Raw genomic sequence first — 115343 nt, 5'->3', positions numbered from 1 at the left:
AAATGTGGTTGTTGCATATGCATATTCTGCTGGGTTAGATTCATCTTCAATCTTTGCATAAACAAAGTAGGTACCACTAATTAAATTAGACGCATTAAAGGTATATTGGTTTGTAGTATCGTTTTCAGATATACCACCTACAATTTGCTTACCATTAGCACCTTTACCATCAATATCGTAATAGAGTGCTATAACTGCATCGCTATCTAAATCTTGATCGTTCCAAGTAATGGTTACATCTTTAGTGCTATTGTCATAGTTTACGCTTGTAATTTCTATTTCTGGTGCAAATCCAGCACCAAATAAATCGATTTCATAAGGTCCAGCTCCTTCAACATTAATTTCGTATTCACCAATTTGAGTGTCTTTTAGTGTATAAAACACTCTAAAGTTTTCGTTACTTTCGGTATATAAAGCATCATTGGTTTCTGCAGATATAGGTGTAATTACAGTGCCATCGGGTAAGGTTAATGTGGCATCTGGATATGCATTATCACCTTCTATTCGCACAATAACGTTGCTGTAGTTTTGTGACAAGTTAAATGGTATTTGAGAGTTACTATCGCGAGAAGCAACTACTAAACTGCCACCTTCTAATTCATTTATTGCTTTTGCATTTTCATCATTTTCGATATAGAATTCCGAAAAGTTGTTTTCTGCAGATCTCCCACTGTCGCCAAAAGGAATTATTCCAAACTTTCCGCCTACTTTAACATCACCACCAAACTCAACTCCTATATCTAGAGTTAACACATCTGCAATGGTTGTACTTGCTTTAAATCTATCGTTGTTGATTTTTGCTTTAAGTTCTGCAATAGTATATGGTAAATAGCCATTTACGGCTTCACATATCGCGCAATCTGCAGCAGGTATTTCAGGGATGGTAAGCGACATATCCGCCATAGCTTCTGCAAAAAGACCAGACGTTCTGTTTTCTACAAGTAAGGAAACATCACCTCTAAATACACCGTATAAATTAACATAAGCTTCTGCTGTTAATCCTAAATTGTTTACTAAGATACTTCCTCCACCTACAGTTTGATTAAGGACCAATATAGTACCACTAGCCTCTAATGATGTACCAAAGGTATATGCCAATTGCATATTATCTAATTTAAGAATGTCTATAGGTGCTATAGGCTTTAAATCTACACCTAAACCGATTGACAATGGAGGTACTTGAATACCATTAATAAATCCATTACCACCAGAAAGTTCCCATCCTGTGTTTGCTAAAGGAATGCCTGGACTGATTTCTACTTCTAAAGAAACCGAATCCAAACCACCATTAATGATCTGTACGCCTCCAGCAATAGAAGTTGTTTTACCTAATAATGAAAGCTTTATGGCTGCATTCCCTCCAAATGAGTTTTCGAACGTATTGAAGTTAACTCCTGCTTCTTGAAGCTCAAAAGTATTAAGAACCTTTACGGCTGGGTTTCCACTTATACTTGAAGAGCCTTCAATATTCACTCCAGATTCAACAATTCGCAATCGATCTATGGTAACGTTTACATCGGGACCAAAAATATCAGCAGGTAGATCTAATGACCCACCAACCTCAATACCAGGATCATCACCTGTGATGAGTTCAAACTTTGAAAATTCTATAGGAATGTCTACCAAATTTAAAAATGTATTTACACCTGTTAAACCAGAATCGATGGCTGCATTTATATACGGAGTACCATCTTCTGATTGTTCTACTTTAAAAGTAATATCTCCTTCCATTAAATCGACTTCTGCTCCGCCATATTCGCCTACAGGTGTTATATTTGTGGTGTAAACTTTACATTGGCAACTTACATTGTTAGAGCCTAAATTTATAGTTACATCTCCACCAAATTCCATTTTTCCCGCGTGTACATTTCCGCTTAGAATGTATTTTCCGTCTCCCAAATCTATTTTCGTATCTGCTTCAAAAGTTAATCCGTTGACCACGATTTCATCAGGTTCTTTAGCTTCACCAGTTGCATTTACAATTACAAATTGACTTTGTACATTAGTATCGAAACCAAAATAACCTTCTACAGTACCTAAGTCACTAGGGTTAAATAAAATTTCAAAATCCATAGTGTTTCCAACACCCAAGGTAATATTGGTTAAACTACCTTGGTCTTTAAACATATAAGTACCGTCTCCATAGGTGTTATTTATAATAAGGTCGGTTGTTCCAGTGTTTTTTATGGTAACGATTTTTGAGTTAGATCTTCCTATACTTGTGAGCGGGAACGTGATAGGTTGTGCTTCTATTGTTGTTAATGCAGGTAATAATGCACCACCAGATGCTTTAATTATTGCAGAATACTCAAAACCACCTTCGTTAGCGTTATTTAAAACTGGTCCGGTTTTTAATGCAATTTCACCATATGCAGAGGTTGTAGAAGGTGAATATGCAATTATAATATCATTGCTATCTCCAGGGTCTAAAGTAAAAGGAAAGTTATTGTATGAATTCCATTCTGTCGGTAGCTCAGATTGATTTGGTATTGTGAACGTTCCTCCAGCTTGATATAAAGCTGCATGCTCACCATATACCACCATAGTTGCCTCACCAGTATTGGTTATAGTATATGGTGTATATGAGGTTTCTCCAATGCCAGCATCTGTCATTTGTTTAACGTTTTCGCCTTCAAAATAGGCGAGATCTAAAACGTTGTAAGACCACAACAAAGGATCACCCGTTATGGCTCCAGAAACGGTATTTGTAGTAAGTTCTAACTGTACATTCTTATAGCCTGTAGATATTGGGTTGGCGACAATTTGTAAGGTTCTAGTTTGTCCTTGAGCAATATAATATGGCAGCGTGATATCCAAAGTGAAATCGGGTTCGTCATCGGCATCAATTCCCACTTCTACAAGTTCAAAATCCGAGATCTCTAAAGTACCTACACCATTATTTGTTATTGTAAATGCTCTTGTAATACTTTCACCTATCCTTATATTCTCTGGAAATTCTTCATTTTTGTCAACATGGGCACTAGGTGCAATAGCTGTACCACTTAAAAATATACCTATGTCGCCATCATTAGTAGCTAGGTTTAATCTCCCCGTATAACCTCCAATATTTGATGGATTAAATTTTACAGGAATAATGTAAGATTCACTGGGTGGTACAGTTACTGGTAGGGTAAGGGGTGATGATAATTCAAACTGAATGGGGCCAAATGAACCAGGACTGTTTACAATGTTAGCATCGTTAAGTATTAAATCGCCAGTGCCGTTGTTTTGAATTGAAAGTATCTCGGTACGACCATTACTATACAATGCGGTGTTTAAGAAAAACATTTGAGTTCTACTTAACTGAATTTCTGGAGTAACACCAATACCCATTAAGTTAATGCCAATTGAAGCTTTATCGTCATTGCTTTCTACGATCAATGGAGCATAAACATTTCCTGTTTGTTGTGGATTGCATTGTACCTGAAAACTGCTTTCACCTCCAGCTGCAATGGTTAATGGTGTCGTAATGCCACTCACTGTAAAGTCTGAACTAGGCAAAACAATATTTTGTATCTCCACAGCATCTGTACCAAATTCGTTAGAGAGTGTTACGGTTAATGGAGTAGTAGACGAGCCCACCAAAACTTCTGGGAATTCTAATTCTGCAGGACTTACCCTTAATTTGGAATTGGTAATATTTGCCAAAAGATTAATACTATGTGGACTGCTATCGACATTACTAGTAAAATTTATTTGTGCTGTTTTGCCACCAGCTGTATCGCTTGAAAATTCAACGTTATAATCTACAGAACCACCAGCAGGTATGGTTTGTGGGCTACTATCAGTAATAGAAAAAACATCAGCATTTGTACCACTGATTTCTAAAGAAGAAATTTGGGTCGCTAGTGTGCCAGGGTTTTGAATTTCTAAGGTGTATGTTTCAGATTCTCCTTTACGCACATTCCCTGCATTAATATCAGTTGGAAATGAAATTTCTGACTGCACGCCTACACCTTCAATAGTAGGACTTATTACTGAACTTGTATGGTTTCTAGCGGCATAACGCATATACACACGTCTGAAACTTAAATCATTTGGAGTAAACTCGATATCAACGGTAAGTGATTGGCCTTGAGCTAAAATTACTGGAAATGTCGGTGGATTTATTAACGAAAAATCTGCCGTTGCATCTGCGCCAATATGATAAGTATCGAAATAAACATTGTCTATAAAAAGTTCACCTTCACCGTTATTGGTAATGGAATTGCTTCCGGATACGGTTTGTCCAATCTCAACATTGCCAAAGTCAGTGTCTGTTTCTACTGGGTTACTTGGGAATACATTTCCTGTAACATTTATAGCTGTCTCATATTCAAAATAGTTGTTGCTAGTTATGGTAAGGGTTGTTGACCTATTGAATACGCTTCCGGTAGAGCCACCGTCTAATGGTAAAGGTGAAAAAGTTATAGGAATTGTATAGGTGTTGCCAGGAGTTATGGTTAATGGCGTACTGGGTTGAGTATATGTAAATGTAGTATCGGATGAGTTATCGAGATTAAAGTTGTCGATTACCAAATCTTCGTTTCCGCTATTGCTTAAAATCAAATCTTGCGTTGTATTAGTATTAACATGTATGGTGTTAAAGTCTAAGTTAGAGGCTGTTAATTCTGGGTATGAAGCTGGTATAACTGTGGCCGTAATTGGTATTTGATAGATTTGTGTGCCGTCTGTTTCATCTACCTCTACATTTAATGTTGCGGTATATGTACCTTCATTTATAGGGTTTATGCCAACACCTAGATTTCCAAAACCTACATTATCATCATAATAATAATTGCCACTAACAAATATGCCTGCTGTGTCATTGGTAATAAAAACATTAGATATGTAATTTGCATTGGGTTCAGCTACTGGATCAGAATCTGAAATATCGACAAAAGCTTCAAACATTTGACCAACCTCTATATTACCCATGTCTATTGGGTTGGGGTTGAAGGTGAGGGCTTGTGCATTAAGGTCTTGATTGCTTGCCAATAATAGAAAAGCTGTAAAACATAGCATTACCAAATGTATAATGGGATTTTTTTCGCGACAATAGATGCCATATAATCTGGATGACCAACATTCTGGGAGCGTAAATTTTTTCATAATAGGTTAGATTTAAATTTGGTTGCAAGTTAGTAGACCGATGTATCTAAACATATACGTAGGTCTACGTAGCTACTGATTAAACTTATAAAATTTTGTAATTGGTCGTTAAAATATGTCTTTTGGCCGGTGTTCTGTGGTATGAATGCGAACATAATCGGCTAATAGTCTTCACATAGTAAAACAGATGTTAGATTGGATTTAGAAGATTTGTACTTAGAGTAACTTACGCCTAATAACGACTTTACTGTCTTTGAGAAATGTGAATGATCATAGTAATAATTAAGTATTGTAACATCTGCCTCGCTTTTAATTGTAATTTCCAATTCTAATAAAGTGTAATAGAGTTTTGCAAGGTTTAGATAAACTTTCGGTGTAATACCAATGATAGATTTAAACTGTTTCTGAATATATCGCGCGCTGCAAGAATAACGCTGTGTGAGTTCCTTTATACTTATTTTGCCTTTACAGGCGTGAATATATAATACAATATTGTCTAGTATGGTTTTATGTATGGTTTTAAAATTGAGTTGAGATAATATTGAATTAAAAAGCTGTATACGCAAATAAAGGTCTGAATTGGAATTAAACAATTGTTTGGACCATCTGGAATGTTTTGATGAAATGAGATGGTTTAAATTGTAGATGCGTTTTTGTTCATTATTAATTATATATCCAGCATATGTAGGAATACATTTTGCAACAATAACCGTTGTTGGCTTATGGCAATCAATAGACACAACTTTTTGCGTAGGCTTAAAACACGCTATGGTGTCTTTAGTGATGTTTTTTGAATTTATTGAAACTTTATTTTTGGCAATACAAAGTATATATGAATACCCATTAGGCACTATAATATGACTGTCTACGTGAGGTTTCAGATCAATGCTATAGATGTCTAGGAGCCAATGGTTAAATGGAAGTTTGTGTCTAACCAGCATAATACGTTTCTTTCTTATAAAAGTATATTGCTAGATTAGAATCTAAAATACGTAGGTCTACGTAGTGAAGAGTTCTTGGTGTTTCTGAACCCAGATGACAAGAGCATTCTGGCTTTTGTCTAATTTGAGTTTTGAGATAATATTACTGCGATGCTTCTCTACTGTTCGTTTCGAAATAAATAAAGTTTCAGCAATTTCAGAACTACTTAGATTAGAGGCCAAGTATTTCAATATTTTTAGTTCTGTTTTTGTTAAGGATGAAATATCTGTATTTCCAGATTTTAAATATACTTTGTCCTCTAGTGCTGGGCTCACAAAGTTTTCATCATTCAATACTTTTTTTAAACAGGTTTCTAGTTCACTTAAAGCAGATTCCTTTAAAATATAAGCATCAATTAATTTTCCAATTTCTTTAATAATGCTTTCTTGTTTGTGTAAAGTGAGGATAATAATTTTAGTAGAGCTGTTTTTTGACTTTAAGGTTTTTGCGACCTCAAGACCATCAATAATTGGCATGTCATAGTCTAAAATGGCAACATCTGGTTGTAGTTTTATAATCTTGTTATAAGCATCATTACCGTCATTTGCTGTGGCGATTACATTATACCAGTTTTTTTCTAAAAAAAGTTTATTGCCTTCTAATAGTAAAGGGTGGTCATCTGCTATAATTACGGTAGGCTTCATTTTTTAGGAACTTTAATAATTACAGTGGTGCCTTTGCCTTTGGTTGATGAGATACTTAACTGTGCATTAATAATTTTGGCGCGTTCTTTTAAAGTTTGCATCCCTAAACTATTTAGCTGATCGATACCTTCGGTAAGGTCAAATCCAACACCATTATCTTTTACTTCAAAAGTAACGGCATCAGCAACTTCTTCAATATTTAATTGACATGCTTTGGCCTCTGAGTGTTTTTCTACATTATTAAGACATTCTTGTATCATTCTGTATACAAAAATGGTTTGTTCTATAGGAATTTCATCTTTTAACTCATCGATATCTTCTGAATAGAAAATGTTTGAATTGTTTTGTAGTTTTTCAATAAGATATTTTAAGGATTTTATAAGTCCTAATTTTTCAAACTGAAAAGGGTGTAGATCTTGGGAAATGGTGCGTACTTCATGTATGGCATTATCTACTAAAGACGTATTTGAATTTTCAATATCATCATTAAGCACTATTTTGTTTCTTATTAATAACAAGCTTTGCCCAATGCTATCATGTAATTCACTAGATATGCGACTGCGTTCGCGTTCAATATTTCGTAATAAATCTTGTGCAAATACTTTTTGAAGTTGTTCTTTTTTCTTTAAAAACTGTTTTGAACGATAAAGATAAACGATACTGAAAAGGCCTAGCAAACCTAAGGATCCAAATATTAGCCACTGATTTTTAACCCTGTTTTTAGAATCGAGTAATAAAATATCAGATTCCTGGGCTTTAATCATGGCATCTCTTTTCTCAGTCTCATAAAGTGTTTGGTAATAGCTTAAAGCTTTAGTTTTTTGTATGTTATAAATGGAATCTTCTATGTGTTTCGCATTTTTATAATGAAAGAAAGCTTTGCTATCGTTACCTAAGGAATCATAAACTTGAGAGAGAAAACGTTCAGCATGTTCAATATTATTTACATTGTTACTGTTGTTTACAATTGTTAAATAGGTTGTACCAAGTTGCAATGCCTGGTTATAGTTCTTATCTGCTAATTCAATTTGTTGTTTAGATTTAATATAGCTCGACTCATATACACCTTGGGTATAATTTTTATCTGAATTTTCTATTTTCTTTAAGTAAAATTTCGCTCTATCAAGACTGTCTGTATTTACATAAGCCAAAATAAGAGGGTTTACTATTCTGGGATATAAATCATCTGCAAATCTTGATTGTTTAGAAGCTGCTAATGCAGTTTGTAGGCTTTTTATCTGCTTTTCATAATCTTTTGTTTTACGAAAATCGGCAGCTGCATTTACTTCTAAAGTTGCAATTTGTCCAATGCTATTGGTTTTTTTAGCTAAGACCAAAGCTTCATTACGTTCTGTGTTTGCTTCTTCTAAAAACCCATTCTTGCTATAGACTATTCCTAAAGAATTTTTAGCTCCAATAATGTTGAATGTGTCTTTAACGTTTTCAAAAATTTTAACAGCATTGATTAGCGTTTTAGAAGCTTCAACAAATTGGCCTTCGTCATTGTAGGCATAGCCTTTGTATAAAATTGCAAAAGCCTTAATACGTTGATTGTTGTCTTTGTCAGCATAAAAAATAGCTTTATCGTAATGTTCTATAGATTTGTCAACTTTACCTATATAATAATAGCTATCTCCAGAATCAATATATAAACTTGCTTTATTACGAAGCGATATATGCGTTTCTAAGATGGGAAAATATTTATTAAATAAACTGACGCCTTCTTTTGGGTTGCCTACAAAATTATTATTATAATTAATAAGATTTGCAGTGTGATATGCAGCCAAATTAAAGGAGTCTAGCTGTATGGAGAAGTCAATAGTTTCTCTTGCAATAGAGTCGTATTTAAACCCTTTGGTATCTCTAATTAAAGTTAAAAGACTATCCATCCATTTAAGTTGGATGGTTTTCTTAGATTGATTTATGTTTTGTTTTATTGCATTAACAGCTTCAATATTGACATCTTGTTTTTGGCCATGTACTAATTGAAGTGAAACAATGATAAAAATACCACAAATAATGTTATTTAATTTTAGGGCTTTAGCCACCATAAGGAAATAAGTTGGTTGTGGTTTTAAAATTAAGAATTTTTTTCAATCCATAATCTTGCATTCACAAATGCTTCTAACCAAGGAGCTACGTCGTCTTTTCTACCTTCCGGATAATATGCCCAATTCCATTGAAAAATAGAACGCTCTATATGAGGCATTGTAGCTAAATGTCTTCCGGTTTTATCACAAAGCATTGCCGTATTAAAATCAGAACCATTTGGATTTGCAGGATAGTCTGCATAACCATATTTGGCAACAATATTATATTTGTCTTCTGCATATGGAAGGTTAAATTTTCCTTCTCCATGTGAAATCCAAACCCCTAAAGTGCTTCCGGCTAAACTAGATAGCATCACCGAATTATTTTCTTGAATCTTAACAGATGTAAAGCCACTTTCGTGTTTTTTTGAATCGTTATAAGTTAATTTACCGTGTGTCTCGTGTTCAGGGTTTACTAAATCGAGTTCCATCCAAAGTTGTGCACCATTACATATACCAACAGAAAGCGTGTCTTCTCTTATAAAGAAATCGCTAATAACTTTATTTGCTTTTTCGTTGTATTTAATGGCTCCAGCCCAACCTTTTGCAGAACCCAAAACATCCGAATTACTAAAACCACCAACAGCACCTAAAAACTGAATATCTTCTAAGGTTTCTCTACCAGAAATTAAATCGGTCATATGCACATCTTTAACATCAAAACCAGCTAAATACATAGCATTAGCCATTTCTCGTTCTGAGTTTGATCCTTTTTCACGCAGAATTGCTGCTTTTGGGCGAGATTTCTCAGCTTCGCTCGAAATGACAGGTAGTTTTCCTGAAAAATGCGTTGGAAATTTAAAATCTAAAGCCTGATTTTTATAATTATCAAATCTATCCTTTGCTAAACCATTCGCGGTTTGCTTTTGATCGAGTAGGTAAGAGGTCTTAAACCACATGTCTCTTAATCTCGAAACTGTCATGGTAAAAACTTCATTTCCGTTTATGATTCCTAAAACATCACTTTCAGTAACGTTTCCTAATTTATGGAAATCAATGTTAGCGTTAGATAATTCTGTTTCAATGGTGTCATCTTCAGATTGAAAAACAAGACCTGCATTTTCGGCAAATAACACTTTAAATGCATCTTTTTCGTTGAGGCTTGTAATATCTAATTCGGCTCCCAAATTAGTATCGGCAAAACACATTTCTAATAAGGTTGTAATCAATCCACCTGAAGCGACATCGTGTCCTGCAACGATTTTATTGTCTTTTATTAAATTTTGAATCGTATTGAAAACAGTTTTAACATAAGCTGCACTTTTTACACTAGGTGTTGTATTTCCTATTTTATTGTTGATTTGCGCAAAAGAACTTCCACCCAATTCATAAGAATCTTGAGATACGTTGATATAATAAATAGATCCTTTTCCTTTTTGGAACACAGGTTCTACGACATTAGAAATATCATTACAATTTCCGGCAGCAGAAATTATCACGGTTCCAGGTGAAATCACATCACCATCAGGATATTTCTGTTTCATGGATAAGGAATCCTTTCCCGTTGGTACGTTAATACCTAAATCGATTGAGAATTCTGAAATGGCTTTAACCGCTTCATATAGGCGAGCATCTTCACCTTCGTTTTTACACGGCCACATCCAGTTTGCAGATAATGATACACTCTGTAAACCGTCTTTTAAAGGCGCCCAAATGATATTCGTTAAAGCTTCTGCAATCGAATTACGGCTACCAGCTATTGGGTTAATTAATCCAGAAATAGGAGAGTGGCCTATACTTGTGGCAATACCTTCTTTGCCTTTAAAATCAAGTGCCATTACACCAACATTATTTAAAGGGATTTGCAAAGGGCCAACACATTGTTGTTTGGCGACTTTACCACCAACACAACGATCCACTTTATTAGTCAACCAATCTTTACAAGCTACAGCTTCGAGTTGTACTACTTGATCTATATAATCGTAAAATTTAGAGGTGTCGTATGAAATGCCGTTGTAATTTTTTTCAACGGTAACATCATTCATGATGGTTTTTGGAGAACTACCAAACATATCTTCTAAGGCTAAATCCATTGGTTTTTCTCCAGTAGTTTTAGACTCAAAAGTAAAACGGTGTTTTCCGGTAACTTCTCCGACATCATAAATTGGAGAACGTTCGCGATCTGCAATTTTATGTAAAGTTTCTAAATGTTTATCTCCAATAACTAATCCCATACGCTCTTGAGATTCGTTACCAATAATTTCTTTAGAAGATAAGGTTGGATCACCTACAGGTAATTTATCTAAATCGATTTTTCCACCTGTATCTTCAACCAATTCAGATAAACAGTTGAGGTGTCCACCAGCTCCATGATCGTGAATAGAAACGATATGATTTTCATCGCTTTCTACCATACCTCGAACAGCATTTGCAGCACGTTTTTGCATTTCAGGGTTAGAACGTTGCACAGCATTTAGTTCAATTCCTGAAGCTAAAGCACCAGTGTCAGCTGAGGAAACCGCAGCTCCTCCCATACCAATTCTATAATTATCTCCACCTAGAATGACTATTTTATCGCCTTCTTGAGGTGTGTCTTTTAATGCTTGTTCTGCTTTTCCATAACCAATACCACCAGCTTGCATAATCACTTTATCGTAACCAATCTTACCATTTTGATCTTGATGTTCAAAAGTTAAAACAGATCCACAGATTAACGGTTGTCCAAATTTGTTTCCAAAATCAGAAGCTCCATTACTGGCTTTTATTAAAATATCCATTGGAGTTTGGTACAGCCATTTGCGTTCAGGAAATGCTTTTTCCCATGGTCGCTCTTCTTCTAATCGAGAGTAGGAGGTCATGTAAACCGCTGTTCCTGCTAATGGTAAAGAACCTTTTCCGCCAGCTAATCTATCTCTAATTTCTCCACCAGAACCTGTTGCAGCTCCATTAAAAGGTTCTACAGTTGTTGGAAAGTTGTGTGTCTCTGCTTTTAATGAAATTACAGACTCGTAATTTTTAGTCGTATAATAATCTGGAACATCTGCACGAGTAGGAGCAAATTGTTCTACAACAGGGCCTTTTATGAACGCGACATTGTCCTTGTATGCAGAAACAATATCGTTAGGATTTTGCTTCGATGTTTCTTTAATCAATTTGAAAAGCGACGTTTCTTTTTCTTCACCATCTATTACAAATGTGCCGTTGAATATTTTGTGTCTACAGTGTTCTGAATTCACTTGTGAAAATCCAAAGACTTCAGAATCCGTTAAAGGTCGTCCTATTTTTTTAGACACACCTTCAAGATATGCTACTTCTTCGTCACTTAATGATAAGCCTTCTTGCTGGTTATACTCTGAAATGTTTTCAATATTAAGAATGGCTTCAGGTTGAATATCGATAGTAAAGATCTCTTGATGTAAACGTTGATATTTTTCAGAAATCATAGGGTCGAAATCTTTGAAGTCTTCAGTTATTGAAGAAAACTCTTCAATTCTTAGAATGCCTTCTATTCCCATGTTTTGGGTTATTTCAACAGCATTTGTACTCCAAGGTGTAATCATTGCTGCTCTTGGTCCAACAAAAAAAGCATCGATTGATGCTTGTTCTATTTTTGGTTGGTCGCCAAATAACCATGTCAATTTAGAAATGGTTGCTGTTGATAATTCTTTTGTTGCTTGAACAGCAAATACCTTACTGTTTTGGTTTCCGAAGAAATGAATCATTTATATGGGATGTTAGATGTGAAAAATAAAATGCAAAGTTAATTCATTTTGTGATATTCTCTATAGTATTTGAATTTCAAATTGCGAAGTATTCAACAAGTTTTAAACATAAAAAAAGCAGCTACACTTAGACTATGCTCAGAGATTAGCTGCTTTTTTGTTGCTATATTGAAAACTATTGCTTTACAAGTTTCCTAGTGATCTTAGAATTACCTTGTGTAATTTTTACAATATAAATTCCTTTATTTAAAGCTTGAAGATTTAAAGTGCTTGTTTTACTTATCGTATTTTTTAATACACGCTTTCCAAGAATATCAAAAATTTCGATATTAGTATCTACGTTTGATTTTAAATCTACAGTTAGATTATTTTTAACCGGATTTGGAAATAATTTTACAGAATCTATGTCAAAGTCTTCAATACTTAATTCTGAGTAGCACGTATAAGACAGGTCGTCGAACATAACCCTGTTTCCAGCACCACTATTATTATCGAAAACTACAGAAACATTATTTTCTATGTTTATATTTGGAATTGTAATTGTTTGTTCGTCGACACCATAAGCAATTGTTCCAACAAATGTTCCGTTTACATTTACATCGAATGTTCCATCACCTCCACTAAAAACACGTTTTGTTGTTACGGTTAATGATCCAATTCCTCCAGAGGTTGTAGGTAATGTTAATGCGCCATCTCTAATGGTAATCGCAGCATTATTTAAGGTTTGATCCGTTCTAGCCTCTGTTGCATTCCAAATACCACCATCGTCGCCAGTCCAAGTTACGTCAGAATAAGACCCGATGTTCGTTTCTAAATTTTCAAAAGTTTCTGTGAGGCAGTCCGAACCAATAGTTCCGTTATCAGTTGTTGTTTCACAATCTTGGTTACTAAACCCAGAAGTATTATTAGCAGCATCTTTAGCTTTTACAGTAAAACAATATTCTGTTTCAGGTGATAGTCCAGCTATTGTTGCTGTTGTATTTGTAGTGTTAGATGAAAAAGTTCCATCCATATAAACATCATAAGAAACCACTCCAATATTATCGGTTGATGCTGTCCAACTTAAAGCAATAGAATTGTCAGTTGGATTAGAAGCTACTAAATTCGTAGGGTTTGTAGGCGCTTCAGTATCTGGAGTAGGATTCCAAATCATATTTGCATATTCTGGGTGGTCAACAAATGGGTTTGCATTGCCTTGAAAATCATAAGCAGCATCATTTCTATCGCGTTCTCTTTGATCTACAGGATCTACATTGTAATGCCAATCTAATAACATATCCACTGCCCAATTTTCTAATGCTTGATTTTCAGTTCCATTAAACATATCAAAGCTGGTATAACCATCAACACCATTTTCATAACGTGTTACAAAATAAAGTATGGCTCTAGCGATATCTCCTTTAAACTCATCGATCGGCTCGAAAACTGTTCCTGAATATCCAGGTACATTACTTGATCCTAATTTAGATCCATTTAAAGATGTCCATGTTGCAGAGTCAACGGTTCCAAAAGGATGACTACTGCGTTTACCATTGGCATAACCATCACTTGGTACCACATGGAAAATGTCGTTTTTCATTGGTGAAGCGCTTCCAAAAGAACTTTGTGGTACTATATGTTCACGATTATAACAATCATTTTCAGAATTATAATTTCCACATTGGTTAGTCCCAAGGAAAAAAGAATAAGGGTCTGGTCCATTTGGGTTTTCTGTGTAATACATTAAAAGTGATCCATCATTTTCATAACCACTTTCTTCCATATTGTCAACATATACTGTTGCATAACCAGTATACAATCCACCATAACCTTGATCGTTATGACCATTGGTAATAATAGATTTTAATTCTGTTTTTAATTCAAAACCAGTTAATCCATCTGCGCTATCGTAATAATTTGAAGGAATTTGAGCAAATGTAATACTTGTAGCAAGTAAAAATAGAAGGTATAGGTGTTTCATTTGTCGTGTTTTTTTAAGTAAATTGTATAGGGTTATTTCTTTTCAAGTAATGCCATATAAAATCCGTCAAAACCAGATTTGTAGGCTAATACTTTTTTATCTTTTACAAAGGTGAATTCTTTTCCTGCTTCTGACGTCAAGAATTTTTCAACTTGTTTCTGATTTTCTGATGGCAATACAGAGCAGGTTGCATACACCATTTTTCCGCCAGACTTAACCATTTTAGAGTATTGTTCTAAAACTTCAGCTTGCGTTTGTTTAATATTCTCAATGAATTCTGGTTGGAGTTTCCATTTGGCATCTGGATTACGTCGTAAAACTCCTAATCCAGAACAAGGTGCGTCAATTAATAATCGATCGGCTTTTCCGTGTAATTTCTTAATCGGTTTTGTAGAATCTATGACTTTCATTTCAATATTATGAACCCCATTTCTACGTGCTCTAATTTTGAGTTTTTTCAATTTACTTTCGTAAATATCCATGGCAATGACTTGACCTTTGTTTTCCATTAGGGATGCCAAGTGTAATGTTTTTCCGCCTGCACCAGCACAAACATCTACGACTTTCATGCCTGGTTTTACGTCTAAATAATCGGCAACTAATTGTGAGGATGCATCTTGCACTTCAAACCAACCATTTTTAAAAGCTTCTGTAACAAAAACGTTGGCACGTTCTTTTAATTTTAATGCAGAAGGATGATTTGGTAAAACCTCAGTTTCAATATTTTCAGATTCTAACTTGAGCTGTAAATCTTTTTTAGTCGTTTTTAACGTATTGACTCTAAGAACAACATCAGCTTGCTCGTTTTGTTTGGCTATTTCTTTTGTCCATTCAGCTTCGCCTAATTCAGCCACACCTAATTCATCTATCCAATCTGGAATAGATTCGCGGAATTTTCTGATTTTAGACAACTCGTCAAAACGCCCTTTTATTTTTCGGGTTGGAGTCTCTGTAAAGTATTTCCAATCTGGTAATTTAATACCTTTTAGTGTTGCCCAAACCGCAAATAGTCTCCATAAATTATCTCTGTCGTATGGTGCTTTTACATCCGCAATTTCAGCATAAAGTCTTTGGTAACGTACGATTGTGTATACCGTTTCAGCAACAAAACCTCTGTCTCGGCTTCCCCAACGTTTATCGCGTTTTAATAATTGTTGTATGACTTTGTCTGCGTATTCACCTTCATTAAAGATAAGGTGTAAGCCGTCAATTACGGCAAAGCATAAATTTCTATGTAATCTCATTGTTTTAGTATTCAGTATGCAGTGTTAGTTTTTTAGTTGTGTACGTAAAAAACGAACGTGCAAAGGTAAGCATTTGTTTATTTGTTAGAATGAATAACTGTTATTTTGTTAAGCTTTTCTATTTTTAGGGAAAATTGAAGGGTATGAGATTATTTATCGTTTGCATTTTATTTATTGGGTTTTATTCTTGTAAAATAGAAGAACCAATAAAAGTTAGGAATATTTCTAAGGTTCAAATTGAATCTTTACTACAAGATTCAATATTGAATGTTAGGGCAATAGAAATTTCAAATAACAGGATATGGTTTGCTGGTTCGGATGGCTATACAGGTAATTGGAATTTATTAGAACTAGACTCTCTAGTGAATGGCTCTAATGTTTTTAAACGATATGAAGAGCTAACTCATAATTATGATGGAAACATTTTTAGAAATATGAATAGCGACACAACTGGTTATGAATTAAGAGGTATTAAAAAAAATGATGATGCACTTTTTACTATCACAGCTGGAAGTCCTGCTATTTTAACTAAATATAATTCTAATAATAGAGAAATAGTCTACCAAGAAAATCACCCAAAAGCCTTCTACGATTCCATGGATTTCTGGAATGACCAAGAGGGCATTGCTATTGGTGACCCAACAGAAGACTGTATGAGTATCATCATTACAAGAGATGGAGGTGAAACATGGACAAAATTATCTTGCGATGATTTACCAAAAGCCAAAGAAGGCGAAGCGGCTTTTGCAGCGAGCGATACTAATATTGCTATAGTTGGCGACCATACTTGGGTTGCGACAGGTGGAAAAGCTAGTCGAGTGATGTATTCACCAGATAGAGGAAAGACTTGGGAAGTTTATGAAACACCAATTATTCAAGGTGTAGAAACCACTGGTATATATTCTATAGATTTTTACGACGACAATATTGGATTCGCGATTGGAGGTGATTATACCAAGCCTAACGATGCATTAAGCAATAAGATTAGAACCAGCGACGGTGGAAAAACGTGGCAAGTTGTCGCTAACGGAAAAGGACCAGGTTATAGAAGTTGTGTACAATATATTCCTAATAGTCGCGGAAAAGAATTAGTCGCTGTTGGATTTAAAGGTATTGATTACAGTAATAATTCAGGTGATACTTGGAAACATTTAAGTGATGAAGGCTTTTATACCATTCGGTTTTTAAATGATTCCGTGGCTTACGCAGCAGGAAAAGGTAGAATTAGTAAATTGACTTTTAGTGAATAAAAAAAGGAAACCGTTATGGCTTCCTTTTTTGATGTTTTGTTATCGATTGCGTTTCGATCCTCCGTGACGTTTTTTGTACTCTTCAAACAACTTTTGTTTAAAGGAACGCTCAGCCTGATATAGCTTAATGATTTTTTTAGCCGGAAGAACGTCTAGCAGTTCACTAAGCATTTTTGAATGTAATTCTACTTTTTGTTTTTCAATCTTTTCCATATTCAACAACAGTGATTTAGCTTCACTTTCTGATAATTCATCAGGATTTATGGATTTACGTCTAATTGTAGATTGTTCTTTTAACTTATCTTCTGCATCTTCATTAGCATTATAGATTGGCCAAAATTTTTGAGCTTCAGCTTCAGTTAAATTCATTTGTTCTGTAATATGAGCTATTTTTAAAGCTTTAATCTTGTTTTTATCTATCCGTTGTGCAAATGCATTTGCAGAAACAAATAAAGCTAGCAGTATTAATTGTAATGTTTTACTCATGGCAATTTTATTTACAATATTGAATTCGTATTTTTTCTTTGAAAAGGTCATAATTATTATTCTAAAATGAGATCTTCTGGGTCTATATGTTCTAAATATTGATTTAGGGTTTCATCTGATATATTAACGTCAATAAAGTCTGATTCTGAAATATCATTAGAATTAAACAATGTTGCAAAATCATCATTGCTATATTCGTTTTGATATAAAAACGTTTCAATACTTGAGGTTTCTATTGTGTCGAGAGTAATAGTATCCGTATTAAACACTAAACTAAATAAGAGTACAATACTCGCTGCTATACCAGTGAGATAATATAGTGTGCGTTTTGGTTTTAATTGAATTACAGGTGGTTCTTGTTTATCTTGAAGTTGGTCTAAAACTTTACCTTCTATGGTATCAAAATAATTTTCAGGAACAGAATAACCTGACTTTTCTGAGGATTCAATAGCTTCTTTTTCATTTAAGCGTTCAAAAAAATCAGCTTCAAACGACTCAAAATAATGTTTTGGCGTCTTAAAACCTGAGGTTGTAATGTTATGTAACTTATTTTTTTTCATGTTGTCTTTCCTACTATTTCGGAAATCTTTTAATCTGTTTTCTATCAATAAGACTTCAAATTGTCTAAATGGTTTAATCTGAGGTTAAAAAGGCTTCAATTTTTTTAGCTGCAATATGATAAGAAGCTTTTAAAGCTCCTTCACTTGTGTCTAATATTTCAGCCATATCTTTATATTTTAAATCATCAAAATAGCGCATATTAAATACCAGTTGCTGTTTTTCTGGTAAGGTTACGATTGCTTTTTGTAATTTTAGTTGAATGTCATCACCTTCAAAATATACATCTGCACGCAAATTGTTAATCGCTCTTGTTTGATGCTCTTCATTGCTAATCTGTAAGCGCTTCGCATTTTTATTTATTAATGTGATTGCTTCGTTTGTAGCAATACGATATAACCAAGAAAATAATTGACTTTCGCCTTTAAATTTATCAATGCTACGATACACTTTTATGAATGTATTCTGAAGCGCATCATCTGCATCATCATGATTAATTACAATTTTACGAATATGCCAATACAAGCGTTCTTTATAGAGTTGTAATAATTCTCTATATGCGGCTTCTTTGGTTAAAGGGTTTTTTAAACGCGTTATAAACTCCGATTCGTTTATCAAGTCAATTTCTTTGTTAGTAAGACCCTGTAAAATACTAAAAGTTTAATTGGCTCTTTTTTTTATTAATTATGTGGTATTTAGTTGTTGTTGGTAGTCAGTGTTTTACGACAAATAAAATCGACAAAGAGTAAAAATAAACGACAAAATACATATTTTTCTTGTCGGATACTATTATTTATTATATGTTTGTCACAGCTTAACCTATTTGGTAGTTATCGGTTCCCCAAACCTGATAACCAAAAAAAGAAAGGATGTCTTTAAATATGCATCCTTTTTTTGTTTGTAAAACGTCGTAATTATTTGATTTTAAAGAGATATCTAACCTTTACTCAAAACTCTGCATTTCAACGAGCTTTTTATAAACTCCATTTTTAGACATAAGTTCTAAATGGGTGCCTTGTTCTGCGATTTCTCCTTTTTGCATTACTACAATTTGGTCTGCATTTTGGATGGTAGATAATCGGTGAGCAATAACAACCGATGTTCTGTTCTTCATCATATTTTCAAGCGCATCTTGTACTAATCGTTCACTTTCAGTATCTAAAGCCGAAGTGGCTTCGTCTAAAATCATAATTGGTGGATTTTTAAGCACAGCTCTTGCGATACTTAAACGTTGTTGCTGACCACCAGATAATTTACCACCTGAATCTCCAATATTAGTATCAATACCATGAGGTAAGTCTTTAACAAACTCCCAAGCGTTGGCAATTTTTAAAGCTTCAATGATTTCGTCGTCAGTAGCATTTTCTTTTCCTAAGAGAAGGTTATTTTTAATGCTATCATTAAATAGAATAGAATCTTGAGTTACTAATCCCATTAGGCTTCTAAGAGAGTATTTGGTAATGTCTTTTATGTTTTCACCATCAATAGAAATACTTCCTTCATTTACATCGTAAAACCTTGTCACAAGATTAGCAATTGTACTTTTTCCACTTCCAGACTGCCCAACTAAAGCTACGCTTTTTCCTTTTGGAACTTGAAGTGTGAAGTTTTTAAGGACTAAGTCATCGTCGTATTTAAAAGAAATATTGTCTAGTTTTATTTCTGAATTGAAATCTGTTTTTGAAATTGCGTCTACTTTATCTTCAAGAGGTGATGGTGTTTCTAAAATTTCGAGAACACGATCTGCAGCTGCATTTCCAGCTTTTACTTTGTAACTAGCTTTGCTGATGGCTTTGGCTGGAGTTAAAATTTGGTACGCTAAAGCCATATAGGTTATAAATGCACCTCCAGAAAGACTGTTCTCTATTAAAACCATACTGCCTCCGTACCATAAAAGCGCAGCAATAGTTGCGATACCTAAAAACTCACTTGCAGGTGACGCCAAATTTTGACGGTTCATTAATACATTAGAGAAATTGTAAAACCGATTTGTAGATTCTTGAAACTTGGTATTAAATCGTTTTTCGGAATTAAACCCTTTAATCACTTTCAAGCCACTCAGAGTTTCTTCTAATGTTGAAAGAAACACACCTTGCTCTGTTTGAACACGATTCGATTTTTTCTTTAGACTTTTTCCGATTCTAGAAATAATCAATCCAGCTATTGGAATAAATAGAAACACAAATATTGTAAGTTTCATTGAAATTGTAAACATTGTTACAATAGCAAAAACAATGGTTAAGGGTTCTTTTACAATGAGTTCTAGTATGGCTAATAAAGAGTTTTTTACCTCATTTACATCACCAGAAATTCGAGCAATAATATCTCCTTTTTTCTTTTCTGAATAATAAGAGATAGGTAAGGTCATTACTTTATCGTAAATTGAATTCCTGAGATCTTTTAAAACGCCATTTCTTAAAAAAGTAATGAAAAAGAGCGCTAAATAATTAAAAATATTTTTAAGTAAAAATAAACTTATGATTAAGATAATCATATAAAGTAAGGTTTGTTGAGGACCATCACTTTCGTTTGTTGTTGTTACAAAATAATTTAAATAATCTTCGCCATAAGATTTTAAATCTCTTATACCATTATATACAGGTTTTGTGTTTAATTTTTCGGTTTCACCAAACAATACATTAATCATAGGCATTAATGATACCATTGCTAATGTACTAAATAAGGCATATAGAACATTAAAAAAAACGTTGAGGTAACCATATCGTTTATACGGAACAATAAACCGAGATAACTTCTTTATATAATCCATTAATTACAAATTCAAATCCTTGAGGATAGCATCAATTCTATCTCCCAATAACTGCTCCGTTTTTGCAAATTCTGACGTATTGTCAAGGTCAGCATTTACACTTATATAGAATTTTATTTTTGGTTCTGTACCGCTTGGTCGTAGTGCTATCTTACTACCATTTTCAGTATAATAAATTAAGACATTAGATTTTGGAATATCAATAGTGGTTTCCTCCTGGGTTTGTAGATTTTTAGAAATAGACAATTGATAATCTTCAATTAACACTACTTTTTCGCCGTTGATTTCTTTTAGTGGATTTTCTCTAGCATCAACCATCATTTGCTTAATTTCTTGTGCTCCTTCAATTCCTTTTTTTGTTAAAGCAACTAAATGCTCTTTAAAGAAACCGTGTTCAATATACATATCGATTAATTCTTGGTATAAGGTTTTACCATTAGCTTTTGCCTGAGCGGCAATTTCACAAGCTAAAAGGGTAGACGTAACAGCATCTTTATCGCGTACAAAGTCGCCTACCATAAACCCAAAACTTTCTTCACCTCCACCAATAAAATTCATTGTTGGGAAGTCTTTAATCATTTTAGCAATCCACTTAAACCCAGTAAGTCCTATTTTGCACTCTACATCATAAGCATTTGCTAAAACAGACATCATTGGCGTAGAAACAATAGTAGAACCTACAAATTGATTACCATTAATTTTTCCTTCTTTTTTCCATTGTTTTAATAGAAAATTAGTCATTAATAACATGGCTTGGTTACCATTAAGAATTACTAATTCATTTTCTAAGTTTCTTACAACTACACCTAAACGATCACAGTCTGGGTCTGTACCAATAACAATATCACCATTGACTTTTTCGGCCAACTCCATGGCCATTTTTAATGCTGCAGGCTCCTCTGGATTTGGAGAAACAACCGTTGGAAAATCTCCATTAGGCACACGTTGCTCTTCAACAATATTAACATTTGTATAGCCAGCACGTTTCAAGGTTTCTGGTATCGCTGTAATGGATGTTCCGTGTAGAGAGGTAAACACAATGTTTAAATCTTGTCTCGCAGCTTCCGATGTATCAAAACTTCCATTTTTTACGGAAGCATCAATGAATACATCATCAACGTCTTTTCCTATATATTGAATTAAATCGGAATTAGCTTCAAACTTAATTTCAGAATAATCTAAGCGATTAATTTCGGCTATTACAGCGGAATCTTGTGGTGGAACTAATTGACCTCCATCTTGCCAATACACTTTATATCCATTATATTCTGGCGGATTATGAGATGCTGTTAAAACAATACCACAATGACAATTTAAATGCTTTAAGGCGAAAGATAATTCTGGTGTTGGTCTTAGTTCTTCAAATAAATAAACTTTAATGCCATTGGCAGAAAATACATCTGCAACTAGCTTTCCGAAGGTCTGGCTATTATGTCTGCAATCATATGCAATTGCAACTTTTATGTCTTCATTAGGAAAGGATTGTTTTAAATAGTTACTTAAGCCCTGTGTATTTTTTCCTAGCGTATATTTATTGATTCGGTTGGTGCCAAGTCCCATAATACCTCGCATACCACCAGTTCCAAATTCTAGATCCTTATAAAAACTCTCTTCTAATTCTTTAGGGTTAGACGCAATCATGTGCTTTATTTCCTTTTGAGAATCTTCATCAAATGTTGGTGTTAACCAAGAGTTTACGCGTTCTAAAATTTCAGGTTTAATATGTATCATGGATAAAATGGATTTATTAACAAAAATAAACAATTCAATAGATTGAGTGTGTCTTGTGGTGCAATAAAATTAGCCTAATTAAGACAAGTTCAAGTTTTCTTTTATGAAATAGCGTTGTTGCTTACGATTAGTTCGCAGAACAAGTTCGCCTAAAAATCCTGCGATAAATAATTGCGAACCAATAATCATGGTCGTTAAGGCGATGTAGAATTGCGGACGTTCTGTTATGAGTCGACCTGTTGGATTTAGAAACAATTTATCTATTCCTAAATAGGTCGCAAAACAGAATCCAATAAAAAACATAATAACACCAAGTGCACCAAATAAATGCATAGGTCTTTTTCCAAAGTGAGAAATAAACCAAATGGTTATCAAATCTAAGAAACCGTTTATAAAACGATTCATTCCAAATTTTGTGTGGCCATATTTACGTGCTTGGTGTTGTACAACTTTTTCACCAATAGAAGTAAAACCTGCATTTTTTGCCAATACAGGAATATAACGATGCATTTCACCGTAGACATCAATATGTTTCACAACAATGTTGCTGTACGCTTTTAAACCACAATTAAAATCATTTAAAATAACACCTGAAGTTCGTCTTGCTGCCCAATTAAATAATTTTGAAGGTAAATTTTTAGAAAAATAAGAATCGTAACGTTTCTTTTTCCAGCCAGAAACAAGATCATACTTATCAGCTTTTATCATTTTGAAGAGCTCTGGAATTTCTTCAGGATTATCTTGTAAATCCGCATCCATGGTGATAACAACATCACCTTCAGCTTTAGCAAAGCCAGCATGTAAAGCTTGTGATTTTCCAAAATTTTTAAGGAACTTAATGCCTTTTACATTTGGGTTAATTTCTGCTAGTTCAGTGATAATTTGCCATGACTTATCAGTACTACCATCATCTATAAAAAGAATTTCGTAAGAAAATTGATTAGGTAGCATCACAGAAACTATCCAATCGTGTAATTCTTTTAAAGATTCCTCTTCGTTAAGTAGTGGAATTACTACTGATATATCCATAGGGTTTAGGTCTAATTTCTACATTTCAAATGTAAAGAAATTATTTAAGCTTCGTGCGGATCTTTCTTTTTTGTAACAGCGGCAACAATAAGACCTATAACACTAAAACCTAAAAGTTGATAAGCAGTAGTTTTTATAGTATTTCCTATAGAGAAAAAACTCTCTTCTTTTTGAATTTGCGCCATAGCCTCATCTATAGATTGTTGTGGTGCACCAAACCTTTCCATCATCGCTAATTGATTGTCTATTATTTTTTCTTGCAATATTGTGGCAGCTTCGGCATCTACAATATTAAAAATAACGAAACCTATAACAGCAGGTATTGAGATACCTATAGCAATTGTTATAAAAAAAGCAGTAAAAGCATCTTTGAAACTAATAAAACCTCCTAAGAGTTTTTTTGCTTTTATTGAAGATACAATTCCAAAAATAATAACGAGTAGCATTTGGCCAATACCAAACCACCATTGCGTAAATAAATCAAGGTAGACAGCATAGCCGATTATAGTAAAAGATGACAGTATAAGTGCTAAATATAAGCCGTTATTAACAGCTGAAGACTTCAAAGATTTGTCCATAATATGGTTAGGTTTTTGGTTAATTAACTAGTTAGTAGTCAAAGTTACATAAATGTTACATATATTTACTAAATAAAATTTATCAAAAAGATTGTAGATTTATAAAAATTGGTTAAATTTGCACCTCGAAAAATCGAATATATTTAAAGCATTTAGTGATGAAAGCAGGAATACATCCAGAAAATTATAGAGTAGTAGCGTTTAAAGACATGTCTAACGAAGAGGTGTTTTTAACAAAATCTACAGCAGATACAAATGAAACTATCGATGTAGATGGTACTGAATATCCATTAGTGAAATTGGAGATTTCTAGAACATCTCACCCATTCTATACAGGTAAATCTAAATTAGTAGATACAGCTGGTCGTATTGATAAGTTTAAAAATAAATATGCTAAGTTTAAAAAATAAGCTTTGTATACAAGTATATAAATAGCCTTTCTGATATCAGAGAGGCTTTTTTATTTTAAGCATTTATGCTATTTTTGATATAACAATTAAGATGCATTTGAGAAGAGTAGCTTTCTAAGATACGCTTTAACTTTAAAACCGCACAATGAACTACATATTATTTGATGGTCCTTATCGCAAAAACCTGTTGCCGTTTACGTTTACAAGGCCAGTAGCAGATTTAAGAGTAGGTATTTTAACCATACGCCAAAAATGGGAATCTTATATAGAGTATACCACAACAACGGTTACTGAAGATTATTTAGCAGACAAGTTTCCTATGGTAGAAATGGAAAATAATATTATGATTAATGCGTCTTTTCTACCAAATCTCGAAGTTGTAGCAGTTGTAAAAAACCTAAAGCATAATCAAGCGTTGTTTCAAGGTGAAGACGTTATCGCCTTTTTCGTTAAAGAAGGAGAAGAGGTTAACGACTTTTCAACCTTTGAAGCCATAGAGTTTGAAGGTGAGCTATTAAAAATTGAACACACTTGGGATATTTTTGCCTTAAATGGTGAAGCCATAATTGAAGATTTTAATCTAATTACTAAGGATCGACAGTCGCAACCAATTCCCGCGACCATAAACACTATTAATCCAGAAAATATTTTTATCGAAAAAGGAGCAACTTTAAATTTTGCGACACTTAATGCAAGTTCTGGACCAATTTATATAGGAAAAGATGCTGAGGTCATGGAAGGTTCTATCGTTAGAGGCCCTTTTGCCTTATGTCATAATGCGACTTTAAAAATGGCCAGTAAAATTTATGGACCAACAACCGTTGGGCCACATAGTAAAGTAGGAGGAGAGGTTAGTAGCTCAGTGATTTTTGGATATTCAAATAAAGGACATGATGGCTTTTTAGGAAATTCTGTTTTAGGGGAATGGTGTAATTTAGGTGCAGATACTAACACCAGTAATTTAAAAAACAATTATGCCGAAGTTAGACTTTGGGATTACCAAACCGAAGGCTTTGCAAGAACCGGATTACAATTCTGCGGATTAATGATGGGAGATCATAGTAAATGTGGCATTAATACAATGTTTAATACTGGTACTGTTATTGGCGTAAGTGCTAATATTTTTGGAAGTGGTTTTCCAAGGAATTTTGTGCCAAGTTTTTCTTGGGGAGGAAGTAAAGGCTTTGTAACATATAAAACTGTGAAGGCCTTTGAAGTTGCCGAAGTTGTGATGGGAAGACGAAAAGAAGATTTTACAGAAATTGATAAAGCGATTTTAAATCATGTTTTTGAAGAAACAAAACAGTATAGAAAAGATTAATACCACTACTATTTTTAATGTGTCTTACGTTTTGATGCGTTTTACTGTTTTTAGTTTTTAAGTTCTGATTTTTTAACAGATTTCAGTTCCAGTAAATTGGTTGCGTTAATTCCTAATCCGCTTACGTTTTTTCGAGTAAACCGAACAACTTCATCATAAAACATAGGCACTATTGGTGCAGAAGCCATAATAAGAGAATCCATTTTTGTGTAAAGCTCTATCCGACGTTCGGAGTCTGTTTCTAAGTATGCCGCTTCATACATTTTATCAAATTCAGCACTCTTAAAATGGGTGTAATTAGGACCATTTGGAGCAAAGTTTTTACTGTAGTATAGTGATAAATAATTTTCTGCATCAGGATAATCGGCTATCCAACTGGCTCTAAAAAAATCTACTTGTCCATTGGCTTTGGCATCTTTTAAACTTGATGGTGGAATAACATCTACATTAACTAACAAACCTGTTTTTTGAAGTTCGCGTTGAATAAATTCACAAAAGCTTAAATAATTACTTGTTGTAGTTAGCGTAATTTCGGGATCATTAATTCCTGTTTCAGCTTTAAATTCAGAAACTAATTGTTTTGCTAATTCAGGATCGTAGGTAAAACCAATTGTATCATCATAACCAGGTAGACCTTTAGGAATAAATCCACCACTTGCAGGAATACCTATACCATTTCTCAAATACATCATCATTTTATCGCGATCAAAACCGACATTAATTGCTTTTCTCAATTTTAAAGACTGAATGGTATTAACTTTAGTTTCCATATAAAACGCTAAATATTCAGTGTTAAGATATGGACCACGAATCATATTCACATCGTCCTTATAATTGGTTTTTAACTGGCCAACTGTGGTTAAAATTTCATCTTTATAAGAGGCGTCTAATCCAGATACAAAATCGATATTACCTTGGGCAAACTGAAGAAATTCACTTTGTTTGTCTGGTAAAAACGTTATAGCAACAGCCTCGAGGTAAGGTAATTGTTGGTTTGTTGCATCTGTTTCGAAATAATGATTATTTCGTCTAAAAACTAATTTTAAATTTTCTTCCCATCGTTTAAATTTAAAAGGCCCTGTTCCAATAGGATGCGATCTAAAATCATTACCATAATGTTCAACAATTTCTTTCGGAACAACGGAACAATATTTCATGGTAAGTAACCCTAAAAATGCTGGAAATGGTTGCTTCAATTTAATTTGAAACGTTGAGTCATTTACGGCTGAAAATTTAGTCACCTTATTTAAAACCCAACTTCCTGGTGAGGCTATCGTTTCGTCTTTTAATCTATTGAAACTATATTCAAAATCTGAAGCTGTAACGTTTCTTGTGGAATCTTGTTCAAACACTTCGTGTTTATGAAAAAACACATCGTTTCTAAGGGTGAAATTATAAGTAGTTGCACTATCTGTAATTGTCCAATTTTTAGCAATAGCCGGCTTTACATTCAATTGATCATCCATCTGAACTAAACCATTAAATAATTGGTGTGTTGCCCAAATATCTGCTAAATCCTTTGAAAATGCAGGATCTAGAGAACCTATATTTTTGTGTTCGTTATATCTAAAAACAAGATGATCTGGATGTTCGTTTTCATTTGAAGTACAAGAACATACCGTGAAAATGACGACTGTAATAAGTAATCTATTGAATAAGAATGGTGTAAGTTTTAGCATATAACTTATATGTTGTAAATTTGCCAACTTGGTAAAAGTACAAGAATGAATCCAACAAAAAAAGTCGCATTTTATACATTAGGTTGTAAACTTAATTTTTCTGAAACCTCTACAATTGCTAGAAGTTTTAAGGATGAAGGTTTTGATCGTGTAGATTTTAAAGAAACGGCTGATATATATGTGATTAACACCTGTTCGGTAACCGAGAATGCGGACAAGCGTTTTAAAACTATTGTTAAGCATGCTCAAAAAAGTAACCCAGATGCTTTTGTTGCTGCTATTGGTTGTTACGCGCAATTAAAACCAGAAGAATTAGCCGATGTGAACGGAGTAGATTTGGTTTTGGGTGCAACGGAGAAATTTAAAATTACAGATTACTTAAATGACCTAACTAAAAACGATTTTGGTGAAGTGCATTCGTGTGAAATAGAAGATGCCGATTTCTACGTAGGAAGTTATTCTATTGGTGATAGAACTAGAGCATTTTTAAAAGTTCAAGACGGTTGCGATTATAAATGTACGTATTGTACAATTCCGTTAGCAAGAGGTATTTCTCGTAGTGATACAATGGTGAATGTATTACAGAATGCCAAAGAAATTTCAGAAAAAGGGATTAAGGAGATTGTGTTAACTGGAGTAAATATTGGAGACTACGGAAAAGGGGAGTTCGGGAATAAAAAGCACGAACATACCTTTTTAGATTTGGTTAAAGAGTTAGATAAAGTTGAAGGCATAGAACGCCTAAGAATTTCTTCAATTGAACCAAATTTACTGAAAAACGAAACCATAGATTTAGTGTCTAACTCTAGAGCTTTTGTACCTCATTTTCATATACCATTACAAAGTGGAAGTAATGACATCTTAAAAAAGATGAAGCGTCGCTACATGAAGGAACTGTATGTAGATAGAGTGTCTAAGATAAAAGAAGTGATGCCACACGCTTGTATTGGTGTTGATGTTATTGTTGGTTTTCCTGGTGAAACAGACGATGCTTTTCTTGAAACGTATAACTTTTTGAACGCATTAGATATTTCGTATTTACACGTGTTTCAATATTCAGAACGCGACAATACGGAAGCTGCAGAAATGCCAAATGTGGTCTCTAAAGCAAAACGTGCAAAGCGCAGTAAAATGTTAAGAGGCTTATCAGCTAAAAAACGACGTGCTTTTTATGAAAAACAATTAAACACAGAACGAACTGTATTGTTTGAAAGCGAAAACAAAGAAGGTTACATTCATGGCTTTACAGAAAATTATGTAAAAGTAAAAGCACCTTGGAATCCAGAATTAGTAAATACACTCGAAAACGTGAAATTAACTAAAATTGATGACGATGGTTTGGTTCGTTTTGAATTTCTAAAGGAATTAGCCTTAAAATAGCTTAATTTTTATATTTAATCACACGAATTTTTCTACAAATACCGTATTTCGTTTTATATTTGGTCTTATTAAATTCGTCCACATTGAATAAGATTTTAGCAGTTTGTTTTCTCATTTGTATAATTGGTATGACAACATCGTGTTCAGATGAAAGTGAACATGACATTGTTGGTGTATGGTTGTTAACTACAAGAACTGTTGATATCCCTTTTGATGTTAACCAAGATGGTGAATCTAACACAAATCTCACTAAGGAAATAGACTGTAATAAAGAGGAGACATTAACCTTTAAAAATAATGGTTCTGTTTTTTCTGGAAACGAGTTTTCTAACCCATTACAATACTACAAAGAAGACACTACCAATGTGTACAGAATTAATTCAGATTGTAATACAGAGGGAATTATAAGTTTTGCGTCAGAATATAATATTACAGATGAGGATACTATTAAAATTTCAGATAGAGTTTATGTGTTGCAACAAAATACCTTAACAACGGTTTATAAAAATGCTGTAGATATTTATAATGAAGATTTTACAGAAGTACTAGAAACTAAAGATTTAACACTTGTTTATACCAAACAATAAACTTAAAAATTAGACATAAAAAAATCCGAAACATATTACGTTTCGGATTTTTTTATATTGTCTAATATCTAACATCTAGAGTTATATACGAATACCTACAGGAAGCATACGCTTATATTTTCTGTTTCGTCTTACAAATTTTGCGATTTCAGGACTTGTTGGTACCACACTAATGTTTCGTTCTTTAATATTTGCAAAGACTAAATCAATAAAATCTTGTTCAAATTCATCAGACCTTATCGTGTCAGGAATAACCATTTTGGTTAAGAATATCTTTCGTTCTTGCAAAGAATACTCAATAATAGCCATGTCGTTTTCAACCTTTAATTCAAATTGACGCAGGAAGTCATTGTCAGTCAGTTCAGCAGTTTCTGTCATAATTTCTTTATATTAAATTCAGCGGTTGGCGGTGTAGATACTATATTTTATATAGTTTTGCTGTGCAAAGGTAAGTAAAATCAACGAAAGTTTTGCCTTGTCGAGGTTAAAAACCTAGAATTGTAGTTAATTAAGACGTTCAAAATAAAAGTTTTAAGACCAATGAGTGACCAATTGATACATGTTTATTTGATGCCAGGAATGGCTGCAAATCCATCCATATTTGAACATATAAAATTGCCAGAAGATCACTTTCAAATTCATTGGTTAGAGTGGCAAATACCTAATAAAACCGAAACATTAGAGCAATATGCAAAACGGATGTGTCAATGTATTACACACAATAATATAGTTTTGCTCGGTGTATCTTTTGGTGGTATTTTGGTTCAGGAAATGAGCAAGTTTTTAAGCCTCAAGAAATTAATAGTTGTTTCTAGTGTTAAATCGCATCACGAGCTGCCAAAACGATTAAAATTGTTGAAAATAACCAAAGCTTATAAGATTTTGCCAACGTCTTTATTAGGAAATATAGATTTATTAGCTAAATATGCTTTTGGTGAAACTATAAAAAAGCGAGTGGATCTCTATAAGAAGTACCTTTCTGTGAGTGATAAAACCTATTTAGATTGGTCTATAAAACAGGTAGTGTGTTGGGAGCAAGAGAATCCGCATCCTAATGCAATTTATATTCATGGTGATAATGATATGATTTTTACACATTCTTGTGGTGGAGACTGTATTGTAATTAAAGGCGGAACACATATTATGATTATTAATAAATATAAATGGTTTAACGAAAATTTACCAAAACTAATTTTGGATTGAGTTTGAATCCTGTTGTAAGATTGATTACATTTATAAAAAAGAAAACTAATAAAAAGTGCGTACTCTAAAGCATTGTTAATCTGAGCGATGATTGATAATAGTTAAGTCACGACATTCAAATAAATATAAAGACATGAAAATTATAAAAAATAGCTTAGCATTATTAGGTGTAGTCGGCATATCAGGCTTGTTTATTTTCTCTATGCAAAAGTCACCTGATGAAACAGCAGTACAAGATAATTTAATAGGAACAGAAGATCCTATTGTAAATAATTATAATGTTTACGCATTAGAAATGCCTGAGAATTTAAACTTTGCAGGTGAAGCCGTTCCTATTGAAGATCCTGATATTTACGAGCGTATGGATAGAGAATTATTGGTTAATACCTATTGGCAATCTAACGGTTTATTAATGTTTAAACGTGCTCAAAAATTTTTCCCAATTATAGAGCCAATTTTGAAGAAAAATGGAGTCCCAGATGATTTTAAATATTTGGCAGTCATTGAAAGTGGATTAATTCAAACAGCAAAATCACCAGCAGGAGCAAGTGGAATCTGGCAAATAATGCCTGCAACAGGTCGCGAAAATGGATTAGAAGTAAACTCTAATGTAGATGAACGTTACAATTTAGAATTGGCTACAGAAGTCGCGTGCGATTATTTAAAAAAGGCAAAAGAAAACTTAGGAACATGGACCAAAGCTGCTGCTGCTTATAATGCCGGAAATGCAGGGATTTCAAGACGATTAAAAGCGCAAGATGTTACTGGTTATTACGATTTATTATTAGGCGAAGAAACAGGTAGATATGTGCTTAGGATTGTAGCGTTAAAAGAAATTTTATCTCATCCTGAGAAATATGGTTTTAATTTCAACAAAACACACTTGTATAAAGCCGTGCCAACTTTTAAAGTGGACGTAGATACTGCTGTGGTTGATTTTGCGAATTTTGCAAAGCAATTTGATATTAACTATAAAATATTAAAACTTCATAACCCATGGTTAAGAGAGCCACATTTAAATAACAGATCGAGAAAGTTATATAAAATAGAAATACCAGAAAAAGGCTATTATAGTACTAACACCACACCATAAATACATTGGATTTTGTAAAAGACCATACTTGGCAAATTTTAATTGTCTTAAACTACGCAATTGCCTTATCTGCCGTAGTAACAATTCTGTTTAAAAAACTAAATCCAACCAAAGCCTTAAGTTATATTATTGGGCTGTTAGCATTACCTTTTGTGGGTATAATAGTCTATTATCTTTTTGGTCAAGAATACAGAAAAACAAAAATATTTTCTAGAAAACACGTTTTAAATCAATCTATTGTTAAGAAAATTCAAGATGCGTTAGAGCTCAATACCAAAGCGATTAACGAAGTAGATGATTTACTCGATCAAAAGTCGAAACTGATTCCGTTGTTATATAATAACGAAAAGTCAAAACTTACCATAAATAATGATGTAAGACTTATTAAAAATGGCGACGAAAAATTTAAACTCTTATTTAAAGATATACAGGAAGCTAAGAACCACATACACCTTGAATATTTTGTAATAAAGGATGATAAAATTGGAACAGAACTTCTCAACTTATTATGTAAAAAAGCAAAGGAAGGTCTCGAAATTAGAATCGTTATTGATGATGTTGGAAGTTCTATATCATCTAAAATGAAGCGTAAGCTAAACGATTGTGGAGTTGAAATGCATGCCTTTATGCCAGTCCGATTTTCTAATTCAACTGGAAAAATGAATTATCGAGACCATCGAAAAATTGTTGTGATTGATGGAAAGATAGGCTATGTTGGTGGTGTTAATGTTTCGGATCAGTATGTTAATGCAAACAACGATAGATATTGGAGAGATACACATATTAGAATAGTTGGTGAAGCTGTTAAGCCTTTACAAATATTGTTTTTTACAACATGGGACTTTGTAAGTGATTCCGAAATACAAATTTCTAAAACCTATTTCCCTGAGCATCATTGTAAAGCAACAGTACCGCTTCAAATTGCAGCAAGTGGACCAGATACAGATTGGTCTAATATAATGGAAGCAATTTTTGTAGCGATTACCAATGCTGAAGATTATGTCTATATTACAACGCCATATTTTATTCCTAATAGCGAAGTAATTACGGCACTTCAAGTTGTTGCAAGAAGTAATATTGAAGTTAAGCTAATTGTTCCTAAAAATTCAGATTCTTGGATTGCAGAATACGCAACTAACTCTTATTTACAAATGCTTTTAGAAGCTGGAGTTGAGGTGTATCAATATACCAAAGGATTTATTCATGCAAAAACGATGGTAGTTGATGGTGTGTTTAGCACAGTAGGAACAACCAACATGGATTACAGAAGCTTCAATATTAATTTTGAAGTCAACGCTTTAATTTATGATAAAAAAATTAGTAATGAACTTACTCAATTCTTTACAGATGATTTAAAACACTGCGAAAAGTTAGAACTAGAATCTTGGAAAAAACGTTCTAAACGTACCAAACTTATTGAAGCTACTGCGCGCTTAATGGCACCTTTATTATAAAAAAACTACCTTCTACTTCTGCGGTTTTGTCTTGCAGATGTTGGCTGACCGTATTGTTGCTTCGGAATTGAAGCTTTCTTCATTTGCTGCTTCATCATCTTAATCTGATCGGTAAGCATATCTCTTTTGTCTAATTTTTGTGCTTCGGCTAAAAGTTTTTGAGCTTCAGGTTTTCTGCGTTTAGAAAAAGCTATTCCAGCTAAGTTTAATTTTGCCATAGCTAAATCATGATCCATTGACAGACCTAAACTAATCGCTTTTTTGAAATACCCTTCAGCTTCATTCATATTGGTTTGAGAAACCATAATACCATTAAGGTAATTTAAATACCCTTGTTGTTTTTTTACTAAAGCTGCTTCAGGATTTTTAATTTTATCTAACCATTTTTTAGCACCAACAAAATCTTGCTTTCTCAGCTTTAAAAAGGCGAGTAAAATCAACTCATTTTTAAAATAAAGAAAAATGAAGATCGTAGAAAGCAATAGGTACATGATGCCGTTACCAATGTAACCTTCAGTAAATTGATAGATACCAAAACCTATAATTAATGCGGCGATGACTAGTTTTAGATTTTTATTAAACATATATATGTGTTTTATGTGTATTTTTGCAGAGCGCAAAGATAATAAAATCTAAGAGTTAAAATTCTATACAAAATTTTTCTTTTGCTTCTTGCTAAAGTAAAAACTTGTTGTATATTTGCACGCAGTTTTGAGAGAGGTCTCAATTTTCAGAAAAGATTATTAGTTTATTAAAAATATAAGACAATGCCAAAAAGAACGTTTCAACCGTCAAAGAGAAAAAGAAAAAACAAGCACGGTTTCAGAGAAAGAATGGCTTCTGTTAACGGAAGAAAAGTTTTAGCACGTAGAAGAGCTAAAGGAAGAAAGAAATTGTCTGTATCTACAGAAGCAAGACATAAAAAATAATGATTAACAATTGTTAATATATTAGGGCGTTACTTAGGTGTAACGCCTTTTTTTGTATCCTATTCTTAACTATTTTTGCACAGCCAAATTAATAACGTTTATTTTATTTCAATATTAAACACTCAATAACATGCCTAAAAATAACAACATAAAATCAGTTTTACTAATCGGTTCAGGTCCTATCATTATTGGGCAAGCTTGTGAATTTGACTATTCAGGGTCCCAAGCATTGCGATCACTTAGAGAAGATGGAATCGAAACAATTCTTATAAATTCTAACCCAGCAACAATTATGACTGATCCTACAATGGCAGATCATGTGTATTTGTTGCCTTTAACAACAAAATCATTAATTCAGATTTTAAAAGAACACCCACAAATTGACGCTGTACTTCCAACAATGGGAGGACAAACAGCTTTAAATCTTTGTATTGAAGCGGATGAAAAAGGCATTTGGAAAGATTTTGGAGTAGAAATTATAGGTGTAGATATTGATGCGATTAATATTACTGAAGATAGAGAGCAATTTAGAGAACTTATGCTTAAAATTGGTGTTGGTATGGCACCTCAAGCAACGGCGACGTCTTATTTAAAAGGAAAGGAAATTGCACAAGAATTCGGTTTTCCTTTGGTTATTAGAGCCTCATATACTTTAGGTGGAGAAGGTGCTTCTTTTGTTTTTAAAGAAGAAGATTTTGATGAAATGCTAACACGCGGTTTGGAGGTGTCTCCAATTCACGAAGTCATGATTGATAAAGCATTAATTGGCTGGAAAGAGTACGAATTAGAATTACTTAGAGATAAAAACGACAATGTGGTTATTATCTGTACCATTGAAAATATGGATCCTATGGGAATTCATACAGGTGATTCTATCACACTAGCACCTGCAATGACATTGTCTGATAAAACCTTTCAGAAAATGCGAGATATGGCCATTCACATGATGCGTAGTATCGGAGATTTTGCTGGTGGTTGTAATGTGCAGTTTGCTGTGAGTCCAGATGATGAAGAGGAAATTATAGCGATTGAAATTAATCCAAGAGTATCGCGTTCTTCGGCATTGGCTAGTAAAGCAACAGGATATCCTATTGCAAAAATTGCTGCCAAATTAGCGATCGGTTATAATTTAGATGAATTAGATAACCAGATTACAAAATCGACATCAGCATTATTTGAGCCAACATTAGATTACGTGGTGGTTAAGATTCCACGTTGGAATTTTGATAAATTCGAAGGTTCAGATCGTACCTTAGGCTTACAGATGAAAGCCGTAGGTGAAGTGATGTCTATTGGACGTTCATTTCAGGAAGCATTGCACAAAGCCACACAATCTTTAGAAATTAAACGAAATGGTTTAGGTGCAGATGGAAAAGGTTATAAAGATTACGATACTATTATCGAAAAATTAACGCATGCAAGTTGGGATCGTGTCTTTGTGATTTATGATGCCGTTGCTATGGGAATTCCGTTAAGCCGTATTCATGAAATCACTAAGATTGATATGTGGTTTTTAAAGCAATATGAAGAGTTATTTCAAATTGAAAGAGAAATTTCTACGTTCACCGTAGATACTATTGATCGCGAATTGTTACTCGAAGCGAAGCAAAAAGGGTATGGTGACCGTCAAATAGCACATATGTTAGGGTGTTTAGAAAGTGAAGTTCATAAAAAACGAATGGATCTTAATATCAACCGTGTGTTTAAATTAGTTGATACTTGTGCCGCTGAATTTAAGGCGCAAACACCTTATTATTATTCAACGTTTGAAAGTGAAGTAGAAACACCAGATGGAAAGACGTATGTTCAAAACGAAAGTATCGTTTCAGACAAAAAGAAAATTATTGTTTTAGGTTCTGGTCCAAATAGAATTGGTCAAGGTATTGAGTTCGATTATTGTTGTGTGCATGGTGTGTTAGCAGCTGCCGAATGTGGTTACGAAACCATTATGATTAACTGTAATCCTGAAACGGTTTCAACCGATTTTGATATTGCAGATAAACTCTATTTTGAACCTGTTTTCTGGGAACATATTTATGATATTATTCAACATGAAAAACCAGAAGGAGTTATTGTTCAATTAGGTGGGCAAACGGCTTTAAAATTGGCTGAGAAACTCGAAAAATGGGGAGTTAAGATTATGGGAACTAGCTTTAAATCTTTAGATTTAGCTGAAGATAGAGGTAGTTTTTCAAACATATTGAAAAAACATAATATTCCTTATCCACAGTTTGATGTTGCTGAATCTGCTGATGAAGCTTTAGCGATTGCGGATGTGTTAGATTTTCCAATATTAGTGAGACCTTCTTATGTTTTAGGAGGTCAAGGGATGAAAATTGTAATAAACAAACAAGAATTAGAGTCTCATGTTATTGATTTATTAAAATCTATTCCAGGCAATAAATTATTGTTAGACCATTATTTAGATGGTGCTATAGAAGCAGAAGCTGATGCAATTTGTGATGCAGATGGTAATGTTTATATCATTGGAATTATGGAGCATATTGAGCCTTGTGGTATTCACTCTGGCGATAGTAATGCATTATTACCTGCTTTTAACCTTGGAGATTTAGTGATGCAGCAAATTATAGATCACACACATACTATTGCACGAGCATTAGATACGGTTGGTTTAATTAATATTCAATTTGCAATAAAAGATGATGTTGTTTATATTATTGAAGCCAATCCAAGAGCATCGCGTACAGTGCCTTTTATTGCAAAAGCTTATAAAGAACCTTATGTAAACTATGCGACAAAAGTAATGTTAGGTGAGAAAAAAGTGACTGACTTTGATTTTAATCCGCAATTAGAAGGCTATGCGATTAAACAACCGGTATTTTCATTTAATAAATTCCCTAATGTGAATAAACAACTAGGTCCAGAAATGAAGAGTACAGGTGAAAGTATCTTATTTATAGATAATTTAAAGGATGATCAGTTCTACGATTTATATGCACGAAGAAAAATGTATTTAAGTAAATAATTGGCATAGTTTTCGATGAAGTGTAAGTGTTATTCACTAATAATTACTAACTTAGCATTAATTAATGCCCTACTTATATGAAGATAAGACTACTTTTTATCCTATTTTTTATAACTGCATATTCGTATGCTCAGGTATCTACAAGCCAAATTGAAAATAATGGAACAAGCTTAAATTCAGTAGAAATTCAAAATAATGAATTCACTATTGCACCTAATCCTGCGAAGAATAAACTTAATATTAAGTTTCAAAATAGAGTAGAAGATTTAAAATTAGAAGTCTTTGATGTATTAGGAAAACGAATTTATAAAGGTGTTATTTCAAAGTTAGAATCATCAATAGATGTTTCTAATTGGAAAAGCGGAGTGTATTTAGTTAGAATTTCTGATGATACGGAAACACAAACCAAACGGTTTATAAAACAATAAATTATTTACAAGATAAAAGAGAAGCTAGTTCAAAATATGAACTAGCTTTTTTTATTTAAAGTCAATTTTCACTTTGTAGTTTTTTAACTTGTCTAAATGTTGATCTACATTTTTATATAGATTTTCTAAATCTGCGCTTCGTTTTGTGTCGCTTTCTTGTCTTATTATAGATTTAATAAAACGCTTTGCATCTAATTCACTATTTAGAATTAAGCCAGGAACAGGAACAGTTTTTCCATCTTCATCTACTGCAACCATTATAAAGTAAGACGAATTGCAATGTTTCTTTTTTCCAGTTCTTATGTTTTCAGATTCTACTCTGATACCAACAACCATAGACGATCTACCAACATAATTAATGGAAGCTTTCATGGTTACTAATTCGCCAACTTCAATTGGGTTTAAGAAGTTTACTTTATTAACAGAAGCGGTTACACAATAGCTGCGAGAGTGTTTTGAAGCGCAAGCAAAAGCGACATTATCCATAAGGCTTAAAATGTAGCCTCCATGAATTTTACCGCCAAAATTGGCATGAGACGGTTTCATTAATTCTGAAATCTGAATTCTAGAATCTTCAGTGGGTTTAAACATAATTTATAAGATTTAAGTATAGTAAACTAGTTAGTATTGCAATACCAAAACTAATTAATGTACCTATTAAAATGTATTCGGTTAGTTTTCGTTCTTTTGAAGCTGTAAGATCACCAAATCTAAACACGGATTTAGCGGTGATTAAAAAACCTACGGCTTCCCAATGGTCCGTTATAATAAAGATAAATACTAAAAGGCGTTCTAAAACACCAATATAATTTCCGGCATCTTTTAAGGATTCATTGTCTTTTGTAAGTTTTGAAATATTCCATTTAGAAAAAATGACCTTCATTATAATAGATGTAGGCTTGGTTAAAAATGCCACACAGATTAATAAAGTAAGAAGGTTCGTGTCTAAAATTAGTGTCATATCAATCGCATCGGCATAAAGTATAGCGGTTAATCCAATGATTGTAATAAGGTGTAGCAATTGATCTATAAAAAAGAAAAGGCGTTTTGTTTTTTTTCGATGTAAAATGAGTTTTAAGGCATCTATAATAAGGTGTAACAACGCAATACCTAATATTAACGGAGTATAAGATAAATCCCAAACCACTAAAAACATTAAAGCGACATGAACAGCCACATGCACATAAAGCCAAATTGACTTCAGTTTCTTTTTCTCTTTATCTTTTACCCAGCTTTTAGGTTGTAAAAAGAAATCACCTATAAGATGCGCAAGAATTAGTTTTAAGATGATAACGGTCATACTAGTGTTGCTATTTTTTCTTGGTAAAGACTATCTAATTCGAGTATTTGGTCTAAATAAGCACGTTTTTGTCTAGTACTTATTGCATTTTGATTTATACCAATAATTTCACCTAATTCACTTTGTAAAGCATTAGGTTTTTCAATGGTTAACTTTACGATTTCTGCGGAATTAACCGTCCATCTATCCATAGCTATTAATGCGAGACTAAAATATAAATTAAGTTCTTTATCAATTTGCGAATTATTTGTCTTTATTCTTAAATTTTGTTTATCCTTTTTAAGGGTTTCTAAAGTTTCACCAGAATAAATAAAAGCAGCTCCAGTAGATTCACTTACGCTATCACCTTTGTATGATTTATCTCCTATACCAATAGCCAATCTTACATCTAAACCATGTATCGTTTTTATACACGCTTTTATATAAACCGCAGCAATAAAACCTGAAAATACATCTTTTAGCTCTATTTGAAAACTATCACCTCTATAAATATCCCAATATTGCGGATTTGTATTGAGATAAGACAATGCTTCTTTTAAAGTAGATAGCCATAATTCTGTGTCGGTTTGGTGCCTAGACTTTATGATATCTCCTGTAATTATACTTGTTTTCATATATCACATAATTTAGCGATAATCAAATATATCGCTTTTTTACGTGATAATTAAATATATCACATAAAATAATGATATTTTAACATTGTGAACTTAAACAGAAAAGTACAGAAATTGAATAACGAATGCCAATATCTAGAGTATTATGAGATAAGAATGAAGTTGAATTTTAATCTAAATCATCTTCATTCGCTCGTTTTATAATACTTTCTGGAAGTGATTTTTTAGCTTTAGCTCCCATTTTTTTAATTCTTTCTACACGAGAAATAAGATTACCTTTTCCATCAACCAACTTATTCATGGCAGACGAATAATCACTTTTGGCAGCATCAATCTTTTTACCCACACTAGTTAAGTCGGTAACTAAACCTTCAAACTTATCGTAAAGAGCTCCAGCTTGCTTTGCAATTTCTAAAGCATTTTGCTGCTGTTTCTCGTTATTCCACATGGTATCAATGGTACGTAAAGTTGCCAAAAGGGTAGAAGGAGTAACAATAACAATATTCTGTTCAAAAGCTTTATTGTACAACGAATTATCTTCATTTATAGCAACCGCAAAAGCAGGTTCAATAGGAATAAACATTAATACAAAATCTGGCGATTCAATATCATATAAATCTTGATAACTCTTAGCAGAAAGTTGATCTACATGCTTTTTTATGGAACTAACATGTGCTTTTAAAAATATAGGCTGTTGGTCATCTTCGGCATTTACAAATTGCTCGTAAGCCGTTAATGACACTTTAGAATCGATAATCATTTTCTTAGAATCTGGAAGATGTAACACCACATCTGGTAGTACACGAGAACCATCTTCGCGTTGAAAACTCTGTTGTACAAAATATTCTCTGTCTTTTTCTAATCCCGATTTTTCTAACACACGTTCCAAAACCAATTCGCCCCAATTTCCTTGGGTTTTACTATCTCCTTTTAAAGCTCTGGTAAGATTTGTGGCTTCTTTTGCCATAATTTGATTTAAATCTTTTAATCCCAATAATTGCTCTTTTAAAGCCGAATGCATACTAATGCTTTCCTTTTGTGTGTCTTCAACTTTTTTCTCGAAGGTTTTAATTTTTTCTTCAAGTGGATTTAATATGTTTTTAATATTTTCTTTATTCTGAAGGGTAAATTTCTCAGATTTTTCATCTAATATTTTAGATGCCATTAACTCAAAATCTTTACGTAATTGTTCTTGTTGTAACGCTAATTCTTCGTCGCGTTTAAGGTTGGCTTTTTTAAGATTTTCAAATTCAGAATTTCGTCTAGACAATTCCGTATTTAAAAAATCTTTTTCGCGTCTAATCGCTTCACGTTCTGTTTCAATTTTAGAAATGGTATTCTTTAAGTCTGTTAATTGCTGATTAAAATAATGGTTCTGTTTTTGGTTTTCGGTTTCCGAATACGTTTTAAATTCATTGAATTGCTGTTGCAAATTAGCATTGCGTTCTTCAAGGGTACTTTTATCACTTTTACTTTTTAATTGCGAAAATTTAAGGCCTATAAAAGCACCAATACCTGCGGAAATAATAATAGTTATGAGTAAAATAAGTGTGTCGTTCATATTGAAAATGTAAATTTCTTAAAGATAATTTATAAAAAGGAAATTGAAGTTGAAAATGAAATCAAATCAAATAGTCGACATAGCAACCTACTTCGTTACGCGAAAGCTTCCCGTTTTATCATCAAATACAATTAAATCCTCTGGGAAAAGCGAATTAAAAACACCTTTAGAAATTAATTGACAGGGCAGATCACAAACCACGTTGTCCTTTTGCATTACAATCATGGTATCGCATAACTGAATCGCTAAATCAATTTCATGTGACGAAAATAAAATGGTTTTGCCTGTTTCTTTAGTTAACTTTTGAAGCAGTTTTAAGATATAGGCTTTGTGATACATATCGAGGTGCGATGTGGGTTCGTCTAAAACAATGACATCTGTATCTTGAGCCAAAGCACGTGCAATCATAACTTTTTGTAGCTGACCATCACTTAGTTCGTAGCATTTTTTATCCTTTAAGTCTAAAATATTGACAAGGACTAAGGCGTCGTTTATAATAGTTGTGTCGGCTTCTGTGAGGTTTCCAATCCAGTTGGTATAAGGATGTCGTCCTAAAGACACCAACTCAAAAACGGATAAATTTTTTGAGGTTAAAGGCTCTGTTAATACAATACTCAATTGTTTGGCAAGTTCTAGAATGGAAGTTGACCTAAGATCTTTATTGTTTAGTGAAATGGAACCAGATAATTCTGGCTGAACTTTAATAAGGGTTCGTAATAAGGTTGATTTTCCAATACCATTTGCTCCAACTAAACCAATTAATTGCCCTTTTTGCAATTCAAAATTTATATTTGAAGCAACAACAGTTTCAGCCTTCTTAGATTTATAACCTATAGAAAGTTGATTGGCTTTGAGGATGGTATGTTGGTTGTTTTCTTTCATTAATCTTTTTAACAGACCTGTCAGGTTTTTAAAACCTTACAGGTTTCCATAGTGTCTAAAACATCATTTTACGTTGTCTAACTAATAACCAAATCACCACTGGTGCGCCAACTAAAGCGGTTATGGCATTAATTGGTAAGGTATAATCGCTGTTTGGAACTTGCGCAATACTATCGCAAATTAACATTACAATAGCGCCAAATAAAAATACAGCTGGTAATAATATTTTATGGTTGGTTGTTTTAAAAATCTGACGTGTGAGATGCGGAATTGCCAAACCAATAAACGCAATTGGTCCTGCAAAAGCAGTAATTGTTCCTGCGATTAAACTCGTGGCGACAATAATAATAAATCTACTTTGTTTTAGGTTTAAGCCTAAGCTTTTTGCATAATTATCACCAAGTAATAAACTGTTTAATCCTTTTATGGACGCAATGCTTAACAGTAGTCCAACCGCATAAATTCCGAAGAAAATTAATAACTCTTCCCAAGATAAGTTACTTAAACTACCAAAACCCCAAAAAATGTATTGTTGCAATTGTTCGGGTGAGCTAAAATAAGATAATACACTTACCACAGCTGCTGTAATACTTCCAAACATGAGTCCTATGATAAGAATCGCCATGGTATCTCTAACCTTATGAGAAACTGCAATAACAGCAAGTAAAACAAGGAAACTCCCTAAACTTGCAGCAATCACAACACTCCATTTAGAAATTAATGCGGTTGCAAAAATGCCACCAAATAAGCCTGAACCTAAGATTACAATCGCTACACCTAAACTTGCGCCAGAACTAATCCCTAAAACAAAGGGACCTGCGAGTGGATTTCTAAACAAGGTTTGCATCAATAGACCTGAAATCCCCAATCCAGAACCTACCATAATTGCAGTGATGGCTTTTGGTAATCGTACTTTATTAATAATAATATCGTAAGTGTTGTTCTGAGTTGTACCGAATAAACTTTCAAAAACTTCAGAAAAGGGTATACTAATAGAACCTAAACTAATATTAAGCACAAAGCAGAATAGCAGAATTGCTATTAAGATAATAAATGAATATGTATGATTGGTTTTCATTATTCTTTAATTCAAAAGAACTTAGCATAACGATATAAGAAAAAACACTTAAAAGAGACCGATTCTTCGTTCCTCAGAATGACATTAATCTATTTTAATTTTTCAAAAAAGTAGGGTTCATAATCGCCTAACAATTCAGGATGTGCAATTTTTATTAAATCCTTTAAGACTAAGTCTGGTCTTGCGGTTCCTAATTCATAATATAAAACTCCGCCAGTTGCACCTGTCGTATTCGCAAACGTATAGATGTTATTGTTCTTAAAGGCTTCAAAATTAGTATAAAGTGAATTTGCTTTTTCTAATTGCTCTAAGCTGCTATAATACGAAGGACTCAACCATAATTCAGTGTCTTGGGCTTTATCTAAAACCACTTCAAAGCTTAAGGCTAAACTACCATTTCCCGTAGTGTCACTCCAAAGATAATTAAGGTTAGCATCTTTGAGAAATTGGGCTTCTGGGCTAGAACCATTAGGTAAATACCACACCTCTTCATGCATAGCACCACTAAAAACGGTTGGAACATGCTCTGAATTTTGTGCAATGGCTTTCGCAGCTAAATAATCGCTTTCAATTTGATTAAATATAGAATCGGCTTCTTTTTCTTTATTAAAAAGGACTCCGAATAGTTTAATCCATTCCGCTTTTGCTAATGCGGAAGATTCTACCCAATCGCCATTATATATCACAGGAATTCCGGCTTTTTTGATGACTTCAAAAGTTTTATTGACTCCATCGACACCAAAACCAACAACAACATCTGGATTGAGTTCGAGTAAAACCTCAGTATTTATGCCTTCATTTTTACCAAGAGCTCTTACTTTTCCCGCATCAATACGTTGTCTTGTTTTTTCTGAAGAGATATAATCTACACCAGGAAATCCTACTAAGGTTTTTTCAACCTCTAAAAGTTCTAATGCAGGAATGTGCGTGGTAGAAGTCACTACAGATTTTGTAATAGGAGTAATAATAACTCCATCATAATCAGCCTTATTATAAGTTGAACGTGCCGCTTGTTCTTTGGTAAGTAATAAATAGCGGTAAGTTTTTTCGGCTTTTGGCCACGCTTTAGTTATTTCAACTGTTTTATACTGATTGGTTTGCGTGATTTTAAAACCATCAGCATATTTTAATGCTAGAACATTTTCTTCTAAAGGAGGAAGTTCTTGAGGCTTATTTTTATCTTCTTTGCAACTATAAAATACGACTATAAAAAGTAATAAAATTCGAGTGATTTTCATATGTAACCTTTGTAACTGTTTATGATATGATGACTTGGTAACTTTGTTAAAAATATTAAAGTCATGAGAAACGATTCAAATTTAACACTATATATCGTTGCAGGAATAATCATTGTACATTTTTTAATTGGCTTCATTTATTTGATCTATAAAATGAATAAGAAAAAGTAGTAAGCTTTGAATAACTAAGGCTGTTTATTTTGAATTAAAAAAGCCGCTTTCACAATTTGTAAAAGCGGCTTTTTTAGTTTTATTGCTGAAAAATATTGGATTCTAATGGTCTATCATCTACCATATCGAACCTAAAAGGATTTTCAAAATTTTGATCACTAATTTGCTTTAACGGTTCTGGTTGTTGCGATGATATACCTGTACGACCTGAGGCTGTAATGTCTGCAATAGCCTCTGCTAATAAACGTTCTTCAGGATTACCAAGTTGATTAAGGTTTTCGTAAAATTCAGATATTTCAAATAATGGATCTGGACTTAAGCCATCATAAAATTCTGAAAATCCATCTGCATTTTGTGCTTCATAAATTAACGGTTGCAGAGCGTACATATGATTAGGGTTTACATTTTCTCTAGAAAAATCTGAAGAATCATAGATCGTTCTCGAAGCTTGAGATTTACCTCGTGTCGTTGAACCAATTTGCACAACATCAATATAAGGTGTTAAACCATTTATTATAAGTTCACTCGCAGAAGCGCTACTTCCTGTTGTAATAATATAAATCTTATTTAAGTTTAAACTGTTTATAGATTGCTGGTAGGTGATGTCTCCATCACTATTTTGTTTGGTCATTTGTGTTACAAACGGATTTAGTAAAGCGTCAGGGTTGTTTTGTTCAAACTGAGCAAGTATGTCACTGTTCCATTTTTCCTTAAAGAAAACTTCACCAGTAAATTGACCAGTTATCATAGACGCTAGCCAAATGGCTGTATCAACGCTACCTCCACCATTATAACGTAAATCTAAAACCAAATCAGAAATACCAGCAGACTGAAATTCTGCAAATACATTATTTAATTCATCAAGATTATCGTTGCCAATTCTAAAGCCATTGTACATTAAATAACCTATTGAGCTTCCACCAACATTAAGAACATTATGAGTTAAAATAGGGTTTTCTGTATATTCTGATTTTGTAAGTGTAATCGACGTATTATTTGGTGTAATAACATCATCGGTTCTTGTTTCTGTTGTGTTATTATTATCGTAATCAGCCAAGCCTATGGTATAGGTTGTTGGGCTAAATAAATCACGAAAATTTGTTTCTGTTATTCTAATGCCATCAATAGTGTTAAAAATCATTCCTCTAGAAATCCCTTTCGCTTCGGCATCTGTATTAGGTAAAACATAGCGTACATAACCAATGATATCTTCTGCAGCATTTGGTAATTTCACTAAACCAAAAGCCATTCCATTATTAAGAGATGTGCCCTGTAACTGTTGTTCTAAATCTAAAAAATTAGGAACAATAACACTAAACTCATCCACATCATTTGGTAAATAAAGTAAAGATTCAAATAACGCTTCGGGTGAAGAATAGCTATTTAGATAATTAGAATAATTGTCGTTAGAGCTAAAACGATCGTTTGCTAAATCTGGAATATTATCTTTATATGCGTAGAAGACATTCAAGCCTTTCCAAACAAAGTTGTTTATTTGCACGTTTGAAACAGCGATATCATCCATGTCTTCAAAGCAACTTGTTATTGTAAACACAGTAATACAAGTTAGCAGTAAAATCGTAAACTTTTTCATAGTTATTTTTCTTTATTGAGTAGCAATTTTTCTTTTATTATACTAAAACTCTAAATTTACTTACATTATTATAAATAAAAAAAAATGTTTGTAACAAAACGTAAAGTGTATCGTCGTAATAATGAAGGCGAGTAATATTGACTTCACCAACCAATCAAAACAATAATGAAGCAAGCAGATTTTGTAAGCTTAGTAATGCCATTTAAGGATAAGGTATTTCGTTTAGCGAAACGATTACTGGTTTCTCGTGAAGAAGCAGAAGATGCTACACAAGAAATACTTTTGAAATTATGGAAGAATAATAAAAAGATTGGTGACTATAAAAATGTTGAAGCATTTTCAATGACGATGACAAAGAATTTTTGCTTAGATCGCTTAAAATCGAAACAAGCCTCTAATTTAAAAATTGTTCATAGTAATTATACGGATAGCAGTTCGTCATTGCAAAATCAAGTTGAAGCAAAAGATAGCGTGGATTGGGTGTCAAAAATAATGGAAGACCTACCAGAACAACAAAAAATAATAGTACAGCTAAGAGATATTGAAGACTATGATTACAGCGACATCGCTAAAATGTTAGACATGAATGAAACAGCGGTTAGAGTCAATTTATCTAGAGCACGAAAAACAATACGAGAAAAATTAACTAATACACATCAACATGGTATTAAATAATATAGAAGACTTAATAGAAAAGTATCATAATGCAGAAACATCTTTGCAAGAAGAAGCGCAATTAAAAGCGTATTTCGCTAGCGATAATGTGGCAGCACATTTAGAGCATTACAAACCTATGTTTCAGTACTTTTCGCAATCAAAACAAGAACAGTATACCAAAGACGTTCCATTAAACTCTAAGAAAACAAAATTGTATCAATGGATTTCTGTCGCAGCTGTTGCCGTTCTAATGCTTGGTTTAATTGTGCCAAGTTTTATGGGTCCTACGGAAGAAGAAAAACAAGAAGCTCTTATGGTGTATAACCAAACGATGGAAGCTTTTAATTTAATCTCTCTTGGGATGAATGAAGGAAAAACACAATTAACAAATTTAGCTGTAGCTGGTGAGAACATCGATGAAGGCGCTAAACAAGCAAGTAAGCTAAGTGAATTTAACACAATGACAAACAAAATTTTAAAAAACAAGTAACACAGAAAAATTAGAAATTATGAAAAATTTGAAAAATTTTCACGAATACCAAAATAATAGCATAACCATGAGTAAAAAAATAGTAATTATAACAGCCTTTTTATTGGCACCAGTATTAACATTTGCTCAAGGTATTTTCGATAAATATGAAGATAACGATGAAGTTACATCTTTTGTAATCAATCAGAAAATGATTAGAATGTTAGCCAGTATTGATATGGATATGGATGATCCTGAAGATCAGAAATTATTAGAAATGGTTAAGAAAATTACAGGACTTAAAGTATTTACAACAGGTGATGATAAAGTGTCTTCTGATATGAAAAACACAGTAGAATCGTATTTAAGTTCTACTAAACTAGAAGAGTTAATGCGTTTTAAGGATGGTGAGCAAAACATTAAGTTTTACGTAAAAGAAGGTAAAGACGAAAACCATGTAAAAGAATTATTGATGTATATGACTGGCCTAAAAGCACTCACAGAAGGTACAGATATAGAAATTAACGGAAAGAAGCGTGTTTTTGAAACTGTAGTTCTGTCTTTAACAGGTGATATAGATTTAAGACAAATCTCTAAAATAACCAGTAAGTTGGATATTCCAGGAGGTGAGCAATTGAATAAAGTAGGTGATAAGTAATATAAATTAATACACATGATACAATCAATCAAAAAATCAATAGTAATGTTGCTTTTGGTTACAGCTTTTACAAGTTGTAATCAAGGGCCTACATTACAAACCTATTATGTAGATAACGAGTTAAAACCAGGCTTTTCAACGTTTGATGTACCAACAAGTTTTATAAATGTTGAAGATGTTGAATTAACTGATGAACAGAAAGAAGCCTATGAGTCTGTCGATAAGTTGAATGTATTGACTTTTAAGAAAGAAGATACAGATGCTGAAGCATACAAAATAGAATTAGAAAAAATAAACACCATTCTGAAAGACCCTAAATATGAGGATTTAATGCGTGGTGGCAATTCTGTGGACGGAAAGTTTGTAGTGAAATCTTTAGGAGATATAGAAAATATTGATGAACTCATCATCTTTGGTCATGCTAAAGACAAAGGCTTTATGATTGCTAGAGTATTAGGTGACGATATGAATGCTAATAAGTTAGTATCCTTAACGTCTATATTAGAAAAGGCCGATTTTGATGAAAATCAACTTAAAGATTTAACCGACTTTTTTAAATAAACTGACAACTACCAAGTACACTTTAAGATAGTTGATAATAAATTTGAAATATATTTTCTTTAGATAAATCAGAAAATTTAAGCATAGTTATAGTAACGATCATATTTTATGTTGAAATATAAAGGAAATAGAAGCTAATTTAATCGGCTATGTTAAGGTGTATTTGGTATCTTTATTTAAATGTTAATGTGAACCGTCTTGAGGATTATCTTCAAGGCGATTTTCTTTTGCCTTATTTTTAATCGCAAACATAACTGCTAAACCGAATAAAACCCCAAAACTTAGAATCAAAATACCTTTTACAATAAGGTAATCTAACACATCAAACAAGCCAGCAATAAAGAAACAAAGTGTCAAAAGGGTGACACAGCATAAAACGATAGCATCTGTTGTTTTTGGTATAAGGTTTGCTAATTTCATAAAGGTTAAATACCTGTATAATTACTTGGTGTAATTGCTTTTAATTCTGTTTTAATAGCATCTGAAACCTCTAAGGTATCAATAAAATTTGAAATAGAGCTTTGTGTAATCGCTTCGTTAGTTCTCGTTAAACCTTTTAAAGCCTCGTAAGGGTTTGGATAACTTTCACGTCTCAGAATCGTCTGAATCGCTTCAGCTACAACAGCCCAATTATGTTCTAAGTCTTTAGCAAATTTAGGTTCGTTTAATAATAGTTTACCTAAGCCTTTAATAGTAGATTTAAAACCAATAAGCGTATGTCCAAATGGCACACCAACATTTCTTAAAACCGTACTATCTGTTAAATCGCGTTGCAATCTAGAAATTGGTAATTTGGCAGAAAGATGTTCAAAAATAGCGTTTGCTATACCTAAGTTTCCTTCACTATTTTCAAAATCGATAGGATTTACTTTGTGTGGCATGGCAGAACTTCCAACTTCACCAGCTTTTATTTTTTGTTTAAAATAGTCCATTGAAACATAAGTCCAAATATCTCTATCTAAATCTATAATTATGGTATTAATGCGTTTTAAACCATCAAATAATGCCGCCGCATGATCGTAATGTTCTATCTGCGTTGTTGGAAATGAATGGTGTAGGCCTAACTTTTCCTGGACAAATTGTGTTCCAAATGCTTTCCAATCAATTTGAGGGTAAGCGACTTTATGCGCGTTAAAATTCCCTGTTGCACCACCAAATTTAGCAGCACTTGGCACATCGTTTAATAAATTGAATTGCTCTTTTAATCGTACTGCAAAAACGTCTATTTCTTTTCCTAAACGCGTTGGAGAGGCTGGCTGTCCGTGAGTTCTTGCTAACATTGGGATATCTGCCCAATCTTTTGCTAGCCCTTCTATTTTTTCTAATAAGGCAGTATATTCAGGAACATACACATCATTCATAGCATCCTTAATACTCAACGGAATTGCTGTGTTGTTAATATCCTGAGAGGTTAAGCCAAAATGAATAAACTCCTTGTAAGCAGATAAACCTAACGCATCAAATTTGTCCTTTATAAAATACTCAACGGCTTTAACATCGTGATTGGTAACTTTTTCAATCTCTTTAATTGCCGAAGCATCAACAGCTGTGAAATTTTTATAAATAGCTCTTAAATCTTCAAAAACAGAACTAGAAACAGATTCTAGCTGAGGTAATGGTATTTCACAAAGTGCAATAAAGTATTCAATCTCTACTAAAACACGATATTTAATCAGTGCTTCTTCAGAAAAATAGTTGCCTAAAGCATCAACTTTAGATCGGTATCTACCATCGATTGGTGAAATTGCATTAAGAGGTGAAAGTGCCATTTATATTGGTTTTTTTGAAGCTTCAAATATAAGGAAGTTAGTTAAGAGTTATAGGTTTTGAGATGATAGTTTTTTAGTATTTTATCATTTTTTTATCTTCTTTAAAATATGCTTAGCTCTTGCCTTAAATCCTGAACTTTGCATCTCATAATCGCGTTCTAAAATAATACTGAGTTCAGGATGAATCCAATCGTATTCAGTGCCTAAGAGGTATAAACTATTCATGCTATAGGCTTTTGGTGCAATTTTTTCGTCGTTAATCATCCAGTCGAAGCAAGCCTCTACAATTTTTTCTTTATGAATTTCGGATAGTGCGGTTTTAAGAGCATTGTCTGTTTTAGAATAATGAGCTTTAGTTAAATACTCACAAATCTTAGCTATAGGTCTAACTGCAGGATCTAAATGAACTTTTGAAATATTGTTAGTAAACATATCTAGATGTGGAATTATAGCATCGAGATTTTCGCCACACATAAACTCTAATACCCAAGCGGCTCTGCACGAAATTTTATCATCCACATCAAATAAAATTTCTAAAAGTGGCGTGATTAATTCTGGATTGTCAATGATGAGTTTGGCGTATTTCAATCGTTTGTCTCGCGAATGATTGACGTAATTTAATTCCTTATAGAGTTCTGCTTTGGTCACTAGAAAATGTTTAATTTAGTCCCGATTCTTCGGAATAAAATTAATCAATAATTAAGATTATAAAAATTAAATTCTAAGCAGACCAATTGGTGTTTGGGATTTTTTAGTTGGAATTTTGTAATTGTTACATGAAAAAAAAATTACTTGTTATCGGTTTTGTTTGGCCAGAGCCAAAAAGTTCTGCAGCAGGCCGTCGTATCCTTCAGTTAATTGCTCAATTTCAAAACCAAGGTTATGATGTGGTTTTTTCTTCTGCGGCTAAAACGTCTGATAATACCTTTGATTTAAATAGTATAAATGTTGTAACGAAGCCCATTCTTTTAAATGATTCTGGTTTTGATGATTTTGTAAAGGTACTAAATCCCAATGTGGTTTTATTCGATAGGTTTATGACCGAAGAACAATACGGTTGGCGAGTTTCAGAACAATGCCCAAATGCTTTTAGAATATTAGATACAGAAGATTTTCATGGCTTACGAAAGGCTAGGGAAGTGGCTTTAAAACAAAATGAGTCAGTTACTAAATCGCACCTTCAAAACGATACCACCAAACGTGAAATTGCAAGTATCTATCGCTGTGATTTGAGTTTGATGATTTCTGAAGCTGAGATAGAAATATTAACCAATCAATTTAAAATTGATAAAAGTTTACTGTATTACTTACCATTTTTATTAGAGCCTATTTCTGAAGACGAAAAAAATCAGGTGCCAACGTTTGAAGCCCGGCAACATTTTATAACTATTGGCAACTTTCTTCACGCTCCAAATTATGATGCCGTTTTATATCTAAAACAGACGATTTGGCCATTAATACGACAACGCTTACCGAAAGCGGAATTGCATATTTACGGTGCTTATGAATCGCAAAAAGTAACACAACTCAATAAACCAAAAGAAGGCTTTTTCATTAAAGGTTTTGCAGAAGATGTAAATGTTGTGATGGAACAAGCAAGAGTTTGCTTAGCATCCTTAAGATTTGGCGCAGGACTTAAAGGCAAATTAATCGATGCGATGCAAAATGGAACACCATGTGTCATGTCTACTATTGCAGCGGAAGGCATGTTTGGTGAATTGGAAAGCAACGGTTTAATAGGAGATAATCCTGAAGCCTTTGCTGACAAAGCTGTAGCGCTTTATACCAATTTGGATCTTTGGTCAGTAAAAAAGAACAATGGATTTAAGGTGTTAGACCAACGTTTTAATAAGGCTAATTTTGAAGGTAACTTTGCGACACATGTTAACTGGCTCTCTGATCATCTAGAAACGCATCGCCAAAATAATTTTATTGGGCAATTATTTAGGCATCAATCTATGCAGAGTACTAAGTATATGAGTAAATGGATTGAGGCTAAAAACAAATAAGCCTTAGTTTGTTGAAACTATTTAGTGTTTAATTTCAAGGTTCTAAAATATTAAAAATCTTTTTAAAGTTTACAGGGAAGTCATCTTTTAAATACAATTCTTCTTTTGTAAAAGGATGCACAAAGTTTAAACTATAGGCGTGTAGGTATAAGCCTTTCCCATTTAAAATAAGCGATGCAATGCCGTAATCTTTGTCACCGAGAATTGGGTTTCCAATGCTAGCTAAATGTTTTCGTAGTTGATGTCGTCGTCCTGTCGAAGGTTCTAATTCCACTAAATTAAGATATCCAAATCGAGTTGATGCAACAGTTTGGTGTACTTTGTAAATAGATTCGCTGGCTTTTCCATCTACTTCTGTTATAACACGACCTTCGGCTTTCATGCTACCAATGGTAACAGCATAATAGGTTTTTTTTATCGCTCTGTCTTCAAATAATTTATTTAAAGCGCGAATACTACGCTTGGTTTTTCCTATTAATAAAATGCCAGTGGTAGGAAAATCTAAACGATGCACAGGTTGTGGTTGGGTGGCATCATCTAGAGGACTTGGTTTTAGATTTTGAATTAAAGCATTAGTAATGGTTTTAAAGTGGTTGCCACTGACTAAAATTCCTGCAGGTTTGTGAATTACGGCTAAATAATCATCTTCAAATAAAACCTTGAGTTTAAAAATTAAACGTTTCTTAGGATTCACATGTTCGGGAACGGATAAGCTGATAAGCTCACCACCATTAATAAATGTAGCGGAAGTAGCAGCGTTACCATTGACTGTAATATAGCCTTTTTTTAATGCTTTTTTTAAAGCAGATTTGGTTGGGAAGCTATCAAAAATCCCGACACCATATTCCTGCAATCGAATAGGAGTTGTACGCTTAGAGACCTTATGGTTTTCTGTTAGTTTGATGATTTTGTTTGTGTCTTAAAATTGCCCGAAATTAAAGCGATTACTAATACTCCAATTCCAACTCCCAAAGCAGCTCCTTTGACAAAATCGTTAATTAGCGAAAAATGTGCTACAAGTTGAGCTATAGAAATAATAAATATTCCCGAGCATAAAAGGGCTATTGTTTTTCTTTTTGTTAGTGATTTCATAGTTTTATGAGTTAGTTTGGATGGCATAATTAGATACAAGACTAATATCTTGTTTACTTTTCTTAATTTATTGGTGAATTTAAAAATATCTATTTTATTTAAAGTGTTTTCTTAAGCATCTTTCGGTATTTAAAACCATAAATTTCTTGAATTTTGTGATTTAATATATGGTCTGATGGAAATACTTTTAGTTCTAATTTTTCATTTTTAGTTTTTAACCATTTTATAAATTCAATATAGTGGTCTGAGTGTGCAATCGCTAGAAAACTCAAAGATTGTAATTGATTTTTAGTATTGAATTGTATTCTATTTTTATCACTTGATTTATGTATGGATAAGAATTCAATTACTAATAAATCTGCATAAGGGACTTGTATCCTTTTCTTTAAAAATTTGTATTCGATTATAATTTCGTTCTCTAAGAATTTAATAGTAAAAGTTCGCTTTCTTTGATAGGAAATAATTACAACAACAATTCCGATAGTTATTAAAATAGAAATTAATTGTATCCAAATGATGTCAGTAGCGTATACTATACTACCTCCAATTGCTAAACACATTAATATCGCTAATACGGTATCAAGATTAGAATGACTTGAAGCTCTATAGTAGGGGTTCATGTTTTTAAATTACCGTAATATTAGTGTTTATTCGTGTAACTGTATACGTCTAAGTTAATTTAAAATCATAGTTCTTGCAAACCCTTTGGTTATAAACTGAAAAAAAGCCATTAGTAACTATTGACTTTTTTAGGAATATGAACAGAACTATTAATCTAATAGCACTTTTAAGACTAATTATATTATAAATTATTCTTCAAAAATGCTGTTATTTCAGAGGGTTCAGCTCTATTTCGATAGTCCGTGTCCAAAAATGCATATGCAATTTTTCCTTCTTCATTTATGATATAGGTTGCCGCTAAAGGAAGTGCGTTAGAGGAATCTCCATTGTGGCTATTCATGTCAAATGATTTATTGTAAATACTGGCAACCGCATCTGTTAATGTAAATACAATACCATAATCTTTGGCGACTTTGTTACCGATGTCACTTAAAACTTCAAATTCTAAATCGTTTTTTTCAGTTGTACTGATCGATTGGTCAGGTAATTCTGGAGTTAAGGCTAATAAATTGGCATTGTTCGCTTTAAAGTTTGGTAATTCTTGTTGTAATTGTTGTAAGGTTAAATTACAATACGGACACCAACCACCTCTATACCAAGTTAACACTACAGGGCCTTCTTTTAAGTAGGCTTCTAAAGCAACGGTTTTCCCTATGGCATTTTTTAAAACAAAATTTGGCGCTTTGTCACCAACTTGCTTTGCTTGACTTAGGATATCGCTATTCTTTACATCTTCAAAACCTTCGTTGTAGATTCTTTTTTTAGTTTCGTCTGCATTTTTTTCAAAATTAGCTTTCTTCTCGTCTAATTTTGATTTTAAGGACGTGACTGTATGATTTGTCATTGTATTTTCTTTTTTAAACTCTTCTTTTTTCAAGTTATTATTAAATGAAATATTAGTCCATGTAACATATATCCATGGAGCATCCGTGACTTCAGCGTCCCAATTAGATTTTTTATATTGACGTTTTGTCGGAATTAACATACCATCGATATCTTCGTATTCTAATTGCATTAGATTTGGGGTTTCCATAACGCCAAAATCAGCAACAGTAAACAAAAATTGATCGACCAAACCACTGTCTTTGTTAATATAGACCTGGTAAATGTCCGTTGGTTTATTGTTTTCTGAAGTGAAGGCTATTTTTACAATGTCGTAAGCTGTGTCTTCAATGTTTTTTTCGCCTAAGTAATCGTAAGTCACCCCAGGATCCAATAATTTTGGCAACATGGCAAACCAGTAAAAATTGGTAGGGCGGTTAAATGCGACACGTTTTAAAGCAGCCTCATCATCGGTGATTAGGTTGCCCTTATGTTTTAGCCAATATTCGTCACCATCGTAACCTTGTTCTATTAAACCTTCTAAGTTAGGAAGTGTTCTTTCGTGTTGCTTATATGCGCCATAGGATAATTCTCCATTAAATATATACTTCTCTGTACTGACGTCTTTTTTACCATCTGGAGTTTGATAGGTATAGGTATAAACCACGTCTTTTTTGTTTAAAAGTGTTTGGTAGTCTCCAGTTTTTTTAGTGAGTTCATACACTAATTCGTGTCCTTTGTTTTTAAAAGTTATTGTTTCTGATTTTTTTTCTGAGTCTGATGTACCCGTTTTAGCTGCTGCATCCGACGTTTTGCCATTGTTACAAGATGCTAATGTAATACAGGTTATAAGTGTTAAGATTTTGATTTTCATATATTTAGTTTTACGTGGTTTTATACTAAAGCGCCATTGGCACCAATAATTTGACCAGAAATCCATTTAGAATCGTCACTTGCTAAAAATAATACGACCTTGGCGATATCTATTGGTTGAGCCAATCTGTTAAAGGCATTCATACTGCTTAGTTTTTCAATAAATTCTGGTGATTTTCCATGCATAAATAATTCGGTTTCTGTAGCGCCAGGAGCAAGGGCATTTACTGAGATTCCTCGTCCAATTTCTTTTGAAAATACACGTGTCATTTGCTCTACTGCTGCTTTCGATGCCGAGTATAAAGCATAGGTAGGAAACATTAATTTTACCGTGCTTGAAGAAATATTTATAATATTCCCGTTATCTGCCAATTTGTGAAACGCTTCTTGCAAGGTATTAAAGATCCCTTTAACGTTAACATCAAATTGTTTAGAAAAATCTTCTGCGCTGTTATCTTTTAGAGGTTTTGAAATCATAACGCCAGCATTATTAACTAAGACATCTACTTTTCCGTAGACCTCAATAGTTTTATCGAATAATGCTGTAACCTCTACTTTTTGACTTACATCTGCTTTTATGGCCCTTGCTATTCCTCCAGCTTCCGTAATAACCTTTACCGTATTCTTGGCGTCATCTTCACTATTGGAATGGTTAACAATAACTTTAGCGCCATTTTTAGCTAATTGAATGGCAATTTCTTTACCTATACCTCTTGAGGCACCTGTTACAATAATAACTTTGTTTTTTAGTGACATGATACTATTATTTTAAAGCTACTAAACGTTGGGCAATTAATTTTAAATTAGGTTCATTAATTTCTGGAGTTGGTGCTAAAGGATACAGTTGCGCGCCTGGTCTTCCAACAAAAGCACCGCGCCATCCTGCCCAAATAGCACCAGCAATATCCCAGCCGTGTGCAGCAACAAGCAAACATTCATTGGGTTTTACGCCCATTTTTCTTGCAGCCCAATCGTAAGCATCTGTATCGGGTTTAAATTTTCCTATGTCTTCAATGCTTAGGCGTTCATCAAAATAATCTAATAATCCTGCGTTTTTAAATTGTGTTTCTACACCTTTGTTAGAGGAATTAGTAAAGGATACTAATTTATAGCCTGCAGCTCTTAAATCGGTTAAGGCTTGCTTTACTTCAGGATGGGCAGGTAAGGAACGTATTGGACCTAAAATAGATGCTCTTGCGTCTTCTTCAGTAATTGTAATGCCGTGATTGGCTGCTACCATTTGTAAAGCTGCTGAACCAATGATGCCAAAATCATTATATTGTCTACCTACTGTAGTAACTAAGGAATATTGTAGCATGGTTGTAAACCATAATGGTAATAAATCACTTCTATCACCTAAAACTTTACCTACGCTATCTTTCATAGCAGTAAGGTCTAGTAAGGTTTCGTTAACGTCAAAAAATAATACTTTTGGTCTTGTTGTAGTCATAGTTTCTTTTTTTTCTTCTGGTTTAGTAGGTGCTGCAAATCCAAACTGTGGTAAGGTTGCTCCAGCGACACCTAACATTGCTGTCTTTTTAATAAAATTTCTTCTGTGGTTAGTACTCATGTATAAGGTTGTTTTTAAACATACTAACAGGTATGTTTTTAGATTAAAAAAATATTAAGGTTTCAGTTGGTTGAGGTATAGGGAAAGTCCTAAAATATAATCATCGAGGACGCTGTCGTCATTATACAATTTTCTAATCCCTCGAATGCCTTCAAAAGAACTAATTAAATACACCGCAACAGCATTGCTAGAAATTGTTTTATTGATGACATGTTCTTTTTTGCCACGCTCAAGTAAATAGACTAAAGCCGCTTTCCATTCTTCTACAATGCGTTTTAAGGCCAATTGGTATGCTTCTTCTTCATCGGCAATTTCATTAATGAAATTATTCATAGGGCAACCATGTTGCTTATCGTACTGAGAGAAAGACTTTAAACGTTCTGAAAACGTAACTTTTAATATGGCTAGTGCATTGCCATCTTGGTATAATGGCGTGATCATTCCTTGGTAAACACGTTGTTGTATTTTGGAACTGATCACCTCTAATCCAAGTTCTTTTTTGCTTTTGTAATGATGGTAAAACGCTCCTTTGGTAAGGTTGGTCGTCTTCATTATTTTATCTACACTCGTGGTTTTAAATCCGTTTTTATAGAATAATTTAAACGACTCGTTAAGAATCAATTGTTTGGTAAATTCTGACTTTTGTTTTTGTTCCATATTCAAAGATATATAAAAAATACTAGTTAGTATGTTTTAAGGTGGGTTTGTAAAAAATTTAACATAAATTATACTTGGTAAACGATCAGGCTTTAAGTAATTCTAATAAGGTTTTGGTGCCCTGTGTAGCAGATTTTTCAATGAGATGTACTCGGTTGTTATTCATGTAGGCTGGTTTTGGGTCTATATAATAAATAGGTGTTGCTTCTGGGGCATAATCCATTAGTCCGGCCGCAGGATAGACTTGCATACTCGTACCAATAATGACTAAAATATCCGCTTTTTGGCATACTTCTATAGCTTCTTCAATCATGGGAACTGCTTCGCCAAACCAAACAATATGAGGTCGTAATTGATGGCCCTCTGCGCACAAATCTCCTATGGACAGATCTTCGGTAAAGTCTTTAATATCATTTTCATTTCCTACACTTCTTATTTTTCGTAATTCGCCATGTAAATGAACGACAGCTGTACTTCCTGCACGTTCATGTAAATCATCAACATTTTGAGTAATTATAGTGACGTTATAATCGTTTTCAAGTGCTGCTAAATCTTTATGTGCTTGGTTGGGTTCAACATCCTTCAATTGTTTTCGTCTTTCATTATAAAAGTTTAAAACCAATTCCGGATTACGTGCAAAACCTTCGGGTGAAGCGACTTCCATAACGTCGTGTCCTTCCCAAAGTCCATCTGCATCTCTAAATGTTTTTATGCCACTTTCGGCACTTATGCCAGCTCCTGTTAGTACAACAATATGTTTTTTCATAAATTAAAAATAACCAAAATTAGATTAATGCGTGTAAAGTACCTATAATTTTCAGGGTATGGTCAGTTCCATTTTTAGTATTTTTGACCTATGCAAGATTTAAAACTTTTAGAATACTTAGAAGGCTTTGTAACTCCAGGTCGTATAGAGCGCTTTAAAACGATATTACCAAACCGAACCAAGCATTTTACGGTTGCAACAGAAGATGTATATCAATTACATAATACAAGTGCTGTAATGCGCTCTTGTGATGTATTCGGAATACAAGAATTAAGTATTGTAGAAGAGGTGAATTCTAAAAGTATAGATAGAGAAATTGCAATGGGAGCGCAAAAATGGGTAGATCTTAATCGATATCACTCCATAGAAAATTGTATTTCTGATATTAAGGATAAAGGCTATCAAATTGTCGCAACAACACCACACAGAGATGATTGTGAGTTGATTGATTTTGACATTTCTAAAAAATCGTGTTTTTTCTTTGGAAGAGAATCTGAAGGGCTATCGCAACAAGTATTAGATGAAGCCGATTGTTTCCTTAAAATTCCGATGGTTGGCTTTACAGAAAGCTTGAATATTTCGGTGTCTGCGGCTATTATTCTTCAACATGTCACAGCGCAATTACGAAAGTCAGATATTAACTGGCAACTAACAGATGAAGAGATTATAGAAAAACGTATTGATTGGATTAAAAAAACACTAAAAGATTATGATGCCATTGTAGAACGTTATAATTTGAAGTCATAATTTTTGTAAATTTAACTCACTAAAATATAAATTATGGTAGGTTGGTTTGAGATTCCGGTTAACGATATGGAACGTGCAAAAAAGTTCTACGAAACAGTTTTTAAGGTTGCTATAAAAAATGTAGAATTTGATGGTTTAATAATGGGTTGGTTTCCTAACAATAACGGAGCTTATGGGTCAACCGGAACACTCATTAAACAAAACTCATATGTGCCAAGTAAAGACGGAGTATTAATCTACTTTATATCTAAAGATGTACAAATAGAACTCGATAGAGTAGAAGCTGCAGGTGGAAAAATAGGCTTAGAAAAAACAAAAATTTCGGAAGAAAATGGTTTTATGGGAATGTTTATAGATACAGAAGGAAATAAAATTGCCTTACATTCTGATGCTTAGTGAATACGATTTATTCCTTTTTGTTATTCTTTCTTTCTTTACTGTTTTTGATGACTTTATATTCTTCGTAGCAAATACTTATGGCATCTAAAATTTGAAGGTCATTAGCTGTGTTAATGAAGTCTTTTGAATAATTACACTGGTTTACAATTTCGTCTAAGTCGTATCTTGTGACTTGTAATAACACCAATAACATTTCTCTATCAAAACGCTTAGATAAATGACTTCTAATTTCATCATCCTCCTTCATTTTCTTTAGCTTACGCATTTCGTTAGGCTTACGGCCAAACATATTGTATAAAAAATCTGCAGGATTAAAAATAGCACCAAGTACACGTGACGCCAAGTTAGGTTTTCCAGCTTCATAACCTTGACCAGGTAAGCCAGAAATACGATAACGATTATTAGAGGTAATAGGAACCTGATTCATATCGACTTCTAAATAACCTGTTAATTCTAGTTGTTTTACGGTAACTTCCTCTAAGGCTAAGGCTAATTCGGTCATTGCAATTTCAGTATTACCAAATTTCACCCAGTCATTGGTAACTCTAACTTTAATAGACTTATATCCTAAATACGATAAATGTAAAGTGTCGTTAACTTTAGCTCTTATTTCAAACTCTCCATCATCGTTTGTTGCGGTTCCAACAACTTCATTGATATTTACAATGTTTGCTTCTGCTAAAGGTAAACTTGTTGTGGAGCTAACTAAAGTTCCTTTTACTTTTGAAGGTGTCTTGGTGGCAGTAGTATCTTGACTATAGCCATAAACCGTCGTTAAGCATAAAATTAAAATAAGTAGATGTCGCATGCAGGTGTGTTACGTGGTAAAGGTAATAAAGAAAACGGATTTAACATATTACACACTTAGATTTGACGTAATATTAACTTTTATAATAGGTAAAGGCTATGTTTAGAATAGTTCAAAAAAAAACCAAAACCTAAAGTATTACTTCAAGTTTTGGAATTTGTTATTGGTATTAAACGTTAAAACGTTTAGAAAAATTTAATATTATCGTCTAGAGCGTCTTGGTCTATCTGAACCCGAACTATTAGATTCTGAAGAACGTCTGTCGCCTTTAGAGTCGTTAAATTTTCTATCTCCTCTGTCGCTTCTATTATCGTCTGAGCGTCTGCTACGTCTATCACTTCGGTTTCCAGAACCTCCACCTTCAGAACGTCTTCCGCTAGAGCGTCTATCTCCTCTTGGCTTATCATCTCTTCTTCGGCCACCAGAGCGTCTGTCGTTGCCTCCACGACCTCTTCCGCCACTTCTTCCACCACGACTTCTGCCTTTGTCAGCACTTACTTCAACATTTACAAAACGACCATCATGTTTAAAATCAGTGAAGAATGCCAATACTTTTTCTTGTAAACCTTTTTCGGTATTAAAGAATGAAAAGCTATCTTTTACATCGACTTTAAAAACGTCGTCACGTCCTAATTCTAATTGTTCTTTTAAGAAATCTTTCAATTTCATCCAGTCGTAACCATCTTTTTTCCCGACGTTAATAAAGTAACGAGAATCGTTAGATTGTTTGTTGTAACCGCGTCCACCATCTCTATCGCTTCCGCGAGACTCAACAACATTTAAATCTTTCGATTTTTGATAGTAATTAAAGAAACGATTAAATTCTACAGAAAAGAATTTTTTGATTAATTCGTCTTTCTCCGTATCTGCAAATAACGTGTTGATATTTTCTAGATGCTTATCAATTTCTCCATTAGTTTCAGTGGTGTGTATTTTATTGGCTAAGGACATTAATTGTACTTCAACAATACTTTCTGAAGATGGAATCTCCTTCTTCTCAAATTGTTTTTTAATGATACGTTCTATACCTTTAATTTTTCTAACTTCACTTTTAGAAACAATAACCATTGAGATACCTGTTTTACCAGCACGTCCTGTTCTACCAGACCTGTGAGTGTAAACTTCAGGTTCATCAGGTAGTTGGTAATTGATAACGTGTGTAATATCATCGACATCAATACCACGAGCTGCAACATCTGTAGCTACCAACATTTGTATTTGTTGGTTTCTGAAAGATTTCATTACTAAATCACGTTGATTCTGACTTAAATCTCCATGTAATGCTCCTGCAGAATAACCATCTTCAATTAAGTTTTCGGCTACTTTTTGAGTGTCTCTTTTTGTACGACAGAAAATCACAGAAAATATATCAGGATTTGCATCTGCCAAACGCTTAAGTGCTTGGTAACGATCTCTAGCATTTACTAAATAATATTCGTGAGAAACGTTACTTGTACTTTCGTTTTTGTTACCTACAGTAATTTCGGTAGGATCGTACATAAATTTCTTTGCAATGTTGGCAACCTCTCTAGGCATTGTTGCAGAGAATAACCAGGTGCTTTTATCATCTGGTGTGTGGGATAAAATATCTGTAATGTCTTCATAGAAGCCCATATTTAACATTTCATCGGCTTCGTCTAAAACGCTGTATTGTATTTTAGAAATATCAACCATATTACGGCTAATCATATCTTTCATACGACCAGGAGTAGCTACAATTATTTGTGAACCACGTTTTACTTGTCTTGCTTGGTCAGAAATACTTGCACCACCATAAATAGCAGTAACATTTAACCCTTTACAATACTTACCGTAAAGTTTAAGTTCGTTGGCGATCTGTAAACACAATTCGCGTGTTGGAGATAAGATAAGACCTTGTGTGGTTCTGCTATCGACATCAATTTTTTGTAACATAGGAAACCCGAAGGCTGCAGTTTTACCTGTTCCTGTTTGTGCCAAAGCCACTAAATCTTTGTCTTCTTCTTCTAATAAAAGTGGAATTGCTTTTTGTTGAACTTCACTAGGTTTTTCAAAACCTAAATCCGTAATAGCTTTAAGAAGGTCTTCATTAAGACCTAATTCTTGGAATGTGCTCATTCTTGAGTTTTATGTATTCGATTATGTTCTGTTGGTGTTACAAGAGAAGCGAATCGACATACTAAACACTAAAACTTCTAGGTAACACATCCTCACGCTGAGGAATATATAAAATCCAACCTTGGATTTTTTGCAAGGTGCAAAGGTACGTTAATTATTTGGATAATCAATTTTGTTATTCTTATTAAGCTTAGTTGTTGTATTTTAAAGTAATAGAAGTGAAACAATACCTACAATTAGTGAGGTCATTGTAATAAGGATTGATTTTAGATTAAAGTCTATTTGATATTACTAATTCCAATTTTTCTTTTTTTAGAATCAGTTATTTCAAAAAATCAACCAACTGAGCAACCGCTTTCCCACGATGCCCAATTCTATTTTTTTCTTCTAGAGATATTTCTGCAAATGTCTTATCGAATCCTTCAGCTTTAAAGAGAGGATCGTAACCAAAACCACCTTCACCATGTGCTTTATTTTTAATACTGCCTTTGCAAATCCCAGTAAATGTATGCAGCTCTCCGTTTAGGTGCAATGCAATAACCGTTTTAAACTGTGCACTTCGGTTGGGTTTGTTCTTAAGTTCGGTTAAGAGTTTATGGTTGTTGTCGTCTGCATTACGCTGAGGACCAGCATAACGAGCGGAAAATACGCCAGGTTCTCCATGTAAGGCTTCAACCTCTAAACCTGTATCATCTGCAAAACAATCGTAACCATAATGTTTTTTTAGGTATTCTGCTTTTTGTATCGCATTCCCTTCAATAGTTGGTTGGGTTTCAGGAATGTCTTCAACACAGGCAATATCACTCAAACTTAAAAGTTTAATGTGCGTAGGTAACATAGACTGAACCTCTTTTAGTTTATTTAAATTATTAGTTGCGAAAACAAGTTGCATAATATGACCTTATTTAATGTAATTTTGTTTTTGTAAAAATAGGAATCTAATATAGGATCAATTGTCAAAACAAAATAATTTTAACACGCACTTTTATGTTATGGTAAAATCTTTTTTGCTTTTAGTGTTTTGTTTTGCAAGTTTTAATTTAAATGCACAAGATTTAGAAGATTTAGACTCCTTATTAGTAGATAGAGATATTGAAAACTATTCGCTGCGTATTTTCTCCAATTTTAAAGTTAATAAGTTTAGTGTATCAGATGGTGATTCTAAAGCCAAGTTTGTGCCTAATAACAGGTATGGTTTAGGTCTTGGTTTTGCAAACAAAAAGATAATACTAGATATCGCTGTTAATATTAAAAACCCTAATAAAGAGAAAACAAGTCGGTTTGATCTTCAAGGCTCTACGGTATTAAAAGATAAGAATTTTGTAAAAATTTATACCCAAGTTTATAGAGGTTTTAATGCTAAAAATGATTTTGACGAACCTACCGTTTTTAGAAATGATATTAGATCTGTAAGTGTTGGAATTAATTATTTATACACTTTAGATGATATTGAATTTTCATATTCGCTTTTAAAAGCCGGTTTACCCAATAAAAATTATGAAAATATATTTATAACTGGAGGTGCTGGTGTTTTTGGAAGTTTTGATTATTTCTCTGGAAAACCTAGTATATTATCAGAAACGACAAGACCGTTTTTTAATGAGCAAGGAGATGTTAGGAGATATCAAGGGTTGTCATTTGGTGTTTTAGCAGGAATTATATCTTACTTTAAACTGCCAGAGAATATAACAGCAACCGTTAATGTTATGCCAGGAATAGGCTTGATAGATAAAAAAATAACACTTCAAGATGGAAGTTTTGAGCCAGCAAATCCCATGCTTTACAAATTAGATTTCTTAATAGGCTTAAGCTATAATTTAAACCCATTTTATGTGAGTTTTACATATAGCAATGGGTTGAATAGCACTGATATAGATTTCGGTAATAATTACTTGTTAAATCTTACGAAAGCTAAATTGGCCATTGGTTATAAGTTTAACAAAAAACACTAAGTTCTACCTGTTAAGGTCGTTATGGTTTTTGATGAAATAATTTTAAATTTTATCAATAAATTATGATAATTATCAGTTCTGAAACTGACTAAATCTTGTATCTTAGTGAAAAGAATAATTCATTAAAACAAGATAGATTATGACGGTAAATTTTCAATATGTAAACATTGACGTAAGTGAAACACTTTCAGAATTAACAGAGGAAAAGTTAGAGAAATTAGCTAATAAATTTGAGTTTTTAATTTCAGCTCAAGTATATTTTAAGCATGATGAAAAAGATCATGATGCTGGTAAAATTTGTAATATAGAACTGAGCTTACCTGGACCACGTATTTTTGCAAAATCGAATGAAAAAAATTACGAAATGGCAATGAACGAGACCATTAATGATTTAACAAGACAACTTAAAAAACGAAAAGAAGTTTATAAAACACACTAATGCAATAAACGTTTAGACGTTTAATATCAGAGGGTTTATAGTTTTTAGCGATGATGATAAGGTTCATTTCTAAGAATTGTAAACCCTCTGTACAATTGTTCAATAAAGAATAAGCGCACCATTTGATGCGAAAATGTCATTTTTGACAAGCCTAACTTGCCATTTGCTCTATTATAAATAGCATCCGAAAACCCATAAGGACCACCAATAACAAAAATTAAGGTTTTAATCCCAGAATTCATGTGTTTTTGTAAATAGTTAGAAAACGCTATAGAATCTAACTGTTTTCCGTTTTCGTCTAAGAGAATTAAAACATCAGACGTTTGAGTTTTTGCCAAAATCAATTCGCCTTCCTTTTCTTTTTGCTGAGATTCCGATAAGTTCTTAACTTTTTTTAAATCAGGAATAATGTCAAATTCAAACTTAATATAATGACCAAGTCGTTTTGAGTAATCGGCAATTAAGGCCATTAAGTTTTTATTATCGGTTTTGCCTATGGCAATGAGTTTTATTTGCATTGTAGTGTCTGGTCGAGCGCAGTCGAGACCTGGTTAAATGACCTCTCGACTGCGCTCGAGGTGACAGAAACTGTCTAAATAATTTTCAAATTTAAGGATTTAAAAGCATTCAAAAAGTTAGTCGCTTTATAATTTGATATTTACTTTTTGACATTTTTAATCTATCAATTCCTATTTTTACAACAAATATGTATTCAGATGATTTCAAAAGCACAATTCGATAAAGAAATAGAATTAATTATCTCTAATGCTATCAGAGAAGATGTTGGTGATGGTGACCATAGTTCATTAGCTTGTATTCCAGCTTCGGCTCAAGGAAAAGCAAAATTACTGGTCAAAGACAAAGGTATTATTGCAGGTGTTGAATTTGCGAAGCAGGTATTTGAGTATGTCGATAAAGATATGAAAGTGGAAACTTTAATAGACGATGGACAACATGTAAAACATGGCGACATTGTGTTTTTTGTTGAAGGTGCTTCACAATCCATTCTTAAAGCCGAACGTTTAGTGCTTAACGCTATGCAACGCATGAGTGCTATTGCGACAAAAACAAGAGAATTTGTAGATATTTTAGACGGTACAGGAACTAAAATTTTAGATACACGTAAAACAACGCCAGGCATTAGAGCTTTAGAAAAATGGGCTGTGAAAATTGGAGGTGGAGAAAATCATAGATTCGCCTTGTATGATATGATTATGCTAAAAGATAATCATATTGATTTTGCCGGTGGAGTTGCCAAAGCTATTAACCTGACTAAGCGATATTTGAAAGATACCAACAGAGATTTAAAAATTATTGTTGAGGCCAGAAATCTAGATGAAATTAGAGAGATATTAGATTGTGGTGGAGTTTATCGCGTCCTTATCGATAACTTTAATTATGAAGATACACGTAAGGCTGTAAAGCTAATAGGCGATCAATGTTTAACGGAGTCTTCTGGTGGTATTAATGAACATACGCTCAGAAAATATGCAGAATGTGGTGTCGATTATATTTCGTCTGGTGCATTAACACATTCAGTATATAATAAAGATTTAAGTTTAAAAGCTGTGTAATGCCTAATTGGTAACTTTAAATATTGAATTTAAACTTTAAGCCGAGTATGTCCAAACCCATAGAAGATAAATTAGATAAAATTCCGGTTTTAAATGTACTTATGCGTTTTTTTAAGCAGATAAAGTTACCAGGATTTGAAGGATTATCTGTGTACGATTTGCTAGAGCTGTATATTATGGGAATTGTAAATGGAGCGCTAACCACAAGAGCAAGTGCCATTGCATTTAGTTTTTTTACAGCTATTTTTCCGTTTTTGCTTTTTGTAATTATTGTTATACCACATATTCCTATCGATGGCTTTAGAGGTGATTTTTTAGATTTTTTAAATTCCATCTTACCACCACAAACGTCAGCTTTTTTCATAGATAGTATTTTTCAAGATATGAGTACCAATACAAGTGGAGGTCTTATTTCTTCCATCTTTTTATTATCTATTTTTTTAATGGCAAATGGGGTAAATGCTGTTTTTTCGGGTTTTGAAACTTCCTATCATAAACAGCTGTATCGCAATGTGTTTAAACAATATATGTATGCTATTGGTGTGGCATTAATTCTAGCATTTCTTTTATTGCTAACGGTTGCTGTATTTGGATACTTTCAGATCTATATACTTAAACCTTTGTACGAAGGCTTAAGTGGTCACGCTATCACAGAAGGCGATAAAGGTGTCGGCTGGATTATCTTTGCAAAGTATTTATTCTTTGTGATAATGGCTTATTTAGCAACAGCGACTTTATACTATTTTGGCACTAAAGAAGGAAAAGCATCTAAGTTCTTTTCAGTTGGTGCATTGCTTACAACTTTACTGATTATGTTGACCTCCTTTTTGTTCGGGATTTATATTGAAAACTTTTCGCAATACAATGAGCTTTACGGTTCTATTGGAGCTTTATTGATTCTGTTATTGTATTTATGGCTAAATTCTAACATATTACTCTTAGGTTACGAATTAAATGCATCACTTCAATTTTTAAGAAAGCATCCAACGGCTAAAAAGGAAATTACTTAAAGTGTTTTAAAAACTCATCCTTCCGTCGAATTGAAATAGGCACTTTTGCATCATTAGTCATTAAGACATAACTCTGTTTTCCTTTAAAGTATTTTTTTACATGGTCTATATTTATGAGATGTGATTTGTGGGTTTTAAAGAATGAATTATCAGCCAATAAATCTTCATAGAATTTTATAGGTTTTGAAACCATGGTTTTGCCATCTTTAGTGACGATGTGTGTATAACTTGTGTCTGCTTCTAAATGAATAATATCCTCAACCTTTACAGTTTCAAAGCCTGTTAATGATGGAATGGTAATCACTTTTTTCAGGTCTGGTTTTAGGTTTTTAAATAGATTTTGAAGATGGTGCTCTATATTATGAGTTGTCAAATCTGCTTTTAGTCGCGTCACAGCATTATTAAAATCATCAGAATCTATGGGTTTTAGTAAGTAGTCAAACGCACTAAATTTAAAGGCTTTAATAGCGAAATTATCGAATGCTGTTGTAAATATGACTTTAAAATTAACCTGATTAATTTCTTGTAGAAAATCGAACCCTGTTTTATCATCAATTTTTATATCTAAAAACACCAAATCGGGTTGTAATTGCGGCACAACTTTTAGTGCTTTTTCTACAGTGTCGATTACGGCAAGCACATTAAAAGTATTTGGATGTTGTTCAATATGACTCAGAATACGATCTGAACAATGCTTTTCATCATCTATAATTACAGTGTTTATCATAATGTTAAAAAGCAAGTTGTATTGGGAGTGAAACGTCTATTCTAGTGCCTTCTGTTTTATCTATAATTTCTACAGAACCATTCGTGTTTTTTAATTTATTTATAATTTCAATTCTACTTTTTGTAATGGCCATTCCCATTGACTTTTTGTTTTCAGATTCGTTGAGGTTTTGTCTGCCTACACCATTGTCATCTACACTACAAATGAGCATGTTATTTTCAGCTTTAAAAGAAATTTTGACAAAGCCAAGGTCGTCTTTATGCGACAAACCATGAATAATACTGTTTTCAATAAACGGTTGAAGAATCATTGGTGGCACTAAAATGTTGTCATCATCTAAATCAGCTGCAACATCAATAGTATAATCAAATTTGTTGTTAAAGCGTTTGCGTTCAATGTCCATATATGTTCTAAGAAGAGCGATATCTTCACTTAATAGTATTTCTTTCTTTTCTGAATTTTCTAAGGTTAAACGCATCAATTTGGCAAATTTACTCAAGTAATCACTTGCAGATTGCGTGTCATTTTTTAAAATATAATCACCAATAGAATTAAGAGAGTTAAAGATAAAATGCGGATTCATTTGCGAGCGTAAAGCTTTTAATTCAGTATCAGATACTTTTGCATTAAACTCTGCTTCCTTTGATTTCGAAACCGCTTCTTGTTTTCTTCTGTAGAGCACAAATCCTATAATTGAAGCTAAAACTAAGCCAGAACCACCAATGATAGAGGTATTTTTAATCGACTTTTGGCGTTCAATTTCTACTTCAGAAATCGCTTTGTGTTTATCAGCTTCATATTGAATTTCTTTCCGAGATATTTCGATTTTTCTATCTGCATTAATAAGACTATCGCGTAATATAATGTGTTGTTTATACGTATCTAGCGCGTTTTTATAATCTTCTTTTTGTGCATAGACATTGGCTAAAGTGCCCAAAGCACTGTTTTTGGTAGATAAGCTATTTAAGGCCTCATTTAATTTTAAGCTGTTGGTGGCATAGTATTCAGCTTTTTCTATATTCTTATTTAATAAATAAACTTCAGCAGCATTGGTGTATGCTGAAACGCGTAAGCTTTCAATGTTTTGATGTTCTATGAGTTCTAAACTTTCAATTGTGGTTATTAAACCTTCTTCTAAAAAACCTGCTCTAGCTTCAATTAAACCAAGATTGGTTTTGATGTTTGCCATATACAGTTGACTTTTGTTTTGCTCTGCTCCAACAAGTGCTTTTTTATAATAGTAAATTGATGAGTCTAACTTTTTTTGATCTCCATACACATTACCAATATAAAATTCGGCTGCGAATTTACTCGTGTATTTAGGATTGTTTAATAGCGTTTTAAAACTCTTTAAAGCTTTGTCGTATTCTTGTTGCTCTAAATTAATGAGTCCGATGTTGGTGAGTACAGCAACTTCATACTTTTTAAATTTTTCATCCTTTTCAAAAATAGCATAACTCTTTTGGTAGTAGTTTAACCCTTCTAGCGGATCAGACTTAAAGTAATGATGTATAATGCCCAAGTTATTATACGAAATCCCAATTCCTTTTGGGTATTTAAGTTGTTTAGAAATATCTAGTGTTTTGTTAACATAACTCGTCCATGTGGTATCAGCAGGAGTTAAGAACATTTTTCTTGCGACATACTTAATTCTTAAATTAATATATGTGGTGTCTTGTTTTTTGTAGTTAAGGATTACATTTTCTAAAGAATCTAGCATTTTATTTTGCGAGAAACTAAATGTAGAAATAAGAAAAAAGATAATAATTAGTGACCTTTTCATTGTGATATGTCGTTAATAGCCGGTTAAAAATAGTCATTTATGGTTAAAAATCAGCTACAAACACGACGTTAATATATTCAAACCCAACGATAATAAGTTGGCTATAGGTTTAGGTGAATAATATGATGTTCTTTAACTGTTAATAAGAATGTGTTAATCAAAATATCGAAAAGAAAATGAAAACTAAATGTAACATTTTAAAAATTGCTTTAATCGCGTTAATCATGGTAAGTTGCTCTAGTAGTGATGACAGTTCGGACACTAATTCTGTTTTTGGAACTATTCAGTTGTCTGGATCCGATACTTCAGAAGTTGGTACTAGCCTTGTGGTTGGAAATATAGATGAGGATGCTTTAGACACAACAGGCACTACAAGTTCTGTGGTGCTATCAGATGAAAATACAACGTTTAATAATGGAGAGCCAAGTATAGGAGATTTTTTAAATGCATTTGTAATAGTTGCCGCAGAGTTTACAGTTGGTGATAATGCAGATGTGCAAAAAGCTATTTCAATGACTATTCTTAAAAATGGTGAAGAGTTTAGCTACGTGTGTTCTACGCCTCCAACAACTTCAGCAGATAATACAGATTGTGGTTCAAGCTTTAGTGTAGATAAAACGGCAAAACAAGTGGTGTTTAGTAATACCACTGTTATCAATGTAGATTCAGGAGCCATTTTAACAATGAATGGTACTATTAATTATTAATTCATTTATCACGTTTATTACAAATTTAATTTCAAGTATAAACCTTAACAAATCCATCGATTATGAGACTACATTGTTCAGTGCTGCGTTATTTTTCCATAGGATTGTTTATTCTTTTTTTATTACCAATGCTAAGTTGGTCGCAAGAAAAGCGTATTAAAAAACCTAAACGAAATTCGAAAATTACCAGTGTAGATGATTTTGTAAAACACTCTTTTGAATTGTATCATAAGGTTTTTGTTTACGATAGTTTAGTTAAAGCAGGAGTGGATGTTCCTGTAGAGATTGAAGATGAATTGATGGAACGTGCAGAAAGAGATGCTGATAGTCTTTGGCAAGAAGTGCCAGATATCGCTGAAGATATCAGCGATGCACCTTTTATGCGACAAGCAAAAGCAACCTTTAATTTAAACAGAACCAAGAATGCGCTTAAGTTTTGTATGACTGCCGTGAAAGCTTATTTTGTTGGTACAGAAGAAGACGAAGAAGAAAATTAAAGAAAGACATTTTAAATTACATTATATGAAACTTAGCATGTTGTTTTTTATCGGTTGTTTTGGACTGTTTTCTGTAACTGCGCAATCTTACAAAAATGGTTTTAGAACAGATGTGTGTGCATGTTTGGAAGCAGAAAGTTTAAAACGACCGATAACTGAAAATACGTTAAAGGCATGTTTAAGAGAAACACTTCCTAAATATGCAGCTCAAATTGATGCGCAAATTGTGGAGCCAGATATCAATAAAAAATTTCATAAAGGTCAGTTAGCTCGAAAAGACCTTTTGGTAGCTACGCAATACGAATTAATTTATACTTGCGATGTGTATTTTAAGCATCTCGATTACCAAAGAACTAGTAAAAAACTAATCGCTAGGGAAAACGCCAGAGAAACCGATTTAGAAAAGTATAATCAAATGGTTGCCATGACACCCAATGCAATTGCTTACTTTATGCGTGGACAGTTGCAGTTTAATTTAGGTAATATTAAAGCAGCTGAAGCAGATGTGAATAAAAGTTTAGAGCTTAATCCGAATAAAGAAAATACAAAGTCAACGAGACACGAGCTGTTATTATTAGCTTGGATTTATGAAGAGCAAGAAAAATATAATGCTGCTGTAGCGCTTTACGATAAAATATATTTAGGTGATTTTGATGTTGAAGTTGCTAGATGGCGTGCCCTTGCAGATAAAAAAGCTGGTGGATCAGTATCAAACAGCCCAAAAGTTGAACAGGCAGTGGTTATAAAAGATAATAACAAGGCATCGCGAAGAAAGGCAATTAAAACTGAAAAAAACACAACAGTTAAGTCTGAAAGTAAATCTATTAAAGTGGAAAAAAAGAAAGATACTGCAGCACTACGTAAGTTGTTAAAAATAGGAGGGTAACTTGTTTTTAGATTGGTTACAGTAATGTATATATATCAAATTAATTAATAATTGAGTTCAAAGTTTTAAAAAACCATCTTCATTCGAGATGGTTTTTTAAATTAAACCTATTACATTTGAAGTACTAACTACAGAAAATTTAAATATGATTAAAAACGCAATAGCATTTTTTATTTTGTTCATGGTGTTTTTTAATCTCACAGCTCAGAGCATTGTTGGCAAGTGGAAAACCATAGATGATAACACAGGTGATGCAAAATCTATAGTTGAAGTTTATGAGGAAGATGGTAAGATATATGGTAAAATTATAGCTGTTTTTAATCCAGAGGTAGAATACAGAGTTTGTAGTAATTGTAAAGGTGATAAAAAAGACCAGCGCATCGTTGGATTAGTCTTTATAGAAGGGTTATCTAAAAATGGTGGTGTGTATGATGGAGGTACAATTCTAAATCCAGAAAACGGAAAAACATACCGTTGCCGTCTTAAGCTCGAAGGTGACTCGGACACTCTTCAGGTAAGAGGTTATTTAGCTTTTTTCTACAGAACTCAATATTGGAAGCGTGTTAAATAATGCTACATTTTATAGACGTCATATTGCCAATTCCGCTTCAAAAAGCGTTTACGTATCATATTACTGAAGCAGAATCTCAGTTCTTAAAACCAGGTATGCGAGTTGCTGTGCCTTTTGGAAAAAGTAAAATTTATACCGCTTTAGTTTACACCATTCATCAAAATCCACCAACGGCTTACGAACCAAAAACCATTCATCAAATCTTAGATGATGTGCCTGTAATAACTGAAATGCAGTTACAACATTGGAACTGGATTTCTAATTATTACATGTGTAGTTTAGGTGAAGTATTGCGTGCTGCCATGCCAAATGCTTTTTTGTTAGAAAGTGAAACGGTTATCTCTAAAAATGAAAAAGCAAATATTAAGGAATCTGAATTAAAAGATGACGAATATTTAATTTATGAAGCGTTACAACATCAGTCTTCATTAAAAATTAATGATGTTGTGTCCATCCTAGATAAAAAGCGTGTACTACCTATTATTAATAGCTTAGTAAAAAAGGGTGTTTTAAATTTACAGGAAGAACTTTACGAAAAATACACACCAAAATTAGTGCGGTATGTAAAACTTCATGATAACCACAAATCACAAGAGAAGCTTCAGGAGTTGTTAGAAGAATTAAGTCGTGCGCCAAAACAACGAGAAGTTGTTTTAACACTGTTCACCATGGAAGCTTCGATAAAGCAACCCATTAAAGTTTCAGATTTGTCTGAGCGTAGCGGTGCTTCAACAAGTATAATTAAAACGTTAATTGATAAACAAATATTAGAAGAATATCATATTCAAGTCGATCGTGTTCAGTTTGATGGAGAAGGTGATGCCGATGCCAAACGCTTAAGTGAAGCACAACAACAGGCTTATGATGACGTAGAGACCATTTTTAAAGAAAAATCTGTTGCATTATTACATGGTGTAACGTCTTCTGGTAAAACTGAAATATATGTTCAGCTTATTCAAAAACAATTAGAGCAAGAAAAACAAGTATTGTATTTGTTGCCAGAAATTGCATTAACGACACAGTTAGTTAATCGACTTCAAGATTATTTTGGTGAGAAAGTGGCTGTTTTTCATTCCAGATATTCAGGAAATGAAAGGGTAGAGGTTTGGCAAAACATGCTGACGAATTCCGAAAAAGCGCAAGTAGTTATTGGAGCACGTTCGTCGTTACTGTTACCATTTACTAATTTAGGATTAATTATCGTTGATGAAGAGCATGAGTCATCTTATAAACAATTCGATCCTGCGCCACGTTACCATGCCAGAGATGCTGCCATTGTGTTGGCAAATTTATTTAAAGCAAAAACCCTTTTAGGGTCTGCGACACCAAGTTTAGAAAGTTACTTTAATGCGAGCCAAGGTAAATATGGTTTGGTAGAATTAAATACACGTTACAATAATGTGTTAATGCCAGACATTGAATTGGTAGATTTGGCAGATAAATACAAGCGCAAACGAATGAAAGGTCATTTTAGTGACCGACTTATTGAAGAAATGACCGAAACCTTAGAGGAAGGTTTCCAGATTATATTGTTTCAAAACAGAAGAGGATTTTCGCCGATAATAGAATGTACTACTTGCGGAACATCACCGCAATGTCCTAATTGCGATGTAAGCTTAACGTATCATCAATACAGAGATCAGTTGCGTTGTCATTATTGTGGTTATAATTCGGCAATGCTAAAGAGTTGTCAAGGTTGTGGAAATTCAACTTTAGACACCAAAGGATTCGGTACTGAGCAAATAGAAGCAGAGGTAAAAGTGTTATTTCCTGAAAAAAAAGTGGCACGTATGGATTTAGATACGACGCGAGGAAAATACGGTTTCGAGAAAATAATAAACAGCTTTGAACAGCGCGAAGTTGATATTTTGGTTGGTACACAAATGCTAACAAAGGGATTAGATTTTAGATACGTAAAATTAGTTGGTATAATGAATGCTGATAACTTGCTCAACTTTCCAGATTTTAGAGCGCACGAACGTAGTTATCAATTAATGGCGCAGGTTTCTGGTAGGGCAGGACGAACAGATTTGCGAGGTAAAGTTTTAATTCAAACCTATAATCCGCATCATAATATTCTGCAGCAAGTTTCAACCAACTCTTATAAAGAAATGTTTGCAGAGCAAATGAACGAACGCTACAATTACAAGTATCCACCAATTTACAGAATAATAAAAATTACGTTTAAACATAAGGATTATAATCGTGTGAATATGGCAGCAGATTGGTATGCCAAATCTTTAAAACAATTATTTAAAGCTAATGTTTTGGGACCTGAGTTTCCACCGGTTTCAAGAATTCGAAATTTGTATCACAAAAACATATTGGTTAAAATTCCACCAAAACAGTCATTACTAAAAACTAAAGAAGCGATCCAGAAAATTGATAATAGTTTTAATGCTGTTAAAGACTTTAGACCAGTGAGGGTGGTAATTAATGTGGATAATTATTAATGAAACTTAGACTTATTAGGTTTTCAAAACATCCCTAAAGTTTAATTAATGGGACTTTATTTGTCAAGAATACTTAAATTTCTTAAAGGTAATTTATTCTATTTCTAATTAATTTTCAATTTATATTAAAAAGTTAGTCAAATAGATTGTCCCCTTGAGGGGACTTTAGGAGTGTAAAAATCTAATAATTAGTTTTTTTAAACTAAAAAATCCTAAGCAAATTGCTCAGGATTCTTTATAATTTATAATGTAATGCTTTATATGTAAATGTAATGTTCTACATATTATTTAAAGCATCTACTAATTGGGTCTTTTTATTTCGACTCAATGGAATTTCGTAAGCACCAACTTCAACATTTTTACTGTTAAATCGGTCAATCTTATCGAGATTCACAATGTAGGATTTGTGAATTCTTAAAAACTTACCTTCGGGTAGCTCTTGTTCAAAAGCTTTCATAGTAGATAGTACTACCAAGCTGTTTTCTTCAGTTACTACTTTTACGTAATCGCCAAGTGCTTCAATCCATTTAATATCCTTAATATAAACTTTACGTTTTTTAAGGTTACTTTTTACAAAGATATGCTCACCATCAGTTTCGTTAAAGTCTAGTTTTAATTTGTGCTGCTCAATAGCTTTTTCTACAGCAGTATTAAAACGTTCTTTTGTGATTGGTTTCTGAAGGTAATCGGTGGCATCGTAATTAAATGCTTTAAAAGCATACTCGGTTTTACCGGTAACAAAAATAATTTGGGGTTTGTTGTTGAGCACATCTAGCAACTCAAAACCGTTTAATACAGGCATCTCTATATCTAAGAAGATAAGATCTACCTTATGGGTATTAAGACCGTTTTTTGTTTCTAACGCACTGCTATACTCTGCTATAAGGTTAAGTGAGGAATGATTCTCAATTAACTTTACTATAGAGAGACGCTGAATCGCAGAATCATCAACAACTACACAGTTTAAAGTCATAACATTATTAATTTTAGGTTAAGATATCGACAATAGTACGATAAATTCGGTTAAAAAACAAATAATACCGACAAACCGTAATAATTAACAGAATATTTTTGACTAAAATCTATTGAATTTTTACTTGTAAAACGTTGTTAGATATAGAAATTATATGTATTTTTGCACCCGTTTTAACAATAAACAAAATTAATTATTATGAATCATTATGAAACTGTTTTCATCTTAAATCCCGTTTTATCTGACGATCAGATAAAGGAGACAGTAAAGAAATATGAGGATTTCCTCGTTTCTAAAGGAGCTAAGATGGTATCAAAAGAAGATTGGGGACTAAAAAAATTAGCCTATCCAATCCAAAACAAAAAAAGTGGTTTTTACCATTTATTTGAGTACACTGTTGCTGGTGAAGTAATTGAACCTTTAGAGGTGGAATTTAGACGTGATGAGCGTTTTATGCGTTACTTAACTGTGAAATTAGACAAACACGCTATTTCATGGGCTGAGAGAAGAAGAGAAAAACTGAAAGTTAAAGCAAAAGCAAAAGCGTAATTATGTCATCTATAGAACAACAAGCAAAAGGAAAAAAAGACGGTGAAATTAGATATTTAACTCCATTAAATATCGAGACGTCTAAGACTAAAAAATATTGTCGTTTCAAAAAATCTGGAATCAAGTATGTAGATTATAAAGATGCAGACTGGTTATTAGGATTTGTAAACGAACAAGGTAAATTACTTCCAAGACGTTTAACAGGAACGTCTTTAAAGTATCAAAGAAAAGTATCTGTGGCCGTAAAAAGAGCTAGACATTTAGCGCTTATGCCATACGTTGCTGATTTATTAAAATAAAATATCATAACACAATGGAACTTATATTAAAACAAGACGTTGATAATTTAGGATTTAAAGACGATATTGTATCTGTTAAGAACGGTTATGGTAGAAACTTTTTAATTCCTCAAGGACAAGCTATAATGGCAACTTCTTCTGCTAAAAAAGTATTAGCAGAAACTTTAAAGCAAAGAGCTTACAAAGAGAAAACAATTATTGCTGATGCTGAAAAAACTGCTGAAGCTTTAAATGGTTTAGATATTAAAATTACAGCTAAAGCTGGAACTGGTGCTACTGCTGGAGATAAATTATTTGGTTCTATAACCACTATAGATTTAGCTGCTGCACTTAAAGACGCAGGTCACGATGTTGAAAAGAAATTTATTTCTATCAATGGTGGTAACATTAAGCGTTTAGGTCAGTACGAAGCTGCAATTAGATTGCACAGATCAGTAACTGTAGATTTAACTTTCGAAGTTATTGCTGACGCATAATCTTTTAATTACAACTTTAAAAAACCGTTTAGTTTACTAAGCGGTTTTTTTTATTTTTTTATCCAGACCTACTGTTATTTTAACCAAAATAGTCTCAATTATTGTTTTAAGATGAAACATTTTTTATACCTACTTACATTTTGTGCATTTATTTGTTGTAAAAATACACCGACAACCGATAACGTTTCCGAAGTACAGCCCTCTAAATTGGTTTCGCTTTTTAAAGCCTCAAATTCAGATTACCCAAATATAAGTGTACATCGTGGTGGAAAAGGATTAGTAAATTATCCTGAAAATAGTTTAGAAACCTTAAAATACGTTAACGATAGTATTGTTGCGGTTTATGAAATTGATGTCGCACAAACCAAAGATGGTCAATTAGTTTTGCTACACGATAATTCTATAGACAGAACAACTACAGGAAGTGGGAAAGTTAATGAGTTAACCTATAACGAATTGAAAAAGTTTAATTTAAAGGATGATTATGGCAATGTAACCACGTTTAAAATTCCATTATTTTCTGAAGTTTTAAACTGGAGCGTAAAGAATAATGTTATCATAACCGTAGATATTAAAAAATCGGTAAGCCACGACGTTGTTATTGAAGCCATAAGAAAAGCAAAAGCTGAAGATGTTAGTGTCATCATCACCTATGATGTTAAAGAAGCTAAAACGGCATATCAACTAGCACCAGAATTATTAATATCTGTTCCTGCTAGAAATAATGATGAATTCGACCGTTTATTGGATGCAGGAATTCCAACAAAAAACATGTTAGCTTTTACAGGAACACGATTATCAGAAGCATCACTTTATAAAACATTGCACGATAATAACATTGTTTGCATGCTTGGCACATTGGGGAACTTAGATAAAAGCGCAGAAGCTAGAGGTGATGAATTATATGTTCAGTGGAAAGAAAATGGCGCAGACATTATAGCAACGGATAGACCTTTTGAAGCTTTTAAGGCTATAAATAATTAAAAAAATTGAAGTGTTTCTATCTGTCACATTGAGCGCAGTCGAAATGCTTTTGAAAAAGATTATAAATTAAATAGATTCCGCATCACGTGTAGGATGATATTTAATGAGATACTGAAATAAATTCAGCATAAATGAAATACACAAGATTAACAAAAGAGCAATTTGAAGAATTACACCAAGAATTCATCAACTTTTTAGCCACACAATCAATTACAGGTGATGAGTGGGAAGATATTAAAAAGAACAAACCAGAAGCTGCTGAACAGGAATTAGACGTGTTTAGTGATTTAGTTTGGTTTGGTGTTTTAAGTAAAGTAAAGTATCTAGAACATATTTCACCTCAGCAAATTCATCTATTTGAATGCAATGAAAAAAGCATGCGTTTAATAGCGATAAAAATAGATGTACCAGAAGTCGATTTTACAACAAAAGAAGGCTTTGAATGGTTGAGAAATAACCTCTTATCTGATGCTATTGAGTTTTTTAACGCGAAAAAAGAGTATTCGGAAGATAAACATATGGATATATTCAAAATGATTCAGACTGGTGCGAATATTACCAAAGGTGAGTTGTTTAATTATTTTGCTGACTTGATTAAGGGGTGAAAAAGTGGGAAGTACGAAGTTAGAAGTTCAAAAGACTATTAACTTTTGGGTTTACTAATAGATTCTTCCGTCGCAGTAATGTTATTACTCATAACGCAAACTCTCAATAGGATCTAACTTAGCTGCTTTTGTTGCAGGATACAATCCGGAAACGACAGCCACAATAAACGCTATACTTGTAGCCCAAATCATTGCTACCCAAGGAGTAGAAAAGTCCAGTTCAAATCCATTGGCTACCGCTAAACCTATTAAAATTCCTAGGATAATTCCTAAAATGCCACCAAGTTGACCAATAATTATGGTTTCCATAAAAAACTGAAAGGCGATGGTTTTGCTTTTGGCACCAAGTGCTTTTCTGACCCCAATTTCTCTGGTGCGTTCGCTAACGGAAACCAACATAATATTCATTAAAGCAATAGTAGATCCAAAAATAGTAATGATACTAATAATCCAAGCAGCGACATAAAGCGCTGCTGTCTGTTGTGCTACCTGATTAAGTAAATCATCACTACGCTCAATTCCAAAATCGTTCTTTTCAATAGGATTGAGACCTCTAATATTTCGAAACGTAAGAATAGCATCATCTTGAGCAGCTTCTAACATATCGCTCTTATCTACTTTTACACTTAAACTATAATTAATATTAGCGTTAGTAAATATAGATCGCGCTTTCTGAATGGGTAAAATCACCCTTAAATCTTGATTATTCCCAAACGTAGACCCTTTTTCTTTCAACACACCGATAACCTTAAACTTAGAGCCTCTAATGCTGATGGTTTTGCCAACAGGGTTTTCAACAGGAAATAAGGCCTTTTGCAAATCGCTTCCAATAACACAAACCGTATTACTATTCTCAACATCAAACACATTTAAGGATCGTCCGAATTCAATTTCTAAACCTGAATTCTCAATAAAATATTCGTTGGCACCAAGTACAGCAACTTCCGGATCTGTTTTTTTGTTTTCATATTTTACTTCCGCAGTAGATGTCCCATAAAAAGAAACAGCCACTTTAGTAAACGGAAAATTATAGGTGTCTTCAAAATCCTTTACATCTCTATAATTAATAACAGGATTTATTTTCTGACGTTCTCTACTACTTTGGCGTTGCGCTGTAAATTCATAACGCTGAAAATTAAAGGTGTTAGATCCCATAGAAGAGAAATTGCTAGAAATTGTATTTTCTAATGCAGAAACACCACTCAATATGCCAACTAAAGCCATAATACCAATTGCAATTATTAAAACCGTTAGAATGGTTCGTAATAGTTGACTTCGTATAGAATCGAAAGCAATTCTGATATTCTCTTTAGCTAATGAAAACATAGATTTTATCTGCGTTAGTTGGGTTGTTTAATGTATATGACGACTTAAACAGCATAAAGTTACTATAAAATTGAATTATCTTAGTAAGACCTCTAAAAATTATAATATTTTTGTGATGCAATAGTAAGTGAAGTTGAGGTGTATCTGATATAAATAATGAGATTTCTCGGCTACGCTCGAAATGACAGAGCAAAAAAATAAAGTTTCATTTAAAGAGATTCCTACTTTCGTAGGAAATAATATGGCACAAAAACCAAGCATCCCAAAAGGTACAAGAGATTTTAACGCAACCGAAGTTGCAAAGCGTTCTTATATTATGGAAACGATAAAGGAACAGTTTCAAATTTTTGGATTTCAACCTATTGAAACACCAAGCTTTGAAAACTCAGATACTTTAATGGGAAAATATGGAGATGAAGGAGATCGCTTGATTTTTAAGATTTTGAACAGTGGAGAGTTTTTGAAGAAAATTTCAGATGATGATTATAATGCAAAATCTGAAAGTGTAATGACACCTAAAATCTCAGAAAAAGCACTTCGCTATGATCTCACAGTGCCTTTTGCGCGTTACGTGGTGCAACACCAAAATGATATTGAATTCCCATTTAAACGTTATCAAATTCAACCTGTTTGGCGTGCAGACCGTCCACAAAAAGGCCGTTTTAGAGAGTTTTTTCAATGTGATGCTGATGTCGTAGGTTCTAAATCCTTGTTTCAAGAAGTAGAATTCGTGCAATTGTATGATGCTGTTTTTTCAGCATTACAATTAGAAGGTGTTACCATTAAAATCAATAATCGTAAAATATTATCAGGTATTGCCGAAGTTATTGGAGCACAAGATAAGCTCATCGACTTTACTGTGGCCTTAGATAAGTTAGATAAGATAGGAGAGGAGAAGGTCAAAGAAGAAATGCGAGGTAAAGGCATTTCTGAAGATGGGATTTCTAAGCTTCAACCGTTATTCAGCTTAAAAGGAGATTTCGGCAATCAAATAGAGAGTTTGAAATCTATTTTAAGTACATCAGAAATTGGATTAAAAGGTATTGAAGAACTCGAATTTATTAATACTGCTATTTCTAACTTAAAACTAAAAACAGCAACACTTCAATTAGATGTGACGTTAGCAAGAGGTTTAAACTATTATACAGGTGCTATTTTTGAAGTGTCTGCACCAGAAGGTGTGAAAATGGGGTCCATTGGCGGAGGAGGTCGTTACGATGATCTTACTGGGATTTTCGGACTTAAAGATATGAGTGGAGTTGGTATTAGTTTTGGTTTAGATCGCATCTATTTGGTGTTAGAGGAATTGGATTTGTTTCCATCAACCATAGCAGATTCTACTAAAGTACTCTTTATTAATTTTGGAGAGGAAGAAGCCCTATTTAGTTTGGGTGCTGTAACTAAATTAAGACGTGCCAATGTAAAGGCAGAGTTATTTCCAGATGCAGCTGTTTCAGGTAAGCAGATGAAAAAACAAATGAATTATGCGAACCGACGTCATATTCCGTTTGTTGTAATTATGGGTGAAGAAGAATTAAAGTCTGAAGTATTCACATTAAAAAATATGGCTTCAGGTGAACAGCAAAAGTTAGATTTTGATGCGCTTTTGGACGTTTTGAAGAATTAATTTATTGCAGTAATGAATTGCTAAGGAATTAAGTTATTTTGTTATTGATTCGTTAGGCTTTACGCAAAACATAAGAAAGTTAATATTTTAAAGATTATTTAATGTTTAAAAGTAATTTTATCATATCCTAAGTGCTACCAATAACTTTATCTCTTAATAACCGGTTTTCTTTTGTTTGAACCAATAAAGAAAGCCTCAGCTTTTACCAACTGAGACTTTCTAATCACTAACTAAAAACAATTAATCTAATCAACTAATATTTTCTTGGTTACCAGTAATCCTGTATCTGTTTGTAATTTAACAATATAGGTCCCGGTACTTAAATTCTTTATGTTATATTCTGAATAATTTTGTTGTTCAATCGAACTAAACGTGGTTACAGATTGTCCTAACATGTTATACACATTCATTGCGGTTATTTTGATTTGATGCGGATTGACAATCACAATCTTTTCGATGGAATTAGAATAGAGAACATCTATAGACTTCGCAGTTTGATCTTCAATACCTAAGTCTTCTTGTATCCCGAATGTAATTGCAAAACGGTTGAGATAGTCACCTTCAGTTAAGTAAACATCGTAATTGCTTGTTCGTAAGTTGTGATAAATGCCTAGTGCATTATCATGTAAATAGACATTAATGTCACTAGGAACATTCTCTAAAGCATCAATCATTATCGTATTTATACCATTAGTATTCGTTTTGATACCTATTGGATAACTAGACGATGTTTCAGCCTCATTACTAGCCTGAATTATATAGGCTTCATCATTAATAAGCCAGAACATATCATCTATTTGTTCCTCATTAATTTCGCCATCATAAGCCCAATCAATTCCTGTGGTTGTATGCTCGTCTATAGTTAATAGTAATTGACGACGAATAGTATTTACAGAATTAAAACCAATTCTGAATTTCATTCTTGTATCTTCAGTTTCGGTAGCAGTATTATTGTTGCTTGTTGTGTTATTCGCACTTCGCATAAAAACGGAAGGGTCTCCTTCTTTTTTAAACACGCGTTGACCGTTATTAAAATTAATAGTGCCTGCATTATGTCCATTAACAAAAAAGGCTTGACCAACAGGAATATAACGTTTTGGTTTTTTTGTAGGCTCACCGTCTGTATCTAAACTTGTGAAATTATTGCCTTTATATGCAGCCGCTACAGCTCCAGAAAAATTGTAAGTGGCATAACCACCTTCATAATCTTGTGACGTATGAGAACCTCCTCCCCAATGATTCCAGAAATACAATGTTCCACTGATTAATGGTGCTGTATTAGTGGCAACATCTGGACCATTATCTTTAATAAACTGTAAAGCATCTATTGCTGATGGATAAGGATTTCCAACTAAATAATCGCTATTGGCAAGTAATGGAAGGTTGATATCTCCATTATTAGGTTGACCAGAGAATACATAATTTTGAGGTGTTGACACAGAACCAGTTCCAGGGCCTTTCATCGTAAAACCTTCACCTGGTAAAATAGTACCTGTTCGTCTAATGTGTTGCCATGCGGCATAATTATTACTTGCTATGGTACTGTATTTCCAAATCCAATAATCTGCAATTTTAATAGGTTGGGTCGCAGCTCCATTATAACCGGAAGATGAAAAGTTTATCTCTGTTGGCTCATTAGGATTGTTGCCATCTTTTAGAACATCCATAATCCTAAAATTATTGGATTCTGAATTTATACGTTTTACAGGTGACGACCAGTAATTATACGTATAGGTATCTGCTGTTCCTTGTTGATCGCGCTCAATTTTTCCGTTAGAAATGACGTCTAAATCGCTATCTAAGGTTTGAATGAGTTGGGATTCTCCATCTAAATCTATTTTTCCAGTAAGACCTAAATAATGTGTTATGGTTAGACCGTTTCCAGAATTGGATGTGGTTTCACCAGTAAGTTTTAACTCATTATCATCAACATATAAGCCAAGAATAGTTCTGTTATTGTCTTTTTGTGCTGGTAGAAGCGAATTATCTAGGGTTACATTGTGCACTGTTCTTACAATATTCCAATCTATAGTTTTATTCGAGTCTACAATAGATGTTGAACCAGGTATGTATTGTAAATTACCAAAAGACCATGTTGTATTATTATCCCAGTCACCATTTTGTTTTGATTTGTATGGTAGTGGAGCTGTTTCTTTGTCGAGCGTAAGTATTTGTTTCAGGAGTCCATTATTATTCTTTCCAGAAGCATCAATGGTGCTTTTATAGGTGAAATTGGTCATCGGATAGTACGCTGCTAAATCTGACCAAGGCAATGAGTTAATTTCGTTTTTAGTCAGTGAAATCGGTAACTCTTTCCCGATAACTTGTCCTGAGTCATTAGCAATTTCTTGATTCATTATAAAACGCAATTGGTCTTCGGTTAAGAAGGTGCTCCAAATACGAACTTCATCTATATGGCCTTTAAAATGTTGTACTGGTGTGTTTTTTCCTGCAGCTGCGATAAAAAATGATGCATCTGTGGCAATGGGAGCTGTGACTTCGGAAGTATTATCTAAAACACCATCAATGTAAATTGATACGACAGCGCCGTTGTATGTAACAGCAATATGATGCCATTGATTCGCAGGAATACTAGTGTAGGAGGTGAGCGATTGACTGCTTTCATTTTTCCAATTAATGTTAATAGTATTGGTGTTTGTAAGCGTTAAGTCGTAACCTTTAGTAAATGCAATATCTCGTTTAGAAAGTATAGAAGCGTTATTTGAATTGTCTGAGTTGTGTTTTATCCAAGCAGAGATTGTAAAACCATCTGGATTTAAATCTAAAGTATTTTGCATATCAATATAACTGTTAGAACCGTTGAAATAAATAGAGCGTTCAGCCGTTATAACAGGCGAAAAAACAAATGTGATATAGGTTGTATCTAAAACATTGAATTCTGTTTCTAAATTATTATCGTCATTTAACCTTAGAGTTTTGAATTCGAGATTAGAATCGAAGTTGTCTGAATCAGATATAAGCATATAATAGTCACCATTAGTGGCGGTGTTATTAATGGCTTCTTGTGGGATTGAAAGCCGTAATGTTGGTGACTCTTCACTAAGCTGAACAAATTTCCAAATGCGTTGAAGAGCAGTATATGAAACAGGTGTTGTGATATCTGAATTAATGTCAGCACTTAAGTTAATCGTAACAGGTGATGCTATTGTATTTAACTGAGCACCGTTATTTCCCCATAATATGGAGGGTGTGTTTGTGGTGAAATTAATGTTGTCTGTAGTATCGTGATCTACTGAGCTTATGGTTAGAATATCGTTATGAGGTCTATATGCCATAGAACTGTTTGTATTAACGGGATGATACATACTTATATAGCCGTTATTACTTATAAAAGCGCTGTTATGGTTGTAATTGTCTAACAGCGACCAATTTAATAGGCCACTTTTCGTAGCTTCTACAATATCTATCTGCTGCGCATAACTAGACGTAAGAACGATACATAAAAGATAAAAGACCAGCGTAATTTTTTTCATCAGATTTGGGGTTGAATGAAATAATTATGGCGCTAATATAGAATAAATTTCGAATAAACATCTATAAAACGCAAAAAAATCCGACGAAATGCTATTTTTGTAGTGGTTTTTAAATTAATCCGATAGATATAGGTATACGTTGTTGGGGAATGATTTGTGTTTAACCGATTGCATAGACTTGGAACTATTAGGTTTGGTTACGGTTTCATTATTAGGTAGAAATAATTAAAATCTTAGTATTTTAGAGGAATGAAATTAATATCTACTTCGTTCCTCTTTTTTTGGTTTTATATCGGCTTATTTCTATTGGTATCGCAAAAGAAGGCTTTTGGACAAACATATCTTGATAGCATTTCGCATTATTCTAATTTAGTGTTACAACCACAGAATGCCGAAGACTTATTTAAAGCTGAGGACTTTTTTAAAATACATTATAAAAAAGCTGTAGCTACAGACAATACAAATGAAACTATTTATTATTTGTATTATTTGGCAAGTATCAAACTTAAGCAAGGTGCTTATGATAGCAGTGAAGACTCTGCTGTTAAAGGTCTTAAGATTATAGATGGTATAGAGCCTACTCCTTTTGTATTAGGCACACGGAAGAGTTTCTATAATTTATTGGGAATCCTTTATAATGAAGAGCGGAATAAAGAGAAAGCTCTTGAACTTTACAATGAGACCTTGAAAATGGCAAAAACCACTGCAGATAGTGCTATTGTTTATAATAACATCTCAATTGTACATAAAAACTATAAGGATACAATTAGTGCTAAAACGGAATTATTAAAAGCATTTCATTTAATACCACGAATAAAAGATACGCTGACCCATGCCATGATTTTGGATAATTTAGGAGTACTTCTTAAAAATGATTCTACAGGGTTACCGCTTCTTAAGAAGTCCTTAGCGTTGAGGGAACTAAAGCAAGACAGTTCAAAACTATTTATTAGTCATGCTCATTTGGCAGAACATTTTAATAGTGTAGGTGATACGTTTCAATCCAAACAGTATGCTTTAAAAGCATTAAATTTTGCTAAAAACTTAGGTTCTGCGTCTTATAAAAACCGAGCGCTTGGTTTACTCACAGCGATAAGTGATGATCATTATGCTCGGTCATTTAAACGCTTGAATGATAGTTTGCAAAAGGTAGAACAAGAGGCGACAAACAAATACGCGATGATTCGGTACGATGTGTCTAAAAAAGAAGCCGAATTACAAGATGCAAAGAAGTTAAAAGAGCGTATTGTCATTGTGTTTGTATTTATAGTTCTTGTGATTGTATTTATTCATATTTATCAGCGATTTAAGCATAAAAAAGAAACCTTGTTAGAAGTTTATGAAACCGAACATCGCATTTCTAAACGTATTCATGATGAGGTGGCGAATGATTTATTTCATGTGATGACCAAGTTAGAACATCAGGATCATATAGGTGAAGATTTAAAATCAGAACTACATTCATTATATCATAAAACACGCGATATTTCAAAAGAACACGATCTTATTAATAGTGATCGCCCATTTATTTTTAATGTAGAAGAATTGCTTGAAAGTTTTAATGATGCGGAGACCAACATCATTGTTAAAGGGCTTTCTAATATGACTTGGGATAGTGTTTCAGAACTCAGAAAAACAACGCTATATAAGGTGTTGCAAGAATTGTTAATTAATATGCGAAAGCATAGTGAGGCGTCTATTGTTGTTATTGTATTTAATAAAACGCATAAAAAAATTCATGTAAGTTATAGTGATAATGGTATAGGAACTGTGTTAAAAAAGGGTTCTGGACTTCAGAATACGGAAAACCGTATTGAAGCTATTAATGGAACTATTACTTTTGAATCGGAACCAAACCAAGGGTTTAAATCTAAAATCACTGTTTAGTAATGTTTAAAAATGTATTAATTAATGACGACCATGATGCTATTCTCGCAAGTATTGCTACAGTACTAAAGGGGTTACATGTAGCGACTATAACGTCTTCTCAATATTGTGATGAAGCGTACTTGAAACTTAAAAAAGCAGATTTAGAAAACACTAATTTTGATTTGTTAATTACAGACTTGTCTTTTAAGAAAGATCATAGAACTACTCACTTAGAGACAGGAGAATCGCTTATAGCCATGATTAGAGCAGAGTTTCCGGATTTGCCGATTATCGTATATTCTATGAAAGATCAACTTCAGAAAATACGTAGTTTGGTTAAAACGCATAAGGTTAATGCCTACGTTTGTAAGGATCGTAACGGTTCTATGGAATTAGCAGATGCCATACAATCTGTTTCTAAGGGTTTAACTTATGTGTCTCCACAAGTCAAAAAAGCATTGCAGCCAAAGTCTCAGTTAGAAATTGATGACTATGATGTTACCTTATTAAAAATGTTATCGCAAGGCCGTTCTCAAGATGAGATTAGTAGCAGCTTAAAGTCTCAAGGTATTATGCCAAGTAGTTTGAGCACTATTGAAAAGCGATTAAATAAACTTCGAGTGCAGTTTAAGGCTAATAATGCTATTCATCTTGTGGCTATTTCTAAGGATTTAGGTTTGATTTAGAATTGCTTCAGACATAAAAAAAGCCAGTCTAAACTTAATTATAATATTGTAGGGGATACTATATATAGTGTGTCTGGTGATAAGAGGTGACTTTGATAAGGTTGCCTCTTTTTTGTTGAATTAGGGTTTAATTGCTTGCTTGTTGGCAGATAGGCGCTCCATTTGATATTATAGTACTGATTAATATAATAGGTTTCGACTGCGCTCAACCTGACATTACAGTGGTAATTATCAAGTATCGACTGCCTGCCTATCAGTAGATAGGTGTTTAATTACAGGCTATAATGCTGATTAGTTTTCTATTGTAGGTTCCAAATTAATGGTAAAATATAATAGACAATGAACGTAACTAGGACTATTGAAATGACATTCATCCAAATGCCTTTTTTTACCATATCCTCAATTTTTAAATAACCCGAACCGAAAACCACCGCATTAGGTGGTGTAGCCACAGGCATCATAAAAGCACAGGACGCAGCTAAGGTTGCACTCACCAATAAAATATACGGATGAATATTTAGTACGGCTGCTAAAGCGACTAATACTGGTAAAAGCATCGCTGTTGTGGCGGTATTGGATGTTATTTCGGTTAAGAAGTTAACTGCAGCTATCAGTACAAATAGCAATACAATAATGGATATTCCGATTAGGGATGTTAGCTGATTTCCTAGCCATGCTGCCAATCCGGTAGTTTCAAATCCGCTTGCTAATGCCATGCCGCCTCCAAATAATAATAAGATGCCCCAAGGTAATTTTACAGCATCGGACCAGGTTAATAGTGCTTGATTATTGTTGCGATTCGGAATTAAAAACAAAATTAATGATGCTATAATGGCAATTATAGTATCGTCTATGGCTGGTACCCATTTTGTTAGTACGAAGGATCGACTAATCCATGCTATTGCTGCTATTAAAAATATGATTAAGACTGCTTTTTCTTCATAAGATATCTTCCCTAAAGCTTTGAGTTGATTATCGATTTCTTTGATGCCTCCAGGAAACTCTTTCTGTTCAAATTTAAAAGCAAAACGGGTGAGGTAAATCCAGCATATTACTAATAAAACAATACTAATAGGGAAACCAAACATAAACCATTGTGCGAATGTTATTTCGGTGTTATAGGTGCTTTCTACGACTCCAGCCAATATAAGATTTGGTGGTGTGCCAATTAGGGTTGCAATTCCACCAATAGACGCGCTGTAGGCGATGGCTAGCATTAAGGCCTTTCCGAATATTAAATTTTCATTCTTTTTGGTGGCTGGATTATCTTGAAGTTGTAATACAATGGCGATTCCTACGGGTAAAATCATTACTGCGGTAGCGGTGTTTGAAATCCACATGGATAATAGGGCTGTTGCAACCATAAACCCTAAGATTATTCGGCTGACGTTGGTGCCAACCACTTTAATGATGTTAAGCGCAATCCGTTTGTGAAGGTTCCATTTTTCAATGGCAATGGCTAGTATAAAGCCACCGAGAAATAAGAAAATGTATTTATGACCGTAAGCTGCTGTTGTTTCGGCAATAGAGATGCCTCCAGATAGTGGAAATATAACAATCGGTAATAAGGCTGTCACAGGAATTGGTATGGCTTCGGTAATCCACCATACGGCAATCCATGCTGTTGAGGCTAATATAGCGTTTGCGGAGTCGTTTAGACCTTCAGGATGTACGTAAAGTTTAATTAGGATAAATAATAATGGTCCTAATACGATGCCGATTTTTTGTTTTGTTGATTTCATTGTAATCCGAAAGGGTATTGTTTGTCGTTACTTAAGGGTTCGGGCTTATGCTATTACAGAGATTCTTTACTTGTGATTTCTTTGTGGAAAGGTATTGTAAATATTTTTGTTTTTTGTTGAAGGTTCTGAAAAAAATGTAGTGGTTGTTTTTTGGTGAATTGGTTTTATGTTGTTTTGGTTGTAGGAAAAAACTATAGCGAACACGCTTATGACACGCTTATGACACGGGGATGATATGGTTATGATATGGGGATGCTGTTTTTTTTTTAACGTTCATTTTGTCTTGACACAAAACGAACCAAAAGGTCAAAACGATTTATTAGGAAATTACTCATGGATTTCTATTGTTTTTAATTGTATTCGTGAATGCTATCGCATTTGCCAAAGCACCACTCGCTAATACATTGATGTTTTGAGTTCTTTACTCTGCGTTTATTTCCAATCCTAGATTTAGTAGGTTAAGCTTGTTTGTTGCTCATTATTTCTGAAAATCGTTGGTTCCGACGTTGTCGGAATGTGGGTGTTGCTGTTTTGTGGGCTTTTGGTTTCTGGGGGGGCGTTTTTACCTAGTAGGTTGATATGGATATGGGGTTTTCAATGGTGGGATTGTCCCCTAGAGGGGACCTTAGGGGTGTTTATTAATTTGTGAGTGTTGTTGCCTCGGCAAAAGCTCTGTTTACTGCAAAATAAAAATTAACGTTCATTTTGTCTTGACACAAAACGAACCAAAAAGTCAAAACGATTTGTTAGGAAATTACTGCGTACCATTCGCTACTGCTTTAATCTATAGAATACTTTATTTTACTCTTATTTCCAATCCTAGATTTAGTAGGTTAAGTTTGCTTGTTGCTCATTATTTCTGAAAATCGTTGGTTCCGACGTTGTCGGAATAGGGGTGTTGCTCATTTGTTAGCTTTTGGTTTCTGAGGGTTTGTTCGTTTTTACCTAGTAGGTTGACGTGGATATGGGGTTTTCAATGGTATGGATGTCCCCTTGAGGATTGCTGAGAAACAAAATGCATTTTGTTTTGAAAGTAGCGAGCGTAGCTCTTAGGGGTGTTTTTTAATTGGTATGAGATAATTCTGTTGTATTTGTCTTGACACAAAACCCTTCGACTACGCTCAGGATAAATCAAGCAATCCCTATAGTTATCGGGCCAAAACGAATTGTTAGGAAGTTATCTACAGACGTCTATTTTTTTTACGTTCATTTTAGTTCCTGTCGTTTCTATTTGTTTTTTATAGGAAGTCATGAATGCTGTCGCATTTGTCTTGACACAAAACCCTTCGTCTACGCTCAGGATAAACCAAGCCAAAAAGTCAAAACGATTTATTAGGAAATTGCAAGCACCATTCGCTACTACTTTGGTGTATGGTATTCTTTACTTTATTCTTATTTCCAATCCTAGAGTTGGTAAATTAATTTTATTTGTTGCTCATTATTTCTGAAAATCGTTGGTTCCGACGCTGTCGGAATGTGGGTGTTGCTGTTTTGTGGGCTTTTGGTTGGGGGTGGTGTTCGTTTGTTTTTATTTGGTTATTGTGTAAATAAAATGTTGAATTCTTGGGGTGTCCCCTAGAGGGGACCTTAGGGGTGTTAATTAATTTGTGAGAGTTGTTGCCTCGACAAAAGCTCTGTTTACTGCAATATAAAAATTAACGTTCATTTTAGTTCCTGTCGTTTCTATTTGTTTTTATAGGAAGTCATGAATGCTATCGCATTTGTCTTGACACAAAACCCTTCGTCTACGCTCAGGATAAACCAAGCCAAAAGATCAAAACGATTTATAAGGAAATTACTGCGTACCATTCGCTATTGCTTTAATATATAGAGAACTTTATTTTACTCTTATGTCCAATCCTAGATTTAGTAGGTTAAGCTTGCTTGTTGCTCATTATTTCTGAAAATCGTTGGTTCCGACCTTGTCGGAATAGGGGTGTTGCTATTTTGTTGGCTTTTGGTTTCTGAGGGTTTGTTCATTTTTACCTAGTAGGTTGATGTGGATATGGGGTTCTCAATGGTAGGATTGTCCCCTAGAGGGGACTTTAGGGGTGTTACGAACTGTTTTGAGTTCTTTACTTCATTCTTATTTTCATCCTAGAATTGCTAGGTTAAGTTTGATTGTTGCTCATTGTTGGTTTTGATGTTGTGCGGGTTTGGGTGTTGGTTTACTGTTTGCTGTTCGCTGTTCGGTGTTTGGTGTTTGCTTGTTTTTTGGTAGGATGTTTTGTGTGTTACGGATTTCCGTAATGATATATAGTGGATAAGTTCTAATTTGCCGCTTAACACTAATTAAATCTATTCTTAAAAATGAAAACATCATTACTTTTTATTATCGTTTGCCTAGTTGTCTTGCCTCTGAAAGTTGAAGCCCAAAATGATGGTGCTGTTGCGGCAGGAATTGCTGGCGGTTTGTTGGCTATTGGAACTGGTATTGCTGCTGTGAAACAAATGGAAGAACGCGCTGAACTGAAAGCAACAGAATATGTGCTTTCTAACCACCCAGAATTAGAAAGTTTCTCTTTGAAGACTTTAGATTTTAATGGTAAAAAGTTGAAAGATATGTCTTCTGTATCTGTGATTTCTTATACCATCCAAGAGTTTACACCGGAAGAAGATCTTGTGTTAGATGGTAAAAAGCAAGTGTTATTAGCTTTTACAAGTCAGGGTTGGATTAGTCAAAGTGGTATTAATTTCGATAAAATTACGTGGTATTTAATTGATGACACCGAATGGATGAATATGATGGTTGCATACGTGAAAGTTTCATCGAGTGAAAAAGATGAATCCGTATTAGAGCAGACATTAAGAGATGGCCGCGTTGTTAATAAAGGGGTAAGAGTAAAGAGCAAGTTGGCCGTTCCTTTTTATAAGTTAGAAGGTGATATGTATGTGGTTACTGATTATTCTGAAGATATGAAACTCTTGTATAATGAACGTTCTTTAGGGATCTTTTTAAAAGCGACTAAAGATTTGGTTCAAATGGGTCGTGGTGATTTAATTAAAATTCATGAGTTCTTTTTTGATGAAGAAGATTGATTGATAACATAATATTATATTTAAAATTTAAATCTTATGAAAAAATTACACTTTGTTCTATTTTTATGCTTTTACGCTTCGAAGTGAGCTTCAGCGTAACGCATAAAAAAAAGTCCGGCACTATCGCGCAGGACTTTTTCTGTTGTAATGAGAACGAGATTTGAACTCGTGACCTCTGGGGTAGGAATTTTAATTTGAAGCTTTTTGTGGTTTTTAAATCACTTACTATCAATTGTTTAAAAAAAATGAACGTGTTCTTTAGCGTGTTCCAAACCGTGTTTAGTTTAGTGTTCACTTTTAGTTAAAAAATAATGTTCAATCAAAAATATATAAATTATTGGAATTTTTATTGTTGAATATTAAGAATGAAAAAACAATAAATATTTAAATGGATTAAAGAATAATAATATAATTATAATATCATTTTTTTATTACTTAAACTTTATCGAAGAAGTTTTTTAATTAATTTTAAAGAAATTCAATATGTCATGAAAACACAAGAGTTAGTAAATAAAATAGCCAAAAAAGAAGACGTAAAATCATTTCTCTTAAAGGTTTTAGAAGCATTTCAAAATATGGATTACCATCAATTAAGTGATTTGTTAGATAATGATGCTTATTATGAAGACATGAATAAAACCGCATTCATTTACAGGCAAAAAAACATATTTGCTAAGTTTCAAAATAAAGGCGATGAATATTTAGAATTATCAACTGAGATATGCACAGCTTGCTTGTGTAGTGAACCTGTATTTGTGCTTTCTGGAGCGATATCAAACTTAAAATATGCTATTTATGTCAAATTTATAGATGACGAAATTGTTGATATTTACAGATGTACGGAACAATCCGATTTTATAGGATCAATGCCTTTTTAGAATTAGGAAGGTAAGCCCCAATCATAATGCGCATCTAAATCTTCAATTTTACCATAAGCATCACAAAATTGAAGTCCTGCTAGTTTTGAGTTTTTAATTTCAAAATAGAGACTAAGCCCTATTGCAGATTCTAAGCCTACAAATTCGCATATCATTTCATCTTTATGGCATTTAAAGCACTTATTTATTGTTAAATAAAAAGCTTCGTCTTCAAGGAAGCGGTGTTTTTTGAATTTATTATCTAGTTGTTTGACAAATTCTGTTTTAGTTAAACCGAAGTAATTTAAATTTTCAGGTAACAGAACATAAATTTCAATAATATCCATGGTCATAATGGCACGCCACAATAAGTTAATTTCGTCGAGATTTTTTTTGTGCTTAAAATCTTCTAGTTTGAGTATGTCGTTGATGACGATCATGTGCACGATATGTTGAATAAATATAAAGCTACTAATAAAAACTATAAACTCTTTAGATTGATATTAGTTTTTAGAATTAATAAGCTTAATACGTTGATCCTTTTAAATCTATCGTCGATATGAATTCTGGTTATTGAGTTTTATAGATGTAATCTGGTTAGTAAATTTAATTTAAAATAAATTAAATTTTTAAAAATATGGGTTACCTATTGGTGTAAATGATATTAACTATAAAACATTAGAAATTAATATTATGAAATCACAAACTAATTTTAACGGAATTGAAAAAACAACATTAACTTGGGAAGTTCGAGATGAGGATTTGAATATATCTGAAAACTTGACTTTTATTCACTCCCGACACTCTTTTAAAAGGGCTAATAAAAGAAATATAAATAACACATGCATTGCATTAACCATAGAGTATGGAATAGCTTTTTTTAAACAAGGTTTAATATTTTATGTGCTAGGTGATAAAGTGCCTGATATAATTAGAAAAAAGTTAGGAAAGGGTAATTTAAACCTGATTGTTGTAGTATCTGGAAACTCCAATATAATATTAACATGTTATAGATCAAAAAATCCATTTAAACACATTAAGAAAAAACAAAAAAATCTAGCAAAACAATTTGACTTTGCAGCCTAAAATGGTTTACTCTATCAGTTCAAAACCAGCCCAAAAGTAAGGATTTGGATAGTTCATTTTAATATCATTTTGAGCATTCCTTAAAGCTTGAGTCTTAGAATTTCCATTTAAATAATATGCATAGAACTTGAGCATTAGTTCAGAAGTTTGTTCATCGGGTACTTGCCATAAACTAACAATTAAAGATTTTGCACCTGCTAATTTAAATGCTCTTTGAAGTCCAAAGACACCTTCGCTTCCGAGAACATCTCCTAAACCTGTCTCACATGCAGATAGGACGACCAAGTCTACTTTTGAGAAATCCATTTCGGATATTTCTAATGAAGTCATAATACCATCATTGTTAGTATTACTGTAACTTGAATTATTAGCACCAGCCAAGAGAATTCCGCTTCTCAACAATGGGCTTGATTCAAACTGTCCATTATTAATATTACTGTATATAAATGAATTGAATTTATTATTGCCATTGTAGTAACCATGTGTTGCTAAGTGAATTATATCTGTTTCTGAGCCAGATAACTTTCGGAATGAAGTTTCTGAAGCCATAGTTTTTGTATATGTTATTGAAGTTTTATTAGTATCCTTCATGAAAAGTGAAGCTATATTGTTGACCTCCGATAGGGTATAATTTAGGCTCTTGTATTTATTATTCAAAAGATTACCTGTTCTTTCTTTTATACTATCTGATTCTATATTATAATCTATACCACCAAAAAGTACTGCTTTGTTAGAAGTATTTAGTTCATCTCGTTCAGTTATATGGTTTGTGTTTTGTAAAATTCTTATATCCCATAATTTATCTTTAGTCAAAGCTGAAAACGAAATATTATGAAGAAGGCCACTTTTTGAAATATAAATTACAGAATTATCTTCCAGAAAATTCTCAATGGGAGAGAAGACCAAACTATATAGTTTTTTATGATTCAAGTTGTAAATACTGTTCACTCTCGTTTGTGTATTTCCGTTCGTATTTAATAAACCTTTCAAGTCGTTTTCATTAAACAGCTTAATTAGTTTAGGTGAAGAATAATTTAAACCAATCAAAAGGGCATAATATTCAGAGTTCGGTTTTTTATTATGGTTTTGAGGTAGATTAATAAACTCAATAGCAACCTCACCTGGCTTTAATGCATTCTTGATATTTTTCCAGTCAATACTTTTAGGCTTATGAGATTTAAATTTTGGATCATTGTAGATATTTTCAAGTAATGTTTTTTCTTTAACTTTAAGTTCTTCCGATTCTTGTAAATTTTCAAAACCGAATGACTTCATTTTAAATTGTTTTTTTTGATTTAAAATTTGATTATAAGAAGATTTAATGGAATCTTCTGCATCTTTAATATAACTTCTTATAGCTATATTTGATGATAAAGCCATACTCTTAATAGAAGTAATATTGTTATATAAACGCTTTCTTGATACTTCAGAATCTTCTTTAACATAAAAATCATTTACTAAATTGAGATACTTTTGCAGGCTGATTGTATATGTTTCTTTTTCTTCCTCTGTAAGAACTGCGTAGTTTGTATTTAATTTCTCAAAAAGTAAACTTTCGATTTTATTCAGTTTATTAATATTAACATCAGTTAGCTGTCGTTCATTTAATAGACTTTTCAAGTAGATTTGGTAATAAAAGTCCTCATTTTCTTTTTTTGAATTTTCTAGCATTGATAATGCTATGTCAAAATTTGATTTTGCTTTAACAAATTGAGAGGTTAAATAGTAATAGTTCGCGAGGGTTATTAGTGCATTAACATGAATACCACTATGACGACCTGATAAATCTTTAGATTTTTCAACCAATTCGTTAAAACAATCCTCTGCTTGGTTAAGTAGTTTATTCTTTAAGCTTAATTTCTCACTTGATGAGTTAGTAATTTTTTTCCAAAAGCTCTTTTCTAAAAGTCGTTCATCACCTTTCCCATTAATAGCAGAAAGAAAGCAATAATTACCTTTAATTGATAAGTAGTCTAAGTATGCAGATGTATCATCTTTATCTTCCGCAATTGGCTGAGATTTGATTAATAGATTCGCGGCATTCGTGAAGTTTTCATTATATAGTTCTCCAAGACTAACAGCAAGTAGTAAGGATAAATAATTCTTAGATGTTTTACTTAAATCGCTTTCTTCGTATATGTTGAGGGCCTCGTTTTGAAGTTTTATTGATTTTGTGAAATCACCAATTGCAGAAGCCTTTGCGGAAAACAACATATATGTGTTAATTAGATAATATGCATCTTCAGGTTGTGATTGTTTTTGTAAGCTTGATAATTTTTTAAAATACTCATCAGCTGCTTTAAATCTTTCAGAACTTAAATTAATTTCTGACAGTGATAATAAAGGAAATATAAGTAACTCATTTCGTTCCTCATTTAATAAATTTGAATTTGCTATTGTAATAGCTTCCTTAAATTTACCTTCGCCTGTGTCGCTGTTTGAAACAATACCTTTTAAGCAGTAGCCATAGTTTAAAGTTGAAGAGTATCTAGATAGTAATTTCTCCTTTTTATCGTAGTTTGTTTTACTATAAAGTTTAGTCAATATAAAGAACCACCCTATATTTCTATCTTGTTCTTTTTCGTAAGACTTAGAAGCTAGTTTTAATGCTTTCTCAATTTCACCATCATACAAATATTCTTCAGTTTTATTAATCAAACTGTACTTTTCTGATAGTTCGGAAGTAAATATATATGAAAGACCTCCAGCCCAAACACTATTGAAAATAATGATGACAACCAAGAGCCCAATAATTCCAATAAGTTTTAATAAATCTTTAATTGAAGATTTTCTCTTTATTAAGGATAGTAAAGAAGCGATTAGAGCCCATCCACCAAAAACAAGAATTAATAGAACTAAAAGTATGGAGAGTACCGCTCGAACAACCTCAATAAAATAAGTAAAACCAAAGAATCCCTCGGGATTAGCAATATACCATGATAAATGTATAAGGCTTAGGATAAAATATAAAATTATAGCTAGAATAAAATAGGATAGAAGCTTTTCAAATATTTTTTTCATTTTATTAATTTAAAATCTAAAACCATCTCATTTCTTTAAGAATTAATTGAGATTCATCTTTGAACTTGCTGTTATTTGCAATTAACTGTTTTAATAATAGTTTAGACTTATTTCTATCTCCCTTTTTTAGATACGCCATTGATAAATGAAATTTAACATCATCTGAGTAGCTAAAGTTAGTTTGATTGAGTAAATATTCAAGATTAATTATAGAGTTATCAAGATCATTCGTATTAAGTTGAGATAAAGAAAGAAAGAAAAGAATCTGGTTGTTATGTGCTTTAGGTTTTAATTCGGTTAAGATTTCTTTCGCTTTGTCATAATTTTCATCTTTAAAAGCATTTAGTCCATAAAAGGCCTTATTACTCTCTTCTAAACTATAATTTTCTAGAATATTTTCATCTCCTCTTTGATCATAATAATAAAACTCTTCAAATTCAAGCAAACTAAAATTATCCTCAGTTAGTGATGTTAAATTATTTTCGTATAGTGCAAACAGTTCGTTGTTAGTTTTTTGAGTGGGTTGCCATATGAAAAAACCTAGAAGTAAAATTGCAGCTACAGCATATTTTATCCATGAGAGAGAAATAACTTTGCCTTGCGTCTTTTTCTCTGTTGAAGAATCAGAATTTTGACCTTCATTCGTTTGATTATAATCAGGTACTTTTTTTGCAAAAATCCACTCTTCTTTCTTTGCAATCAAATCATTATCCCATTCGCTAAATTTATCTTTTAAGTCTGTTCTAGCTTTTTTTTTAATTGCAGCTTTCATCTCTATATCTGAGAGCGAAAAATTAATTCGATCTGAAAGGCTAGGTAATTCTTTAATTATTCTACGGCGTTCTTGTTTAGTTATAGCACTCTCTAATATTTTAAAAAAAGTGACTCTTTCAGTAAATAAAGCATTTTGCTTTTTCAATAATGTCGTGATGGTTTCATTTTCTATTCCTAGAACAAATTGTTCAGCCATTTCATCTATAAAAGATTTGTATAGCGTTGGTAACTGAGTAATGACATTTTCAGGTTCTGATAATTCAAGTTTATATATTTCTGTATATAACGGTTTGGGATCATCTTCATAACAAATAAAGCTTGAAGTGATTGTCGCCCAATCGATATTTTCAATAAAAGGACTTACTTCTAATTCAATATGAGGAAGAAGTAATTCTTTAACTATTTCTATTCCGTTATTCATTATTAAAGGTTCAAATAATTAAAGGCAAATTTTTCTAACCTTTTTTGACATTTATACTTCTGAGCTTTGGCATTTGCTGCATTGGTATACCCTAAATACTCAGAAATATATTTCATTGATTTTCTTTGGTACCAAAATAAAGTTAATAGTTCATAGCATTTACCTCCTTTGTCTTTCATCATTTTCAATGCATTTTCAATAGCGTTGAACTGATTTTCTTTTTCATTTTCAATTGGTTCTAATATATCAGTTATAGTGTCATCAAATTGTTCATTTTTATTTAATAAATCAAAAATTATTTCATCATCTTGTTTAATAGTTTTCTTATCAGATTTAAATTTAGTTAATAATTGAAAACGACAAACAGAATTTAAATAAGTCTGAATTGTAGCAGTTAATTCAAAGTTGCCAGCTACTATTTTTTCATATAAAATTATTATAGCATCTTGATAGATATCACTGAGATCATTATTTGTATAATTGTTAGTCATTTTTCTCATAAATGACATACAGTAGTCTTTACAGTTTTTATACACAACTCCAAGATAGTCTTGGTCATCCCTAATTAGTTGTATGAGCTCTTGATCTGACATTTTGATTTATATAGTCTTAGTTCAGACTAAATTAATCAAAAAATATTGCTTTTGTATTAATAATCAATGTCATAATTATTTGGTAGGTTCTTATTACTTATCTAAAAGTCTAATCTCCGCCTAGTAATTTATTTGCTTTCATAATTTTTGGAAGATTTTCTAAAGAATGATTATTACCTTGCAAAATTGATCTGTATTGCTGTAATTTTGTAAGTGTTACTTCGTCTCTAAACAATTCAACTTCTTCGTCTATAGATTTTCTACTTACCAATTTGATAATAATCACTATAAATTCCATTAAAAAAAGAAGTCCAGTAAATAACCAGTAAATTTTGCTTAAATTAGAATCTTCTTGAACGAGTTCGTTTAATGCCTTTATTCGAATCAAAAGCCCATTAGGATTAAATTTTGATTCTGCCTCATTTAGAGCCTCCTCAATTTTTAAAATCTTATTAGATTCGAATACCTTAACCGTATTACCTTGTTTTAAGTATGTGGCATGTGCGACATCCATTATGTTTTCTAATTTATTTGAGATAGAACCGTTTCCTGCTAAACCACTACTATTACCTTCCTTGCCTTGCATCTCATCTTTATAGTTCATTTCTGCGTTCTGGTAATTAATAAAAGTAGTTTTGAGAAGGTTTCTCTTGTCCTCTAAATCTTTGTGATATTTGTTTTCAAGATGATTATGAATGGAGTCTAAATAAATACCTTTAAATGTATTTACTTTATTATCTACATCACTTTTAAAAATAACTAGATCTAAAGCAATAGCTCCCATAGATGCAATAGCAAAGCCAAGAAGAATTCTAAAAATAGCTATCGGCCAACCTCCATTAGATAAAACTATCGATCTTTCAATTAAATATATAATAAGCGCAGCGATAAAACCTGTAATTAAAGAAATAGTTAACCCGTTGTCCATTAGGTTTTTACTAGAAAGAAAAGCTGTTAGGAACCATAGAATAACAGGAATCATCATTGAGGTGCCGAGAAGAAGTATCTTTCGTTTACTAGAAGGTTGAAATCTATTAGTGTATTTATATTCTTCACCTATAAGAATTGAACATAGTCGTAACATATCTGATCTATTAATAGTTATTGTTGATGATTTTATCCATTTCTAAATAGCTCTTTATTCCTGATAGAAACCCTTGATGGTAGCTGTGGATAGCAGACATTACGAGCCCTTCGTCTTCAATTGAAAGTTGCTTTTGTAGATCTAAATCATCTATTTCGGCTTTTAGAAATTCTATTTTGTTTTCAAGCTTGTCTTTTAATTCAGTTGAAAGATCTGAAACTTCAATTAAGCTGTTGCTCAAATTAAAAATAGCTTCCCTGTTTTCTTCAATAATTTCATTTATAAGATTCCTGAAATTAGATTTAATGAGTTGTTTTCTTGATTGAGCTGCCTCGTTAGAATGCATCGAAAAGCCTTCTTGAATCCCAATTTGATAATAATCTTTATTGAGATAATCGTTGATTAATTGAGAATGAACTTTTTTTACTTCTCTTGATTCTTTTGGTGACGAATTGTCAATAAATAGTTCTTCTGGAGGTAGATGGGTGGATTCAGACAAACCTATAGGATCTGAATTTTTAAAACCTTGAGATTTTCTACTTTCTTTGTTTAATCCGAATAGTCTTTTAATTGTTTTCATTTTATTTATTGTTTATTAATATTGATTACAGGTACTTTATAATTAGCATGCCCAATTTGGTGACAGTTATGGCATAGCGTTATGAGATATTTATTGTCATAATTCCAAGGAGCTACAAAATCACTTATGATGTTATCGAATTGATATTGTCTATGGTGGACTTGAAGATTTTTCTTAGAAGTGCAGTTTAGGCATTGATTCTTATCACGATTTAAAATCAATTTTCTTTTTCTTTGCCATTGTCGAGTTTTTAATAGATCGCTATATGATTTATTTTTGTTTTTTTGAATATTACTTTTTGTTTCGATTCTCATTTGAATACATTATTGAGCTGATTAATACCTTTATTTATTAGTTAATAGCAGAAATAAGAAAAGGTAACCTGTGAAAATCTTATTTTTTTTTTTTTTTTCGAAGATTGATTTTACGCTATGAGTTAGATTTTTGAGTAAGTAGAATAACGTAATGATAAGTCTATGTTTTTGGACTTTTGACTGGCAGGTAATATTTTGAGTTGTTTTACGGAAAACCATAAAGTTACGGTATGAAAATACACTACATTTCATTTTGAAAACTAAAGCCTTTTCATATCTTTAAAGTCCTGAACAAACTAAATTATTAGCAGTCCTTCGTTTTGTAGCAATACAAAATGCAGATACTAATGCCTGACTATGACAAAACAAATTTCAGAATCTGATACTAGAGCAAATTTTATTGACCCTAAATTGGTTGATAGTAAATGGGAAGCTATTCACATTGTTAGGGAATATTACTTTACAGATGGTAGAAAACTACTAGGGAATAAAAGAGGTAAACGTTTATTTTTAGATTACCTATTAAAGTACAACAATACCAACTTAGCCATTGTTGAAGCTAAAAAGCTAGGAGACCATCCAACCAAAGGATTACAACAAGCATTAGAATATGCCGAAAAACTTAAAATTAACTTTGTTTACGCTACCAATGGAAAACAAATTTATGAGTTTGATAGGCGAACAGGGAAAGGGGAATATGTAGATAGTTTTCCAACACCTCAAGAATTGTACAACAGACTTTTTGGTGCAAAAAATGAGCTAAAAGAAAAGCTTCTGAGTATTCCGTTTTTACTAACAGGTAATTTTGGACCACGTTATTACCAAGAGATTGCTGTTAATAAAACAATGGAAAGTATTGCAGATGGTAAAAATAGAATATTACTCACCTTAGCAACCGGAACAGGGAAAACATTTATTTCGTTTCAAATAGCACATAAATTGCTACAAGCTAAATGGAATATTGAAGGCGAAAACCGACGACCGCGTATATTGTTTTTAGCAGACCGAAACGTTCTTGCAGATCAGGCCATTAATACTTTTAATCCCTACGAAAAAGATGTCATTAAAATCGATGGTGAAGAGGTGAGAAAACGGAATGGAGTAGTGCCTACTAACGCATTCATCTTTTTTGCTATTTACCAAGCCATTGCAGAGCGCGAAGATATTGGTGGCTATTACAAAGAATATCCTGAAGATTTTTTTGATCTTATTGTTATTGATGAATGTCACAGAGGTAGTGCCAATGAAGAAGGCTCTTGGCGTGCCATTTTAAATCATTTTAGTCCTGCGGTTCACTTAGGGTTAACTGCAACACCTAAACGCGATGATAATGTAGATACCTATAAATATTTCGGACAACCTATTTACGAGTATTCGCTAAAGGATGGTATTCAAGATGGATTTTTAACGCCTTATAAAGTAAAGCGTGTAACGACTAATATTGATGAATACATACACACTAACGATAGTAGAATTATTCAAGGTGAAGTATCTAAAGACCGTTACGAACTTAAAGATTTCAACAATAGTATTACCGTAAAACAGCGTATTGAGCTCGTCGCTAAAACCATTTTAAAACAGATTGGTAAAATGGATAAAACCATTGTGTTTTGTGCCAATCAAGATCATGCGCTAGATTTAAGAGATTATATAAATAAGCATAAAGAAGTATCAGATATCAATTACTGTGTTCGTGTAACGAGTGATGAAGGTAAACATGGCCGCGAATTACTAGAGGCATTTCAAGATAATGATAAAGATATTCCGGTGATATTAACTTCGTCTAAAATGCTAACCACAGGCGTAGATGCTAGAAATGTTCGCAATATTGTTTTAACGGCACCTATAGGATCTATGGTTGAGTTCAAGCAGATTATTGGACGTGGTACACGTGTATTTGATGGTAAAGACTTTTTCACCATAATTGATTTTGTTGGTGCTACCAATTTGTTTTATGATGCTGCTTGGGATGGTGAACCTGTAGAACCCAATGATGATGGAGCAGGAGGTGAGCCACAACCCAAACCACCTCGAAAACCTAAAGTTAAAGATCCTGGAGAACCTTATGAGCGAAAAGAAAAACTAATTATTGAATTGTCTAATGGGAGACAATTAAAGGTTATAGATGTTGATACGCGCTACATAGACGAAAACGGAAAACCATTGACAGCTCGTGAATTTTTAGAAAAGCTTATTGGCGAATTACCTGCGATTTATAAAGATGAAACACATTTGCGTAAAATATGGTCCAATCCAGATACGAGAGCCGATTTATTAATAAAACTAGGTGATTTAGGTTTTGATAATGAACAGCTCAACGATTTACGAAATATGATAGCCACACCAGCATGCGATATTTTTGATGTGCTTTCGCATATTTCGTTTTCATCGGAACTTATGACACGCAAACAGCGTGTTAAGTTTGTGAAAGACGAACCCGAATTTTTTGAAGTCTATAAAAACTTAGAGGCTAAAGATTTTTTAGAATTCATTTTAAGTCATTATGAAAAATATGGTATTGAAGAATTACAACGCGATAAACTCGGCGATTTAGTAAAACTAAAATTAGGCACAACCAAAGATGCTAAAACCGCATTTGGTGATATGAAAACTTTATTAGGTGCTTATTATAAATTACAGGAAAACATATATAGAGCAGGATAAACCAATAATGTCAGGCTGAGCGCAGTCGAAGCCCAATAAAACAAACAACATAAAATAAAAATGCATTATCAATACTTTGTTTACATCTTATTATGCGCAGATAAGTCATATTATACAGGTATTACCAATAATTTATCCAAAAGATTTAATGAACATCAAGCAGGTACAAAACGTGATAGTTATACTTATAGCAGGAGACCGTTAACATTAGTTTTTCAGCAAGAGTTTAATGATGTAATCCAAGCAATTTATTTTGAGAAAAAAATTAAGGGTTGGTCTAGAGCTAAGAAAAAAGCATTAATTGATGGGGATTTTGATAGGTTACAAATATTATCAGAATGCAGAAATGTGAGTCATTATAAATATAAACCAAGAGATTAAAAAAGTTATAGTGAGGCACTTCGACTGCGCTTAGTGTGACAAAAAGTGACAAATAAACTAACTTAAAACATAAATGAGCATACAAAACAATATAGACAGAATCACAGACATACTACGTAGAGACGATGGTATTTCAGGAGCAATGCACTACACCGAGCAGATCTCGTGGATTCTGTTTCTTAAGTTTCTTAACGATTACGAAGACAATAAAGCCGATGAAGCTTTCTTAGAGGGTACGGATTACAAACATGTACTACGCAAAGATTTACGTTGGCAACAATGGGCTTGCCCTAAAGATGATGCTGGCAAACTCGATGTAAAACGGGCTTTAACAGGTGATGATTTAATAGATTTTGTCAATAAAACCTTGTTTCCCTATTTGCAGGCTTTTAAATCTGCAACTAATAGCCCTAAGTCTTTAAGCTATAAAATAGGCGCTATTTTTGAGTATCTCGATAACCGGATTGTAAGTGGTCACACACTACGTGAGGTGTTAGACATTATTGATGGTTTAGATTTCCAAAGTAGTGATGAATTGTTTGAGCTCTCGCAAGTCTACGAAAACTTACTAAAAAGTATGGGGAGCGATGGCGGAAACTCAGGAGAATTCTATACACCAAGAGCCATTATTAAAGCCATGGTAGAAACTACCGATATTAAAGTAGGCGACACCATTTACGATGGCGCAGTAGGTTCTGGTGGGTTTTTAGTAGAAGCCTTCGATTTTTTGACGCAAGATGGTAAAAAAGAGAAACTATCTGCTAAAGATTGGGACACCATACAAAACGATACCTTTTTTGGACAAGAAAAAACCAGTTTAGGGTATGTAATGGGCATGATGAATATGATACTACATGGTATAGAAAGCCCAAACGTATTTAAAGGCAATACACTTACTCAAAACATTCGCGATTACCAAGAAAAGGACAGACACGATGTTATTTTAGCAAACCCACCCTTTGGAGGAAAAGAGAAAAAGCAGATACAACAAAACTTTCCGGTAGAAAGTAACGCTACTGAAATCTTGTTTTTACAGCATTTCATGAAAATGCTAAAACTAGAAGGTCGTGCAGCCATTGTGGTGCCAGAAGGGGTTTTGTTTCAAACCAATAATGCCTTTACCAAAGTAAAGCAATCCTTGTTAGAGAACTTTAATGTACATACCATAGTTAGTTTGCCTTCTGGCGTGTTTTTGCCTTATAGTGGTGTAAAAACCAATATTATTTATTTTGATAGAAAAGGCGCTACTAGTGATATTTGGTATTACGATGTGACACCTCCTTACAAACTTACCAAGAATAAACCGATTACTTATGAGCACTTAAAAGAGTTTGTACACTTATTCCATAACCCAAAAGAACGAAACGCTACAAATGCAAAAACTGGTAAAGAGTGCCATGACTGGACTGTTAACGTTGCAGACATAAAAGACTACGATCTTAGCGCCAAAAACCCACACAAAGTGGTTGAGGTCATCCACCAAAGTCCTAAAGAACTACTAACAGCCATCAAGAAAAATGATAGCCAAATAAACACATTAATGAACCAAATAGAACAGTTGATTGATGGGTAAGTGGGAAGAAATACAAATTGAAAAATTATTTAAAATTAGAAGTGGAAATTTTATTAAGAGAAAAGATATTTCTGAAAATAAAGAATTTCCTGTTTATGGAGGTAATGGCATTACTGGATATGCTGAAGATTTCAATTTAGAAGGAGAGAATATAATAATTGGAAGAGTTGGGGCAAAGTGTGGAAACGTAAGGTTTATTAAAGAAAAGATATGGTTAACTGATAATGCTTTTTACATTTCTGAATACTTTGAGGAGTTTGATAAACAGTTTTTGAAATTATTTCTTGAACATTATAATTTAGGCTCTACAGCTAATCAGGCAGCTCAACCGGTAATTTCATATAAAGGTATTAAGGAAATTAAAATCCCACTTCCACCATTACCAGAACAACAACGCATCGTTAAAAAACTAGATGGTTTGTTTGCCAAAATAGACCAAGCTATTGGTTTGTTAGAAGAAAACATTTTGCATACGCAGGCTTTAATGGGTTCTGTGTTGGATGAAATATATTCAGATGGAGACACAATGCTTAAAGAAGTTTGTGTTCCTGGTCCAAAAAAATCAGAAGTTAGAGATCTTGATGATAACTTAGAGGTTTCATTTTTACCAATGAGAGATTTAAACGAACATGACATTAATTTCATTCCAAATGAAACAAGAAAAATTTCTGAAGTTTATAAAGGTTACACTTATTTTGCAGATGGTGATATTGTACTTGCAAAAGTCACACCTTGTTTTGAAAATGGAAAAGCTGGTCTAGCGAAAGACTTAGTAAATGGAATTGGTTTTGGTTCTTCAGAATATCATGTATTAAGACCAAAAGTAAATATGTTGCCAGAATGGATATATTTTTCTGTTTTAACAGAACAATTCAGAGTAACAGGAAAAGAAAATATGACAGGTGCAGGTGGTTTAAAAAGAGTTCCAAGACCTTTTTTAGAAGAATGGAAAATACCTGTTCCTAAACTTTCAATTCAGAAAAAACAAGTTAAAAGAATTGTTCAAATTCAAGAAGAGACTAAGAAGCTAGAAACTTCAATTCAAGAAAAATTAGATGATTTAAAAGCCTTAAAAAGCAGTTTGTTAGATCAGGCTTTTAAGGGAGAGATGTAAAAATATTTAAAATTATGACTAAAAAAGATTGGCTATTAGAACAATTAAAAATTTCTTATCCTAAGTCGAAAACAACTGAAAAAGGAACATTTATCTACCTTTTAGATACACCTTATAAGGGCATTTCTATAAGTATTAATGATGGTCTATATGTAGATTTAAAACATTTTGATCTGGTTGAGTTTTCTTCGTTAGCCATTTATTTAGAATCTCGTATTAAGACAGAGGATATTAGATTATATCATAAAACTAGTAACAAAAGTATTAGTTTTTATTTTTATAAAAAGTTTAGTGAGGGTAGCAAGGGGGAATTTGAAAAAGCCATGTGGACTTTTAAAGTTATTGAAAAATTAGTAGATAATATAAAGCATGTGGTAGATAGAATTGTTATGCAGTAATTAAAATAGCACTAAAAAAAGTCCAAAAAAGCGATTTGTTTGATTAGGCTTTTAAGGTGGCATTGTAAAACGATAGTTAAAATAGTCTCTGGCTAAGTCTTTAGTTAGAGATAAAAGAATATTACATGGAGGAAAAAATTGTAAAGCTAATTGATGATTATAAAAATTATCTAAGAAAAAATGGAAATAAAGACGAGGTTTATAAATGGCAAGCCATTGCAAATTTTCAAGACCATTGGGATTTTCAATCTTCCAATTTTTATATTATGTTTAAGCAAGCACTGAGTAAAAGGGAAAATCTAATGTTCCAAAACTCTTATGGCTTTTTAGATAAATTAGGAAAAAACCATCCAGATAAATTACAACGATTATTTGCTTTAATACTTAATACCAAATCGAGTTTTGGTGCTATCTATAATCTTTCTAGGCAGTTTGCAGACCAATGCTTAATAGATTTAAAACAAACGCTAAACAGAGATAACCTATCTCATCAATTAGATGAACGGACTATTTCTTTTTTACGCGTACTAAATAACCCTGAGGGAGATTATTTATATAAAGCAAATGTTTATGAAGCACTTTGCGAATATTTGGAAATAGATAAGGTAACTACAGCAGGTGAAAAGTATGATCATTTTGTACAGTTAGCCACCCGTTTTATTCCTTATCTAGAAAAGGATGAGGAGTTATTAGAATTATGTAACAATTATATACCTAAAGATTTTAAATTTAACTCAATAAAACTCATTTTTCAAGATGCTGTATATAACATGTTAATTTCAGTTCCTGCCTCTGGAGATAACAAAAAATTTATGAGTCGCTTATTTAATGAGCTAAAGGAAGAGATAGAAAATGAAGAACACCCATTAAAGCATCATGTTTGGGTAGATAAAAATACAGAAAGCTATAGACAGGTTTCAATTCTTCCAAATACATCTCAGATTTCTATTGCAGAAATGCATTACGAGCTATATCGATACAGTAAAGAAATTTGTTTTGAAGTTCATCCAGAAGGTAATCTAGAATTTAAAAGATCTATACAATCATTTATTAATGAGTTTCCAAATTCTCAGAATGGCTTAAAACTTTCAAAATGGCAAACGGGAATTGGTGATAAAGAAATAGACAAGGGAGAACATTTTAAATTAGTTCCAAAAACTAAAATACCATATGATTTAAAGCCAGAAAACTACGAGAAGGTTAAATCCGGTTTATTAAGTCAATTTAAATCTTTGTATAGTGATTTTAACGAACCTTTCTTGGAGTTTCTAAAGACCAATGAAAATAAACTTGAAAATGTAAAACAGGAGTTTATCAATTGGCTAGTTAATAAACCAAAATCAAATTATTTCTCAAATGATAAAGACACACTTCGGCGTTATCTAGACAATTATAATACGTATTTCGAGATTGATGTTTTTGAAGTGTCTAAGACAAATTATAATAGTATTATTGACATCATAGACCAAGTTGCATACAAAGACGACAACAGCGAATTTTTTAGATACAGTGAAAGAGAAAGCGCACATAGACCAAGAGCCATTTTGGGTAAAACAAATTATTATCAGTTTCTAGAGCAAAGGTTTAACGAATCAAATGCTGTTGTTAATGAAGTGTTTAATTACAGTCCTGCTCAAAACCAAATTCTATACGGACCACCTGGAACAGGAAAAACGTTTTATTTAAAAGATCAGCTGTTTAATAAGTATACATCTAAAGAAACCTCTATTTCAAAAGAACAACATTTTGAAATAGTAGTTAGTAACTGTTCATGGTGGCAAGTAATTGCAATCGCGTTATTAGATATGGGTAACTCTAAAGTTTCTGAAATTTTTGAACATGATTGGGTTAAGAAAAAAGCTAGTTTATCAAGCTCTAAAACGGTTAGACCTACACTATGGGGGCAATTACAAAGTCATACAATAAATGAATGTGAATATGTTAATGTAACAAACAGACAACAACCTTTAATTTTTAATAAAACAGAAGATACTTATTGGGAAATATTAGAGGATCAGGTAGAGGAATTAGTGCCAGAATTGTATGAGTTAAAAGATTCAGTTGAACATTATAATCCAGATCCAGATAAGATTATAAAGCATTACAATTTTGTAACCTTTCATCAGTCCTTTGCTTACGAGGATTTTATAGAGGGTATAAAGCCGATCTTACCAGAAGTGGATGCGGAAGTACAAGATTCTAAAGATTTGGGTTTTACAATAGAGGATGGTGTCTTTAAAAGAATATGTGCGAAAGCAAAGCATGATCCTGAGAATCGTTATGCTATATTTATTGATGAAATCAACAGAGGGAATGTGTCGGCAATTTTTGGAGAATTGATAACACTTATTGAGACCGATAAACGGAAGGGAGCAAAAAATGAATTGAGTATTACGTTACCATACTCTAAAAAGGAGTTTAGTGTACCCTCTAATTTGGATATTTATGGCACTATGAACACGGCAGACCGTTCTGTTGAAGCTTTAGATACAGCATTACGTCGTCGTTTTGAGTTTAAAGAAATAATGCCAGATTATAATGTTATTAATGGAGAGGAGGTTGCAGGTGTTTTGTTATCAGAAGTTTTGGAAACGATTAATCAGCGTGTAGAATTATTGATAGATAGGGATCATACCATTGGGCATTCGTATTTTGTAGGAGTTGGTACTTCTGAGCAATTAGCCAAGGCATTCAATAATAAAATTGTGCCGTTATTACAAGAGTACTTTTATGGAGACTATGGTAAAATAGGCTTGGTGCTAGGTAAAGGTTTTGTTGAAAAACAAAAGAATGATAAGGTTGATTTTGCAAGTTTTGACTATGATAATGCGAATGATTTTAGAATTGCGAGCTATCATCTTAAACCAGTCAATGCAACTACCGTTATTTCTGCTGTAGAAGGGTTGCTTGGTAAAACTGAAACCGTTTCGCCATAATTGATAAAACGCAATAACATAACGGTTTTTGAGCACCAGCGCTTGTATGTTGGGGAACATGGTTTTAGGCAAATACATTTGGATGCCCTATTAAAACTAAATGAATACCACGATGGCAATTATTTTGAGCCTATAGCCAAAGGGGTTAAGTTTAATCAATATGTAGGTGTTATTCAGGTGGATGGTTTAACCATTGAAATTCATCCAAAAGCAGATAAGGATGATGATGATAGTCGTTGGAAAGGTGTGCTTTTACAGATGTTAAAGGCTTGTGGTAAGCTAAAAGCGGATTCATCCGGTGCTGCAAATGTTAAACGACAACATCTTAATTTATTGGAGGTCTATTTTGAATTGTTTTTACTTGAAGTAGATACCTTAATCAGAAAAGGAGTCATTAAACACTACAGAAAGCAAACTCATAATACAAAAGCTTTAAAAGGGAAATTAGAATTTGCAGGACATATAAGAAAAAACCTAGTTCACAAAGAACGTTTTTATACCACACATCAGGTGTATGATACCAATCATTTATTGCATCAAGTTTTATATAAAGCCTTAGCGATTGTCGATCAGTTTACGAAAGGTACACGATTGTGTGATTTGAGTAGTAGAGTTCTATTAAATTTTCCGCAAGTAGATACTAAAACCATCACAGCACAACAATTGAATACTATAAAGTTAAACAGAAAATCGAATGGCTACAATGACGCTTTAGAATTGGCGAGACTCATTATTTTAAATTATTCTCCTGACATCTCGAGTGGTAAAGAAAAAATGTTATCACTTTTATTTGATATGAATGACTTGTGGGAAACCTATATATTAAAACAAGTTCAAAAGGCTTGTGAAGGCACCAATATTGAAGTGTCAGGCCAAGAATCGAAATCTTTTTGGGGGAACAATAGTTTGCGGCCAGATGTTGTTTTACGTGAAGGTCATAAAACATACATTATAGATACTAAATGGAAACGTCCTAATAGACGTACAGCTTCTGTTACTGATTTAAGACAGATGTATACGTATTGTCGCTTTTGGGATGCCAATAAGGCTATGCTGCTATATCCTGGTGAACCTACAGAGAACACATTTAAATCCTATAACACGGATGATTATTCTATTCATACTGAAGAACTTTTAGAAATGAACCATCAATGTAAAATGGGGTTTGTTTCGGTTTTAAATTCGTCTAATGAATTAGATACGACCATTGGCTTTAAGATTATGAGTTTATTAAAGTAATCTAATCAAATAGGGTCGTTCTGGCTTCATATGTTACATTCATAATTTTTTGAATTGATGGTTGTGAAAATAAATAAACCAATCTTTAAAGGGTCATGATTAGCTTCATAAGCCTAAACCTAAAACTATAAGCCAATACAACCTAAGCCTAATCATTCTCATTTACCCACAATTCGTAATGCTTAAATTGGTCTTCGCTTAGAATTTGTTTTAGAATGTTGGACTCTGCTTCGATACGTGTTGCCGTTGATAGTTTTTTATATGGCTCTTCTGGGTTGGTGTTGGACCATTCTGCTAGGGCCGTTTCGTATTGCTCTTGTTGGGAGTCGTCCATTTGAAAACGCTCATACAAACTCATTTGGCGCTCTGGGCTGTCTAGGTTCCAGTTTTCGTCAATACTATCTGTTTTTTTCTTGAAGGTGTATGTTTCGTTTTCAAAATTACCAGATGATTTATAATTGCGTGAATTGGTAAGTTCTTCGTTCATTGGGTTTTCAGTGCCTGTAGTGCTTTCCTTTGGGGATTCATTTTTACAGGATACTAACAAGATGACTAATAAAAGGCTATAGATTGTTTTCATAATTCATGATTTTTACTAAATATCGCTAGAAATTGTGATTTGGATTGATGCATATCCTGTAATTATTAGTGCATTAGCTTTTATAGACTATATTGCGAATACAACTTTGTTTCTTCAGATTATATGACTTGGATTTTATCATCCGTTTTTGGTCTCTTTTTAAGTGAAAATCACTTCAAAATTACTAAAGTCTCATCTGTGTGTTAATTAATTGTTAAGTTGTTGGTTTTTAGTTTGTTTTGTGCGTTTTGAAACATCTGAATTTCGGTTTGTTTCGTATCTTTATAAACAAAACATATTACTTGCTATGAAACCATTTAAAGCCTTAAGAGGACTACTACAGAATTTGACCTTTGGACGTCTAAAAAAGACCGAAAACGATGCTAACACAACATCAAAACATTTGATTTCTAAATCATTTTCAAAAGACGAGGATACGTTTATGTTTATCTAAGTTTTTGTTTTCTCTTTTTTTATTGCGCACGTGTCTTATGACGTGCTTTTATGTTTTGTAGCTGTTTTAAAAATATATAGTCACTTTTTATATATAATACGCGATAGTCGTTAGTTTTGTACTGAACGGAACGTAAAATTATGCAGGTAGAAGATTTAGTTGGTCGCTATGATATCATAGGAAGCAACCAAGACGACACTACAATACCCTATAAGGGGACATTAGAATTATCTTTAGATGGTAACCAGAGAATTCAGGCCAAATGGCTTATTAATACTTGTCAGGTACAACAGGGCACTGGCTTTTTTAAGGACAACATCTTAGTTATTAATTTTAATTATAAAGGAGATGATGCTGAGACTTATAAAGGTGTTGTGGTTTACAAATGTCTTACCAAGGATATTTTAGATGGCTTTTGGTCCGAGAAGCATGGCAATCCGCTTTATCTTGGAGAGGAACGGTGTTATAGAGTTGGCACACAACGCAGTACTCTGTTGAATTAAGGAGTTTAATTGTGATCAATTTTGGGCATAATACGTTTGGTTGTAAATCCATGTAATACAATAGACAGTAGTATAATGAAAGCAACGCTGGAAAAGATGTAATTAATGTCTTCGAAATTACCATGTTTTATGGCGTAGGTGAGGTAAAAGACGGAACCTATACCACGTATTCCAAAAAAGGCAATGGCCCATTTCTTTTTAGTGTTTAATCCTGATTTATACAAACTGATATAGCCTAAAAGCGGTCTTGCAATCAGCACTAAAAACACACCGAACAGTAAGGTTGGAATGGTATTAAAGTCTAGGATACCACCTACTAGCGATCCACCGAAGAAAATCATCCAAAAGATAATGAGGAATTGTTCTACATTGGTTATAAAATCTAAACTTGGGTCGCTATCTATAGTTTCGTTTTTAGTGTGTTGATGATAGTGCGCAAAGAGTCCGGCAAGAAACACACTTAAAAACCCATAGCCATCCAAGATTTCGGCTAAACCATAGGATATTAAGGTTAATGATAGCGCTACAAAGGCTTGTTGGATTTTTAGACGTTTGAATTGTGCGAGTTTCCTAGTGAAGAAACTGTATGCAAATCCGACGACCACACCAACGATGACGCCAATGACGATTTTATAGCCAAGGTAATACCATAGCCATTCTTTCCATTCGGCAGCACCTAAAGAATCATTTTGAGACCATAAAATAGCTAAGAATACAAAGGGAAAGGCTAGACTATCGTTTAGTCCTGCTTCGGCCGTAAGGTTATACTGCACACCAACATTTTTAGAGCCCACTTTTTGTTTTTTATCGAGTTGAATGTCTGATGCCAGTGCGGGATCTGTGGGCGCTAATACGGCTGCGAGTAGTAAAGCAACAGGACCATCGAAATGGAGTAAGTAATAGGCGATTAAGAATACGATTAACATAAATAAAGGCATTGTAAACCCGATTAATCGCAATGGGTTTTTCCATTCGTTCCAGGAATAATTGAGGCCAATCTTTAAACCTGCGACCATTAAACTGATAATGACGACGAGTTCGGAAAACCGTAGGGTAATGTCAATATCCCAAACCGGATTTGGCCATGGTAAAGGGGTTTTTAGAAAGTACATAAGCGCACCTATGAGCAATAAGGGAATGGTAAAGCTCATCCTAAACTTTTTTAAGACCATGGGAAGGAAACTCGCAATAAGTGAGGTGATTCCAATGATGAGCAATACGGTATAATATGATTTCATAACTTATTGGTTATTCGTAGTGACTTCTGGTTGGTGTGGTGTTTAATATCGTTGGGTTTAAAATGTGACTATTTTTTTAATTCTATTAATGCATTTCGGATTAATAGTGGCTTATTTGGATTTTGATGGTTGGAATGGCACGGCTAAAGCCTGTGTTAGGTTTATTTTCTTTGTTGAATATTGCGGCTAATATGTTTTTGAAGACCTTTCGACTGCCTGTCTTTTGGCAGACAGGCGCTCAAGGTGACAATCGTTGATTTACTTTTTGTGCATCTTTGGAGGTGAGCTTTATGGTAGTAAAAGGTTACAATGCTGACGCATTGTTTTGCCCTTTTATATATTTTCTAATATTTAATGCTTTTTTGATTTACTTTGAGTGAATCTTCGAGGGTGAGCTGTACAATAGTAAAAGTCCACAATGCTATCGCATTGTTTTGGACTTTTTTTCTTTTAATATTTGATGTTTTTTTTGATTTACTTTCAGTGAATCTTCGAGGGTGAGCTGTACAATAGCAAAAGTCCACAATGCTAAGGCGTTGCTATGGCCTTTTTATATTTTTTAATATTTGATGTTTTTTTGATTTACTTTCAGTGAATCTTCGCGGGTGAGCTATACAATAGTGAGAGTCCACAATGCTAAGGCGTTGTTGTGGTCTTTTTTTCTTTTAATGTTTGATGCTTTTTATGATTTACTTTCAGTGCATCTTC

101 protein-coding genes (1 of these 101 running past the window's edge) are annotated in these 115343 nt (G+C 33.1%); 47 read left to right on the top strand and 54 right to left on the bottom strand.

Features of this window, described 5'->3' with window-relative positions:
- From ITJ86_RS05555 to ITJ86_RS05525, 7 genes are all read right to left on the bottom strand, one after another.
- Positions 1 to 5091, bottom strand: partial view of a choice-of-anchor D domain-containing protein gene (locus ITJ86_RS05555; RefSeq protein ID WP_195870629.1) — the 5' portion only. The gene continues 1314 nt to the left of window position 1, outside the view; only the first 5091 of its 6405 coding nucleotides appear in the window; the start codon lies at positions 5089 to 5091; its stop codon lies beyond the left edge, outside the window.
- A 161-nt stretch (positions 5092 to 5252) separates the two neighbouring features.
- Entirely contained in the window at positions 5253 to 6032 is a 780-nt protein-coding gene (locus ITJ86_RS05550; protein WP_195870628.1) for a helix-turn-helix transcriptional regulator, read from the bottom strand.
- Positions 6033 to 6089: 57 nt separating this feature from the next.
- Complete coding sequence (locus ITJ86_RS05545; RefSeq protein WP_195870627.1) at positions 6090 to 6716, bottom strand: response regulator transcription factor; 627 nt, start codon at positions 6714 to 6716, stop codon at positions 6090 to 6092.
- A complete protein-coding gene (locus ITJ86_RS05540) occupies positions 6713 to 8767 on the bottom strand; it encodes a tetratricopeptide repeat-containing sensor histidine kinase (RefSeq protein WP_195870626.1) in 2055 nt (684 codons plus the stop codon). Before ITJ86_RS05540 ends, ITJ86_RS05545 begins: the two co-directional genes overlap by 4 nt.
- Positions 8768 to 8796: 29 nt before the next feature.
- Positions 8797 to 12468, bottom strand: a complete 3672-nt coding sequence (gene purL, locus ITJ86_RS05535; RefSeq protein WP_195870625.1) for a phosphoribosylformylglycinamidine synthase — start codon at positions 12466 to 12468, stop codon at positions 8797 to 8799.
- Positions 12469 to 12643: 175 nt separating this feature from the next.
- A complete protein-coding gene (locus tag ITJ86_RS05530; RefSeq protein WP_195870624.1) occupies positions 12644 to 14428 on the bottom strand; it encodes an endonuclease in 1785 nt (594 codons plus the stop codon).
- 32 nt (positions 14429 to 14460) lie between these two features.
- A complete protein-coding gene (locus ITJ86_RS05525) occupies positions 14461 to 15672 on the bottom strand; it encodes an RsmB/NOP family class I SAM-dependent RNA methyltransferase (RefSeq protein ID WP_195870623.1) in 1212 nt (403 codons plus the stop codon).
- A 143-nt stretch (positions 15673 to 15815) separates the two neighbouring features.
- Here ITJ86_RS05525 and ITJ86_RS05520 point away from each other — a divergent pair, with 143 nt between their 5' ends.
- Entirely contained in the window at positions 15816 to 16922 is a 1107-nt protein-coding gene (locus ITJ86_RS05520) for a WD40/YVTN/BNR-like repeat-containing protein (protein WP_195870622.1), read from the top strand.
- Positions 16923 to 16961: 39 nt separating this feature from the next.
- On the opposite strand, the gene ITJ86_RS05515 is transcribed toward ITJ86_RS05520, so the two are convergent.
- From ITJ86_RS05515 to ITJ86_RS05485, 7 genes are all read right to left on the bottom strand, one after another.
- Positions 16962 to 17459 carry a sensor of ECF-type sigma factor gene (locus ITJ86_RS05515; RefSeq protein ID WP_195870621.1) on the bottom strand — a complete coding sequence of 166 codons (498 nt, stop codon included), beginning with the start codon at positions 17457 to 17459 and terminating at the stop codon, positions 16962 to 16964.
- Between the two features lie 5 nt (positions 17460 to 17464).
- The gene (locus ITJ86_RS05510; RefSeq protein ID WP_195870620.1) at positions 17465 to 17968 is read right to left on the bottom strand and encodes a hypothetical protein; all 504 of its coding nucleotides are present in this window, start codon (positions 17966 to 17968) and stop codon (positions 17465 to 17467) included.
- 73 nt (positions 17969 to 18041) lie between these two features.
- Entirely contained in the window at positions 18042 to 18584 is a 543-nt protein-coding gene (locus tag ITJ86_RS05505) for an RNA polymerase sigma factor (RefSeq protein ID WP_195870619.1), read from the bottom strand.
- Positions 18585 to 18909: 325 nt separating this feature from the next.
- Entirely contained in the window at positions 18910 to 20736 is a 1827-nt protein-coding gene (locus tag ITJ86_RS05500; RefSeq protein WP_195870618.1) for an ABC transporter ATP-binding protein, read from the bottom strand.
- A gap of 3 nt (positions 20737 to 20739) precedes the next feature.
- Positions 20740 to 22467: a phospho-sugar mutase gene (locus tag ITJ86_RS05495; RefSeq protein ID WP_195870617.1), complete on the bottom strand. Its 1728-nt coding sequence runs from the start codon at positions 22465 to 22467 to the stop codon at positions 20740 to 20742.
- Positions 22468 to 22545: 78 nt separating this feature from the next.
- Positions 22546 to 23496, bottom strand: a complete 951-nt coding sequence (locus tag ITJ86_RS05490; protein ID WP_195870616.1) for a glycosyltransferase family 2 protein — start codon at positions 23494 to 23496, stop codon at positions 22546 to 22548.
- Positions 23497 to 23540: 44 nt separating this feature from the next.
- Positions 23541 to 24074 (bottom strand): DUF4199 domain-containing protein, encoded by a 534-nt coding sequence (locus tag ITJ86_RS05485; RefSeq protein ID WP_195870615.1) that lies wholly within the window; start codon positions 24072 to 24074, stop codon positions 23541 to 23543.
- Between the two features lie 158 nt (positions 24075 to 24232).
- Here ITJ86_RS05485 and ITJ86_RS05480 point away from each other — a divergent pair, with 158 nt between their 5' ends.
- Positions 24233 to 24484: a type B 50S ribosomal protein L31 gene (locus tag ITJ86_RS05480; protein WP_173280421.1), complete on the top strand. Its 252-nt coding sequence runs from the start codon at positions 24233 to 24235 to the stop codon at positions 24482 to 24484.
- A gap of 145 nt (positions 24485 to 24629) precedes the next feature.
- Complete coding sequence (locus ITJ86_RS05475; RefSeq protein WP_195870614.1) at positions 24630 to 25805, top strand: GlmU family protein; 1176 nt, start codon at positions 24630 to 24632, stop codon at positions 25803 to 25805.
- 50 nt (positions 25806 to 25855) lie between these two features.
- Here ITJ86_RS05475 and ITJ86_RS05470 read toward each other — a convergent pair whose 3' ends face one another.
- On the bottom strand, positions 25856 to 27484 hold the full coding sequence (locus ITJ86_RS05470; protein WP_195870613.1) for an ABC transporter substrate-binding protein: 1629 nt from the start codon (positions 27482 to 27484) through the stop codon (positions 25856 to 25858).
- 45 nt (positions 27485 to 27529) lie between these two features.
- Here ITJ86_RS05470 and mtaB point away from each other — a divergent pair, with 45 nt between their 5' ends.
- Positions 27530 to 28864, top strand: coding sequence for a tRNA (N(6)-L-threonylcarbamoyladenosine(37)-C(2))-methylthiotransferase MtaB (gene mtaB / locus ITJ86_RS05465; protein WP_195870612.1), 1335 nt, complete (start codon positions 27530 to 27532; stop codon positions 28862 to 28864).
- 83 nt (positions 28865 to 28947) lie between these two features.
- The gene (locus tag ITJ86_RS05460) at positions 28948 to 29451 is read left to right on the top strand and encodes a hypothetical protein (protein ID WP_195870611.1); all 504 of its coding nucleotides are present in this window, start codon (positions 28948 to 28950) and stop codon (positions 29449 to 29451) included.
- A gap of 81 nt (positions 29452 to 29532) precedes the next feature.
- On the opposite strand, the gene ITJ86_RS05455 is transcribed toward ITJ86_RS05460, so the two are convergent.
- A complete protein-coding gene (locus ITJ86_RS05455; RefSeq protein WP_195870610.1) occupies positions 29533 to 29829 on the bottom strand; it encodes an N-acetyltransferase in 297 nt (98 codons plus the stop codon).
- Positions 29830 to 29991: 162 nt separating this feature from the next.
- On the opposite strand from ITJ86_RS05455, the gene ITJ86_RS05450 reads away from it, so the two are divergent.
- The 3 genes from ITJ86_RS05450 (at position 29992) to cls (ending at position 33201) form a co-directional block, all read left to right on the top strand.
- Entirely contained in the window at positions 29992 to 30654 is a 663-nt protein-coding gene (locus ITJ86_RS05450; protein WP_195870609.1) for an alpha/beta hydrolase, read from the top strand.
- A 133-nt stretch (positions 30655 to 30787) separates the two neighbouring features.
- Entirely contained in the window at positions 30788 to 31747 is a 960-nt protein-coding gene (locus tag ITJ86_RS05445) for a lytic transglycosylase domain-containing protein (RefSeq protein WP_195870608.1), read from the top strand.
- Between the two features lie 5 nt (positions 31748 to 31752).
- Positions 31753 to 33201, top strand: coding sequence for a cardiolipin synthase (gene cls, locus ITJ86_RS05440; protein WP_195870607.1), 1449 nt, complete (start codon positions 31753 to 31755; stop codon positions 33199 to 33201).
- 5 nt (positions 33202 to 33206) lie between these two features.
- On the opposite strand, the gene ITJ86_RS05435 is transcribed toward cls, so the two are convergent.
- On the bottom strand, positions 33207 to 33785 hold the full coding sequence (locus tag ITJ86_RS05435; RefSeq protein ID WP_195870606.1) for a tetratricopeptide repeat protein: 579 nt from the start codon (positions 33783 to 33785) through the stop codon (positions 33207 to 33209).
- 183 nt (positions 33786 to 33968) lie between these two features.
- On the opposite strand from ITJ86_RS05435, the gene rpmH reads away from it, so the two are divergent.
- The 3 genes from rpmH (at position 33969) to ITJ86_RS05420 (ending at position 37544) form a co-directional block, all read left to right on the top strand.
- Positions 33969 to 34130: a 50S ribosomal protein L34 gene (gene rpmH / locus ITJ86_RS05430; protein WP_195870605.1), complete on the top strand. Its 162-nt coding sequence runs from the start codon at positions 33969 to 33971 to the stop codon at positions 34128 to 34130.
- 130 nt (positions 34131 to 34260) lie between these two features.
- Entirely contained in the window at positions 34261 to 37116 is a 2856-nt protein-coding gene (carB, locus tag ITJ86_RS05425; protein ID WP_195870604.1) for a carbamoyl-phosphate synthase large subunit, read from the top strand.
- A gap of 77 nt (positions 37117 to 37193) precedes the next feature.
- A complete protein-coding gene (locus ITJ86_RS05420; RefSeq protein WP_195870603.1) occupies positions 37194 to 37544 on the top strand; it encodes a T9SS type A sorting domain-containing protein in 351 nt (116 codons plus the stop codon).
- A 51-nt stretch (positions 37545 to 37595) separates the two neighbouring features.
- On the opposite strand, the gene ITJ86_RS05415 is transcribed toward ITJ86_RS05420, so the two are convergent.
- The 8 genes from ITJ86_RS05415 to ITJ86_RS05380 all read right to left on the bottom strand — a co-directional run bounded on the left by ITJ86_RS05415 (position 37596) and on the right by ITJ86_RS05380 (position 45982).
- Positions 37596 to 38135: an acyl-CoA thioesterase gene (locus ITJ86_RS05415; RefSeq protein WP_195870602.1), complete on the bottom strand. Its 540-nt coding sequence runs from the start codon at positions 38133 to 38135 to the stop codon at positions 37596 to 37598.
- Positions 38128 to 38844: a DUF3307 domain-containing protein gene (locus ITJ86_RS05410; protein ID WP_195870601.1), complete on the bottom strand. Its 717-nt coding sequence runs from the start codon at positions 38842 to 38844 to the stop codon at positions 38128 to 38130. The genes ITJ86_RS05415 and ITJ86_RS05410 overlap by 8 nt, the downstream gene beginning before the upstream one ends.
- Complete coding sequence (locus tag ITJ86_RS05405; protein ID WP_195870600.1) at positions 38841 to 39458, bottom strand: transcriptional regulator; 618 nt, start codon at positions 39456 to 39458, stop codon at positions 38841 to 38843. The genes ITJ86_RS05410 and ITJ86_RS05405 overlap by 4 nt, the downstream gene beginning before the upstream one ends.
- Positions 39459 to 39627: 169 nt before the next feature.
- Positions 39628 to 41019 carry a DNA recombination protein RmuC gene (gene rmuC, locus ITJ86_RS05400; protein WP_195870599.1) on the bottom strand — a complete coding sequence of 464 codons (1392 nt, stop codon included), beginning with the start codon at positions 41017 to 41019 and terminating at the stop codon, positions 39628 to 39630.
- Between the two features lie 87 nt (positions 41020 to 41106).
- Complete coding sequence (locus ITJ86_RS05395) at positions 41107 to 41901, bottom strand: ABC transporter ATP-binding protein (RefSeq protein ID WP_195870598.1); 795 nt, start codon at positions 41899 to 41901, stop codon at positions 41107 to 41109.
- Positions 41902 to 41956: 55 nt separating this feature from the next.
- Entirely contained in the window at positions 41957 to 42979 is a 1023-nt protein-coding gene (locus ITJ86_RS05390; RefSeq protein WP_195870597.1) for a FecCD family ABC transporter permease, read from the bottom strand.
- Between the two features lie 89 nt (positions 42980 to 43068).
- Positions 43069 to 44217, bottom strand: coding sequence for an ABC transporter substrate-binding protein (locus ITJ86_RS05385; RefSeq protein ID WP_195870596.1), 1149 nt, complete (start codon positions 44215 to 44217; stop codon positions 43069 to 43071).
- Positions 44218 to 44467: 250 nt separating this feature from the next.
- Positions 44468 to 45982 (bottom strand): S41 family peptidase, encoded by a 1515-nt coding sequence (locus tag ITJ86_RS05380; protein ID WP_195870595.1) that lies wholly within the window; start codon positions 45980 to 45982, stop codon positions 44468 to 44470.
- Positions 45983 to 46147: 165 nt separating this feature from the next.
- Here ITJ86_RS05380 and ITJ86_RS05375 point away from each other — a divergent pair, with 165 nt between their 5' ends.
- The 4 genes from ITJ86_RS05375 (at position 46148) to ITJ86_RS05360 (ending at position 48327) form a co-directional block, all read left to right on the top strand.
- Positions 46148 to 46657, top strand: coding sequence for an RNA polymerase sigma factor (locus tag ITJ86_RS05375; RefSeq protein ID WP_195870594.1), 510 nt, complete (start codon positions 46148 to 46150; stop codon positions 46655 to 46657).
- On the top strand, positions 46644 to 47129 hold the full coding sequence (locus ITJ86_RS05370; protein WP_195870593.1) for a hypothetical protein: 486 nt from the start codon (positions 46644 to 46646) through the stop codon (positions 47127 to 47129). Before ITJ86_RS05375 ends, ITJ86_RS05370 begins: the two co-directional genes overlap by 14 nt.
- A 67-nt stretch (positions 47130 to 47196) precedes the next feature.
- Positions 47197 to 47766 (top strand): DUF4252 domain-containing protein, encoded by a 570-nt coding sequence (locus ITJ86_RS05365; protein ID WP_195870592.1) that lies wholly within the window; start codon positions 47197 to 47199, stop codon positions 47764 to 47766.
- Positions 47767 to 47781: 15 nt separating this feature from the next.
- The gene (locus ITJ86_RS05360; protein WP_195870591.1) at positions 47782 to 48327 is read left to right on the top strand and encodes a DUF4252 domain-containing protein; all 546 of its coding nucleotides are present in this window, start codon (positions 47782 to 47784) and stop codon (positions 48325 to 48327) included.
- Between the two features lie 183 nt (positions 48328 to 48510).
- Here the strand turns inward: ITJ86_RS05360 and ITJ86_RS05355 are convergent, their stop codons facing one another.
- The 3 genes from ITJ86_RS05355 to ITJ86_RS05345 form a co-directional block, all read right to left on the bottom strand.
- Positions 48511 to 48747, bottom strand: a complete 237-nt coding sequence (locus tag ITJ86_RS05355; RefSeq protein WP_195870590.1) for a hypothetical protein — start codon at positions 48745 to 48747, stop codon at positions 48511 to 48513.
- A 5-nt stretch (positions 48748 to 48752) separates the two neighbouring features.
- Positions 48753 to 50096 (bottom strand): adenylosuccinate lyase, encoded by a 1344-nt coding sequence (gene purB / locus ITJ86_RS05350; RefSeq protein WP_195870589.1) that lies wholly within the window; start codon positions 50094 to 50096, stop codon positions 48753 to 48755.
- An 84-nt stretch (positions 50097 to 50180) separates the two neighbouring features.
- Positions 50181 to 50744 carry an adenylosuccinate lyase gene (locus ITJ86_RS05345; RefSeq protein ID WP_195870588.1) on the bottom strand — a complete coding sequence of 188 codons (564 nt, stop codon included), beginning with the start codon at positions 50742 to 50744 and terminating at the stop codon, positions 50181 to 50183.
- 128 nt (positions 50745 to 50872) lie between these two features.
- On the opposite strand from ITJ86_RS05345, the gene ITJ86_RS05340 reads away from it, so the two are divergent.
- Positions 50873 to 52105 carry a glycosyltransferase gene (locus ITJ86_RS05340; protein ID WP_195870587.1) on the top strand — a complete coding sequence of 411 codons (1233 nt, stop codon included), beginning with the start codon at positions 50873 to 50875 and terminating at the stop codon, positions 52103 to 52105.
- Between the two features lie 34 nt (positions 52106 to 52139).
- Here ITJ86_RS05340 and ITJ86_RS05335 read toward each other — a convergent pair whose 3' ends face one another.
- From ITJ86_RS05335 to ITJ86_RS05300, 8 genes are all read right to left on the bottom strand, one after another.
- Positions 52140 to 52958, bottom strand: coding sequence for an RluA family pseudouridine synthase (locus tag ITJ86_RS05335; RefSeq protein ID WP_230080231.1), 819 nt, complete (start codon positions 52956 to 52958; stop codon positions 52140 to 52142).
- Between the two features lie 41 nt (positions 52959 to 52999).
- Entirely contained in the window at positions 53000 to 53197 is a 198-nt protein-coding gene (locus tag ITJ86_RS05330) for a hypothetical protein (RefSeq protein WP_195870586.1), read from the bottom strand.
- Between the two features lie 98 nt (positions 53198 to 53295).
- On the bottom strand, positions 53296 to 53817 hold the full coding sequence (locus ITJ86_RS05325; RefSeq protein ID WP_195870585.1) for a hypothetical protein: 522 nt from the start codon (positions 53815 to 53817) through the stop codon (positions 53296 to 53298).
- A gap of 182 nt (positions 53818 to 53999) precedes the next feature.
- Positions 54000 to 55514: a peroxiredoxin-like family protein gene (locus ITJ86_RS17345; protein WP_230080230.1), complete on the bottom strand. Its 1515-nt coding sequence runs from the start codon at positions 55512 to 55514 to the stop codon at positions 54000 to 54002.
- A 20-nt stretch (positions 55515 to 55534) separates the two neighbouring features.
- The gene (locus tag ITJ86_RS05315; RefSeq protein WP_195870584.1) at positions 55535 to 56269 is read right to left on the bottom strand and encodes an SDR family oxidoreductase; all 735 of its coding nucleotides are present in this window, start codon (positions 56267 to 56269) and stop codon (positions 55535 to 55537) included.
- A gap of 7 nt (positions 56270 to 56276) precedes the next feature.
- Positions 56277 to 57083 carry a haloacid dehalogenase type II gene (locus ITJ86_RS05310; RefSeq protein ID WP_195870583.1) on the bottom strand — a complete coding sequence of 269 codons (807 nt, stop codon included), beginning with the start codon at positions 57081 to 57083 and terminating at the stop codon, positions 56277 to 56279.
- Between the two features lie 54 nt (positions 57084 to 57137).
- Entirely contained in the window at positions 57138 to 57740 is a 603-nt protein-coding gene (locus ITJ86_RS05305; RefSeq protein WP_195870582.1) for a TetR/AcrR family transcriptional regulator, read from the bottom strand.
- Between the two features lie 85 nt (positions 57741 to 57825).
- Positions 57826 to 58506: an SIR2 family NAD-dependent protein deacylase gene (locus ITJ86_RS05300; RefSeq protein WP_195870581.1), complete on the bottom strand. Its 681-nt coding sequence runs from the start codon at positions 58504 to 58506 to the stop codon at positions 57826 to 57828.
- A gap of 90 nt (positions 58507 to 58596) precedes the next feature.
- On the opposite strand from ITJ86_RS05300, the gene ITJ86_RS05295 reads away from it, so the two are divergent.
- Positions 58597 to 59253, top strand: coding sequence for a TrmH family RNA methyltransferase (locus ITJ86_RS05295; RefSeq protein ID WP_195870580.1), 657 nt, complete (start codon positions 58597 to 58599; stop codon positions 59251 to 59253).
- Between the two features lie 33 nt (positions 59254 to 59286).
- Entirely contained in the window at positions 59287 to 59649 is a 363-nt protein-coding gene (locus ITJ86_RS05290; protein ID WP_195870579.1) for a VOC family protein, read from the top strand.
- A gap of 10 nt (positions 59650 to 59659) precedes the next feature.
- On the opposite strand, the gene ITJ86_RS05285 is transcribed toward ITJ86_RS05290, so the two are convergent.
- The 3 genes from ITJ86_RS05285 to ITJ86_RS05275 all read right to left on the bottom strand — a co-directional run bounded on the left by ITJ86_RS05285 (position 59660) and on the right by ITJ86_RS05275 (position 63449).
- Positions 59660 to 60460 carry a carboxypeptidase-like regulatory domain-containing protein gene (locus tag ITJ86_RS05285; protein WP_195870578.1) on the bottom strand — a complete coding sequence of 267 codons (801 nt, stop codon included), beginning with the start codon at positions 60458 to 60460 and terminating at the stop codon, positions 59660 to 59662.
- A gap of 201 nt (positions 60461 to 60661) precedes the next feature.
- Positions 60662 to 62557, bottom strand: a complete 1896-nt coding sequence (locus ITJ86_RS05280; RefSeq protein ID WP_195870577.1) for a DEAD/DEAH box helicase — start codon at positions 62555 to 62557, stop codon at positions 60662 to 60664.
- A gap of 322 nt (positions 62558 to 62879) precedes the next feature.
- Positions 62880 to 63449, bottom strand: coding sequence for a non-canonical purine NTP diphosphatase (locus ITJ86_RS05275; RefSeq protein WP_195870576.1), 570 nt, complete (start codon positions 63447 to 63449; stop codon positions 62880 to 62882).
- Between the two features lie 100 nt (positions 63450 to 63549).
- On the opposite strand from ITJ86_RS05275, the gene ITJ86_RS05270 reads away from it, so the two are divergent.
- Together ITJ86_RS05270 and hpf are read left to right on the top strand one after the other, a co-directional pair.
- The gene (locus ITJ86_RS05270; protein WP_195870575.1) at positions 63550 to 64509 is read left to right on the top strand and encodes a DUF4421 family protein; all 960 of its coding nucleotides are present in this window, start codon (positions 63550 to 63552) and stop codon (positions 64507 to 64509) included.
- 139 nt (positions 64510 to 64648) lie between these two features.
- Positions 64649 to 64948, top strand: a complete 300-nt coding sequence (hpf, locus tag ITJ86_RS05265) for a ribosome hibernation-promoting factor, HPF/YfiA family (RefSeq protein ID WP_195870574.1) — start codon at positions 64649 to 64651, stop codon at positions 64946 to 64948.
- A 44-nt stretch (positions 64949 to 64992) separates the two neighbouring features.
- Here the strand turns inward: hpf and rlmH are convergent, their stop codons facing one another.
- A complete protein-coding gene (gene rlmH / locus ITJ86_RS05260) occupies positions 64993 to 65466 on the bottom strand; it encodes a 23S rRNA (pseudouridine(1915)-N(3))-methyltransferase RlmH (protein ID WP_195870573.1) in 474 nt (157 codons plus the stop codon).
- A gap of 198 nt (positions 65467 to 65664) precedes the next feature.
- Between rlmH and nadC the strand changes: the two genes are divergently transcribed.
- Entirely contained in the window at positions 65665 to 66522 is an 858-nt protein-coding gene (gene nadC, locus ITJ86_RS05255; protein ID WP_195870572.1) for a carboxylating nicotinate-nucleotide diphosphorylase, read from the top strand.
- A gap of 47 nt (positions 66523 to 66569) precedes the next feature.
- A complete protein-coding gene (locus ITJ86_RS05250; RefSeq protein ID WP_195870571.1) occupies positions 66570 to 67532 on the top strand; it encodes a YihY/virulence factor BrkB family protein in 963 nt (320 codons plus the stop codon).
- Here ITJ86_RS05250 and ITJ86_RS05245 read toward each other — a convergent pair.
- Together ITJ86_RS05245 and ITJ86_RS05240 are read right to left on the bottom strand one after the other, a co-directional pair.
- Entirely contained in the window at positions 67525 to 68259 is a 735-nt protein-coding gene (locus tag ITJ86_RS05245; RefSeq protein WP_195870570.1) for a LytR/AlgR family response regulator transcription factor, read from the bottom strand. The genes ITJ86_RS05250 and ITJ86_RS05245 overlap by 8 nt on opposite strands.
- A gap of 4 nt (positions 68260 to 68263) precedes the next feature.
- A complete protein-coding gene (locus tag ITJ86_RS05240; RefSeq protein ID WP_195870569.1) occupies positions 68264 to 69979 on the bottom strand; it encodes a histidine kinase in 1716 nt (571 codons plus the stop codon).
- A gap of 239 nt (positions 69980 to 70218) precedes the next feature.
- Here ITJ86_RS05240 and ITJ86_RS05235 point away from each other — a divergent pair, with 239 nt between their 5' ends.
- From ITJ86_RS05235 to priA, 5 genes are all read left to right on the top strand, one after another.
- On the top strand, positions 70219 to 70749 hold the full coding sequence (locus ITJ86_RS05235; protein WP_195870568.1) for a hypothetical protein: 531 nt from the start codon (positions 70219 to 70221) through the stop codon (positions 70747 to 70749).
- Positions 70750 to 70811: 62 nt separating this feature from the next.
- Positions 70812 to 71246 carry a hypothetical protein gene (locus ITJ86_RS05230; protein WP_195870567.1) on the top strand — a complete coding sequence of 145 codons (435 nt, stop codon included), beginning with the start codon at positions 70812 to 70814 and terminating at the stop codon, positions 71244 to 71246.
- 25 nt (positions 71247 to 71271) lie between these two features.
- On the top strand, positions 71272 to 72132 hold the full coding sequence (locus tag ITJ86_RS05225) for a tetratricopeptide repeat protein (RefSeq protein WP_195870566.1): 861 nt from the start codon (positions 71272 to 71274) through the stop codon (positions 72130 to 72132).
- 145 nt (positions 72133 to 72277) lie between these two features.
- Complete coding sequence (locus ITJ86_RS05220; RefSeq protein ID WP_195870565.1) at positions 72278 to 72703, top strand: DUF2147 domain-containing protein; 426 nt, start codon at positions 72278 to 72280, stop codon at positions 72701 to 72703.
- Complete coding sequence (gene priA, locus ITJ86_RS05215; RefSeq protein WP_195870564.1) at positions 72703 to 75156, top strand: replication restart helicase PriA; 2454 nt, start codon at positions 72703 to 72705, stop codon at positions 75154 to 75156. Before ITJ86_RS05220 ends, priA begins: the two co-directional genes overlap by 1 nt.
- Before the next feature lie 277 nt (positions 75157 to 75433).
- Here priA and ITJ86_RS05210 read toward each other — a convergent pair whose 3' ends face one another.
- Positions 75434 to 76129, bottom strand: a complete 696-nt coding sequence (locus ITJ86_RS05210; protein WP_008271090.1) for a LytR/AlgR family response regulator transcription factor — start codon at positions 76127 to 76129, stop codon at positions 75434 to 75436.
- Between the two features lie 198 nt (positions 76130 to 76327).
- Here ITJ86_RS05210 and rpsF point away from each other — a divergent pair, with 198 nt between their 5' ends.
- The 5 genes from rpsF to ITJ86_RS05185 all read left to right on the top strand — a co-directional run bounded on the left by rpsF (position 76328) and on the right by ITJ86_RS05185 (position 79042).
- Entirely contained in the window at positions 76328 to 76678 is a 351-nt protein-coding gene (gene rpsF, locus ITJ86_RS05205) for a 30S ribosomal protein S6 (RefSeq protein ID WP_195870563.1), read from the top strand.
- Positions 76678 to 76977 carry a 30S ribosomal protein S18 gene (gene rpsR, locus ITJ86_RS05200; RefSeq protein WP_172837628.1) on the top strand — a complete coding sequence of 100 codons (300 nt, stop codon included), beginning with the start codon at positions 76678 to 76680 and terminating at the stop codon, positions 76975 to 76977. The genes rpsF and rpsR overlap by 1 nt, the downstream gene beginning before the upstream one ends.
- A gap of 14 nt (positions 76978 to 76991) precedes the next feature.
- On the top strand, positions 76992 to 77453 hold the full coding sequence (gene rplI / locus ITJ86_RS05195; RefSeq protein WP_195870562.1) for a 50S ribosomal protein L9: 462 nt from the start codon (positions 76992 to 76994) through the stop codon (positions 77451 to 77453).
- 111 nt (positions 77454 to 77564) lie between these two features.
- Positions 77565 to 78437, top strand: a complete 873-nt coding sequence (locus tag ITJ86_RS05190; RefSeq protein ID WP_195870561.1) for a glycerophosphodiester phosphodiesterase family protein — start codon at positions 77565 to 77567, stop codon at positions 78435 to 78437.
- Between the two features lie 131 nt (positions 78438 to 78568).
- A complete protein-coding gene (locus ITJ86_RS05185) occupies positions 78569 to 79042 on the top strand; it encodes a DUF6495 family protein (RefSeq protein WP_195870560.1) in 474 nt (157 codons plus the stop codon).
- Positions 79043 to 79126: 84 nt separating this feature from the next.
- On the opposite strand, the gene ITJ86_RS05180 is transcribed toward ITJ86_RS05185, so the two are convergent.
- Entirely contained in the window at positions 79127 to 80368 is a 1242-nt protein-coding gene (locus tag ITJ86_RS05180) for an ABC transporter permease (protein ID WP_195870559.1), read from the bottom strand.
- A 241-nt stretch (positions 80369 to 80609) separates the two neighbouring features.
- On the opposite strand from ITJ86_RS05180, the gene hisS reads away from it, so the two are divergent.
- A complete protein-coding gene (gene hisS / locus ITJ86_RS05175; protein WP_195870759.1) occupies positions 80610 to 81995 on the top strand; it encodes a histidine--tRNA ligase in 1386 nt (461 codons plus the stop codon).
- A gap of 245 nt (positions 81996 to 82240) precedes the next feature.
- Here the strand turns inward: hisS and ITJ86_RS05170 are convergent, their stop codons facing one another.
- A complete protein-coding gene (locus ITJ86_RS05170) occupies positions 82241 to 85489 on the bottom strand; it encodes a LamG-like jellyroll fold domain-containing protein (protein WP_195870558.1) in 3249 nt (1082 codons plus the stop codon).
- A 249-nt stretch (positions 85490 to 85738) separates the two neighbouring features.
- Here ITJ86_RS05170 and ITJ86_RS05165 point away from each other — a divergent pair, with 249 nt between their 5' ends.
- Together ITJ86_RS05165 and ITJ86_RS05160 are read left to right on the top strand one after the other, a co-directional pair.
- Positions 85739 to 87376 carry a tetratricopeptide repeat-containing sensor histidine kinase gene (locus tag ITJ86_RS05165; RefSeq protein ID WP_195870557.1) on the top strand — a complete coding sequence of 546 codons (1638 nt, stop codon included), beginning with the start codon at positions 85739 to 85741 and terminating at the stop codon, positions 87374 to 87376.
- Positions 87377 to 87378: 2 nt separating this feature from the next.
- Positions 87379 to 88044 carry a DNA-binding response regulator gene (locus ITJ86_RS05160; protein WP_195870556.1) on the top strand — a complete coding sequence of 222 codons (666 nt, stop codon included), beginning with the start codon at positions 87379 to 87381 and terminating at the stop codon, positions 88042 to 88044.
- Positions 88045 to 88343: 299 nt separating this feature from the next.
- Here ITJ86_RS05160 and ITJ86_RS05155 read toward each other — a convergent pair whose 3' ends face one another.
- Complete coding sequence (locus tag ITJ86_RS05155; protein ID WP_195870555.1) at positions 88344 to 89786, bottom strand: SLC13 family permease; 1443 nt, start codon at positions 89784 to 89786, stop codon at positions 88344 to 88346.
- 2310 nt (positions 89787 to 92096) lie between these two features.
- Between ITJ86_RS05155 and ITJ86_RS05150 the strand changes: the two genes are divergently transcribed.
- Positions 92097 to 92825 (top strand): hypothetical protein, encoded by a 729-nt coding sequence (locus tag ITJ86_RS05150; protein ID WP_195870554.1) that lies wholly within the window; start codon positions 92097 to 92099, stop codon positions 92823 to 92825.
- A 488-nt stretch (positions 92826 to 93313) separates the two neighbouring features.
- Positions 93314 to 93703 (top strand): hypothetical protein, encoded by a 390-nt coding sequence (locus ITJ86_RS05145; protein ID WP_195870553.1) that lies wholly within the window; start codon positions 93314 to 93316, stop codon positions 93701 to 93703.
- A gap of 2 nt (positions 93704 to 93705) precedes the next feature.
- Here the strand turns inward: ITJ86_RS05145 and ITJ86_RS05140 are convergent, their stop codons facing one another.
- Entirely contained in the window at positions 93706 to 94122 is a 417-nt protein-coding gene (locus ITJ86_RS05140) for a hypothetical protein (protein WP_195870552.1), read from the bottom strand.
- A 253-nt stretch (positions 94123 to 94375) separates the two neighbouring features.
- On the opposite strand from ITJ86_RS05140, the gene ITJ86_RS05135 reads away from it, so the two are divergent.
- Positions 94376 to 94768: a hypothetical protein gene (locus ITJ86_RS05135; protein WP_195870551.1), complete on the top strand. Its 393-nt coding sequence runs from the start codon at positions 94376 to 94378 to the stop codon at positions 94766 to 94768.
- Between the two features lie 6 nt (positions 94769 to 94774).
- Here ITJ86_RS05135 and ITJ86_RS05130 read toward each other — a convergent pair whose 3' ends face one another.
- The 5 genes from ITJ86_RS05130 to ITJ86_RS05110 form a co-directional block, all read right to left on the bottom strand.
- Entirely contained in the window at positions 94775 to 97789 is a 3015-nt protein-coding gene (locus ITJ86_RS05130) for a CHAT domain-containing protein (protein WP_195870550.1), read from the bottom strand.
- A 16-nt stretch (positions 97790 to 97805) separates the two neighbouring features.
- Entirely contained in the window at positions 97806 to 98984 is a 1179-nt protein-coding gene (locus ITJ86_RS05125) for a tetratricopeptide repeat protein (RefSeq protein WP_195870549.1), read from the bottom strand.
- A 2-nt stretch (positions 98985 to 98986) separates the two neighbouring features.
- Positions 98987 to 99577: a sigma-70 family RNA polymerase sigma factor gene (locus tag ITJ86_RS05120; RefSeq protein WP_195870548.1), complete on the bottom strand. Its 591-nt coding sequence runs from the start codon at positions 99575 to 99577 to the stop codon at positions 98987 to 98989.
- Positions 99578 to 99686: 109 nt separating this feature from the next.
- The gene (locus tag ITJ86_RS05115; RefSeq protein WP_195870547.1) at positions 99687 to 100661 is read right to left on the bottom strand and encodes a DUF4407 domain-containing protein; all 975 of its coding nucleotides are present in this window, start codon (positions 100659 to 100661) and stop codon (positions 99687 to 99689) included.
- A 10-nt stretch (positions 100662 to 100671) separates the two neighbouring features.
- Entirely contained in the window at positions 100672 to 101241 is a 570-nt protein-coding gene (locus ITJ86_RS05110; RefSeq protein WP_195870546.1) for a hypothetical protein, read from the bottom strand.
- Positions 101242 to 101912: 671 nt separating this feature from the next.
- On the opposite strand from ITJ86_RS05110, the gene hsdR reads away from it, so the two are divergent.
- From hsdR to ITJ86_RS05075, 7 genes are all read left to right on the top strand, one after another.
- Complete coding sequence (gene hsdR, locus ITJ86_RS05105; protein ID WP_195870545.1) at positions 101913 to 104219, top strand: EcoAI/FtnUII family type I restriction enzme subunit R; 2307 nt, start codon at positions 101913 to 101915, stop codon at positions 104217 to 104219.
- A 60-nt stretch (positions 104220 to 104279) separates the two neighbouring features.
- The gene (locus ITJ86_RS05100; RefSeq protein ID WP_195870544.1) at positions 104280 to 104600 is read left to right on the top strand and encodes a GIY-YIG nuclease family protein; all 321 of its coding nucleotides are present in this window, start codon (positions 104280 to 104282) and stop codon (positions 104598 to 104600) included.
- 73 nt (positions 104601 to 104673) lie between these two features.
- On the top strand, positions 104674 to 106173 hold the full coding sequence (locus tag ITJ86_RS05095; RefSeq protein ID WP_195870543.1) for a class I SAM-dependent DNA methyltransferase: 1500 nt from the start codon (positions 104674 to 104676) through the stop codon (positions 106171 to 106173).
- The gene (locus ITJ86_RS05090; RefSeq protein ID WP_195870542.1) at positions 106166 to 107287 is read left to right on the top strand and encodes a restriction endonuclease subunit S; all 1122 of its coding nucleotides are present in this window, start codon (positions 106166 to 106168) and stop codon (positions 107285 to 107287) included. The genes ITJ86_RS05095 and ITJ86_RS05090 overlap by 8 nt, the downstream gene beginning before the upstream one ends.
- A 14-nt stretch (positions 107288 to 107301) precedes the next feature.
- Positions 107302 to 107685 carry a hypothetical protein gene (locus tag ITJ86_RS05085; RefSeq protein ID WP_195870541.1) on the top strand — a complete coding sequence of 128 codons (384 nt, stop codon included), beginning with the start codon at positions 107302 to 107304 and terminating at the stop codon, positions 107683 to 107685.
- A gap of 125 nt (positions 107686 to 107810) precedes the next feature.
- On the top strand, positions 107811 to 110621 hold the full coding sequence (locus ITJ86_RS05080) for an McrB family protein (protein WP_195870540.1): 2811 nt from the start codon (positions 107811 to 107813) through the stop codon (positions 110619 to 110621).
- Positions 110622 to 111860: an McrC family protein gene (locus tag ITJ86_RS05075; RefSeq protein ID WP_195870539.1), complete on the top strand. Its 1239-nt coding sequence runs from the start codon at positions 110622 to 110624 to the stop codon at positions 111858 to 111860. It abuts the gene before it with no gap.
- A 148-nt stretch (positions 111861 to 112008) separates the two neighbouring features.
- Here the strand turns inward: ITJ86_RS05075 and ITJ86_RS05070 are convergent, their stop codons facing one another.
- Complete coding sequence (locus tag ITJ86_RS05070; RefSeq protein ID WP_195870538.1) at positions 112009 to 112440, bottom strand: hypothetical protein; 432 nt, start codon at positions 112438 to 112440, stop codon at positions 112009 to 112011.
- A gap of 307 nt (positions 112441 to 112747) precedes the next feature.
- Between ITJ86_RS05070 and ITJ86_RS05065 the strand changes: the two genes are divergently transcribed.
- Both ITJ86_RS05065 and ITJ86_RS05060 read left to right on the top strand, forming a co-directional pair.
- Positions 112748 to 112894, top strand: coding sequence for a hypothetical protein (locus ITJ86_RS05065; protein ID WP_195870537.1), 147 nt, complete (start codon positions 112748 to 112750; stop codon positions 112892 to 112894).
- A 140-nt stretch (positions 112895 to 113034) separates the two neighbouring features.
- Positions 113035 to 113397: a hypothetical protein gene (locus tag ITJ86_RS05060; RefSeq protein ID WP_195870536.1), complete on the top strand. Its 363-nt coding sequence runs from the start codon at positions 113035 to 113037 to the stop codon at positions 113395 to 113397.
- Positions 113398 to 113402: 5 nt separating this feature from the next.
- Here ITJ86_RS05060 and ITJ86_RS05055 read toward each other — a convergent pair whose 3' ends face one another.
- Entirely contained in the window at positions 113403 to 114635 is a 1233-nt protein-coding gene (locus ITJ86_RS05055; protein ID WP_195870535.1) for a cation:proton antiporter, read from the bottom strand.
- Between the last annotated feature and the right edge of the window lie 708 nt (positions 114636 to 115343).

The organism is Winogradskyella marina, assembly GCF_015645385.1.
Lineage (GTDB): Bacteria > Bacteroidota > Bacteroidia > Flavobacteriales > Flavobacteriaceae > Winogradskyella > Winogradskyella marina.
Note: the sequence above shows the minus strand (reverse complement) of the source record. Positions and strands in the feature narration are given on the sequence as shown.

Bases quoted from the DNA above. Each gene is read 5' to 3' on its own strand.
- ITJ86_RS05330 (WP_195870586.1), bottom strand. From the start codon at position 53,197: ATGAAATCACTAACAAAAAGAAAAACAATAGCCCTTTTATGCTCGGGA.
- hisS (WP_195870759.1), top strand. From the start codon at position 80,610: ATGGCACAAAAACCAAGCATCCCAAAAGGTACAAGAGATTTTAACGCA.
- ITJ86_RS05360 (WP_195870591.1), top strand. From the start codon at position 47,782: ATGATACAATCAATCAAAAAATCAATAGTAATGTTGCTTTTGGTTACA.
- ITJ86_RS05355 (WP_195870590.1), bottom strand. From the start codon at position 48,747: ATGAAATTAGCAAACCTTATACCAAAAACAACAGATGCTATCGTTTTA.
- ITJ86_RS05240 (WP_195870569.1), bottom strand. From the start codon at position 69,979: ATGCTAGATTCTTTAGAAAATGTAATCCTTAACTACAAAAAACAAGAC.
- ITJ86_RS05395 (WP_195870598.1), bottom strand. From the start codon at position 41,901: ATGAAAGAAAACAACCAACATACCATCCTCAAAGCCAATCAACTTTCT.
- ITJ86_RS05090 (WP_195870542.1), top strand. From the start codon at position 106,166: ATGGGTAAGTGGGAAGAAATACAAATTGAAAAATTATTTAAAATTAGA.
- ITJ86_RS05525 (WP_195870623.1), bottom strand. From the start codon at position 15,672: ATGAGATTACATAGAAATTTATGCTTTGCCGTAATTGACGGCTTACAC.
- ITJ86_RS05130 (WP_195870550.1), bottom strand. From the start codon at position 97,789: ATGAAAAAAATATTTGAAAAGCTTCTATCCTATTTTATTCTAGCTATA.
- purL (WP_195870625.1), bottom strand. From the start codon at position 12,468: ATGATTCATTTCTTCGGAAACCAAAACAGTAAGGTATTTGCTGTTCAA.
- ITJ86_RS05275 (WP_195870576.1), bottom strand. From the start codon at position 63,449: ATGCAACTTGTTTTCGCAACTAATAATTTAAATAAACTAAAAGAGGTT.
- hsdR (WP_195870545.1), top strand. From the start codon at position 101,913: ATGACAAAACAAATTTCAGAATCTGATACTAGAGCAAATTTTATTGAC.
- ITJ86_RS05500 (WP_195870618.1), bottom strand. From the start codon at position 20,736: ATGGATTATATAAAGAAGTTATCTCGGTTTATTGTTCCGTATAAACGA.
- ITJ86_RS05365 (WP_195870592.1), top strand. From the start codon at position 47,197: ATGAGTAAAAAAATAGTAATTATAACAGCCTTTTTATTGGCACCAGTA.
- ITJ86_RS05495 (WP_195870617.1), bottom strand. From the start codon at position 22,467: ATGATACATATTAAACCTGAAATTTTAGAACGCGTAAACTCTTGGTTA.
- ITJ86_RS05190 (WP_195870561.1), top strand. From the start codon at position 77,565: ATGAAACATTTTTTATACCTACTTACATTTTGTGCATTTATTTGTTGT.
- ITJ86_RS05230 (WP_195870567.1), top strand. From the start codon at position 70,812: ATGAGACTACATTGTTCAGTGCTGCGTTATTTTTCCATAGGATTGTTT.
- ITJ86_RS05210 (WP_008271090.1), bottom strand. From the start codon at position 76,129: ATGACTTTAAACTGTGTAGTTGTTGATGATTCTGCGATTCAGCGTCTC.
- ITJ86_RS05145 (WP_195870553.1), top strand. From the start codon at position 93,314: ATGAAAACACAAGAGTTAGTAAATAAAATAGCCAAAAAAGAAGACGTA.
- ITJ86_RS05450 (WP_195870609.1), top strand. From the start codon at position 29,992: ATGAGTGACCAATTGATACATGTTTATTTGATGCCAGGAATGGCTGCA.
- ITJ86_RS05220 (WP_195870565.1), top strand. From the start codon at position 72,278: ATGATTAAAAACGCAATAGCATTTTTTATTTTGTTCATGGTGTTTTTT.
- ITJ86_RS05110 (WP_195870546.1), bottom strand. From the start codon at position 101,241: ATGAAAACAATTAAAAGACTATTCGGATTAAACAAAGAAAGTAGAAAA.
- ITJ86_RS05180 (WP_195870559.1), bottom strand. From the start codon at position 80,368: ATGTTTTCATTAGCTAAAGAGAATATCAGAATTGCTTTCGATTCTATA.
- ITJ86_RS05055 (WP_195870535.1), bottom strand. From the start codon at position 114,635: ATGAAATCATATTATACCGTATTGCTCATCATTGGAATCACCTCACTT.
- ITJ86_RS05550 (WP_195870628.1), bottom strand. From the start codon at position 6,032: ATGCTGGTTAGACACAAACTTCCATTTAACCATTGGCTCCTAGACATC.
- ITJ86_RS05085 (WP_195870541.1), top strand. From the start codon at position 107,302: ATGACTAAAAAAGATTGGCTATTAGAACAATTAAAAATTTCTTATCCT.
- ITJ86_RS05300 (WP_195870581.1), bottom strand. From the start codon at position 58,506: ATGAAAAAACATATTGTTGTACTAACAGGAGCTGGCATAAGTGCCGAA.
- ITJ86_RS05120 (WP_195870548.1), bottom strand. From the start codon at position 99,577: ATGTCAGATCAAGAGCTCATACAACTAATTAGGGATGACCAAGACTAT.
- ITJ86_RS05100 (WP_195870544.1), top strand. From the start codon at position 104,280: ATGCATTATCAATACTTTGTTTACATCTTATTATGCGCAGATAAGTCA.
- ITJ86_RS05235 (WP_195870568.1), top strand. From the start codon at position 70,219: ATGAAAACTAAATGTAACATTTTAAAAATTGCTTTAATCGCGTTAATC.
- ITJ86_RS05310 (WP_195870583.1), bottom strand. From the start codon at position 57,083: ATGAGTACTAACCACAGAAGAAATTTTATTAAAAAGACAGCAATGTTA.
- carB (WP_195870604.1), top strand. From the start codon at position 34,261: ATGCCTAAAAATAACAACATAAAATCAGTTTTACTAATCGGTTCAGGT.
- priA (WP_195870564.1), top strand. From the start codon at position 72,703: ATGCTACATTTTATAGACGTCATATTGCCAATTCCGCTTCAAAAAGCG.
- ITJ86_RS05375 (WP_195870594.1), top strand. From the start codon at position 46,148: ATGAAGCAAGCAGATTTTGTAAGCTTAGTAATGCCATTTAAGGATAAG.
- rmuC (WP_195870599.1), bottom strand. From the start codon at position 41,019: ATGAACGACACACTTATTTTACTCATAACTATTATTATTTCCGCAGGT.
- ITJ86_RS05385 (WP_195870596.1), bottom strand. From the start codon at position 44,217: ATGAAAATCACTCGAATTTTATTACTTTTTATAGTCGTATTTTATAGT.
- purB (WP_195870589.1), bottom strand. From the start codon at position 50,096: ATGGCACTTTCACCTCTTAATGCAATTTCACCAATCGATGGTAGATAC.
- ITJ86_RS05315 (WP_195870584.1), bottom strand. From the start codon at position 56,269: ATGTCACTAAAAAACAAAGTTATTATTGTAACAGGTGCCTCAAGAGGT.
- ITJ86_RS05305 (WP_195870582.1), bottom strand. From the start codon at position 57,740: ATGGAACAAAAACAAAAGTCAGAATTTACCAAACAATTGATTCTTAAC.
- ITJ86_RS05370 (WP_195870593.1), top strand. From the start codon at position 46,644: ATGGTATTAAATAATATAGAAGACTTAATAGAAAAGTATCATAATGCA.
- rpsF (WP_195870563.1), top strand. From the start codon at position 76,328: ATGAATCATTATGAAACTGTTTTCATCTTAAATCCCGTTTTATCTGAC.
- ITJ86_RS05155 (WP_195870555.1), bottom strand. From the start codon at position 89,786: ATGAAATCAACAAAACAAAAAATCGGCATCGTATTAGGACCATTATTA.
- rplI (WP_195870562.1), top strand. From the start codon at position 76,992: ATGGAACTTATATTAAAACAAGACGTTGATAATTTAGGATTTAAAGAC.
- ITJ86_RS05480 (WP_173280421.1), top strand. From the start codon at position 24,233: ATGAAAGCAGGAATACATCCAGAAAATTATAGAGTAGTAGCGTTTAAA.
- ITJ86_RS05405 (WP_195870600.1), bottom strand. From the start codon at position 39,458: ATGAAAACAAGTATAATTACAGGAGATATCATAAAGTCTAGGCACCAA.
- ITJ86_RS05095 (WP_195870543.1), top strand. From the start codon at position 104,674: ATGAGCATACAAAACAATATAGACAGAATCACAGACATACTACGTAGA.
- ITJ86_RS05225 (WP_195870566.1), top strand. From the start codon at position 71,272: ATGAAACTTAGCATGTTGTTTTTTATCGGTTGTTTTGGACTGTTTTCT.
- ITJ86_RS05455 (WP_195870610.1), bottom strand. From the start codon at position 29,829: ATGACAGAAACTGCTGAACTGACTGACAATGACTTCCTGCGTCAATTT.
- ITJ86_RS05325 (WP_195870585.1), bottom strand. From the start codon at position 53,817: ATGAACCCCTACTATAGAGCTTCAAGTCATTCTAATCTTGATACCGTA.
- mtaB (WP_195870612.1), top strand. From the start codon at position 27,530: ATGAATCCAACAAAAAAAGTCGCATTTTATACATTAGGTTGTAAACTT.
- ITJ86_RS05490 (WP_195870616.1), bottom strand. From the start codon at position 23,496: ATGGATATATCAGTAGTAATTCCACTACTTAACGAAGAGGAATCTTTA.
- ITJ86_RS05435 (WP_195870606.1), bottom strand. From the start codon at position 33,785: ATGTTTAATAAAAATCTAAAACTAGTCATCGCCGCATTAATTATAGGT.
- ITJ86_RS05515 (WP_195870621.1), bottom strand. From the start codon at position 17,459: ATGACCTTTTCAAAGAAAAAATACGAATTCAATATTGTAAATAAAATT.
- ITJ86_RS05510 (WP_195870620.1), bottom strand. From the start codon at position 17,968: ATGAAAAAAAATAAGTTACATAACATTACAACCTCAGGTTTTAAGACG.
- ITJ86_RS05170 (WP_195870558.1), bottom strand. From the start codon at position 85,489: ATGAAAAAAATTACGCTGGTCTTTTATCTTTTATGTATCGTTCTTACG.
- ITJ86_RS05065 (WP_195870537.1), top strand. From the start codon at position 112,748: ATGAAACCATTTAAAGCCTTAAGAGGACTACTACAGAATTTGACCTTT.
- hpf (WP_195870574.1), top strand. From the start codon at position 64,649: ATGACGGTAAATTTTCAATATGTAAACATTGACGTAAGTGAAACACTT.
- rpmH (WP_195870605.1), top strand. From the start codon at position 33,969: ATGCCAAAAAGAACGTTTCAACCGTCAAAGAGAAAAAGAAAAAACAAG.
- ITJ86_RS05445 (WP_195870608.1), top strand. From the start codon at position 30,788: ATGAAAATTATAAAAAATAGCTTAGCATTATTAGGTGTAGTCGGCATA.
- ITJ86_RS05290 (WP_195870579.1), top strand. From the start codon at position 59,287: ATGGTAGGTTGGTTTGAGATTCCGGTTAACGATATGGAACGTGCAAAA.
- ITJ86_RS05285 (WP_195870578.1), bottom strand. From the start codon at position 60,460: ATGCGACATCTACTTATTTTAATTTTATGCTTAACGACGGTTTATGGC.
- ITJ86_RS05115 (WP_195870547.1), bottom strand. From the start codon at position 100,661: ATGTTACGACTATGTTCAATTCTTATAGGTGAAGAATATAAATACACT.
- ITJ86_RS05420 (WP_195870603.1), top strand. From the start codon at position 37,194: ATGAAGATAAGACTACTTTTTATCCTATTTTTTATAACTGCATATTCG.
- ITJ86_RS05070 (WP_195870538.1), bottom strand. From the start codon at position 112,440: ATGAAAACAATCTATAGCCTTTTATTAGTCATCTTGTTAGTATCCTGT.
- ITJ86_RS05390 (WP_195870597.1), bottom strand. From the start codon at position 42,979: ATGAAAACCAATCATACATATTCATTTATTATCTTAATAGCAATTCTG.
- ITJ86_RS05340 (WP_195870587.1), top strand. From the start codon at position 50,873: ATGAAAAAAAAATTACTTGTTATCGGTTTTGTTTGGCCAGAGCCAAAA.
- ITJ86_RS05485 (WP_195870615.1), bottom strand. From the start codon at position 24,074: ATGGACAAATCTTTGAAGTCTTCAGCTGTTAATAACGGCTTATATTTA.
- rlmH (WP_195870573.1), bottom strand. From the start codon at position 65,466: ATGCAAATAAAACTCATTGCCATAGGCAAAACCGATAATAAAAACTTA.
- ITJ86_RS05470 (WP_195870613.1), bottom strand. From the start codon at position 27,484: ATGCTAAAACTTACACCATTCTTATTCAATAGATTACTTATTACAGTC.
- ITJ86_RS05185 (WP_195870560.1), top strand. From the start codon at position 78,569: ATGAAATACACAAGATTAACAAAAGAGCAATTTGAAGAATTACACCAA.
- ITJ86_RS05475 (WP_195870614.1), top strand. From the start codon at position 24,630: ATGAACTACATATTATTTGATGGTCCTTATCGCAAAAACCTGTTGCCG.
- ITJ86_RS05270 (WP_195870575.1), top strand. From the start codon at position 63,550: ATGGTAAAATCTTTTTTGCTTTTAGTGTTTTGTTTTGCAAGTTTTAAT.
- ITJ86_RS05295 (WP_195870580.1), top strand. From the start codon at position 58,597: ATGCAAGATTTAAAACTTTTAGAATACTTAGAAGGCTTTGTAACTCCA.
- ITJ86_RS05135 (WP_195870551.1), top strand. From the start codon at position 94,376: ATGAAATCACAAACTAATTTTAACGGAATTGAAAAAACAACATTAACT.
- ITJ86_RS05415 (WP_195870602.1), bottom strand. From the start codon at position 38,135: ATGTTTAAACCCACTGAAGATTCTAGAATTCAGATTTCAGAATTAATG.
- nadC (WP_195870572.1), top strand. From the start codon at position 65,665: ATGATTTCAAAAGCACAATTCGATAAAGAAATAGAATTAATTATCTCT.
- ITJ86_RS05410 (WP_195870601.1), bottom strand. From the start codon at position 38,844: ATGACCGTTATCATCTTAAAACTAATTCTTGCGCATCTTATAGGTGAT.
- ITJ86_RS05280 (WP_195870577.1), bottom strand. From the start codon at position 62,557: ATGAGCACATTCCAAGAATTAGGTCTTAATGAAGACCTTCTTAAAGCT.
- ITJ86_RS17345 (WP_230080230.1), bottom strand. From the start codon at position 55,514: ATGAAAATCAAAATCTTAACACTTATAACCTGTATTACATTAGCATCT.
- ITJ86_RS05165 (WP_195870557.1), top strand. From the start codon at position 85,739: ATGAAATTAATATCTACTTCGTTCCTCTTTTTTTGGTTTTATATCGGC.
- ITJ86_RS05545 (WP_195870627.1), bottom strand. From the start codon at position 6,716: ATGAAGCCTACCGTAATTATAGCAGATGACCACCCTTTACTATTAGAA.
- ITJ86_RS05150 (WP_195870554.1), top strand. From the start codon at position 92,097: ATGAAAACATCATTACTTTTTATTATCGTTTGCCTAGTTGTCTTGCCT.
- ITJ86_RS05060 (WP_195870536.1), top strand. From the start codon at position 113,035: ATGCAGGTAGAAGATTTAGTTGGTCGCTATGATATCATAGGAAGCAAC.
- ITJ86_RS05245 (WP_195870570.1), bottom strand. From the start codon at position 68,259: ATGATAAACACTGTAATTATAGATGATGAAAAGCATTGTTCAGATCGT.
- ITJ86_RS05080 (WP_195870540.1), top strand. From the start codon at position 107,811: ATGGAGGAAAAAATTGTAAAGCTAATTGATGATTATAAAAATTATCTA.
- ITJ86_RS05530 (WP_195870624.1), bottom strand. From the start codon at position 14,428: ATGAAACACCTATACCTTCTATTTTTACTTGCTACAAGTATTACATTT.
- ITJ86_RS05520 (WP_195870622.1), top strand. From the start codon at position 15,816: ATGAGATTATTTATCGTTTGCATTTTATTTATTGGGTTTTATTCTTGT.
- ITJ86_RS05160 (WP_195870556.1), top strand. From the start codon at position 87,379: ATGTTTAAAAATGTATTAATTAATGACGACCATGATGCTATTCTCGCA.
- ITJ86_RS05140 (WP_195870552.1), bottom strand. From the start codon at position 94,122: ATGATCGTCATCAACGACATACTCAAACTAGAAGATTTTAAGCACAAA.
- ITJ86_RS05125 (WP_195870549.1), bottom strand. From the start codon at position 98,984: ATGAATAACGGAATAGAAATAGTTAAAGAATTACTTCTTCCTCATATT.
- ITJ86_RS05380 (WP_195870595.1), bottom strand. From the start codon at position 45,982: ATGAAAAAGTTTACGATTTTACTGCTAACTTGTATTACTGTGTTTACA.
- ITJ86_RS05540 (WP_195870626.1), bottom strand. From the start codon at position 8,767: ATGGTGGCTAAAGCCCTAAAATTAAATAACATTATTTGTGGTATTTTT.
- ITJ86_RS05250 (WP_195870571.1), top strand. From the start codon at position 66,570: ATGTCCAAACCCATAGAAGATAAATTAGATAAAATTCCGGTTTTAAAT.